We start from the raw sequence: 82402 nt of genomic DNA, 5'->3' as shown, positions 1-82402 counted from the left end.
AACACGGAGAACCGGTCGAAAAAGCTCTCCGTACATGATTTTTCGGTCACTTTTCGTCCAATGACGCTGTAGGTGCCTGGAAAATTGCAACTTGCCGCGGCTGCACGACAAGTTGATCGGAGCATCCCTAAGGGCTTTTTGCTCCAGCAACTGGGCTACATAGTCAGGCGCGGGATTAAGAGCGATGGTCTCGCCCAGGTTTTCAGTGAGCAAGATGCGCCCGCCGAGCCATGTCTGAATATTGTTGGCCGTTGTGCTACCCATCTCACGCAGATAGCTGTCCAGATCGTCGCGAATGGCAGTGCGCTGCAGGTAGTCGTTGTACAGCGTAAATAGCGAAAAAGCGGCTATTACGATCAGGGACGCGGCAAGCAGGATTTTATGACTGAAACGCAGATTTTTGTTCATGGCTTGAAGGGTCCGCTAAGGTCTAAAAGTGTGATGCCTGCTGACATGAAATGCGCCCAACATAGAAACCACTGACAGAACCTGAGCGATTCCTACATTTATTTGCGCTCTTTCCGACATTAAATTCGGATTTTTCTGGTCTAGCATTAACGTTGTATCGACGTGTTACCGCGAAAGATTAATTTAAGGTGGAAAAATGCCTGATTCCTCAGCTTTAGTTCTCGGTGCCGACCTTTCGGGTCAGCCCGTCGCCCAGTCATTGCGTCTGGCCAATCGTCACGGCTTGATTGCGGGCGCTACGGGGACAGGTAAAACCGTCACGTTGCAACGCCTGGCAGAGCAGTTCAGTGATGCGGGCGTGGCAGTGTTTGCCGCCGACATCAAAGGCGATTTGTGTGGTCTGGGGGCCGCCGGCAATCCTCAGGGCAAAATTGCAGAGCGGATCGCGGGCATGCCGTGGCTTAATTTCCAGCCCACGGCTTATCCAGTGACGCTGTGGGATATTCAGGGCAAGACTGGGCATCCATTACGCACAACCCTGAGTGAAATGGGGCCGCTTTTGCTAGGCAGTCTGCTGGAGCTGACGGACAGCCAACAATCAGCGCTGTATGCGGCGTTCAAAGTGGCGGATCGCGAAGGCCTGTTGCTGCTGGATCTCAAAGACCTCAAAGCGTTGCTCAATCATCTGCGGGATCATCCCGAAGTGCTGGGCGACGACGCGGCGCTAATGACCACCGGTTCCAGCCAGGCGCTACTGCGACGACTGGCGACCCTGGAGCAGCAGGGCGCTGAGGCGCTGTTTGGTGAGCCTGCGTTGCAGTTGGAAGACATTTTGCAGCCGGACAGTGACGGACGCGGGCGCATTCATTTGCTCGATGCGAGCCGGTTGGTGCATGAAGCGCCCAAGGTCTACGCGACCTTTTTGTTGTGGCTGCTGGCCGAATTGTTTGAGCAGTTGCCCGAGCGCGGTGATTCGGACAAGCCTTTATTGGCGCTTTTCTTTGACGAGGCGCATCTGCTGTTTGCCGATACACCGAAAGCGCTTCAGGATCGACTGGAGCAAGTGGTGCGCTTGATTCGCTCCAAAGGTGTGGGCGTGTACTTTGTCACGCAATCGCCAGCGGACTTGCCTGACACCGTGTTGGCGCAATTGGGGCTGCGCATTCAGCATGGATTACGCGCGTTCACGGCCAAAGAGCAGAAGTCCCTCAGGGCCGTGGCCGACGGGTTCCGACCCAACCCGGCGTTCGATGCGCTCGCGGTGCTAACGGAGCTGGGCACCGGCGAGGCTTTGGTCGGCATGTTGGAGGATAAGGGCACGCCGGCGATGGTGCAGCGGGTGCTGATTGCGCCACCTCAGTCGCGCATCGGTCCTTTGAGTGACGCGGAACGCGCCAGGCTGATTGCCACCTCACCCCTGCAGGGGCGGTACGACAAGCCGATAGATCGAGAGTCTGCTTACGAGGTGCTCATGGCGCGCAAAGGCGGTGTCTCTGCGGGGCAAGCCCCGGCCGAGCCCAAAGAACCCGGTTTTCTGGATCAGGCTGGGGAGTTCCTCGGGACGTCGACAGGCAAGGCATTGCAGTCGATGGCGCGTCAGGCCGTCAATCAAATGGGGCGCCAGTTGGTTCGGGGATTGCTCGGGTCATTACTGGGTGGCAGCAAGCGTAAATAAAGCAGCGGCTACGCCGGACCGGATTTTGGTTTGCCATGACTGGCGAGCCGTTCAAGGGCGGCTCGCAGTGCGGGGTCGGTAATTCCGTCAGCAGTCGCCTGGATGGTCTGGGCGGCGTCTTGTGACAAGTCCAGGGTGTGGCCAGCCACTTTGGCCAATACGGTAGGCGGCTGCACTTTAAATAAAATGCGGGTCAGACTGGCAAATTCATCAAACGCCTGCAATTGACGTTGCAGGCGTTTTTGCTGGTAGCGTAACCGCGTCGCCCAGTGGCCATCCGTGACAATCAGTAGCAGGCTGCCTTCACGCCACGACGCCACATGGCAGTGTTCGCGGGCGGCGGGCTGGAGCTGGCTTTCAAGCAAGCGTTGCAGGTGGGCCAAGCGCTTGGCGTGGCCGAAGATGGCTTTTAACGGCTTAGCCTCGCGCAGCAGGACAGAGGGTGCCCGTGCTGGATGTGGGCGAAATGCCATGTTCAAACACCTGAGAAAACTGAGGCGCAATCTTAGCAGAAACCGGCCGTGTGGCTGCGCTTGATCCGCTAACTGAAGACTTTGGCTGCAAAATCAATGAGTAACTTCTTGCTTTTATGGGTTGAAGTTCAGCAAAAAGCCCTTATTTTAATGAAGCCCCGTCACAACGCTGTACCAGTATCGTGGAATAACGCCACTTTCCTCACCGCCGTTTCCGGGTAGAATGCTCGCTCGCATGCGGCCATCAGGGCTGCTCGGGCGACTCTCGGGGCCGCCCTCCATCCCTATGTGTGGAAGATCCTGCCGATATGTTTGCGCCTTTGTTAAAGAAACTTTTTGGAAGCAAGAACGAGCGCGAAGTTAAACGCATGCTCAAGAAGGTTCAGGTCATCAATGCCCTCGAAGAGCAGATGGTTGCTCTGACCGACGAGCAATTGCGTGCCAAGACCGAAGAGTTCAAGGCCCGCATAGCAAAAGGTGAGACCCTCGATCAACTCCTGCCTGAAGCTTTCGCGGTCTGCCGTGAAGCAGGCAAGCGCGTCATGGGCATGCGCCACTTTGACGTCCAACTGATCGGTGGCATGACCTTGCACGAAGGCATGATCGCAGAAATGCGTACCGGTGAAGGTAAGACCTTGGTAGCGACCCTGGGCGTTTACCTCAACGCGTTGTCCGGCAAGGGCGTGCACGTTGTGACGGTGAACGATTACCTGGCGCGCCGGGATGCCAACTGGATGCGTCCGCTTTATGAGTTTCTGGGCCTGACGGTCGGCGTGGTTACGCCGTTCCAGCCACCACAGGAAAAGCGTGAAGCCTACGCCGCTGACATCACCTACGGCACCAACAACGAATTTGGCTTCGATTACCTGCGCGATAACATGGCTTTCAGCATGGAAGAAAAATTCCAGCGTGAGCTTAACTTCGCTGTAATCGACGAAGTCGACTCGATCCTGATCGACGAAGCCCGTACGCCGCTGATCATTTCCGGTCAGGCTGAAGACAGCTCCAAACTGTACACCGAAATCAACAAGCTCATTCCGCGTCTCGAACAGCACATCGAAGAAGTAGAGGGCGAAGTAACCAAGCCGGGTCACTTCACCATCGACGAGAAGACTCGTCAGGTCGAGCTGAACGAAGCCGGTCACCAGTTTGTTGAAGAGATGCTCACCCAGATCGGTTTGCTCGCTGAAGGTGAAAGCCTGTACTCGGCGCACAACCTGGGCCTGCTGACCCACGTATACGCTGCACTACGCGCTCACAAACTGTTCCACCGCAACGTTGAATACATTGTTGAAGACGGTCAGGTGCTGCTGGTTGACGAACACACCGGTCGTACCATGCCGGGTCGTCGTTTGTCCGAAGGCCTGCACCAGGCTATCGAAGCGAAAGAGGGCCTGAACATCCAGGCAGAGAGCCAGACGCTGGCTTCGACCACCTTCCAGAACTACTTCCGTCTGTACAACAAGCTGTCCGGCATGACCGGTACGGCTGACACTGAAGCGTTCGAGTTCCACCAGATCTACGGTCTGTCGGTGATGGTTATCCCGCCGAACAAGCCGCTGGCACGTAAAGACTATAACGACCTGGTGTTCCTGACGGCCGACGAGAAGTACGCAGCCATTGTGGCCGACATCAAGGACTGCATGGCCAAAGGCCGTCCGGTACTGGTGGGCACCGCGACCATCGAAACGTCCGAGCACATGTCCAACCTGTTGAAACAGGAAGGCATTGAGCACAAAGTTCTGAACGCCAAGTTCCACGAAAAAGAAGCTGAAATCATTGCACAGGCCGGTCGCCCGGGCGCGCTGACCATCGCCACCAATATGGCAGGCCGTGGTACGGACATCCTGCTGGGCGGTAACTGGGAAGTGGAAGTGGCGTCTCTCGAGAACCCTACTCCTGAGCAGATTGCCCAGATCAAGGCCGATTGGCAGAAACGTCACCAGCAAGTCCTGGAGTCGGGCGGCCTGCACGTAATTGCTTCCGAGCGTCACGAATCGCGCCGTATCGACAACCAGCTGCGCGGTCGTGCCGGCCGTCAGGGTGACTCGGGTTCCAGCCGTTTCTACCTGTCGCTCGAAGACAGCCTCATGCGCATCTTCGCCTCTGACCGGGTGAAGAATTTCATGAAGGCCCTGGGCATGCAGTCCGGCGAAGCGATCGAGCACCGCATGGTGACCAACGCTATCGAAAAGGCCCAGCGTAAGGTTGAAGGTCGCAACTTCGATATCCGTAAGCAATTGCTGGAGTTCGACGACGTCAACAACGAACAGCGTAAAGTGATTTATCACATGCGTAACACGTTGCTGGCCGCCGACAACATTGGCGAAACCATCGCTGACTTCCGCAAAGATGTCCTCGACAGCACGATCAGCGCACACATCCCTCCACAGTCGCTGCCGGAGCAGTGGGACGTTGCAGGTTTGGAGTCCGCCATCGAAAGCGGCTTCGGCGTGAAGTTGCCAATCCAGCAATGGCTCGACGAAGACGATCACCTGTACGAAGAAACCCTGCGCGAGAAGCTGCTGGCTGAGCTGATTGCGGCGTACAACGAGAAAGAAGAGCAGGCGGGTGCTGAAGCGCTGCGCACGTTCGAGAAGCAGATTGTATTGCGCGTACTGGATGACCTGTGGAAAGACCACCTGTCGACCATGGATCACCTGCGTCACGGCATTCACTTGCGCGGTTATGCGCAAAAGAACCCGAAGCAGGAATACAAGCGCGAGTCTTTCAACCTGTTCTCCGAGCTGCTTGATTCGATCAAGCGCGATTCGATCCGCGTGCTGTCGCATGTTCAAGTGCGTCGCGAAGACCCAATCGAAGAAGAGGCACGTCTGCGTCAGGAAGCTGAAGAGCTGGCGTCGCGCATGCAGTTCCAGCATGCAGAGGCGCCGGGTCTGGATCAGCCGCAGGCCTTGACCGAAGAGCTGGAAGGCGTAGAGGTCTCAGACGTCACGCCTGCTACCGACCCTGTTCGTAACGAACAGAAGCTCGGCCGCAACGAGCTGTGCTACTGCGGTTCGGGCAAAAAATTCAAGCACTGTCACGGGCAAATCAACTGATAACCCGTTTCATCTGCTGAAACACCTGCGCCGCGACCGGCATTAGCCGTCGCGGCGTTTTACCATTGAATTCCCGCCATTTAAGGGCGGCGCAGACAGCTTATTGAGGAGCGCATCATGGCAGTTGGTCTTGGTCCTTTGCCCACTTTGCACCCGGTTGCGGGTTTTGAGCTGGGGATTGCTTCAGCCGGTATCAAGCGTCCCGGGCGTAAGGATGTGGTAGTGATGCGCTGTGCCGAAGGCTCCAGCGTGGCGGGCGTCTTCACCCTGAATGCGTTTTGCGCGGCCCCGGTCATTCTGGCCAAACAGCGCGTGCAAGGTCCTGTGCGATATTTGCTCACCAACACCGGCAATGCCAACGCAGGCACCGGGGCACCAGGCCTGGCAGCGGCTACCCGCACCTGTGCGAAACTGGCCGAATTGACCGGTGTGGACGCCAGCGCTGTGCTGCCGTATTCCACCGGTGTGATTGGCGAACCATTGCCGGTCGAAAAAATCGAAGGCGCGCTGCACGCGGCGCTGGACGATCTGGCTGAGGATCACTGGGCAGAGGCGGCCATCGGCATCATGACAACCGACACCTTGCCCAAAGGGGCGAGTCGTCAGTTTCAGCATGAAGGCGTGACCGTTACCGTTACCGGGATCAGCAAGGGCGCGGGCATGATTCGCCCGAACATGGCCACCATGCTCGGTTACATCGCGACGGACGCCAAGGTGTCGCGCCAGGTACTGCAAGATCTGTTGCTCGACGGCGCCAACAAATCGTTCAACCGCATCACCATCGATGGCGATACGTCCACCAACGATTGCTGCATGTTGATTGCCACGGGCAAGGCCAATCTGCCTGAAATCACCGAAGCCCGCGGCCCTTTGTTCGACGCGCTGAAACAGGCGGTGCTGGACGTGTGCATGGAGGTGGCGCAGGCCATCGTGCGCGATGGCGAAGGTGCGACCAAGTTCGTGACCGTTGAAGTCAATGGCGGCGCCAATCACCAGGAATGCCTGGACGTCGGTTATACCGTGGCCCATTCGCCCCTGATCAAAACCGCACTGTTCGCGTCCGATCCCAACTGGGGCCGGATCCTGGCAGCCGTGGGCCGTGCCGGTGTACCGGAGTTGGATGTCAGCAAGATCGACGTGTTTCTCGGCGAAGTGTGTATCGTCAGTGGCGGTGCCCGTGCGGCGACCTACACCGAAGAGCAAGGTTCGGCAGTGATGGCGCGCGAAGAAATCACCATCCGCATCGAGTTGGGCCGCGGTGCATGCAGCGAAACCATCTGGACCACCGACCTGTCCCACGAGTACGTCAAAATCAACGCCGAGTACCGGACCTAAGTCGTCTCGACATCGCGTGCCAGTCAGGCAAGCTTGTTTGGCTTGATGGGCGCGCTAACGACTTACCAGCGCACGTGAGCGGCTGCTGATTCGGTAGTCCACGTTCAAAGCCTGGCAACAGGCGGGATTAGAGGAAGTTCAAGGGTGAAACGAGTTCATGTGGCTGCGGCCGTCATTCGAGGCACTGACGGCAGAATTCTGATTGCTCGTCGTGCTGATACACAGCATCAAGGCGGTCTTTGGGAATTTCCCGGCGGCAAGGTTGAAGCCGGAGAGTCTGTCAGCGCGGCCTTGAGCCGTGAGCTGAAAGAAGAGCTTGGGATCGACGTGACCTCGGCTCGTCCATTGATCACCGTGAAGCACGATTATCCCGACAAGCACGTGTTGCTGGATGTGTGGGAAGTCTCGGCGTTTACCGGTGAGCCTTGCGGCGTGGAAGGCCAGCCTTTGGCGTGGGTCAGCCAGCGGGATCTGGCGAGTTACGCATTTCCTGAAGCCAATAGACCGATTGTGGCAGCGGCGCGTTTGCCTGATCAGTACCTCATCACGCCTGACGGTTTTGAAGGGCCAGAGTTGCTACGGGGCTTACAGAAAGCCATCGCGGGCGGTATCAAACTGGTTTCCTTGCGCGCGCCCAAAGGCTATGACCCTAAGTACCGGGATTTGGCGGTAGACGCCACGGGGCTGTGCGCAGGCAAGGCGCAGCTGATGCTCAAAGGGCCGCTGGAGTGGCTGGGTGATTTTCCGTCGGCCGGTTGGCATTTGACGGCGGCGCAACTACGTAAATACGCCGCCAAAGGCCGGCCGTTTCCTAAAGATCGCTGGTTGGCGGCGTCGTGTCATAACGCTGAGGAATTGGCGTTGGCAGAACAGATGGACGTTGACTTCGTGACGCTGTCACCCGTCTTGCCCACAGAGACTCATCCAGATATGGAGCCTTTGGGTTGGGAGCAGGCGCAGCACCTGATTGCTGGTTTTAACAAGCCGGTGTTTCTGCTGGGTGGGTTGGGGCCTGATGATCGTCAGCAGGCGTGGGACGTCGGCGCGCAAGGTGTATCGGGCATTCGCGCGTTCTGGCCCCACGCATGACCTGACGTCACAGCGTGTGCCCGAAATGTAATCTGTGTTCTCCCGTGCAAGCGCACTGACGAGCGCTTGCGCCTCAATCAGCGGGTTTATCTGCGGCCTGCCACAAGACTTCTGCAACCCCTTGGCGCTTGGCAATCAAGCGTGCCGTCACAAACAGCAGGTCTGACAACCTGTTGATATAGGCCAGTCCAGGGCCGTTGAGCGGCTCGACTGCATTGAGATGTTGGCAGCGACGCTCGGCACTGCGCGCGAGGCAGCGACACACATGCGCTTGGGCGATCAGGGTAGAGCCTGCTGGCAAAATGAAGTTTTCCAGTGGTCCCAGCTCCTCGTTCCAGCGATCAATCGCCGCTTCAAGCCGTTCGACTTCGCTCAGGTTTAACGCCTGATAAGCCGGCATGGCCAGCTCGCCTCCCAAGTCAAACAGTCGGTGTTGGCATGGCGTCAGCACCTCGATCAGTTCGTCCAGGCCCGGCGTCCGGACGCTTTGCTCGTGTAACCCGGCGAGCAAGAGCCCCAGTTGGCTGTTAAGCGCGTCCACTTCTCCAATCGCCTCGACCCGAGGATGATCTTTGGACACGCGCCGGCCATCGCCCAGGCCTGTTTCGCCCTTGTCGCCGGTGCGGGTGTAAATCTTTGATAAGCGAAAGCCCATGGTTACAGTTCCGACTTGGTAGTTTCGTGGACGGGCATCAATGGCAGACGCAGCGTGAAGCACGTGCCTTGACCCGGGGTTGAGTGCACTTCCATTTGCCCTTTGTGGTTATTGGTAATGATGAAGTAGGACACGGAAAGACCGAGCCCCGTGCCTTGGCCAACTTCCTTGGTGGTGAAGAAAGGCTCAAAAATACGTTTGCGCACGTTTTCAGGCATGCCTGCGCCGTTGTCTTCCACCTGGATCTCAGCCCAGGGTGGATTCAGTTTCGTGCGCAGGACGATGCGCCCGGGTTCGGTGTTGCCTTGGCGCTGATGAATCGCCTGGGCGGCGTTTTTCAACAAGTTCAGCAGCACCTGTTCCAGCTCGTTGGGGATGCAGGGTACGGGCCCGAGGTGAGGGTCAAACTGACGAATGATGGCCTGGCCTTTGAAGTCGAAACCGATGGCGAGGTCGAAGTCATTGCTTGCGATGTCGACCGCCTGATCGATCAGCGCCGACAGGTCGCAAGGGCTCATTTGGCGATTACTGCGGCGACTGAAACTGAGCATGTGGGTCACGATTTTGGCTGCGCGGGCCCCCGCCTGTTGAATGCCATCCAGTAGCTTAGGGATTTCTCGGGCCTGCAAATAACGGTTTATCGCATCAAGGTCAACGCCTGTCAGCGCGGCTTGCTCACTATTCTTGGGCAGGTCGTTGGACAGGCGCCGCCGGATGTTTTGCACATTATGCAAAATGGCCCCCAATGGATTATTGATCTCATGCGCCATCCCCGCCGCGAGACCGCCCACAGAGAGCATCTTCTCTGACTGAACCATCATGTCTTCCATGGAGAGCCGCTGGGTGATGTCGTCGATGCGGATCACGGCGCCGCGTCCGCCACCCCCCATCAATGGATAGAAAGTCAGTGCGTAATGTTTGGGCTCATCACCTTGAGGCCAGGTCACGCGCTCTATTTTGACGACGCGATGGTGGGCGATGGTGTCTTTGATTTGCGTCAAGAAAGGTTTCAGAGGTTCAAATGCCAGATAAACCGGTTGATTCAGGGCCTCATCCAGCGGCGTGCCGGAGAGGGCGCTGGCTTCCTGATTCCATTGCGTGACGTAGAGCTGTTCGTCCAGTGCGATCAGGGCGGAGGGCATGGAATCGATAATGCTGTTGAGATAAATCTGAAAGCCGGTGAGTTTTTTCTCGATTTTGCTTCTTACCTGCACTTCAAGTTCGAGCTTGCGATTGGTATGGCGGGTTTCTTCTGCCAGCGCCTGGGCTTGATCGTAGGCTGCCTGTGCTTCATCTCGGGCGCGTTTGAGCTCCTGCTCACGCGCTTCGATACGCGAGAGCATGGTATTGAACGCTTCAGCGAGGCTGCCGATTTCATCGTTATTGCCCGGTTTGGCCCGTAGCGAATAGTTCTCCTCGCGCGTGACCTGGCGTGACAGCTCTTCGAGCTGATAGATGGGTTGTGTGATCAGGCGCTTGATCTGGCGCGCGATCAACAGCCACAGCAAGACACTGAACACCAGAATTCCGAGGCTGGCGGTGAACGTGCCGGTATAAAACGCCATGGGCAGTTCACTGCTGGCCACTAGTAACAGATGCCCGCCCTTCGGAAGCCGGGAAGTGTGATGGCTGCGCAGCTCAGTCAGGCCCCAGGCTTGAATTTGGTCAAAGTGTTCGGGTAGCGCCAGACGATCGCCGTGCTGCAACTGTGCCAATAAATGGCCAGACGGGTCATAAATAGCACCGGCTCGGAGGGGGGCGTAGGTGCCAATTTCTTTAAGCAGGGCGTTGGCGCTCTCAGGAGAATCCAGCGCATGCTCCATCAGCGCGGGGTTGGATACCAGACTGCCCAAGGTCTGCAACGCTTGCGGCGCGGTGCTTTCGTGGGAAATCCAGTAAGCCACGCTGATGAATGTCAGGTTGGCCACCAGCAGCACGGTTGCCAGCAGCACAAGCAGGGCGGCCAGCAGCTTTTGGCCGACCGGCAGGTTTTCGAGGCGCTGGCGCAAAGACATGATGGGCCCTAGTGAGTGCGTGAACGGGCAGGTTAGCGCGGCGTTCAGTGAGAGGGCAAACCGAGGTGCTTCAGGTGGGCTGTCAACTGTTGGTGGATAGCATGTAAGTGAGGTGTGTCCAGGCCACTGCGTTGCGCCGCCTGGCAGGCATACCCGGTCAAATAGCTAATCTCTGTGCGCCTGCGTTGTGCCACATCCTGATACATCGAGGCGTAATTGTTAGCTGTGGCGTCAATCACCCGGTGCACTTCAGTGCTCAAATTTGCCGCTGCCTCTGGTTGTGCGCAGATTTCAAGCAGGGCGCCGAGTTCACTGCACAGCGCATCCACTGTGTGCGCATGTGCTTTCAGTCCTCCGTTTCTGCATTGATGCAGCACGGTCAACGGGTTGATTGCACAGTTGAGCGCCAACTTGCGCCACAACCGACTCAGAATGTTCGGGCTCCACTCATGACTGATGCCGCTGTGTTGTAGCTCGTCAAGCCATGAGGGCGCGGCGCCCTGTTGAGGGTCACCTAGCCAGTTATGACCCTGCCCGGCAAAGACCACGCGCCAGTCGCCCTCACGAAACGCCCCCTCCGTGCTGGAGGCAAACAGGCAGCGCGCCCGTGGAACCAGAGCGGCTACGGCTTGTTGGCTACCCAGTCCGTTTTGCAGCAGGATGAGTTGCGCGTCAGGGCTCAAACGGTGAGCGATACGAGCGACGGCATGCTCTGCGTCATACGCTTTGCACGCCACTAGCAGGCGTATGATGGGTTCTGCGGTGTCGAGGGTTTGCGCTGCAATGGGCCACAGAGTGGCTTTGTTTCCTTCGACGAGGGTCAAACCTTGCGCCGTTTTGTAAGCGTGTAATCGCGCCTCATCGCGCAAAATCAGCCGTACGTCATACCCTGCCCGTGCCAGGCGGGTGGCCCATAACGAACCCATACTGCCAGCCCCCAGAATGTGCCAAGGCGTTGAAGCCAACCGTGAGGTGCCGCTATCGGTTTGTGCAGACATGAGTGCTCGCCCGTGAATGAAGTCGAAGAACCGTTATAATGCCCGCGCATTTTAACTGTCAGGTCAGGCGTGCTCCATCTGTGTTGAGCGCGCCCTTTATTATTGGAGAAAACACATGCCGTCGTTCGACGTGGTATCCGAACTGGACAAGCACGAAGTCACCAACGCAGTCGAGAACGCTGTCAAAGAGCTGGACCGCCGTTACGACTTAAAAGGCAAAGGCTCTTTTGAGTTCAAGGAAAAAGACCTGACGGTCAACCTGACTGCCGAAGCTGACTTCCAACTGGAAGCAATGATCGAAATTCTCAAGCTGGCCCTAGTCAAGCGCAAGATCGATGTGCAGTGCCTTGAGGTCAAGGAAGCTTACGCGTCGGGTAAGCTGATGAAGCAAGAAGCAGTGCTCAAGGAAGGTATCGACAAGGAGATGGCGAAGAAAATCGTCGCTCACGTCAAAGACGCCAAACTCAAGGTTCAGGCCGCCATTCAGGGTGAGCAGGTACGCATTACCGGCAAGAAACGCGATGACCTGCAAGAAGCCATTGCTGCCTTGCGCGCCAAGACGTTCGATCTGCCATTGCAGTTCAACAATTTCCGCGATTGATTAATGATCATTGGCCATGGGGGAACCTCTGGCGATCATCGGCGTCCGAGTTTTTCGGGCACTGCAGAAACGATTGAGCGGGTAGCGTTCAGTCGTTTCGCTGAGTAAATGACGTCGCCGGGTATCGGTACAAGGAGATATAAATGGACTTGAACGCTGAAATGGATCACTTGATCCAGGCTTCGCAAGCCTGGATTCCGATGATCATGGAATACGGTAGCCGCGTGCTGCTGGCCTTGATTACGTTGGCTGTAGGCTGGTGGTTGATCAATCGCCTGACCGCAAAGCTGGGTAATTTACTGGCGCTGCGCAAGGCTGATCTGGCGCTGCAAGGCTTTATCAGCAGTCTGGCCAACATCATTCTCAAAGTGCTGCTGGTGGTGAGTGTTGCCTCAATGATCGGCATTCAGACCACCTCATTTGTGGCGGCGATCGGTGCGGCGGGTCTGGCGATCGGTTTGGCGTTGCAGGGCAGCCTGGCGAACTTTGCTGGTGGGGTGCTGATACTGTTGTTCCGTCCGTTCAAGATTGGTGACTGGATTGAAGCGCAGGGCGTGAGTGGTACCGTCGACAGCATTCAGATCTTCCATACTGTTCTGCGCACCGGCGACAACAAGACTGTCATCGTGCCCAACGGCAATTTGTCCAACGGCATCATCACTAACTACAACCGTCAGCCGACGCGCAAGGTGGTGTTTGATGTTGGCGTTGATTACGAGGCGGATCTGCAGAAGGTGCGTGAGGTGTTGCTGGCGTTGGCGGATGACCCGCGCGTACTCAAAGATCCTGCTCCGGTGGTTGTCGTGACCACGTTGGGTGACAGTGCTATCACCATGTCATTACGCGTGTGGGTTGATACCCCGAATTACTGGGATGTGCTGTTCATGTTCAACGAACAGTCCCGTGATCGTCTGAAGGCTGCAAATATCGATATTCCGTTTCCGCAGCGTGTGATTCGCGTGGTTCAGGAGTCGGCGGCAGAATAAGTGGCCGTGAATAGCCTGAGTCAGACACGTGTGTGATTGATCAATTAAAGGGGCGTGAGCCTCTTTAATTGTTTTTGGTCTTCACTTTTCAGTAGTCAGCGCTACATTGCGCTAACGGTAGGAAGTTAGTTAGCTTGCTATATTGCTGAGCCCGGACATTAAAAAGCCATGCCCTCTTTGAAGGGCATGGCTTTTTTGAACACTATGCAGTTAAGGCATTAACGCACTTATTACAAGATGTTCAGCGGGTACTCAACGATCACGCGAACGTCGTTGGTATCAACGCCGTAGTTGCTGGTGGTGCGATAAACCGAACTACGCAGGCGGAAGGACAGGTCTTTGGCCGGGCCTTCTTGCATCACGTATTTGCTCTCGAAGTTGAATTCGTGCTCTTTGCCTTCGCCTTCGGAGGTGGAGATATTGTCACCGTTGACATATCGGGCCATGAAGCTCAGGCCGGGTACGCCGTAGCTGGCCATGTTAAGGTCGTAACGACCCTGCCAGGAGCGCTCGTCCTTGCCGTTAAAGTCGGAGTACTGCACGGAGTTGGCGAGGAAAATAGAGCCGCCGCCGTCTACGCCGTAGTAGTAGCCGCTATCACCGGTAGAGCGCTGGTAGGCCAGGGTGAACTTGTGTGCGCCCAAGCTGTAGGCTGCTGCCAAACTCCAGATTTTGTTGTCGACGTCGCCCGCTAGCTCTTTGCCTTGGCTAGAAGTGCGGTAGCCGTTGAAGTCGAAGTTCAAGGCCTGAGATTCAGCAATCGGCAGGGTGTAGTTCAGGTTGATGTATTGCTTTTTGAAGTAATCATCAACGTCCGACGCTGCTACGCCGCCGACAAAATTGTCGGTGAACTGGTAGGTTGCGCCAGCAATATTGGCAGCCGTCAGGCCGGGTTCACCCGGACCGTTGATGCTGTCACGACCCATGCCAGTCTGGGAGCTCAGCGCGGTGAAGCGACCGGCGCTCAATTCCAGTCCCTTGATTTCCTTGCTGGTAATCAGGGTGCCGGTGGCTACTTCAGGCAGCAAGCGGCTGTCATCTGTGGAGAATACCGGGCTGGCTACGAATTGGTTGCCGTACTTCAGAACGGTGTCGGAGATGCGGAATTTTACCGCTCCGCCCATTTTCGACTGGGTATCTTCCGGATCGCCATTGCCCCGAGTGGCGAACAGGCCGTTACCTTGACGCCCTGCGCCGCCGTCCAGGCGCACAGTACCCATTGCGAAAGCATCCACGCCCACACCTACGGTGCCTTGAGTGAAGCCGGATTCGTAGTTGAGCAGTTCGCTCAAGCCCCAGTCTTCGCGATAACCGTTTTTGAAGCCGCCACCTTCTTTCGCGATGTTGCCAGCGCCATTGCGGTAGTCACGGTTCATGTACAGCATGCGGGTTTTGGAAGTCAGGGTGCTGTCTTCAATGAAACCCTTGGCTTCGTCCTGAGACGATGCCATTGCGAACTGCGTAGTCCCGGCTGATACAGCCAGTGCGATCATGCTCCACTTCATCACGCGCATCGTGATTTGCTCCTTTGGTTTTAGGAAGAGTACTGCCGTCCCACCTGAATTTTTATCTGGGGCGGCTCTTTCTTTTTGTGTCGGCGCAAACTTATATCACGCCGGCCCTATTGGCGATACTTACCCTCATAAGCTTTCAGCTTCTTTACAGCTGTGTCGCAAAACACGTTTTTTAAGTCGTAAATGTGCTGCTGCCAGGGGTGTTCGTACATGTTGTTGAAACTGTTTTGGGTGGTTGGTGTGGTGGGTTCTGTCATGGAACCACGGATTTAAACCGCCACTTATCTGCGGCTGGTCTATTGTTGATTATCGTAGCCCCGTTACATCCTTGAGCGCGCATCATCGACATGGACATGCTCTATGCAACAAGCATGCTCAAAGCTCGACATCTTTAGAAAAAAAATATTCATCGAGGATATCCAGCGTTCGTGCGGTCTGAGGCCGAGGGCTATGGACGTCAGGAGCAGGCGTTTCCGTATTTGTGTTACCCAACCTCCAGTTATTTAAATTGTGAGAGCGAAAAATGTTACCGGTTAACACCCGGCGCGCGAGCGGTGACGTTTGACTGCACTGAAATCATTCGGGCTGTGCAATTTTGGTGCATCTTTGTTGAATCACTGTTGCCTTGAGGCGTGAAGCAACTCTGGATCAGGGGTATCCTGCACTTCGCTGGCGGGCAGTTGATGAGTCTGGCTGCCTGTAAAATTACCGTTGCACAGGAGAACATTCAGTGTTTGTTTTGGATTCTCGTCTCAAACAGGATACGTGGCTGATGGGAGATTTCCCGTTGTGCAGCCTTCTGCTGTCCAATGACTCCAATTACCCCTGGTTCATTCTGGTGCCGCGACGCGAGGGTATCAGTGAGTTGTTTCAGTTGAATGATGATGATCAGCACTTGATGTGGCGTGAAACCACCGCATTGGCACGCGTGCTGAAGGATCTGTTTGCAGCGGACAAAATGAATGTGGCCACATTGGGTAATGTGGTCAAACAGATGCACATGCATGTGATCGTGCGGTACGTCACGGATGCTGCATGGCCCGGCCCGGTTTGGGGTAAACACCCGGCAAAGCCTTATGCTCGCGAAGAGGTACTTAGTTTGCGCAGCAGGTTGAAAGCGGTACTCGGTGAAGAGTTGATAATTTCGGAGGGCGTGCTGTGACGCTTGAAGCTCGTGTGACAGATCTTGAAACCCGTTTGGCTTTTCAGGATGACACCATCCAGGCGCTGAATGATGTGCTGGTGGCCCAGCAAAATGCCGTAGATCGGTTGCAGATGCAGATTGCTGCTTTGCTTAAGCGCCAGGAAGAGATGGGGGGGCAGTTTGAGTCGTTTGAGGACGAGGCGCCCCCACCACATTATTGATCCTTCAGACAGATGATAAAAAACCGCGATCAGCCAGGCTGCTCGCGGTTTTTTATTGGGCGGTTAAATCAGCGGCGTGGCAGTGCCGCGATCACGTCTTCAGCCTGGAGGCCTTTATCACGGTTCATTACCGAAAATTCCACGCGCTGGCCTTCTACCAGAACGCGGTGGCCTTCGCCGCGAATGGCACGAAAGTGCACGAAAATATCATCGCCGGAGTCGCGGGAAATGAAGCCGAACCCTTTTGATGTGTTAAACCACTTCACGGTGCCGGTATCGCGGTTAGTCATGTCGTAGTTTGGTGAAGCTGACGACGGGGAGGACTTGTAAAAGCTAACCCCCAGATGTAGCAATACGGCCAAAAAAGCAGGCGCGAGGCTTAACAAAACTGCAGGTTGATCGCCGATCGGCAACAGCAGGCCAAACAGGGTCAGGGTTTGCAGAACCACAGACAGGACAAGCAAGGCGCTGACCAGATTTTGCAGTTGGTGGCGCGCACCTTTATTCCAGAACGGTATGACAGGGGCCAGGGTCAGGTTGAGCAAGCCGAGAAAAGCCAGGTATAGGGCATCGGCGTGTTGCGGGTAAGGGATAGCTTCAGACTGTAGGCTGGGTATAAAGGACAGCAGCAACGCCGCTGCTCCCGTCACCAAGTGGACGATTTTCAACATTTCGATTAACTCACATTAAGACGGATCGCAAGGAAGAGCTGATTGGGCACGGTTCGCTTCTGAAAAAAATGAAGGCGTTGGACACGTGCGGTGATCAGCCTATGCGCCCTCACCAAGCCTCGGTGGAGGCGACACGCTGCCTATTTAACAGTAAAGCGTGAAGCTTCTCAAATTATGCCTTCTGAACGGCAAATAAAGGTGCTTCCTTTGAGTCGGTAGGATTCGTCGTTTTCTAACAATGCTTTTGTCTGGGGGCGGCGTTTGATTTGTTGTGATTGTGTTATGGCTATATTTAAGAGGGGGCGGGATACTTTGGGTTTCCTTATGTGTGATGAATTTTGTTTCGCTTTGAAGTTGGGTTGTTTTGACATAAAGGCTATATATATTTGTTTGAGGGTTGGTGGGCTGGCGGGAGGGTGTATCAGGCACAGCAGTACACATATATATAGCGCGGCGTAAAAGTTGGCTGTAAGTCCATGCTGTATTTTATTTTATTACTGGGGCGAGGCATCAGGCTTGTCCGGATTTAAGTGGTGATGGCTCCGTGTGGCTGGCGTTTGAGGGCTTGAGGCTGAGCGTTCAAGAATTCATCCGGTGCAGCGGGAGAGCTCCTACGTATTTGCGGGTGAGATCCGCTGGATAAGAACTTTTACATAATGTTTTATGTAAGGGTGTTTCAAAGAATATTAATTAACTTAAATGGTGTTGCGATGGAGTGCTCTAAATATGGGGCGATTAATCAGGCATGAAGGGGTGGGTGGCAGAGTCGTTCAAAGGGTCAAGATTGATCCTGCTATTCTCGATTTTGGGATGTCGTTGGCGCGACCGTTATCGCGTTCGGTCAGGTTAAATGGATTTGCAACATGTCTGCGTCTTGAAGAGGTGTACTGGAAGGTGTTGTCGGACATTGCTCGCAATAATGATTGTTCAATAAATGCGTTGTTGTCGTATGTAGACAGGGAGGTTCATCTGCGGCATGGCGGGGTGAAAAACTTCAGCGGGCTGATTCGGGTTGTGTGTGTGATGCACCTCTCTAATGCTGTACGGGGATCAGCTGAGGCTCCACAAAAGCAGTTCTTTTGGGGGTGAGTGACCTTTAAGCCAAGCGAGTGCGCGTGTTCAGCTGCTTGTAACCGCTCAATATTTATGGTGCCTTTAGCTTCATATGGCCGTTCGCGCGGCTGCAAAGGCACGATTTACCAGATATAATCTCGCCCTTTGTGGCCCTCTGTAGGAGGGTGCCGCTATCGGATAGTCGAGATACGCCAATGCCCATGTACGATTATCAATGTGCTTCCTGCGGTCATCAGTTGGAAGCCATTCAAAAAATCAGTGACTCACCGCTGATTGATTGTCCTGCCTGCCAGGCGCCTGAGTTGAAGAAACTGCTGTCCATGCCTGGCTTTCGCTTGAGTGGCACGGGCTGGTATGAAACAGATTTCAAGACAGGCTCGAAAAAAAATCTGGCAGGCGGCGACAAATCCGACTGAGATCGAGCGAAAGCAGTCTGAATATGAGCGGGGTCTTGCGTGTCACTAACCACTGGTAATGGTGCGCAAGGCCTCCACCGAATTTCGAATTACGAGAAGTGAAACTACGACCATGATGCGCAGCCATTATTGCGGCCAACTGAACGAAAGCCTGGAAGGCCAGGAAATTACCCTTTGCGGATGGGTTCACCGTCGCCGTGACCACGGTGGGGTGATTTTCCTCGATATCCGTGATCGTGACGGTCTGGCCCAAGTGGTTTTCGATCCGGATCGTGCTGAAACCTTCGCTGCCGCGGATCGGGTGCGCAGTGAGTACGTCGTCAAAGTCACCGGCAAGGTGCGTCTGCGTCCGGCAGGTGCGGGCAACGCCAACATGGCGTCCGGTATGATCGAAGTGCTGGGTTACGAACTGGAAGTGTTGAACGAAGCAGAGACCCCTCCGTTCCCGCTTAACGAATTCTCTGATGTAGGCGAGGAGACCCGTCTGCGTTATCGCTTTATCGACCTGCGTCGCCCAGAAATGCTCGAGAAGCTACGCCTGCGTTCGCGCATGACCACCAGCATCCGTCGTTATCTCGACGAAAACGGCTTCCTGGATGTCGAAACACCGATTCTGACCCGCGCAACCCCAGAGGGTGCACGTGACTATCTGGTGCCAAGCCGTACTCATGCAGGCAGCTTCTTTGCCTTGCCTCAATCGCCACAGCTGTTTAAACAGCTGCTGATGGTTGCGGGTTTTGATCGCTACTACCAGATCGCCAAGTGCTTCCGCGACGAGGATTTGCGCGCAGATCGTCAGCCTGAGTTCACTCAGATTGACATTGAGACCAGCTTCCTTGATGAAAAAGACATCATGGGCCTGACCGAAGGCATGATTCGCACCCTGTTCAAGGAAGTGCTGGATCTGGAATTCGGCGAATTCCCGCACATGACGTTTGAAGAGGCCATGCGCCGTTATGGCTCCGACAAGCCTGACTTGCGTAACCCGCTTGAACTGGTAGATGTTGCCGATCAACTTAAAGACGTTGAATTCAAGGTCTTCAGCGGTCCGGCCAACGATCCTAAAAGCCGCGTTGCCGCGTTGCGCGTACCGGGCGGAGCGAGCATGCCGCGCAGCAAGATCGACGATTACACTAAGTTCGTTGGCATTTATGGTGCTCGCGGCCTGGCGTACATCAAGGTCAATGAGCGCGCCAAGGGTGTTGAGGGTCTGCAATCGCCGATCGTTAAAAACATTCCGGAAGCCAACCTCAATGTCATCCTGGATCGCGTAGGCGCTGTGGATGGCGATATCGTGTTCTTTGGCGCCGATAAAGCCAAGATCGTGAGTGAGGCACTGGGTGCGCTACGTATCAAGGTAGGTAACGACCTGAACCTGCTGACCTGTGAGTGGGCCCCGATGTGGGTCGTTGACTTCCCGATGTTCGAAGAGAACGAAGACGGTAGCTTCAGCGCCTTGCATCACCCGTTCACTGCGCCGAAGTGTTCGCCTGAAGAGCTGGAAGCCAATCCGGCAACCGCTCTTTCTCGTGCTTATGACATGGTGTTGAATGGTACCGAGCTCGGTGGCGGTTCGATCCGTATCCACCGTAAAGAAATGCAGCAAGCGGTCTTCCGTCTGTTGGGCATCAACGAGGCGGAACAGGAAGAGAAGTTTGGCTTCCTGCTGGACGCGCTGAAGTACGGTGCGCCGCCGCACGGTGGTCTGGCATTCGGCCTGGACCGCCTTGTCATGCTGATGACTGGCGCTCAGTCGATTCGTGAAGTGATTGCATTCCCTAAAACCCAGAGTGCTGCCTGCGTCATGACTCAAGCTCCGGGCATGGTGGACGCTAAGGCGTTGCGAGAGCTGCATATTCGTTTGCGTGAACAGCCTAAGGCTGAGTAATACGGAACACCGAAGGCGCATCCCCGGATGCGCCTTTCTCGTTGGACCGGAAATTTTATTGCTGGCTGGCCCTTCGGGCCAAGTTGGCAAGGTTTCAGACAAGGATTCGGAGTAGGTTATGGCAGGTCATTCTAAGTGGGCGAACATCAAGCACCGCAAAGAGCGTCAGGATGCCAAAAAAGGCAAAATTTTCACCAAGTGGATTCGTGAGCTGACTGTCGCGGCGCGTCAGGGTGGTGGTGACCCAGCGTCCAACCCAAGGCTGCGTCTGGCGCTGGACAAAGCGCTTGGAGCAAACATGAGCCGTGATGTCATTGATCGTGCTGTCGCCCGTGGTGCCGGTGCGGCTGATACCGATGACATGGTTGAGCTGAGTTACGAAGGCTACGGGCCTGGTGGCGTGGCGGTGATGGTTGAGTGCATGACCGACAACCGCAACCGGACTGCAGCAGCTGTGCGTCATGCTTTCAGCAAATGCGGCGGCAATCTGGGCACTGATGGCTCTGTGGCGTACTTGTTTGAGCGTAAAGGCCAGATTTCGTATACCGCGGGTGTTGATGAAGATGCCTTGATCGAAGCGGCTATGGAAGCAGATGCCGATGACGTTGTGACCAATGAAGATGGGTCGATCGATGTGTTCACATCATTTTCGAGCTTCTACGCAGTTCGCAACGTATTGGAGGCTGCAGGCTTCAAGCCGGCTGATGCCGAAATCGTAATGCTGCCCACCACGAGTGCCGAGCTGGATCTGGAGGGTGCTGAGAAGGTGCTCAAGCTGATCGACATGCTTGAGGATCTGGATGACGTGCAAAACGTTTACTCCAACGCCGAGATCCCCGAGGCTGTGCTGGAACAGCTTGCCTGATACCTCGCTGTAATCCTGGAAGCCGGAGGTGCAACGCTGCGATGATCGCAGGCTGTGCACCTCCGGCTTCTGCCTTTAAGCTGTCCGGGTTCATGCCCGAGGGCATCACTTCTAAAGCTGCAGGCGTTATGACTCTTATTCTTGGTATCGATCCCGGTTCGCGCATTACCGGCTATGGCGTGGTGCAGGACACCGGTCGTGGCTGTGTGTACGTGGCTTCGGGGTGTATTCGTACAGGCAACGGCGAAATGCATGAGCGGCTGCAGATCGTTTATCGCGGCGTGCGCGAAGTGATACAGACGTACGGCCCGGTTACGATGGGCATTGAAAAAGTATTTATGGGGCGTAATGCGGATTCGGCGTTAAAGCTGGGTCAGGCCCGGGGCGCAGCAATCGTTGCTGGCGGTGAGGAAAGTCTGGAAATCGCCGAGTACACGGCGACTCAAATCAAGCAGGCGGTTGCGGGTACCGGGGGCGCTAATAAAGAGCAGGTGATGATGATGGTCATGCATTTGCTCAAGCTGACGTCAAAACCGCAAATTGATGCTTCTGATGCGTTGGCAATTGCGTTGTGCCATGCGCACACGCGCTCCAGTTTGCTGCCTCACGGGTTGGGTGCTGCGCGCAGTCGGGGTGGTCGTCTGCGTCTATAGGGGGCGGGTGTCTCTGGTGTTGAGCGCTTTGGGTGTTTGAACGTGCAATCGTGCAGCGCCCCGTCTTATTAGTTAGCCATTGATCTGGCCTGAAAAAGGATCTGAAACGTGATTGGACGCTTGCGCGGTACTCTCGCTGAAAAACAGCCGCCTCACCTGATTCTGGATGTGAATGGCCTGGGTTATGAGGTGGAGGTTCCGATGACTACACTTTACCGCCTGCCTTCAATCGGTGAGCCGTTGACCCTGCACACCCATTTAGTGGTTCGCGAAGATGCGCAGTTGCTCTATGGTTTCAGTGGCAAGCGAGAGCGCGATTTTTTTCGCGAATTGATTCGGCTCAATGGCGTGGGCCCTAAATTGGCATTGGCACTGATGTCCAGTCTGGAAGTCGATGAGCTGGTGCGTTGTGTACAGGCCCAGGATACGTCGGCGCTGACCAAGGTGCCGGGGGTTGGCAAGAAAACCGCCGAGCGCCTGTTGGTCGAACTGAAGGATCGGTTCAAAGCATGGGAGCAGGTGCCGAGCATGTTTGCGCTGGTGCCCAATCAGCCGGATGCCCCTGCGCAAGTCGCCAGCGCTGAAAGCGATGCGGTCAGCGCGTTGATCTCTTTGGGCTATAAACCTCAAGAGGCGAGTAAAGCAGTGTCGGCCATCAAGGACAAAACGTTGAGCAGTGAAGACATGATCCGCCGAGCCCTGAAGGGAATGATTTAAGTGATTGAAGCTGATCGTTTGATAACCGCTTCCAGCGGACGTGACCGCGAAGAGGTTCAGGATCGCGCGATCCGTCCATTGAGTCTGGCCGACTATATTGGTCAGCCGGCAGTGCGCGAGCAGATGGAGTTGTTTATCCAGGCTGCGCGTGGGCGTGCAGAGTCGTTGGACCACACGCTGATTTTTGGGCCGCCGGGCTTGGGTAAAACTACCCTGGCGAACATCATTGCGCAGGAAATGGGTGTTTCGATTAAAAGTACGTCGGGCCCGGTGCTTGAGAGGCCAGGGGACCTGGCAGCCCTGCTGACCAATCTGGAACCCCATGATGTGCTGTTCATTGATGAAATTCACCGGTTGTCGCCTATTGTCGAGGAAGTCTTGTACCCGGCCATGGAAGATTTTCAGCTGGACATCATGATCGGCGAGGGGCCTGCTGCGCGTTCGATCAAGCTGGATTTGCCGCCGTTTACGCTGGTTGGGGCGACAACCCGTGCCGGGATGCTGACCAATCCTTTGCGCGACCGCTTCGGCATTGTTCAGCGTCTTGAGTTTTATGGCATTGATGACCTGGCGACGATCGTCAGTCGTTCTGCGGGAATCTTCGGTTTGCCGCTGGATCCGGAAGGTGCATACGAAATTGCGCGGCGGGCCCGCGGTACACCGCGTATCGCAAATCGGTTGCTACGCCGTGTGCGCGACTTTGCCGAAGTGCGGGCCAAGGGGCATATCACCAAATCTGTGGCAGATCTGGCGCTCAATCTCCTGGATGTGGATGAACACGGGTTTGATCATCAGGACCGGCGATTGCTGTTGACCATGATCGAGAAATTCGATGGGGGGCCGGTGGGGGTCGACAGTCTTGCGGCAGCGATCAGTGAAGAGCGCCATACCATCGAGGATGTGCTGGAACCGTACTTGATTCAGCAAGGCTATATCATGCGTACGCCGCGAGGGCGTGTAGTGACCCGGCATGCGTATTTGCACTTTGGTCTGAATATTCCGTCACGTTTGGGCGAAATGCCGAGCGCAGATGAATTCTCGAATGCGCAGGATGATTAATTAAGCCGTAATGAGTCGATTTTTTTGCCGTTTTTGATGTCACAAGGGCTGGCGCTGAAAATCCTGAGTCTTAAAGTCTAAGAAGAGTGAAAAACAGTGGTCTGGCGGATTGGCAACCTGAGGAGTAAGCACTAGAGTATGCGCGCGCAAAACAGGCTTGAGCCGTTCGCACATCGCTGTCGCGTTTATTACGAAGACACCGATGCGGGTGGCGTCGTGTATTACGTAAATTATCTAAAGTTTATGGAGCGGGCTCGAACCGAAAGGCTGCGGGAATTGGGGTTTGCCCAGTCCGAGCTGGTAGGGGAGAACCTGTTATTTGTCGTGCATTCCAGCGAGGCGCGTTATCACGCACCGGCGCGACTGGACGACGAACTGTTGGTAACTGCGCAAGTAATAGAACTCAACCGTGCCAGCCTGCGTTTCAAACAGCAGGTCTGGCGGGCTGCGGACTCAACGTTGCTCTGCGAAGGGCAGTTTTTGGTGGCCTGTGTGCGCGCCGATAGTTTCAAACCCCGGGCCATTCCCGAAGCTTTACGTACGGCCTTTGCCGACGTGAGCGGCGCGGGTAAACATTTAGAGCAGGAGATAAAGCGTGGAAGCTAACGTCGTCGACCATTCCTCCATGTGGAGCTTGGTCAGCAATGCCAGCATTGTTGTGCAATTGGTAATGTTGACCCTGCTGGCCGCATCGGTTACCTCGTGGGTCATGATTTTTCAGCGCAGCACCATGCTGCGCGCCGGTCGACGTGCCCTGGAAAGCTTTGAAGAGCGCTTCTGGTCGGGTATCGATCTGTCCAAGTTGTACCGCCAGGCAGGTAGCAATCCGGATCCTGATTCGGGCGTTGAGCAGATCTTTCGTGCAGGATTCAAGGAGTTTTCCCGTCTGCGTCAGCAGCCAGGTGTAGATCCTGAGGCTGTCATGGAAGGTGTGGCCCGTGCCATGCGTGTAGCAATTTCCCGTGAAGAAGAAAAACTGGAGCAAAGCCTGCCGTTCCTCGCGACAGTTGGTTCTGTGAGCCCTTACATCGGTCTGTTCGGTACGGTGTGGGGCATCATGAACTCATTCCGCGGTTTGGCGACGGCTCAGCAGGCCACGCTGGCGACTGTGGCGCCAGGTATTGCCGAAGCGCTGGTCGCTACGGCAATCGGTCTGTTTGCTGCAATTCCAGCCGTTATCGCTTACAACCGCTTTGCTGCGCGTAGTGAAACCCTTATCGGTCGCTACTACACCTTCGCCGATGAATTCCAGGCGATCCTGCACCGTAAAGTGCACACCAGCGAAGAATAAGCAGGTACTTTCCAATGGCTTTAATCGCTCGAGCTCGCAAGAAGCGCAAGCCGGTCGCCGAGATGAACGTGGTGCCTTACATCGACGTGATGTTGGTACTGTTGGTCATTTTCATGGTGACTGCGCCCATGCTCAATCAGGGTGTGAAAGTGGATTTGCCCAAAGTCTCCAGTGAGGCTTTGCCGCAAGACAACAACACTCAGGTTCTGACTATTTCGATCAAGGCTGACAAGACCTACTTCTGGAACCTTGGCAGCGAAGTCGATACTGAAAAACAGATGGACAAGGCCATGACCTTGCCGCAAATGACAGATGCCGTCACCAAAATCATTCGTGCTGGCAACGAAGGCGGCAAGCATACTCAGGTCTTCATTCGCGGCGACAAGTCTGTGGATTATGGCGCGGTGATGGGAGCCATGGGGGGCTTGCAGAAAGCCGGCGTCGGTAATGTTGGCTTGATCACAGAGGCTCCCTGATGCGCGAACAGCGGGAGCCGTCCGCCTCTGAAAACTATTTTTGGCCTACAGTTTGGGCCGTAGGGCTGCACGTTCTGATTTTTGGCATGCTGTTCGCCAGTTTTGCCATGACGCCGGAACTGCCTCCCTCGAAGCCGATTGTTCAAGCAACCTTGTATCAACTGAAGTCAAAAAGTCAGGCGACCACCCAGACCAATCAAAAGATTGCGGGTGAGGCAAAGAAATCTGCCGCACGTCAGACCGAAGTTGAGCAGATGGAGCAAAAAAAGGTTGAGCAAGAGGCCGTGAAAGCGGCGGAACAAAAGAAAGAAGAGGCTGCCGAGAAAGCAGCAGAGGCCAAGAAGGCTGACGAAGCCAAGGCCAGTGAAGCGAAGAAGGCTGAGGAAGCTAAAAAGGCGGACGAAGCCAAGAAAGCAGACGACGCTAAAAAAGCCACTGAAGCCAAAAAAGCCGAAGAGAAAAAGTTGGCTGATATAGCCAAGAAAAAGTCTGAGGAAGAGGCCAAAAAAGCCGCTGAAGAAGAGGCGAAGAAAAAGGCCGCCGAAGAAGCCAAGAAAAAGATTGTCGAAGATGCGAAGAAGAAAGCTGCTGAAGATGCCAAGAAAAAGGCCGTAGCGGATGAGGCGAAGAAGAAAGCCGCCGAAGACGCCAAGAAAAAAGCGGCTGCTGATGCTGCCAAGAAAAAGGCAGTAGAAGCAGCACGTAAATCGACCGAAGAGAAAAAGGCGCAAGCCTTGGCAGATTTGCTTTCCGATACGCCTCAACGTCAACAAGCCTTGGCAGAGGAGCAGGGCGATGAGGTCGCCGGCAGTTTTGATGACCTGATTCGTGCCCGGGCAGCAGAAGGTTGGGCTCGTCCTCCTTCGGCTCGCAAGAACATGACAGTGGTGCTGCAAATTGGCATGTTGCCGGATGGCACGGTAACTTCGGTTACGGTTGCCAGATCCAGTGGTGACGGACCTTTTGACAGTTCGGCTGTGGCGGCGGTCAAGAACATTGGCCGTTTAACGGAGATGCAGGGCCTGAAGCCCAGCGAATTCAATCCTTATCGATCATTCAAGATGACATTCACACCTGAGGATCTAGCCTTGTGATTAACTTTTTTCGAGGACTGCTCGTCGTCGTCTGCTGCTTCGCAGGGATGGCAATGGCAGAAGAAAAGAACATTCTGGTCACTAGCGGTAGCGACCGGGCCACACCTATTGCCGTGGTTCCATTTGGCTGGCAGGGCGGTTCCGTTCTGCCGGATGACATGGCTGAAATCATTGGCAATGACCTGCGCAACTCGGGCTACTACGCACCGATTCCAAAGCAGAACATGATCAGCTTGCCGACCCAGGCCAGCGAAGTCATTTTCCGTGACTGGAAAGCGTTAGGTGCCCAGTACGTGATGGTCGGCAATATTGTCCCGGCCGGCGGTCGTTTGCAGGTTCAATATGCCCTGTTCAATGTGGCCACCGAGCAACCGGTTCTGACCGGTAGTGTCTCCGGTACTGCTGAGCAGCTGCGTGATATGGCGCATTACATCTCCGACCAGTCATTTGAAAAACTGACCGGTATTAAAGGCGCATTCTCAACCCGTTTACTCTACGTAACGGCTGAGCGCGCCAGTGCCAATAACACCCGCTATACCTTGCAGCGTTCGGATTACGACGGTGCACGTGCTGTCACGCTGCTGCAATCGCGTGAACCGATTCTGTCGCCGCGTTTCGCGCCAGACGGCAAGCGCATCGCCTATGTCTCGTTTGAGCAAAAACGTCCGCGTATCTTCATGCAGAACATTGATACCGGTCGTCGTGAGCAAATCACCAACTTCGAAGGCCTTAACGGTGCCCCTGCGTGGTCTCCGGACGGTTCGAAGCTGGCATTTGTGTTGTCTAAAGATGGTAACGCTGAAATTTACGTAATGAATCTGGCGTCCCGTCAGCTGACTCGCGTGACTAACAGCCCGGCTATCGATACCGAACCGTTCTGGGGCAAGGATGGGTCAACCATCTACTTCACCTCTGACCGCGGCGGTAAACCACAAATCTACAAAACCACAGTTGGTAGCGGTAATGCAGAGCGCGTGACATTTATCGGGAACTACAACGCCAGTCCGAAGCTTTCGGCAGACGAAAAGACCCTGGTAATGATTCATCGTCAGGATGGCTTCACCAATTTCCGTGTGGCAGCGCAAGATTTGCAGCGTGGAAGCGTGAAAATCCTCACAGATACCAACCTTGATGAGTCAGCTACTGTTGCGCCCAACGGCACCATGGTAATCTACGCCACCCGCCAGCAGGGCCGGGGAGTCTTGATGCTCGTGTCCATTAATGGGCGCGTAAGGCTCCCTCTTCCTACCGCTCAAGGCGAAGTCAGAGAACCTTCCTGGTCCCCTTACCTGAACTGACGTGGTGATAGCTTTACGTTGCACTTAACACTTGGGGTTCATTAGGAGTTTTACGATGGAAATGCTGAAGTTTGGTAAATTTGCTGCGCTGGCACTGGCCATGGCTGTAGCTGTAGGTTGCTCGTCTAAAGGCGGCGACAATGCCGGTGAAGGCGCTGCTGTTGATCCAAACGCTGGTTATGGCGCAAACACAGGCGCTGTTGATGGCTCCCTGAGCGAAGAAGCTGCTCTGCGTGCTATCACTGTTTTCTACTTCGAATACGACAGTTCGGACCTGAAACCAGAAGCTATGCGCGCTCTGGACGTTCACGCAAAAGACCTGAAAGCTAACGGCGCTCGCGTTGTTCTGGAAGGTAACACTGACGCCCGTGGTACTCGTGAGTACAACATGGCACTGGGCGAGCGTCGTGCGAAAGCCGTTCAACGCTACCTGGTTCTGCAAGGTGTTTCTCCAGCACAGCTGGAGCTGGTGTCCTACGGTAAAGAGCGTCCGATCGCCACTGGCAACGACGAGCAGTCGTGGGCTCAGAACCGTCGCGTCGAACTGCGTAAGTAATTCGTCATGCGAACGTGCCGCCGTGCTGTAACTATTCTGACTCTCAGCCTCATGCCGCTTGCGGCCTGGGCTGCGGTTCCTGTGGTCGATGACAACTCTGGCTATAACAATAGCGGGGGGAGTTATCCGTCAACGGGTTACGGTGCGAGCGGCGCCTATGCCGGGGGAGGGGTTTCGGCCCCTGTCTCGGCACAGGGCGAGCTGTTCAACCAGTTGCAACAAATGCAGGAACAGATTGCACGCCAACAGGGTGTAATCGAAGTTCTGCAGAATGATATTTCGCGCATGAAGCAAGAAAGCCTGGAGCGATACCAGGAACTTGATCGGCGTATTGGTGCTGGCATTGCTCCTGCTGCCGCGCCTGATAATTCTTCATCTGGTGGTGCCAGTACGACCGCCAGTAATACGGCTGCACCTGCTCCTCAGGCTGCTGCCAGTTCTGAGCCGGGTGATCCGGCGAAAGAAAAGCTCTATTACGATGCTGCTTTTGACTTGATCAAGGCTAAAGACTTCGACAAGGCCAGCCAGGCGTTTAGTGCCTTTTTGCGTAAATACCCTAACAGTCAGTATGCCGGTAACGCTCAATATTGGCTGGGTGAGGTGAATCTGGCTAAAGGTGATTTGCAGGCTGCAGGCCAGGCGTTCGCCAAAGTCAGTCAGCTTTATCCCAAGCATGGGAAAGTGCCTGACTCGTTGTACAAGTTGGCTGATGTTGAGCGCCGTTTGGGGCATGCCGATAAGGTTAAAGGCATCCTCCAGCAAGTGGTGTCCCAATACCCGGGCACCTCTGCAGCGCAATTGGCCCAGCGCGATTTGCAGCGCATGTAAGCTATCGAGTGTTTTCATCGAGAAACCCGCGCCTGTCGCGGGTTTTTTCGTTAGAATCCACGCCCTTTTATGAAATACGCTCTTCTGAGTACTGCGTTGGCAGATTCCTTGGAGTGCCTGACGGAGGCGGACAGCCTGTTTAGCTGTTACGCCCGTGGCGGATATGCAAGACACATTGAGAATTACCGAAGTTTTTTACTCGTTGCAGGGTGAAACGCGAACGGCTGGCTTGCCTACCGTTTTTGTTCGCCTAACCGGTTGCCCTTTACGCTGTGGTTATTGCGACAGCGCTTACGCATTCAGTGGCGGCACTGTAAGGCCTCTGAAGGACATACTTGAGCAGGTGGCGAGTTATCGTCCGCGCTATGTATGTGTTACAGGGGGGGAGCCGCTAGCCCAGCCCAATGCAATTCCTTTGATGACGCAGCTTTGCGATGCCGGATATGAAGTCTCCATCGAGACCAGTGGTGCGCTGGATATTTCGGCAGTGGATCCCCGCGTCAGTCGTGTGCTTGATCTGAAGACTCCTGGCTCTAAAGAGTCCCATCGTAATCTCTACGAAAATATCGCGTTGTTGACATGCAATGATCAGGTCAAGTTTGTGATCTGTTCGCGTGATGACTACGACTGGGCGGTTTCGAAGTTGATCGAGTATGGGTTAGAGCGGCGAGCCGGAGAGGTGCTGTTCTCGCCAAGCCATCATGATTTGTCGGCCCGTGAACTGGCCGACTGGATCGTTGCCGACAACTTGCCGGTGCGTTTGCAAATGCAGTTGCACAAATACTTATGGAACGATGAGCCGGGGCGCTGAAATGACAGAACAATCGGTTGTACAAGAGAAAAGAGCAGTCATTCTATTGTCGGGCGGTCTGGATTCGGCGACTGTTGTCGCCATGGCCCGCGCCGAAGGTTACAGCTGCTACACCATGAGCTTCGATTACGGTCAGCGCCATCGTGCGGAGCTTGATGCCGCTGCGCGTGTTGCCCGTGATCTGGGCGTCATTGACCACAAGGTGATTGGACTGAACCTGGACGGTATCGGAGGCTCAGCGCTAACTGACAGCTCGATTGACGTGCCTGAGGCCCCGAGTGAAGGTATTCCGGTCACCTATGTCCCCGCGCGTAATACGGTGTTCCTGTCGTTGGCATTGGGTTGGGCCGAGGTGCTGGAGGCGCAAGATATTTTCATCGGTGTGAACGCTGTGGACTATTCAGGCTATCCGGACTGTCGTCCAGAGTTTGTAGAGGCTTTCGAAGTCATGGCAAATCTTGCTACCAAAGCGGGTGTCGAGGGTAAGCCGTTCAGTATCAAGGCTCCTCTGCAAAGCCTGAGCAAAGCGCAGATTGTCCAGGCGGGTGCAAAGTTGGGTGTCGACTATTCGCTGACTGTTTCGTGCTATCAGGCCGACGACCAAGGTCGTGCATGCGGCAAATGCGATAGCTGCCGTTTGCGTGCAGATGGCTTCGCAGCTGCCGGAATCAAAGATCCAACCCGTTATTTTTGACTTATTTCATATTTATTTTTAATCGGGTGTTGAATTCTCGTTAAAAATCAGTATTATACGTCCCACAACGAAGCGGGTCGTTAGCTCAGTTGGTAGAGCAGTTGGCTTTTAACCAATTGGTCGTAGGTTCGAATCCCACACGACCCACCATATCGCTACATCAAAACAGCCGGTCAGTACCTCAGGGTCTACCGGCTTTTTTGTGTCTGTCATTTGGCGAGCGTGCGGGCTAAAGGCGAAAACACATATTCCTCCATTCGGGCCAGAAATCATCAATTTTCGACTATTGGTTTTTAGGCTTTTCATGATCTCAATGTGGTTCTAGCACATTGGAGGCAATTTCTATAAAAATACGAAGTGCGTGTCAGATTTGGATTTTGCGCTATGAAGGAAAGTTTTTCTGTAGTGGTCAACTAATCCCGGACACGACGTTAAGTTTTTCTTCGGCCCGAGCTGGCGCCAGCCCACCGTTGAATTGGTGGGGTCGAACCCAGTTGTACCGATGCATCAAGAAGTGGCTGATATCGCGCTGGGCTTCTTGAGCCGTTCTGTAGCCCGTGGTCGGTATCCACTCGGTTTTCAAGCTGCGGAACACGCGCTCCATTGGCGCGTTGTCCCAGCAATTTCCTCGGCGACTCATGCTCTGGCGCATGCGATAACGCCACAATCGCTGACGAAATAGCCGGCTTGCGTATTGCGACCCCTGATCCGAGTGAAACAGCAGACCCGAAGGCCTGCCACGCTGCTCGTAAGCCATATCCAGGGCCTTGATCACCAGTTCAGCGTCCGGCTTTTCCGACAACGCCCAGCCCACTACCCGGCGCGTGCAAAGATCCAGCACGACCGCCAAGCAATGCCATTTCCCCTGGGCCCAAATGTAGGTGATGTCGCCGCACCAGACTTGATTCGGGGCTGGCACATCAAACTCACGGTTCAAGGTATTCGGGATATCGAGTCTTTCTACTGTCGCTCGTTTGTAGGCATGTGAGCCGGGTTGTTTACTGACTAAATCAAGCTCGCGCATCAAGCTGCGTACTTTGAATCGACCGAGCTGCTCACCGTCTTCACGCATCAGCGACAGGATGCTGCGGCTGCCCGCCGCACTGCGACTTTGCGTGAACAACTCGCTTACCCGGCTGCGCAACCTAAGGCGTTCAACATCGGGCGTGCGGCGCCTAAGACGCTGGGCGTAGTAGCACGAACGAGTCACTTCAAACACCTTGCGCAGCCAATCAACTGGCTCATGAACGCTCAACTGGTCAATCAGCGCGAACGCTCGTGATCTTCCGACATCAAGAGCGCGGTAGCCTTTTTTAGTATGGATTTCTCTCGCTCAAGCCGAGCGATCCGGGTCTCCAGTTACTGAATTTTTTACTGTTCCGGCGTGAGCGCCTTGCTCTGCGGGGTGATGCCTTTATGTTCTTTCTGCATCTGGTCAACCCAGTGGCGCAATGCCGACTCACCAATGCCGAGTGAACGGCTGGCTTCGATGTAGCTGTAGTTTTGTTTGAGCACGAGGTCGGCAGCGTCGCGCTTGAATTCAGGAGTAAAGGAGCGGCGTTGTTTGGTCATCTGACAACTCGATCTGGCGAGCATTCTCGCCTAAATGGGTGTCCGGTTTCATTAGACCACTACAGTCGCCCGGACGGTTACGGTTGAGTTACTTCATTGAGGCATTCAGCTCTCTCGAATTTATCTGGCTCGGGAATGGGTAGTAGATAGGCTGGAGGGTGGAAGTGCTCTCGGCATCATAAACATCTCCGGTATGTGAACTACAGCTGCAAAAATAAGGAATTGTTGCGGTTGGTCGAGGGATAATGTTTGTTGTATATATATTTATTGTAAGTTGAATTGTATTTTATAAGGCTACTTAAATGAGGGAAATTGCTTACGTGTAAAGGGACTCAAACCTAATGCTACATTTTAGAATTTAGATACTCTGGTTGTCAGACAGCCTGATGAAAATCCATGATTAATTTAACTCGTCCCCAATCCCTTGTTGAAAGTGTTGTCTCTGCCATCCGCCGAGAAATCGAGGCTGGGAGGCTTCCAGCGGAATCGAAGATGCCGACAGAGCATCAACTGGCCGAGCAACTCCATGTGAGTCGCTCAGTTGTTCGTGAGGCCATCTCTCAGCTAAAAGCAGATGGTGTGCTTGTAATTCGTCCTGGTAGTGGTTCTTTTGTTTCTCAGACACCCGGTGGAGTTGTTTTTCGGCTACCTAATAACAATGGTCCTTTGCCTGATTTTGATCAGCTCTTTGAGTTGCGTATATGGATAGAGATACAGGCTGCATCAATTGCCGCTCTACGGCGCACAAAAGCAGATTTGATGCGTATGAATGAAGCAGTAGCGCTAATGGAAAATAACTCTGATAACGCCAAGGTATCATCTGCAGCAGATGTTGAGTTTCACAGGTCCATTGTTGCTGCTTGTAAAAATAATTATTTGAGCGCCTTTCACGATTTTCTACATGGCCAATTGGTGCAAGCGCGCTTTGTCGCTTGGGAAAACTCCGCGAAATTATCAGGTGGTCCACATGGCGCCTTACGTGAGCATCAAGAAATATTTAATGCTATTTCTAAGCGCAGCTCTCTAGAGGCTGGTAATTGTGCCAGAAGTCACTTGGAGGCGGCGGCGTTACGGCTGAACATTAAGTTGGAAACTTAGTCTTGCTTATGGTTGATATTTTTTCGCGCTTATTCTTTTTCTGGCGGTCTGATGTAAGAGAAGATGCTTTGATGATTTATGATTTTTGCGTAATTGGTGGGGGGATTGTAGGGCTTGCCACGGCAATGCGATTGCTAGAAGTTCATCCGGGGGCCTCGCTATTGTTAGTGGAGAAAGAGGCAGGGTTAGCAATGCATCAAACTGGCCATAACAGTGGAGTTATTCATGCAGGGGTGTATTACCCGCCTGAGAGTTTTAAAGCAAAGTTATGTAAGCAGGGAGCTGAAGCGACTAAGGCGTTTTGTACGAAACACAGCATTCAGTATGAAGTGTGCGGAAAGCTATTGGTTGCTTCGAGTAAAGCCCAGCTTCCACACATGGAGAAAATGGAGGAGATAGCAAAGCAAAATGGCTTGAAAATAGACCGCCTTGACAATCAGGAGTTACGGCGCCGTGAACCAAATATTATAGGGGTGGGGGCTTTGTTTGCTGACAGTACGGGTATCGTTGATTATAAGGCTGTCGCCAAAGCAATGTTTGATGTAATTATTCGCGCCGGGGGAGAAGTACTCTTTGAGCGCAAGGTGGTCTCGATACAAGAGTCCGGCAATCAGGTTACAGTTGCATCTCAATGTTCATCTTGGGCTGCGAAAAAACTAGTTGTTTGCGCTGGTTTGCAATCTGATCGTTTGGCTGTAATGGCTGGCCTGAACATCAATTTTCAAATCATTCCTTTTCGCGGTGAATATTACCGGTTGGCGCAACGGCTAAGTGAAAGTATCAATCATCTAATCTATCCAATCCCAAATCCGGCTCTTCCATTTTTAGGTATTCACCTGACGCGTATGATTGATGGCAGTATCACGGTTGGGCCAAATGCCGTATTGGGTTTTTCGCGTGAGGGGTATCAAAATTTTGCCTTTAATACTCGTGATGTTTGGGAATACAGCTTGTTTCCAGGATTCTGGAAGTTTCTAGGCAAGTACTTTGTTTCAGGTCTGGATGAGATGAAAAATACGCTGTTCAAGGCAAGCTATTTAGAGCAGTGTAAAAAATACTATCCCTCTCTAGAGCTTCAAGATCTTCAGCCTTCTGAGGCAGGTATCCGAGCTCAGGCGGTAATGCGTAACGGTGAGTTTGTACATGATTTCTTGTTTATGCAGACCCCAAGAATGTTGCATGTCTGCAATGCGCCTTCACCGGCGGCAACAGCAGCAATTCCTATTGGTGAAATGATTGTTGAACAAGTATTAAACGGCCTCCATTAGGCGATATTGACTCATAATAAGGAAATTGGCGTGATTGATCATACCGCTCGGCCTGATAGTGAAAGTAAAACTCAACGTGATACTCGGTTGCGGAAGGTCGCAGCGGCAACCATTATTGGTTCTATGCTGGAGTGGTACGATTTTTACCTTTACGCAATGATGGCCGCCATCGTATTTTCGAAAGTTTTCTTTGCTCCTGCCGATTCGAAAACAGCGACTTTATTGGCGTTGTCAACGTTTGCAATTGGTTTTATAGCGCGGCCTTTTGGCGGAATTTTATTTGGGTATTGTGGGGACCGGTTTGGTCGGAAACGAATGTTGGTAGCAACGTTTTGCCTAATGGGGGTTTGCACGGCTGCTATTGGTTTAATTCCTGGTTATGCCACGCTGGGAATTTGGGCGCCAGTACTACTGGTCGTAATTCGGATCCTCCAAGGGCTGGGAGCAGGTGCAGAACTCGCTGCAGCAGCGGTGACAGCGTATGAGCATGCCGATGAGGGTAAGCGTGGAAGCCAAGCCGCTTGGCCCGCGCTGGGACTGAACTTGGGATTGCTTCTTTCATCGCTGACAGTCTATTTGTTGACCCTTCAGGGGGATGAGTTTCTTCTCGCGGGCGGGTGGAGGATTCCATTTATATGCAGTATTCTTTTGGTCGCTGTTGGTATGTGGGTGCGCAGTAGCTTGCCTGAGACTCTTGACTATCAAAAACTCCGAAATATTGAGCCAGCACCTGGTGCTTTAAAAAAAGTAGTTGAAAATCCCTTGTTCACATTGTTTAAGAAAGACTTGAGAGGTCTATTTGTCGTTCTGTTTGTGGCGATTGGCTATAATGCACTGAGTTACATATTCAAAACGTTTTCATTGGCTTATCTCACCCAATATAAGGGTATTTCGGCGAATATCACGTCGCTGTCTGTCACGATAGCGAGTCTTATAGCTATATTTTCGGTCCCGTTTTTTGGCTTTCTTTGCGACCGATGGAGTAGCAAAAATGTATTAATCATTGGTGGTGTACTGTCGGGGATATTTGCGTACCCCTTCATGGCGCTATTGGAGTCTGGGCAGAATCTGTGGATCTATGTCGCGATTGGTGTGGGGACGGGTGTTCTTGCGCCTATGATGTTTGCACCACAAGGTTCATTCATGAGTAGACAGTTTCCCACTCGAACACGATCCTCAGGTGTTGGCACTGGTCGTGAAATCGGGACGGCTATTGCTGGAGGGCTAGCGCCTCTGGGTGCTTTGGCGCTGGTATCCAACTCACCTACTCAGTCAACGAGTGGTGTCGTCCTGATCCTGTTTATGGCTGCAGTTGTGGTCGTTGTGGCGGCATGCCTAGATCAGGGAGGGAAATATTCTAAGTTTAAAAACTAGCCACTATCAGACCCGGTCATTTTATTAATGTATAGCGGAATTTAAGTCGCAACGTTGTTGACGTGGTTAGGGGTTAATAATGGATTTTGAAAATCCTGACGTGCGCGCTGAGCTCAAAGAGTTAATAACGTTAATAAGGATGGATGAAAAATATACGGCAGTTGTTTTGGATGGAGTTTTGCCAGTCGATGAGTTGTCAAGCGAATGCCATTACCAGCGTATGACTCGCATTTATGAACTCTCTTATAAATACGGGTTGCTCTGATTTGTCATCCTGGCTGATCTATTTTTTTGGCGTGTGGTTATATGAAATAAATTTGTTGGTGAGACGGATGATCTCTTCGAGATTTTCTGGCGAGTCAACGTGGACTATTTTTTCTGCTAGTTCTTGTCGAAGAGAGATCAGGCGCGTTCTGATCTCGTCCTGTCCGCCGGGAAGAAGCTCGCCAGCCGCCCGCGCGCCCGTGTCTATTCGGCATTGCATCCGCTTTAGCGACTATCCCCGTAAAGTCAGAGCGCTTTATCTCTAATAGTCAGGTCGCAGCCTGGCGGTGTTTCTTCAGATGGTCCATGGACTAATGGCGTCATTGGCAGAGATTGCCGTGTCAGCCGTGTATTCTGTAAGAAGCGTTGATGGTGGTGAAAACGCAGGCGAAGGAATTGACTACCTACAGCATTGGCTTCCGGATAATCAATCGACAACCTCTTGATTTGCCCAATTCGATACGGTGTTTGAACCGCAGACTTACATTACGCAAGACGGCCTCGATCCTGTAAGGCTGTTATGCCAGTGCTGTTCTGGACGTTGATTCCGTGCAGGTGGCTATGAGCAAGGTAATAACTTACTTATACAGAGTTAATAAACAGTAAGATTTTCATGCCAAGCTCAGTTTGGCAGTTCAAACACACAGTGCTGCACTGTCCGCAAATGCCCGATTTACTAGTGGGAGTGAGCCATTGGCCTTTGAATAAAAGGTGAGTAACAGAACGCCAGTAATTAGTCGGGTCTCATTGATTCAGGTCTGTGTCACAGACCCTCCGCCATATATGCCGGGCACATCCAGTGCCTGATTGTCCCCTGTATTTCTTTTTACTCTTCGCTTTGTATGAGGTGCTGCATGCGTCTGCCTTTTGAACTAGATTCGAAAATTATCCACCATATTTTCTATGGTAAAGCTGAACCCCTTGTTAAGGCCGTGATTGCGTTGTTAATGAACGCTATCGATGCCAAGGCCACCTCTGTTTTTCTTAACATGAGCAAAGAGAGTTTCAAGTGCACGGATGACGGGCAGGGGTTTACCTGTTTTGACGATGTATTGCATTATTTCGGGCGGTTTGCACCCCGCAACAAATGTAGCGCCACCTACAGGCGCTTTCGTCTTGGCCGTGGACAGATCCTGGCTCACGCCTCTACCAAGTGGAGTTCCAATCGTTGGGCCATGAAGGTGGATACTCGATCAATGGGTTACGACTATGACCTTGAGGACTTGGCTGAAGCCGTAGCTGGGTTCTCCATTACCGGCACGTGGTACGAGCCTCTTAATGATCTGGAGTTGATGTCAGCGACTCAGGAAATTTGCGATCTTGTGCGTTATACGACCGTCCGCATTGAGTTAAACGGCCGTGTCATCTCCCGCAACCCTGCTCTAGAAAAATGGGATTTTGAGGACGAATGGGCGTATTACAGGACCAAGGAGGAGGGGCCGTTTTCACTCTATAACCAAGGTGTGCTGGTTCCGCATGACTCATCTTATGGGTGGGCAGGCGCTGGTCTGATCGTCTCAAAGCAGGCGATCAGCCTTAACCCGTCCAGAACAGAGATCCTGCGTAAGACTTGCCCAGTATGGAAATCTATCGCCAAAACGTTCAGCCGCTTGCTCGAACTACTGTCAGGAAAGTTCGACGTTCATCGAAAAACCGAAGCCCTGCGCGAGAAATTAGTCGGTTCATTACTCAAGGGTGACGCGAACATTGGGAATATCTGCAGGTGTGATCAAGTGATCACGCTTTTGCCCGGTGAGCGACGTATCTCTTTGCACGCTCTTTTGCAAAAGGCCGATTATGGGCACAAACATGTCAATGCGATTGTTGACTATGATCGTAATGTTCCTGCCTCTGAAGCCCGCACGGATGATGGGCTGTACCTAGCCATCGGTTGCAAAATCCTCAAGCGCTTGATAATCGACGTATTCAAAACGGAGGCCTGCACCGTTCGCCTGGTTGAGCATGAAGTGGTCTATCAAGACGAGAGCGTGAACTGTGGTAGCGATGCTGCACTCTGCCATCACTGCCACAGAATTTCGATAATGATGGGCCCTGAGCGGCAACGTTTTATCCCTATCTGGCTATTGAGATATGCGTTGAATTTTGAGTGTGAAGGAAGAAAATCCTGTGGACGTGCGTTGAATGAACGCCACCTTGTTGGCTGGGTGAGCAGCGGTCGTATAAAGCCCGGATTCAAGCCGCTCATTAAGGACCTGTCGACTCAAACACTCGTAATGGCTCCTGTTCCCGAGAAAAACCCATCGTTGTGGGCTCTGATTAATGGGCGACAGAATCAAAAAAAGGGTTTCCCTGGCTCAACCGCTTTAGTCGATGTTTTTGAGCATGCGCACCTTGATCTATTGGTGGCGAATGAGCGTGAAGCAGAAGCAGCGGAGGCTGAAAAGCGCTATCAAGCAATACAGCAGGATTTTGAGCAGGCCAAAGCGTCTATTGCCGCGATTCTTGGTCTTGAGGTGTCAGCCATAGATACCGACGCCATGACGTACCTATGCGAGTGCTGGGTGTGGGAAGGCCAGCAGGACCGCGAAGAGGTCTTGAAGGCTTGGGAGGATAAGGACTGGGAAAATGCCAGTTACGACGTGGAGGATGACCATGAGTACCCCTGCGAGCATGATATTGAGGAGCCGCCGTTTGAAATCGATGAGGAGTGGGTGTGCAATGATCCGCAACCAAGGCTTGATGAGGATTGCCGATCACTTGTTCGGTACGGTGAAACATGGTGGATATTGAAGCGTCACACCGCTGCGGCCGGGTTCTGGCGTGTAGAGGAGTATTTGAAATGGCGGCATGCCAATCAGGGGGCCTCGGGTGATCTGCTTCCTCCAACGTGGTGCCGGTAGTCTCCAGTGGATGTGACACAGATTGTGAAGGCAGCATAGCGCCAGCCCCATGCGCAAGTCGGCATGGCAACCCCTGTGGTCTATGCTCACGCCTCGTTCTGCGGCTGAACCATTTGCTGTGTTGGACAGCCCAAGTTCCGTACATATCCGGTATTTTCAGGAGTCTTACGATGAGCAAGAAAATGTTGGTGGTTTTGACCAGTGTCGAAAAGTACCCGGGCATGCCTCGTGCAACTGGGTTGTGGTTTGGGGAGGCTGTGCATTTTGTACAGAAAGTTGAAGCGGCAGGCTATACCGTGGACTTTGTCAGCCCTAAAGGTGGTTATACGCCGATTGACCCTCACAGCCTGGCCAAGGACATGGCTGCTGACATTGACTGGAAGTGGTATCAAGACAAGTCATTCATGAATCGTCTTGGCGCAACGCTCAAGCCGAGTGATATCAAGCCTGAAGACTACTGCGCTATCTACTTTGCAGGGGGCCACGGGGTCATTTGGGATTTTCTGGACAACGTTGAACTGCAAACCATCAGTCGCGAGATTTATGAGTCCGGTGGAGTCGTGTCCTCGGTGTGTCACGGGGCGGTCGGGCTGCTGAATATCATGCTCAGCGACGGCAAGCTGCTGATTGAGGGGAAAAAAGTCACGGGCTTCTCCAATGAGGAAGAGAAGCTGGCCGGTTTGGACAAAGTCGTGCCGTATTTGACTGAGAGCGAACTGGTTAAGCGTGGGGCCAAGTATGAAAAGGCCAGCCAGCCGTGGGCGGCCTATGCTGTTGCAGATGGGCGTTTGATTACGGGTCAGAACCCTGCGTCAGGTGGCGCTGTGGCTGAGCTTGTGCTTAAAGCGTTGAGCCAGTGAGTTAAGTAAGTGCTGCGGCCGATGTCTGGTGGCCTGCCAGTCATCGGCAGATTTGCCCATGTAGCGCTGGACCTCCCCTGAAACATTAAACTTTTGAATCGCAAGCATATTCTGTAGCCTTGGCGAGCTGAATAGCTGGTCCGTGCCTGATAACACACACTCTCCCGGCGGGACTCGACGGTCCGGAGCCGGTGGTACACTCGACTTTCGCGCAGTAGCGCCTGCAGGTCTTGCGAACATGACGCATATTTCTGAACGACTTCTGGTTCAAGCCCACCTTGATGCCAAGCAGCCTAAAGCCCTGACTCTGGAAGAAGAGGCTGCATTACGTGCAGCCATCGCTGCCGAGCTCAAGGCGCAGGATGCGGTTCTGGTGGCTCATTTTTATTGCGATCCCGTGATTCAGGCGCTCGCTGAAGAAACAGGCGGCTGCGTTTCCGATTCTCTGGAAATGGCCCGTTTTGGTGCGGCGCATCCCGCAAAAACGGTATTGGTGGCCGGCGTTCGTTTCATGGGCGAAACGGCCAAAATCCTCACGCCTGAAAAACGCGTGCTGATGCCGACGCTCGAAGCCACCTGTTCGCTGGATCTGGGATGTCCGGTCGAAGCGTTTTCTGCGTTCTGTGACAAACACCCCGAGCGCACCGTTGTGGTTTACGCCAACACGTCTGCCGCGGTTAAAGCCCGTGCAGATTGGGTGGTGACGTCGAGCTGTGCGCTGGAAATCGTTGAAAGCCTGATGGATAACGGTGAAACGATCATCTGGGGCCCAGACAAGCATCTTGGGCGCTATATCCAGCGCCAGACCGGAGCTGACATGTTGCTCTGGGATGGGGCTTGCATCGTCCATGAAGAGTTCAAGTCCAAGCAGCTCGAAGATATGAAGGCGCTCTATCCGGACGCGGCGGTTTTGGTTCATCCCGAATCGCCCGAGTCGGTGATTGATCTGGCCGACGCGGTCGGCTCGACCAGTCAACTGATTGCCGCCGCGCAGAACCTGCCCAACAAGACATTTATCGTGGCCACTGATCGCGGCATTTTTTACAAAATGCAGCAGTTATGTCCTGACAAGGTTTTCATTGAAGCGCCTACGGCGGGCAATGGCGCCGCTTGCCGCAGCTGCGCCCATTGCCCGTGGATGGCAATGAACACCTTGGAGCGCATGCTGCAAGGTCTGCAAATGGGGTCGAACGAGATCTTTGTCGACCCGGCGCTTGTGCCGCAAGCGGTTCGTCCGCTCAAGCGCATGCTGGACTTCACGCAGGCTGCCCGTTTGAAGCTGGCGGGCAACGCCTGAGCTTTGGTCTCGGGCCTAACACTGAAGGCAGTAACTCACTGGGGTGAAGTTACCGCCTTCAGGCGTGATCTCAATTCATCATGTCTTTGATGGATCGCTCTTCATCCAGCAAATCACGTTGACGCGCATCAATGCGCGATAACAGCTGGAAGTTATTGGTCAGTTTTTTCGCCAAGTCCAGCTGTTGCAGGGCCTGACGGTAATCACCCACCAGTGCAAAATACTCCGCTCGTGCCTGATGCAAGCCGATAATGTTCCCCGAAAGCCCTCGGGTCTCGGCCACCGAGTACCAGACATCCGGGTCATTTGGGCGACTCTTGAGCAAGGCTTCCAGTGCCTTGTCTGCTTCGGCGGCTCTGTTCTGTTTGAGTAACAGATCGACACGTGCCTGATTCAGCGGGTAATTGCCCGGATACAGCGTGCGCATCCTTTCGACCCGCTTTTGCGCGTCGTCGAGTTGATTGCTGGCCATGTCGAGCTCGATCTGGGCCAGGTTGTAGGTGATGTCGTTGGGCGATTTATCCAGTAACAGCTTCAGGTTTTCCCGAGCTTCCTTGAATTGACTGCCCTTGATCTGCGCGATAGCCAGGCCGTAGCGGGCCACGTCGTTTTTAGGGTTTTCATCGAGTTGGACCCGAAAGCGCTTGGCGGCAAGCCCTGGCGTCTCTTCGTAGTTGAGTTGCACCCGGGCGCGAATCAGTTGATAGCGCAGACTGTCTTCGGCGCCACCGGGGCGGGCTTGCTCAGCACGGTTGCGGGTGTCCGCAATACGCGATTCGGTCACTGGGTGAGTCAGTAAGAATTCCGGTGGTTTGGCGTCGAACCGATACTGGCGCATCAAGCGCTCGAACATGGTCGGCATGGAGCGCGGGTCGTAACCCGCTTTTTCCAGGTTAAGGATGCCAATGCGGTCCGCTTCCTGCTCGTTTTGTCGGGAAAAGCGTCGCTGCTCCTGAAATGCCGCTGCCTGAGTGCCCGCAATAGCCGCTATCCCGGCATCACCCGCCCCTGAGGCTGCGATGACGATGCCCGCTAACAACGCGGCCATCATGGGCAATTGCATGCGTTGTTGCGCTTCTACGCCACGTGCGAAGTGCCGCTGTGACAAGTGCGCCAGTTCGTGTGCCAGAACTGAAGCATACTCGCCCTCGGTCTGTGCATTGAGGAACAGGCCGCCATTCACACCGATGATTCCACCGGGGGCTGCAAACGCGTTGAGCTGTGGGCTGTTGATTAAAATGAATTCAAGCCGCCGGTCCTGAACCTGGCTGGTTTCGACCAATTTATAAACGCTGGTTTCAACGTAGTCCTTTAGCTGAGGATCGTTGAGCTGCGAGACCTGGCCGCGCAACATGCTCAGCCAGGCGCGCCCCAGTTTGTACTCTTGTTGAGGCGAAACAATGGAGGAGCTGGCATCACCTAAAGACGGCAAATCATCGGCGAAAAGCGGTGATGCGAGCAGGCAGGCGAGCGTCAACAGGGTCGGGCGCAGAAAATTCATGCACGAAGCTCTAGTCGATAAAGGGCTTACTGTAGCTGCACAGTTGGCTGGCGACCAGAGGCGGGTCAGCCTGGGGTATTCTAGTGCGCATAAAAAATGCCTGAGGAACGGGAAATGACAGATGTGTTGGAACATGACGCGGAGCTGGACGCCAGCGGCCTGAATTGTCCGTTGCCGCTGCTCAAGGCCAAGATGGCACTTAATCAGATGGGTTCGGGTGACGTGCTGAAAGTGATTGCCACGGATGCGGGCTCTCAACGTGACTTTCGTACCTTCGCACGTCTGGCGGGGCATGATTTGCTGCGTGAAGAAGAGGGTGTCGGCATCTACCGCTACTGGCTGCGCAAGGCCTGAATCCCTGGCGTCGCCTTTTTAAAAGGAATCTTGATGTTCAACGTGTTGCGTAACTGGATACAGCGCTACTTTTCCGATGAGGAAGCCGTGGTGCTGGCCGTGTTGTTGGTGCTGGCGTTTACAGTGGTCTTGACCTTGGGCGGCATGTTGGCGCCGGTGCTGGCGGGCATGGTACTGGCGTACCTCATGCAAGGGCTGGTGGTGGCACTGGAGCGCTTGCGCTTGCCGGGGGCTGTGGCAGTCGGGCTGGTTTTCGCACTGTTTATGGGAGTGCTGCTGCTTTTTATCGTGGTCGTGGTGCCGTTGTTGTGGCATCAATTGATCACCCTGTTCAATGAACTGCCGGGCATGCTCGCGAAGTGGCAGTCGCTGCTGTTGCTGCTGCCGGAACGCTATCCGCATCTGGTGTCGGATGAGCAAGTGTTGCAGGCCATCGAAGTGGCGCGGGGGGAGATTGGCAAGTTTGGCCAGTTGGCGCTGACGTTCTCGCTGTCCAGTCTGCCGCTGTTGGTCAACATAATGATTTACCTGGTGCTGGTGCCGATCCTGGTGTTCTTCTTCCTCAAGGACCGGGCCATGATCAGTCGCTGGGTGCGCGGCTACTTGCCTCGCGAGCGGGCGCTGATTACACGCGTGGCGCATGACATGAACCGTCAGATTGCCAACTACATACGCGGCAAGGTCATCGAGATCATCATCTGCGGTAGCGTCACCTATATTGCGTTTGTGGTCATGGATCTTAATTACGCGGCATTGCTGGCCTTGCTGGTGGGCGTGTCGGTTGTCGTGCCCTACGTGGGGGCCGTGGTCGTCACCGTGCCGGTGTGCCTAATAGCTTTGTTCCAATGGGGCTGGAGCGATCAGTTCATCTATCTGATGGCGGTCTACGGAATCATTCAAACGCTGGACGGCAACGTGCTGGTGCCGTTGCTGTTTTCTGAGGCCGTCAGCTTGCATCCGGTGGCAATCATTTGCGCGGTGCTGCTGTTCGGTGGCTTGTGGGGGTTTTGGGGTGTGTTTTTCGCCATCCCGCTTGCTACGCTGTTCAAGGCAGTGCTGGATGCCTGGCCACGCAAGCAGCAGGTTGTGGCGCCACTGCTTTAGTGCAGCATTGCGGCGATCATGAAAAAGCCCCGGCTCTTGCGAGTCGGGGCTTTTTCGTTACAACGTCAGCTTACGCTTGAATCACCGGGATGTTGGCATTGGCTGCCGCTTCACGGAATTCAGCGATCTGATCAAAGCTCAGGTAGCGGTACACGTCCTGGGCCATGGTGTTGATCTCTGCTGCGTATGCCATGTATTCCTCTACAGTAGGCAAGCGGCCCAGAATCGAAGCCACCGACGCCAGCTCGGCCGAAGCCAGGTATACGTTGGCACCATCACCCAGACGGTTCGGGAAGTTACGGGTCGAAGTCGACACAACAGTCGAGTTCGGCTCTACGCGCGCCTGGTTACCCATGCACAGCGAGCAGCCCGGCATTTCCATACGCGCGCCAGCTTTGCCGTAGATGCCGTAGTAGCCTTCTTCGGTCAGTTGGTGAGCGTCCATCTTGGTCGGCGGCGACAGCCACAGACGGGTTGGCAGCTGGCCTTTAACCTTGTCCAGCAACTTGCCCGCAGCGCGGAAGTGGCCGATGTTGGTCATGCACGAACCGATGAACACTTCGTCGATTTTCTCGCCGGCAACGGTGGACAGAAGACGGGCGTCATCCGGGTCGTTAGGGGCGCAAAGTACAGGTTCCTTGATGTCAGCCAGGTCGATTTCGATGATGTGCGCGTATTCGGCGTCAGCATCGGCTTCCATCAATTCAGGGTTGGCAATCCAGGCTTCCATCGCCTGAGCACGACGCTCAAGGGTGCGAGCATCGCCATAACCTTCACCGATCATCCAGCGCAGCAGGGTGATGTTGGAATTCAGGTATTCGGTGATCGACTCTTTGGACAGTTTGATGGTGCAGCCAGCAGCCGAACGTTCTGCCGATGCGTCGGACAGTTCGAACGCTTGCTCGATGCTCAGGTTGTTCAGGCCTTCGATTTCCAGGATGCGACCCGAGAACTCGTTGATCTTGCCTTTCTTCTCTACTGTCAGCAGGCCCTGTTGGATCGCCACGTAAGGAATGGCGTGTACCAGGTCACGCAGGGTGATGCCCGGTTGCATTTCGCCTTTGAAACGAACCAGAACCGATTCCGGCATGTCCAGTGGCATGACGCCAGTGGCTGCGGCGAATGCCACCAGGCCCGAACCGGCCGGGAACGAAATGCCCATCGGGAAGCGGGTGTGAGAGTCGCCACCGGTGCCGACGGTGTCAGGCAGCAGCATGCGGTTCAGCCAGCTGTGGATAATGCCGTCACCCGGACGTAGGGAAACGCCGCCGCGGGTCATAATGAAATCAGGCAAGGTGTGGTGGGTGGTCACGTCGATCGGCTTGGGGTAAGCCGCGGTGTGGCAGAACGACTGCATCACCAGATCAGCGGAGAAGCCCAGGCACGCCAGGTCTTTCAGTTCATCACGGGTCATTGGACCGGTGGTGTCCTGAGAACCTACGGTGGTCATCTTCGGCTCGCAGTAAGTGCCCGGACGAACGCCGGTCACGCCGCATGCCTTACCAACCATTTTCTGCGCCAGGGTGAAACCCTTGGTGCTTTCAATCGGTGCTTCAGGCTTCTTGAACAGGTCAGATGGACCCATGCCCAGTTCGGCGCGGGCTTTTTCAGTCAGGCCGCGACCGATGATCAGCGGAATACGGCCGCCAGCGCGGACTTCATCCAGCAGAACCGGGGTTTTCAATTCAAAGGTGGTGATGACTTCGTCAGTGCCGTGCTTGCAGACTTTGCCTGCGTGCGGGTACAGGTCGATCACGTCGCCCATATGGATGTTGCTGACGTCAAACTCGATAGGCAGTGCGCCCGCATCTTCCATGGTGTTGTAGAAGATCGGAGCAATTTTGCTACCGAAGCAGAAACCACCGGCGCGCTTGTTCGGCACGTAAGGAACGTCGTCGCCGAAGAACCACAGCACCGAGTTGGTGGCCGATTTACGCGAAGAGCCCGTGCCGACCACGTCACCGACGTAGGCGATAGGGAAACCCTGGCCGCGCATTTCTTCGATTTGCTTCATCGGACCGATGGAGCCCTGGACATCTGGCACGATGCCGTCACGGGCCATTTTCAACATGGCCAGTGCGTGCAGCGGGATATCAGGACGCGACCAGGCGTCAGGGGCAGGCGACAGGTCGTCGGTGTTGGTTTCACCGGTGACCTTGAATACGCGCAAGCTGATTTTGTCTGCCAGGGTAGGGCGGTTTTTGAACCACTCGCCGTCAGCCCAGGATTGCACCACAGCCTTGGCGTGGGCATTACCATTCTTGGCTTTTTCAGCCACGTCGTGGAAGGCGTCAAACATCAACAGGGTGTGCTTGAGCTGCTCGGCAGCTACCGGAGCCAGCTCTGCGTCGTCCAGCAGGTCAACCAGCGTGACGATGTTGTAGCCGCCTTGCATGGTGCCAAGCAGTTCAACAGCGCGCTTTTTGCTGATCAGGGGGGAAGTGGCTTCACCTTTCGCGATGGCGGCGAGGAAGCCGGCTTTTACGTAGGCCGCTTCGTCAACACCAGGTGGAATGCGGTTGGTGATCAGGTCAACGAGGAATTCTTCTTCGCCAGCAGGCGGGTTTTTCAGCAGCTCAACCAGGCCTGCAGTTTGTTCGGCGTTAAGCGGCTGGGGAACGATACCCAGTGCTGCGCGCTCTTCGATATGTTTGCGGTAGGCTTCAAGCACAGTTATTACCCTCATCATTGGTCCCAAATGGGTGTCCGGGACGCTCATCCAGGAATGCAAGACACTCATGCGCTGCGGGGCTTTATGAGCCGCTTAGCCAGAGTTGCAGAGATTCCCAACAGAAGCTGTTTTCAAAGTTTTACGCCTTCTGAACGGAGGGATGGTGCATGTTGGTGCGGGCAGTTGCCTGGCAAGTACCCATCACCAACACCGTTCTTCAGGATCAACTGTGCTCGTGACGCTTTGAAAACAGCTTCTAACGGACATTGGCGCCTTAAAAGGCAGGCCGATTCTACGGGAAAAACTTGGTAAAGGTAAGTTAACCCCTGAAGGTTGAGGGGGTGATCTGCGTTAGACAAAGGGCTAACATGCCCGCCTGTTTCGCTCTGCAGTGCTCTATTTCGCCATGCCCAACCAAACCATCAAGACTCCCTGCATCGGCCTGTGCTCGACGGTTTACGGCGACCTGGTGTGCCGTGGATGCAAGCGCTTCCATCATGAAGTGATCCACTGGAACGGTTACAACGACGACGAAAAACGCGCAGTGTGGATGCGTCTGGAGCAGTTGCTCGTGCAGGTGATGGCGGGCAAGGTTGAAATATTTGATCCCGAAAAGCTGCGTGGCCAGTTGCTGGCGCGGCAAATCCGATTTGTGCCCCATCAGTCCGAATATTGCTGGGCCTACCAGCTGATTGCCCGCGGGGCGCGGGTGATCAATCAGCTGGAAGCGTACGGGATGGTCCTGTTGCCCGAGTTTCGCGACTGGAATTTGCCCGAACTGCGTGATGCCATTGATCGGGAGTTTTTCCTGCTGTCTGAAGCTCACTATCAGCGTTATATCGCCCCCAGTTTCTTAAAAGATGCATTGGGCAATTGATGAAGGATCAACCTCCGGACGCCAATTTCTCCAGATGATGCGTCATTTCTTTAGGCTTGAGCACCAAAATGTCACTCTTGAGCTTGTCGATGACGACTTCTGCGGTATTACCGATCAGCGCACCTGAAAAGCCTGTGCGCGCCACGGTGCCCATGACTGTCACAGCCGCGTGTAGCTCGCTGGCGACCCGAGGGATAATCACATCGGCCGGGCCTTCTTCGACATGAAAGCACTTGCTGTCAATGGGGGTATGCGCCATGAGCGCTTCGCACGCTTGGCGATACTTCGCTTCGTATTCAGTTTCAACGGGGTAAGCGGCTTCTACAGCGGCCAGCATGGGGGCCGGGTAAGCACTGACTACATGAAGCTTGCCTTCAACCAGGCTGGCGATCTTAATACCGGCGTCAACAATGCTCTGGTGCAGCTCCCTATGATCGGCATCGTCATTACCCACGTCGACGGCGGTCAGTACGACACCGTTCTCCCAGTGCGCCGCACTTTTAGCCAGTAATACGGGTGCTGGGCAAAAGCGCAGCAGCTTCCAGTCTTCGGGTGTGAGCAAGAGTTTTTTCAAGGGGTTGTCGGGAATGTGCTGCTTGATGACCAGCTCGCAATTTTCAGCCTGCTGCACGCGAATGATGGTTTGGTGCTTGCTCTGATGCCAGGACCGTTCGCTGGTGGTAACAACGCCTTGCGCCCTTAATGCATTTTCGAGCACGCTCAGCAATGCCGTGTGTTTGTCCTCTTTGTCGCAAATCAAGAGGTGCAGGGCGGCCTGGGTTTTTTTAGCGATTTGTTTGGCGCGTTTGAGGGCAAGGCTTTCCATTAACTCGGGTTCTATCACCACCAGCAGCTTGTTGAACTCTTGCATGGTCGAGGCTCCATGGAGGATTGAGTGCAACCACTATAGTTGCTCACGGGTTGCCCGCGTCTTGATGCATATCAACCCGTCAGGCTGGTGCTGTGCCGTGTGCTCCGTATAATCGGCGGCTTTGTCACTCCAGCTGTGTGAGCCCCATGCCTGTCACTTTTCTGCCTACTGTCGACTCGTCGCGCAACCTTCTTATATCGGGGGCGTTCGCGTGATTCTTCCTGAAATTAACGAGTTTCTTGGTTGCCGAACGCCTGATGGCTGGATCACGGCAGCGCTGGCCGATCAGGAAACCCTGCTCATCGATCACAAAAACTGTGAGTTCAAGGCTGCCAGCACGGCGCTGAGCCTGATTGCCAAATATCACTCCCATGTTGACCTGATCAATATGATGTCGCGCCTGGCCCGTGAAGAGCTGGTGCACCACGAGCAGGTCATGCGTTTGATGAAAAAGCGCAAAATCGAACTTCGCCAGTTGTCAGCAGGGCGCTACGCTTCTGGTTTGCGCAAAGTGGTCCGTAACCATGAGCCCGTAAAGCTGGTGGACACGCTGGTGGTCGGGGCGTTTATCGAGGCGCGCAGTTGTGAGCGCTTCGAGGCGCTGGTGCCGCATCTGGACGAAGAACTGGGCACGTTCTATTTCGGATTGCTTAAAAGCGAAGCGCGGCATTTTCAGGGTTATTTGAAATTGGCCTATCAATACGGTGACGCCAAGGACATTGCTCAGGTAATTGAGCGCGTGCGCGTCGCCGAGCAAGCGCTTATTGAAAGCCCAGACGTTGAGTTTCGCTTCCACAGTGGCGTGCCGGCTCAGGCGTAGCTTATCGCTGACGCAGGCATACCTTGCGTCAGCGTCTGCTTTTTTATTGCATGGCCCATGCTTAGCGCTATCAGGCGAACCTCGTGACGCGGTCTACATGGGTTCAAATAGATAGCTGGCTATTTATCGCCTTGACATTAGCTGCCTAGACAGTAATATTTTGAAACATTACTGCTTAAGCAGCTTCCTGGTGGCCGATGAAGCATTTCTCCCCCGATAACTTTCAAAACTGCACCTTGGGTTTGCTTCTTGGTCGCGCTGCGTTGCTCAAGGACCGCATCATTGACACGCACATGGAGCCGTATGGCATCACGGCTGCGCAGTTCAAAGTGCTAATCATCATGGCGCAGTTTGAGGTGGATACCCCGGCTGAGCTTTGTCGGCACTTGTGTATCGACAGCGGTTCGATGACCCGGATGCTCGATCGCCTTGAGCAAAAACATCTGTTGGTGCGTCAGCGCTCAGATGCGGACAGGCGTCAGGTGCGCCTGGTGCTTACAGGCGAGGGGCAGGCACTGGCCGATCAACTTCCGACCATCGGCGCAGCTGCCATGAATCAGTTGGCAGGCGCGATAACCCCGCAAGAATTACAAAGCCTTGAACATATCCTGAAAAAAATATTGCTCGCAGCCGGTGACGCGATCACGGTGCAGCGCCTGGGTGAAAAATGAGCAACAAAACCTTGCGTACAGGCTTGAGCCTGGTATTTGCGTCAATGGTGTTGGCTGGCTGTGCCAATGACCACGGGCTAACCCCTCAAGGCGTCAGCCTTGAAGCCGATCAATTGAAACCCGGTCAATCTTTCAAGGGCGCCAACGTCACTCCGGCCGCCTGGCCCGAGAAGCAATGGTGGGCGCGGTTGGGCGATCAGCAACTCAACCGCATGGTTACGCAAGCCTTGCGTGACAGTCCGGATATGCAAGTGGCCAGCGCCCGCATCCGTCAGGCCACGGCAGCCGCCAGTTCGGCCAATGCGGCGCGGATGCCAACGCTGGACGCTAATGGAGATGTCACACGCTCGCGCCTGTCGCGATCGCAAGATCCCAGCGGGCAGGGTGGGCGTTACAGCACGGAACGTGACCTTAATCTGACCTTCAATTACACCTTTGACTTGTGGGGCGGCCAGCGCGATGCGTGGGAAGCTGCGTTGGGCGAAGCGCGTGCAGCGGAAGTGGATGGCCAGGCTGCGCGTCTGACGCTGGCGGGCGATGTGGCGCGCGCTTACAGCAATTTGGGACATGCCTTCCGAGTGCGTGATCTGTCACAAGAGGATCTGCAACGCACACGAAAGATGCTGGACCTGAGCAAGCGTCGCTTGGCTTCAGGTATCGACAGCCATTACCAGTTTCAGCAAACCGAAAGTCTTGAGGCCACTGCTCAAGAGCAACTGATCGACGCTGAGAAACAGCTCAATTCGGCGCGTATTACGCTCGCAGTGCTGCTTGGCAAGGGGCCGGATCGCGGTGATGAAATCACGCGGCCCAATGTTCTGGCGCCGAGCGCCGTGGCGTTGCCCAGTACATTGCCAGCCGACTTGCTGGGGCGTCGGCCAGACGTGGTCGCAGCGCGCTGGCGTGTTGAAGCGGCCAGCAAAAACATTGCAGCAGCTAAAACCCGTTTCTATCCCAATCTGAATTTGACGGCCGTCGCAGGCACCGAATCATTACTGGGGGATGCTTTATTCGGGTCGGCCAGTCGCTTCTTCAACATTGCGCCAGCGCTGTCGCTGCCGATTTTTGATGGCGGGCGTTTACGCGCCGGGCTGGATGCAGAAGATGCCCGTTACGATTTGGCGGTGGCGCAATACAACAAAACAGTGGTGGGCGCTCTCGGTGAAATCAGCGACACCCTCGGGCAATTGGCGGCGACGGGCCATCAGATTACGGCTCAACAGCGTGCAGCCGATATCGCGCAGGACTCCTACAACACGGTATTGCAACGTTATGGCTCGGGTGTCGGTAATTATCTGGACGTGCTGAGCATTGAACAGCTACTGCTTCAGGCCCAACGCCAGTTGGCTGACTTGAATGCGCAACAGATCGACCTCTCGATTCAATTGATGCAGGCCTTGGGCGGCGGCTTCGAGCCCGCTCACACGGCGTTGGCCGTTCCCTCCCAAGCCTCGCTGGCAGAATAATTTCAGGTACTCGTCATGGCTTCTGTGCAAACACCGAATGAAACACAACACAACGAAGACGCGCCTAACTCGCGTAAACGCAAACGCTGGCTGGGTGCCCTCGCGCTGCTGGTCGTACTCGGTATCTTGGGCGTCTGGGCCTGGCACGAGTTGTACGGTCGCTGGAGTGAAAGCACTGATGACGCATACGTCAATGGCAACGTGGTTGAAATTACGCCGTTAGTGACTGGTACGGTGGTGAGCATTGGGGCCGATGATGGCGACTTGGTTCACGAAGGTCAGGTGCTGCTCAATTTTGACCCGAGCGATGCTCAAGTCGGGCTGCAAAGTGCTGAAGCCAATCTGGCGCGAACAGTGCGTCAGGTGCGGGGTTTGTTCAGCAATGTGAGCGGCATGAAGGCTCAAGTGGCGGCGCAAAAATCCGAGGTGCAAAAAGCTCAGGACAACTATAACCGTCGTAAAAGTCTGGCGGCTGGGGGGGCCATTTCGCAGGAAGAGCTGTCTCATGCGCGGGACGATCTGTCTTCGGCGTTGAGTGCGTTGCGCAATGCCGAGCAACAGTTAAATACCACCACGGCCTTGGTGGATAACACTGCAGTCGCTAACCATCCAGATGTGCTCGCGGCCGCTGCGCAACTGCGCCAAGCCTATCTGGAGCATGCGCGCACCACGCTGATCGCCCCGGTGACCGGTTATGTGGCGAAACGCACGGTTCAGTTGGGCCAGCGAGTTCAGCCGGGTACGGCGCTGATGGCGGTTATTCCGCTGAATCAGCTTTGGATCGATGCCAACTTCAAAGAAACCCAGTTGCACAACATGCGCATTGGTCAGCCGGTGGAGATCGAATCGGACATTTACGGCAGTGAGGTGAAGTACAGCGGCTCTATCGACAGCATCGGTGCCGGGACGGGCAGCGCGTTCGCCTTACTGCCCGCGCAAAACGCTACCGGTAACTGGATCAAAATTGTTCAGCGCGTGCCAGTGCGCATTCACATCAATGCCGATCAACTGGCTGAGCATCCGTTGCGGGTGGGATTGTCGATGGTGGTGGATGTGAATTTGCACGATCAAAGTGGCCCGGTGCTTGCGCAACAGCCACCGCAAAAAGCCATGTTCACAACCAATGTGTACGAAAAACAACTGGCCGATGCAGAAGCCCTGATCGCGCGGCTGATTGACAGTAACAGTGCTGCTGTAGGCAATTCTGCTGCTGCGCGTTGATTCGCCAATCCACTGGTCCCGCCACTGCGGCGGGGCTGCGCGCCCTGTTTTAAAGGATTTGCGATGAGTACAAACGCGTCTTTTACGCCGCCCAGCCTGCTGCTTGCCACTATTGGCCTGTCGCTCGCCACCTTTATGCAAGTGCTCGATACCACTATTGCCAACGTTGCGCTGCCCACTATTTCCGGCAACTTGGGTGTGAGTTCGGAGCAGGGGACGTGGGTTATCACATCTTTTGCTGTCAGCAATGCGATTGCGTTGCCACTGACCGGTTGGCTGAGCCGACGTTTCGGAGAAGTGAAACTGTTTCTGTGGGCGACGATTCTGTTCGTGCTGGCGTCTTTTTTGTGCGGAATATCCACCTCCATGCCTGAGCTGGTGGGCTTTCGGGTTCTGCAAGGGTTGGTGGCGGGGCCTTTATATCCCATGACGCAAACTTTGCTGATCGCGGTTTACCCGCCCGCAAAACGGGGGATGGCATTGGCATTGCTGGCGATGGTCACGGTGGTTGCGCCCATTGCCGGGCCGATTTTGGGTGGCTGGATCACGGACAGTTACAGCTGGCCATGGATCTTCTTCATTAATATCCCGATCGGGATCTTCGCGGTCATGGTCGTGCGTCAGCAACTGAAAGCGCGTCCGGTCGTCATCACGCGTCAGCCCATGGATTATGTGGGGTTGATTACGCTGATCATCGGGGTGGGCGCCCTGCAAATTGTGCTCGACAAAGGCAATGATCTGGACTGGTTTGAATCCAGCTTTATTCTGATGGGCACTGCCCTGTCAGTGGTGGCGCTGGCGGCTTTCGTGATTTGGGAAATGACCGACAAACACCCGATCGTCAATCTTCGCCTGTTCGCCCATCGCAACTTCCGTATCGGAACAATCGTGCTGGTGTTGGGGTATGCCGGCTTCTTCGGTATCAACCTGATTCTGCCGCAATGGCTGCAAACCCAAATGGGCTACACCGCAACCTGGGCCGGCCTGGCCGTTGCACCCATCGGTATCCTGCCTGTCGTGATGTCCCCGTTCGTGGGCAAGTACGCGCATAAGTTTGATTTGCGGCTTTTGGCGGGGTTGGCTTTTTTGGCGATTGGCTTGAGTTGCTTTATGCGCGCTGAGTTCACCAATGAGGTGGATTTTCAGCACATTGCGATGGTGCAGCTGTTCATGGGGATTGGTGTGGCGCTGTTCTTTATGCCGACCTTGAGCATTTTGATGTCAGATTTGCCGCCACATCAAATTGCCGACGGGGCAGGACTGGCCACATTCCTGCGTACATTGGGCGGGAGTTTCGCAGCCTCATTGACCACATGGATCTGGATTCGTCGTGCAGATCAGCATCATGCTTACATGAGTGAAAGCATCAGTACGTACGATCCGATCACCCGGCATACCCTCGAAAATCTGGGAGGGGCCAGTACCAAGGCCTACGCGCAGATGGATCAAATCCTGACCAGTCAGGCGTATATGCTGTCGACCGTGGACTACTTCACGATGATGGGCTGGATCTTCATGGGCTTGATTCTGCTGGTATGGCTGGCCAAACCGCCCTTCGCTGCCAAGGCGGGCCCAGCGGCCAGCGGGCATTGAGGCGCACGTACCAAAGCACATTCCGGGATTGCCGAAGGCCGCGACTTATCAGGGTCTGAGCCTTTGGTAATGCCCGGTAAATGCCGTGTCGAGGTGGTTGGGCTCGTTCAGGGGGTCGTGGCGGAGGGCAATGTCAGCTGAAAATCGAACGGGGCCAGTTGCATCCCTTGTTCATCCACTTGCAACACCCAGCCTTGACGGTCCCAGTCGCCGAGCACAATCCGCTTGGCGGCCTGCTCACCAATTTGCAATTTATGAATCGCCGGACGATGAGTGTGGCCGTGAATCAAGGTGTGCACGCCAAACTGGGTCATGATCCGCGGAATTTCTTCAGGGGTCACGTCGACAATGTCGTTGGCTTTCATGCGGGTTTGGGCGCGACTTTCGCTGCGCAGTTTCCGTGCGAGTTTATGGCGGACGCTTAATGGCAAGTGCCGCAAAACCCACAAAGTCACAGGGTTGCGCAGGTAGCGTCGCAAGCGCATGTAAGCTTCGTCGCGGGTACAAAGACTGTCGCCGTGCATCAGGAGCACGGGGTCGCCGTAAAAGTCCACAACGCTAGGGTCTTTAAGCAGGGTGCAGCCGGCCGCTTTGCAAAAGGCCCGGCCTAATAAGAAGTCACGGTTACCATGCATGAGAAACACGTCGGTACCGCTATCGCTCAGGGCTCGCAGTGCGTCACAAATCGAGCGCTGGTAGGGCGTCATTGCATCGTCGCCGATCCAGGCTTCAAAAAAGTCGCCCAAAATGTACAGCGCCTGAGCCGAGCGCGCGCGCCCGGTCAGGAAATTCAGAAACGCCCGGGTAATGTCCGGGCGCTCCTCTTCCAGATGCAAATCTGAAATCAGCAGTATCACTCAATGATCTCGGCTTTCTCGATGATCACGTCGTCTGCAGGTACGTCCTGGTGGCCGGCTTTGGAAGTGGTTGCGACACCTTTGATCTTGTCGACAACGTCCTGACCTTCTACGACTTCGCCAAATACCGCGTAGCCCCAGCCCTGAACGGTTTTAGCGCTGTGGTTCAGGAAGCTGTTGTCAGCCACGTTGATGAAGAATTGGGCAGAAGCAGAATGCGGCTCCATGGTACGGGCCATGGCAACCGAGTACTTCTTGTTCGGCAGGCCGTTGTCGGCTTCGTTCTGGATGCTTGGGCGCTTGTCTTTCTTTTCTTTCATGCCAGGCTCAAAACCGCCGCCCTGGATCATGAAGTTGCCGATTACACGGTGAAAAACGGTGTTTTCGTAGTGGCCGGCTTTTACGTATTCGATGAAGTTGGCAACCGTGATCGGCGCTTTTTCAGCGTTTAGCTGGATCACGATATCGCCGTGGTTGGTGCTCAATTTTACTTTTGACATGGGGTTATCGCTCTATCAGAGAATTCGTTGGGCCCGGAGGTGGCATCTTGCGTCTCAACCCCTGAGCTGGCTGGGTAGATACAGCCGCGGGGCGGAGTTTAGCGTGCTCGCGCGCCATTTCGATGCGGTTTTTACGATATGGGTACTAAAAGCGGCGATTTCAAATGCTTTGATTGACTGCCTGCTCTGTCGGTGGCTTGACAGCATCGGCTATGATAGGCGCTTTGATTTAGTCGGCCGACCCAGGCCGCGCACTCGTTATGTTCAAGGATCCTATGAGCAAGCCCACTGTCGACCCCACTCTGAATCCAAAGGCTGGCCCAGCTGTCCCGGCCAATTTCCTGCGTCCAATCGTTCAGGCTGACCTTGACTCGGGTAAATGCAAACAGATCGTGACCCGCTTCCCGCCTGAGCCCAACGGTTACCTGCACATTGGTCACGCCAAATCCATTTGCGTGAACTTCGGGCTGGCTGAAGAGTTTGGTGGCGTCACGCACCTGCGTTTTGACGACACCAACCCGGCCAAGGAAGACCAGGAATACATTGACGCCATCGAAAGTGATGTCAAATGGCTGGGCTTTCAATGGTCCGGCGAAGTGCGCTATGCCTCTCAGTATTTTGACCAGTTGCACGAGTGGGCGGTTTACCTCATTAAAGAGGGCAAGGCCTACGTCTGCGACCTGACTCCCGAGCAGGCCAAAGAGTACCGCGGTAGCTTGACTGAGCCAGGTAAAAACAGCCCGTTCCGTGATCGTGGCGTCGAAGAAAACCTCGACCTGTTTGCGCGCATGAAGGCGGGGGAGTTCGAAGATGGCAAGCGTGTGTTGCGCGCCAAAATTGACATGACTTCGCCGAACATGAACCTGCGCGACCCGATTCTGTATCGCATTCGCCATGCTCATCACCATCAGACTGGCGATACGTGGTGCATCTACCCGAACTATGACTTCACCCATGGTCAATCTGACGCCATCGAAGGGATTACCCATTCGATCTGCACACTGGAGTTTGAAGGTCACCGCCCTCTGTACGAGTGGTTCCTCGACAACTTGCCGGTGCCGAGCAAGCCTCGTCAGTACGAGTTCTCGCGCCTGAACCTGAACTACACCATCACCAGCAAGCGCAAGCTCAAGCAGTTGGTTGATGAAAAGCATGTCAATGGCTGGGACGACCCGCGCATGTCCACGTTGTCGGGTTTCCGCCGCCGTGGCTACACGCCCAAGTCGATCCGTAACTTCTGCGACATGGTAGGCACCAACCGGTCCGACGGAGTGGTCGATTTCGGCATGCTGGAATTCAGCATCCGCGACGACCTGGATCGTAGCGCGCCGCGTGCCATGTGCGTTTTGCGTCCGCTGAAGGTCGTGATTACCAACTACCCGGAAGGTCAGGTTGAAAACCTTGAGCTGCCTTGCCATCCCAAAGAAGACATGGGTATCCGTGTGCTGCCGTTCGCACGCGAGATCTATATCGACCGTGATGACTTCATGGAAGAGCCGCCTAAAGGGTACAAGCGCCTTGAGCCTGCGGGCGAAGTGCGTTTGCGTGGCAGCTATGTGATCCGCGCAGATGAAGCGATCAAGGACGCAGCGGGGAATATCGTCGAGCTTCGCTGCTCGTACGATCCTGAAACCCTGGGCAAAAACCCGGAGGGCCGCAAGGTCAAAGGGGTCGTGCACTGGGTGCCAGCAGCTGCCAGCGTTGAGTGTGAAGTGCGCCTTTATGATCGTCTGTTTCGTTCGCCGAACCCTGAAAAGGCTGAGGACGGTGCGGGTTTCCTTGAAAACATCAACCCTGACTCGTTGCAGGTCCTGACCGGCTGTCGTGCTGAGCCTTCTCTTGGTAATGCACAGCCTGAAGACCGTTTCCAGTTCGAGCGCGAAGGTTACTTCTGCGCGGATATCAAGGACTCGAAACCTGGTCGCCCGGTATTCAACCGCACTGTGACCCTGCGCGATTCTTGGGGTCAGTGAGTCAGTTTTAAGGAAGTCGTCGTGCTAACGATCTACAACACGCTCACCAAGAGCAAAGAAGTTTTCAAGCCGCTGGACGGCAATAAAGTGCGCATGTACGTGTGCGGCATGACCGTCTATGACTATTGCCATTTGGGTCATGGTCGCAGCATGGTTGCTTTCGACCTGATCACCCGCTGGTTGCGCTTCAGCGGGTATGACTTGACCTACGTGCGCAACATCACGGATATCGACGACAAGATTATTAACCGTGCGGTCCAAAATAATGAATCCTTCACTGCGCTGACCGAGCGCATGATTGCTGCAATGCATGAGGATGAAGCGCGGCTCAATATCCGCAAGCCGGACATGGAACCGCGTGCGACTGACCACATTGCTGGCATGCACGCGATGATTCAGACCTTGATCGACAAGGGCTTTGCCTACGCGCCGGGTAACGGTGACGTGTACTACCGCGTGGCAAAGTTCATGGGCTACGGCAAGTTGTCGCGCAAGAAGATTGAAGACCTGCGTATCGGTGCGCGCATAGAAGTCGACGAAGCCAAGGACGATCCACTGGATTTCGTCTTGTGGAAAGGCGTCAAGCCGGGTGAGCCGAGCTGGGAGTCGCCGTGGGGGCCGGGGCGTCCGGGGTGGCACATTGAATGCTCGGTGATGTCCACTTGCTGCCTGGGTGAAACGTTCGATATTCACGGTGGCGGCAGCGATCTTGAGTTCCCGCACCATGAAAACGAAATCGCCCAGAGTGAGGCGGCTACGGGCAAGACCTATGCCAATGCCTGGATGCACTGCGGGATGATCCGCATCAATGGCGAGAAGATGTCCAAATCCTTGAACAACTTCTTCACCATTCGCGACGTGTTGGAGAAATATCACCCGGAAGTGGTGCGTTATCTGTTGGTGTCCAGTCACTACCGCAGCGCGATCAATTATTCGGAAGACAACCTGAAAGACGCAAAAGCCGCTCTTGAGCGTTTCTACCATGCGCTCAAAGGCTTGCCGAAAGCTGAGCCTGCGGGTGGTGAGGCGTTTGTAGAGCGTTTTACTCAGGTGATGAATGACGATTTCGGGACGCCGGAAGCGTGCGCGGTCTTATTTGAGATGGTGCGTGAAATCAATCGTCTGCGTGACGCTGATCTGAACGCGGCGGCTGGCCTCGCTGCCCGTCTCAAGCAATTGGCGGATGTGCTGGGTGTCTTGCAGCTTGAAGCAGACGATTTCTTGCAGGCAGGTGCTGAGGGCAAGGTCGACGCAGCTCAGGTAGAGGCGCTGATCGCGGCGCGTTTGGCGGCGCGTGCAGCGAAAGACTGGGCTGAATCCGATCGTATTCGTGATCAGTTGACCGAAATGGGCGTTGTGCTCGAAGACGGTAAGGGCGCAACCACCTGGCGTTTGGCTGACTGATTAATCGCCGCACAAACAAAAGCCCGCTCCGTGCGGGCTTTTGTTTGTCTGGATATTTAGTGCCAACAAAAACGGCACCCGCAGGTGCCGTCGGACAGAATTGCTTGAGCGCTTAGCTGTGCAGCGATTCTGCGGCGTAGAGCGTGTTCTCAAGGAGGCAGGCACGCGTCATCGGGCCTACGCCGCCCGGAACGGGGGTGATCCAGCCTGCGCGGGGCAGGGCAGTCTCGTAAACCACATCGCCCACCAACTTGCCATCAGCCTGGCGGTTGATCCCGACGTCGATCACGATAGCGCCTTCTTTTATCCACTCGCCTTTGACCAGGCCTGGTTTGCCAGCTGCCACCACCACTAAGTCGGCTCGACCGACATGGCCAGCCAGATCTTTAGTGAAGCGGTGGGTTACCGTCACCGTGCAGCCTGCCAGCAACAACTCCATTGCCATCGGACGGCCCACAATGTTGGAGGCGCCTACGACTACAGCGTCCATGCCGTACAGGTTTTGACCTGTGCTTTCCAGCAGGGCCATGATGCCTTTGGGGGTGCAAGGGCGTAGCAGCGGGATGCGTTGTGCCAGGCGACCGACGTTGTAAGGGTGAAAACCGTCCACGTCCTTGTCCGGGCGGATGCGTTCCAGAAGTTTGGAAGCATCCAGGTGCTCAGGGAGTGGTAGTTGCAGCAGGATGCCGTCGATGTTTGCGTCTTCATTAAGACGGTCGATCAAATCGGTCAGGTCTTGCTGAGTGGTGTTAGAAGGCAGGTCATAGGCTTGTGAAAGAAAGCCTACCTCTTCGCAGTCTTTACGCTTGTGCGAAACATAAACCTGGGAGGCAGGATCGCTGCCGACCAGAATCACTGCCAGGCCCGGAGTGCGCAGGCCTTGCTCGTGACGCTCGGCAACACGTTTGGCAATCTGCTGGCGCAGGCTGGCGGCGATCGCTTTGCCGTCGATTAGTTGTGCAGTCATTACGCGTGATTAACCATCGAAAAGGGTGGAAAAAGGGCGTGCATTCTCGCATGCCATGGCGTGAGGGCAAAGGCGCTTGGTCTGCTTATTCCCCTAACCCCTTTATATTTCTAAACTTTTTTCAAAAAAGAGTTGACGACTTACCGACTCACCTATAACATTCGTCGCACTTGTCGGGCACAGCCTAGCACTGGTTAAGAAGGTAGAGCGAAGTTGATGTCTAGCTTGGTGATACTGAAAGCACTTAGTTTGTAGTCGTCACAGAGTACAGATTAATAAGGCGCCCGTAGCTCAGCTGGATAGAGCATCCGCCTTCTAAGCGGATGGTCGCAGGTTCGAGTCCTGCCGGGTGCGCCATTAGGCAGCTTTGGCACAAGTAAGCGGTACAGGCAATATGGTGGGCGTAGCTCAGTTGGTAGAGCACGGGATTGTGACTCCCGTTGTCGAGGGTTCGATCCCCTTCGTCCACCCCATATTTAGAAAGACGCCAGATTAATAGTCTGGCGTCTTTGCTTCAAAAGTTTGAAATGCGGATGTGGTGGAATTGGTAGACACACTGGATTTAGGTTCCAGCGCCGCAAGGTGTGAGAGTTCGAGTCTCTCCGTCCGCACCAAACATGGTTTCGCACAGTCTCGCTGACTTTCGCGAAACCCTTGAAATAGCCCGCCTTGAGCGGGTTTTTTCTTTTGTGGAGTTTCGCTTTCTTTCGCCACCTTCACAACATTTTTAGTACATTAGCCAGTCCATCGGTAATTCGAGCACTATGGTGATGTACTAATGCCCCTCACTGACACCGCTGTCAGGCAAGCCAAGCCCCGTGACAAAGACTTTACGCTGAGTGATCTCGACGGCCTTTCGCTGTTCGTGGCTGCCAACGGCAAGAAGTCCTGGCACTTCCGATTTAGCTGGCACGGCAAACAACCGCGCATCTCCCTTGGCACATATCCCGAAATTACCCTCCGTGAAGCCCGCGAACTGCGGGATCAGGCGCGTGCGCTCGTTGCAAAAGGCATTGATCCGCGGCTAGAGCGCAAGCAGGCCCGGCACGCTGCTGGTGCCGAGGTCGAGAACACCTTCGAAGTTGTGGCCAACAAATGGTACGACTTCAAGTCTCCACGCCTGGTGGCTGCTGTGAAGGGTGGAGCGGCGCAATCGCGTAGGTATTTGGACAAAGACCTGATACCGATGCTGGGCAAAATCCCCATCAGCCAAATCAAGCGTGCCGATGTACTAGCGGCAGTACATCGCGTTGAAAAGCGTGGCGCGCTGAATGTGGCTGAGAAGTGCCGCACCTGGCTGAATCAGATTTTTCGCTACGCCATAGCGCAGGGCCTGATCGAGACTAACCCTGCGGCAGATATCGATATTGTTGCCGCCGTGCAGCCGCCAGCGAAACACAACCCTTTCCTGAAACGCTCGGAACTCAAACCGTTCCTGCTGGACCTGCGCAATTTCAAAGGTTCGGTATTCACTATGCATGCGATCCGGCTATTGCTGCTGACAGGCGTTCGGACGGGTGAGCTGAGAGCGGCAACGCCAGATCAGTTTGATCTGGACGCCGCGCTGTGGACGGTTCCGGCTGACAACGTTAAGCAGTTGCGCAGCCGGGTTAGAACAGAGGGGGATGTAATACCGCCGTATCTGGTGCCACTGTCGCGGCAGGCGGTAGAGGTGGTGCGTGCATTGAAAGGCATGACCGGTGAGCACTGTCGGTTGTTGTTGCCCGGGAGGAATCACCCGAACACACCGATGAGCGAAAACACGGTAAATAGCGCGATCAAAAAAATGGGATATGAAGGCCGACTGACCGGGCACGGAATACGCGCCACGCTTTCAACGGCCTTAAATGAGATGGGATACAAAGAGGACTGGATCGAGGCTCAGCTGTCCCACGCGGGGGATAATAAGGTGCGCAAGACGTACAACCATGCGGAGTACGTGGAACAGCGGAGAGTGATGATGCAGGAGTGGGCTGACTTTCTCGATGCGACCGAGGCCGCCGATTAAGCGCGGTGCTCACGTGCCGCCATTTGGTCATTGGCCCATTGCAATACCTCGGCTTTAACCCAGCGCACTGAGCGTGTGCCGAGGTGCACCTTTTTCGGGAAGGCGCCTTTATTCACCATGTCGTAGATCTTAGTGGTCTTGAAGCCTGTGATTTTGATCACCTCAGGCAGCGCGATCAGTTCGGTTGGTTGGGTGTTTTGAGTGTTCATAGAGTTACCTCGCCATGCCGGTTACGGCTGGATAGTTTTGGGAGTGGGGGGGGGAGTTTGAGGCAGAAGGTTTAGTGCTTCATAAACGTCATCCAGTGCGTGTTCACACGCTTACCCGACTTATGGCCGAAGAGTGGCTGCTGATCAGTGAGTGCCAGTATTTCGCTCACTTTGACTTGGGTTTCGTTCCACTTGAAGATCAACACGCCGTCGGTGGACAACACGCGAAAACACTCCGCAAAGCCCTTGGCCAAGTCATCGCGCCAGTCATCTGTTAGCAGCCCGTACTTGGCCCTTAGCCAGCTATCACGGCCTGCGCGGGTCAGATGCGGTGGATCAAACACCACCAACTTAAATGCACAGTCAGCGAAGGGCAGAGTGCGAAAGTCCATGATGACGTTGGGCTCAACGTTTAGGGTCCGGCCATCACAGAGCACGTGTTGCTCGTCTCGAATGTCGCCGAACAGGGCGCGCTGGTCGCTCTTGTCGAACCAAAACATTCGGCTGCCACAGCACGGGTCGAGGATTTTGGCGGCGGCAGTCATGGCGTCACCTCCCGGCGCGCCCACCAGCAGACTGGGCCGTCGTCGGTGTCGTGAATCGACAGGCAGAACCAGCCTTCGCCATCAGGCCGATCCGGCTCCCAATAACTGCAGTCCGGATCGCCAGCTTCGAAATAGCGCTCAGAGACCGCTTCGTCGCTGTGGTATTCAAGCGACACCATCTTCACCTGCAGGCCCTGTTCAGCGATCCAGGCCTTGCACTTATCACCGTCGCCCTCGTCGAAGTCGGGCATATCGGGATGAGCGAACATTCCGTATTCATCACGCCGGACAAGTCGATGATTGATAAGGCCGACCCGATCCAGGCGCTCAATCTCTGCCAGGAGCAGGGCTGCTGCCTTAACCATGTCACGACGCCGATCAGAGCTTGGCTTGCACGTCTCCTGCTTCCAAGGCCATGCCGTACTGCGCGTGGTCGGCTTTCCGGCAAGACTTGCATAGGTCGCGCCTGCTTCGGCGAGCTCCCCATTCACATAGAGATCATCGCGGTACAGCGAATAACCTTCGGCTGAAACCTGGCGTTGACGCTCGGCGATGACGTCTCGCGCCGCTCGATTGAGGCTGAGTACAATTTCTTCAGGCATGACTTCGTCCTTACCGCTGTAGCGGCTGATCCATGGGATTTGGTTTTGCAGTGGCGTATTTGTGGATGAGACCTAAAGTAGGCCTACTAGATGTAACTACCTGGAAATACTGGAGTGTGTTTCGTGCAATACGAAAAGCAGATGTCGTTGACGCATCGATACAGGGGGCAGACTGTTTTTATAAAATTTTATTGGGTTAAGCCCAACGACAGCGCACCTGCGGCAGTACATATCGTCGACGCGAGTGATGTGCTTGGTTTCGGTATCACCGCTGCCGAATTGGTTGGGGAATGGCCTGATTATCAAAGCTCATTAGCCGAAGCAGTAGGGGCGGCGAATAGATTCATTGATAGCCAGTTAGGATGAATTAATTATTCTGCGAGCGCCGCTCAACTGCTTCGGCTTGGCGTAACCTGCTGCATTTGGTGTGGTTGCCGTGGGCGCGAGACCTGTTGCATTGGTCGCACATGACGTTCAAGTCCAGCGGACGCATGGGAGCACCGCGCAGCCTGACTGTTCGGCGTAGGCCGGTCATGCTGCCTCCTTGGAATAACGAGCGCCGCGATATTCAGGTCGTGACGGGTAGTCAGGTTTGCGAATGACTGAGGCGAGCAGTTGCTTCCATGTCTTTGCATTGTTGGGCAGGCAGATGCCGAACTCTTTGGTGTCGTACTCGATGTCGACCGCCAAGCGTTTTACCAACTCGTAAGGCGCGGCGATGTTTGAGCAGCCGCTGTTGTAATAGCCCAGGCGCTCCAACACCAAAGATTCGCCGTAGATCCCGGCACGCTCCAGTGTCCAGCAATAACCACTATCATTTGGGCGCCACAAGGTGATTGCCTTGTGGCGGCGGAGAGTGTGTTTCAGGCTCAGCACGATGAATGTGCGTTCAGGCTGGCTTTCTGTAGGCATGAGTCGTCCTGTGCCGGGTCATGCCCAGCAGTTCAAAGTTGATATTGGAAAAAGCCCAAGAGGACTGTCATTTCGAGCAGGGTGATCGTGTGCGCATACCGAGGAGTTCTGACCTCAATATGTCTGCGCATATCCACTGGGAGCTTGACTGTATGAAACGAACATCCGACTTTCTAAATCTGCTTGCCTCTACAATTCGCGTTATTGAATTGTTGATACGCTCTGGCTGGATATAACATGATGAATAGGCTGCAAGCGAAACCGGTCCCGGTCCCGGTGATGTTTTTGAAATTATGCAACCTGCTTTCGCATTTCAGGCTGCCACTCACAGAAACCAACCTTTGGTGCTTTCGTCTTCGGGTTGATGATTGGTTTGCCATCTGCGTCAGTCATAATGCGCTTCGCTCTGATCCGCAAATCCCGGCATTGAATAGTCTTGCGGGCCAGCTCAATGAACTGCTCGGCGTACTGCGGGGCATCAAACAGCGGGGAGAGTTGGCGAACTGTACCCCCCCCCATAATCTGCTCGGTCTTCTTCTCGACCAGCTCCAGCCATTCGGCCAGCGGAATAGGCTCTACACCGCCTGGTGCCTTCACATTCTTGCGGGTGCCTTTGGTGCGCTTCTTGGCCTCGGCCAGCGCGACATCGCGGGTCATTCCAAATACTGCAAATGTGCTCATGACTTTCTCCAATCAGGCAGAGGCTCGCTTAAGTTGATCCCTGAGCTGCGTCGGCAGGTCGCGCATCAGCAAGCTGCCTGCCTCTGCGTCGTACTCAATTGCCGATCCGAGCATGTGAGATTCAAAGCTGATCGACAGGCCATTGGTTCGACCCGTGAAGCGACGGTACTGGTTCAGGGTGCGCTTATCGGCTGGAATCTCCGGCGACAGGCCGTAGTCTTTGTTGCGGATGAAGTCGTAGAAGGCTTTTGGCCGGTCTTCATCAATCAATTCAGACAGTTCGTCGAGCGCAATCGGCTCGCCAATCTTGGCCTGGGCCATTGAGTAGCTGACCAGCGCCTGAGTCTTCTCGCGGGCACTGTCTTCATGCAAGTCCTCAGCCGCCACAAAGTCACTGAATGCCTTGAGCAGTGTTCTGGTTTCACCCGGCCCGTCGACGCCTTCCTGACAGCCAATGAAGTCGCGGAAGTAGTCGGTTGCTTTGCGACCTTTGGAGCCCTTGAGAAATGAAATGTACTGCCGCGACTGTGGGTTGTTACGCCATTCTGAGAGGTTGATCCGAGTAGCCAAGTGGATGTTGCCGAAGTCCAGATGCTTGGAAGGCGTAACGCTGAGGTCGGCATTCACCGTCACGCTTTCACTGTGCTGGACCAGGGCGATGATCAGGTACTCAGTGAGCCCTTGCTGGTAGTGCGCGAACAGAACGTGGCCACCAACGGAAAGGTTCGATTCTTCCATCAGCTTGGTCAGGTGTTCGACAGCGGTTTGGCTGAATTCGATGAAGTCGCCTCCATCGATAAAGGTCTGCAACCAGCCGCTAAGCGGGAAGGCGCCAGATTGAGCATGGAAGAAGCCCCAACCTTTGCCGGTCTTGGCGTTGTAGGCGATGTTCAGGTCATTCAGCAGGTTTTCGGTTGCTTGCGATTCGACCAGCTCAGTGTCGCTGACGAGCAATACGGCAGGGCTGCCGTCTGGCTTCTTGTCGATCTGGTGGATGATGCTGTGGCGGATAGCCATGGGTTTACCTCGGAATGGCGCCGCCCTCCGTGATCGGTGGTGGCATTTTGGTTTTGGTTGGGGTATTTGTGTTGGGATTGCATACATGTTGCGTTTCTTGCGCTAACACTCGAATTATTGGAGTCCTACATGAAGCAAAAGGAACTGGACGACGCCTTAGATCTAAAGGGTTTCTTGTCACCCGCAATGGAGTTCGTCCGTGAAACCCTTATAGACGCCTATAAAAATTCTTTTGCTGCTGCCGAATCGGCATCTGATGATGCGCAGCGCTCTATGATGCAGGCTGAAGTTTCTCAGAAAGAGATCCATATGCTGGCTTCGCTGATCTTTCTTCAGCGAACAATTAGAAGTTCTCAAGCTGCGATTATTCTTTGCCAGCAAGGTCTAGTGGTAGATGCGCAAACACTTACTCGGGCCGCAGCGGAGGCCTTAATTCACGGAGTTGCTCTTATCAACGAGCCCGCAGTTTTTGCCAAGATTGCTCGGAAAGGTGACGAGGAAGAACGTAAGCAAGCGAATGGGATGCTGCAAACGCTGCAAAATCAAGGACTCACTGAACAAAACATAAAAGATCTGGAGGAGATTGCTAGCAGAGGCGAGGGGGAAGGAAACACGCTCAGTGTTTTCGAAGCTGCGCGTATAGCAAATCTTCTTCCGCTATATCAAACGCTTTATCGCGGACTCTCCAATGTTGCAAGCCACGCGACACTCAGATCAATGGATTCGTCGTTTGCAGTTTCTGACGACAGTTGGTCACTCATTACTGGCCCAACTGAACAACACCTGGAGTTAACGTTGCACCTGGTTAAAACCTGTCTGACCTTATCCAGCAAGGTTCTTGACGAAAATTTCAAATCATAAACCGGGATTAATGTTCATAGCCGCGGCTTCTCAATTTGGTCATCTTCTTCTGGCGGATCGTCGGCGACTGATTTCATGCCAGCCGCCTGAATAATGCGCGACACCTTTTCAGTAACAACAAAAGGTGTCGTGACACAGCGCAGCATCGCGGCCTGGGCCTCGAAGTCGGCGGCGATCAGGTTCATCAGCAGCAGCTGGTAAACCTCCTGCTGGTTATTGATGCCGTGGGCCTTCATCACCTTCTTCAGATCAGGCTTGAACACTCCAGCCACCTCAACCGTGAACTTCTCGACGCCCAGCGCAGCGTCCTTTGCTGCTGACTTCTCGCGCTTTCTCTTTTGCTTGATGGCTTCCTTTGTCGGCTCCTGTGCTTCGGCCATGGCCTACCTCTTCTAATCCGCTGGGCGGCAAGTGATGTTGAATTTGGCGAAGGCGGCGGTGCGCAGAGGTGGTGGCGCGTTTCACATGTGGCTGCCAAAGAATGCGAACACCGTCAGCGTCAGGCTGATGCGCAGTGCCCAGTCCCGCAGAAAACGGCCGAACTGTTTCACATCGAACTGATCTTTCTTGGCTTCCAACTCGCGAGCATGAGCGGTCGCATTGTTGTGGCCGAAGCGCTCCGTGATGATCTTGCCCGTGGCGCGCTCGATCACTTCAAAGGTGTTGCTGCCCGTCGGCTTGACGATGAAACGCGGAGCTAACGGCGGGGCGATCACGTTTGGCTTCTGGTAGAAGTCGGCAGTGGCTTGGCGTGTGCGTTCGCGCAACCCTTCGAGAATGGCGCGGCGCTGGGAGAAGGTTGGGTGCATGGTCGATCCTCGACAGGGTTACGGGTATTCGTCAGCACTCGGGGCCTGGGATATATGCCGGTGGGCGCGTAGGGGAGTGCTGACGAATAACCGCAGGATTGAAAAGCCCGGTCGAAACCGGGCTGTGAGCTGCTCTACAAACGCCGCCGTATGTAAGAGCGAAGCGTGTAAATCGTGTTAATTGCCCATGGCTGCAAATCCTCCGTTCAGGTGTGCACTGCGGGCGGTCGCGCGGCAGTGGTGTGATACAGGTGTCCAGCGTCTGCTGGGTTGGCTTCCGCATCGGTCTGTATTCAGGTTGTAAAGTCGGAGTACAGACCGATGCGGCCTGATGATGGGGGACCAGGCGCTCAGGCAGTTTTCGACAGGCTGTCGTGGCGCTGGTTGATACGGTTTAGCCGATCAGCTCGACAGCTTCTGCGCGGCGTATCAGGCGCATTTCTGCGAATCGCCGCTCAGTTGGGCGGCGGTCGCGGCGGGCCAATTGGTCATCTGTGGCGGTGTGCATGGCGATCAGACCAGCCAGCAGCAGGCACAGCGGTGTGATGATCTGGCGGCGCATTGCTTCGGCGACCAGCGCGCCTTGGCGGTGAACGCCAAGCTTAAACATGGCGTTGGCCAGTCGCTTAACCACGGTGCCTGGCGCAATGCCGAACACCCGGGCGATCTCTTTGGCGGTGAGCCCTTGTGCGACCGACAGAACAAATTGCAGCTCACGCGGCGCAAGGCCACGGCCGAGGTGGCCTTTCCATGCGCCGTCTACGATTGTCGATTCCATGATGTGTTCTCGGTTGTTTTCCCGTTGCACCCGGTTGCCCAGGTGCAGCGGTGAAAGTGTCCGTGAACCCCCAAGCTCGCTACTGGCGACGGCTTGGGGTTACTGCATCAAGTTGTCCTGGTGCGCTGGGGTAGACCTACCTTTCGGTTGATGCGCGGTCACATCCTCGGTCTCACTGTCCGCTGCCTGTAAGGATGTAGGGCGCAGCCTTCAGGCTTGCCACGCCACGCAGGTGAATCGCTTAAATGTGCATTGGTGCAAATCCTCCATTTCCAAAGGTGGGTTGCTGCACGCCGACTTACCGAGGTCGATACGGCAGCACTCAGGGAGGCTCCAGCCTATGAGTGCGCTAACGACCTTTCCCGTTCGGCGCTGTGTATCGATGAGTTGTTAAAGAGCGTTTGGGTTACCCCTGGCATCTCTACCTTTCTGCCGGTGTGAACCGGCGATGAGCAAACTATACGAATCCTCATAATTCCAGTCAATACGCTTTCGCATAATTATTTTCAAACGCATAAATAAGCCCGCTCAATGGCGGGCTAAAGTTTTTTCAAATTGGCTGGTTCAGATGGGGTGCAGCTATCTGAATATTGACTTCGGCATTTTCCCGTCAACGACTGTCCCGACCACAACCCAAGCATCGTCCATAGGGATTGTGGGGAAAGATGGATTGAGAGGTTTCAGGTAGTAAGTGCCTGAATCCCTTATAAATTGCTTGAAGGTGGCTTCGTTTGAATCTATCAGTTTGGCAACAACGAATTGACCAGATCGAGGCTCAAACTCTGGCGCGACGAGTATTAAAAAGCCTTCTGGGAAAGACGGCCCAACAGGGCTAGTCATTGACGGCCCCATTACTTTTAGCCAGAACCCGTGCTCGCCAGCCCACACGTCTGAAGTGTGGGTTGCACACGCGGAAACATTACACAATTCCATTGCTTCAGACGCAGTCCCGGCCTGTACCCAGCTAATTTCCGGGTAACTAAATGATCTTGAAGGCTGTAAAGCCATTTCTATGTTGGCATCGAAGCTTTTGGATTCATCTGCTCCGCCGAACATCAGCCAGTTCGGGGAAACCTTCAGAACTCGGGCTATTTTCTCGATGGTCGGACGCCTCGGGCTGGCACTCTCGCCCGAGAGAATCCGGTTGATCGTTGGCTGTGGTACGTCAGCGCGGCGTCCCAGCTCACTCTCGTTCAGTCCTAGCTCAAGCATCTTGGAGCGAAGGCGCTCAGCAATATTCATAAATCACCATACGTTCACGCATTAATTGAATTGTATTGCGTGGAGCTATCCGTTTTCGTATGATTTATTATGAAAATAATCATAGAGATAGCGCTGTGACCGTTAAATCAATGCTTGCAAGCCTGTTTCAGCTTGGTCTGTCGCAGGCAGAGATCGCCGAAATTTGTGATTCAACTCAGCCAACTATCAGCCGAGCAGCTAATGGAGCAATGGTTCGTTACGAATTAGGAAAAGCGATCGAAGAAATTTACCTGAAAGAAACCAAGGCGCGTGAAGCCAGGCTGGGATAGGTCATTCGCTTTTGAGTTGATTATCTATCCGTTAATGGCAGTTCAGTAGCACCTCGGATTAGCTGGTAATTCATCCAGTAGCCAAATCGCAGGCAAAAAAAAGCCGGTGGCTAGACCGGCTTCTTCACAGCTTCACAACACTTACGGGAGTCATTATGAGCACCAAACGATTTTCAAACAATACCCACAACGCACAGGGTCGTGCTCAAGTCGTTTCCGGCGGCCTGCTGTGAGTACGGTCATCATGAGTGCGTGCTGGCCGTTGCAGGGCATGACCGCTACTAAAAAAGCGGTGTTGATCAGCCTTGCGGATAACGCCAATGATGATGGAGTTTGCTGGCCTTCGATCAGCACAATTGGTGTTCGTACCTGTCTCTCCGAGCGGGCTGTACGGGATGCGTTGCGTTGGTTGGAAGAGGCGGGTGTATTGGTTAGCAATCAGCGCTACGGCCGATCCACTTGGTACACCATCACCCCGGCAGGATATGCCCCCGGCGCCATATGCCCCCCGGCAGCAGATGCCCCACCACCCCGGCAGGAGATGCCGGATACCCCGGCGCCATATGCCCCCAGAACCGTAAAGGAACCATCAATTGAACCGTCACCTCTTGTGGAGGGTGTGAATTCGTCGAAAGTCTCGAAGCTGAAATGCGATCCGCAAGCCATCGTCGACTTGTTCAACCAAACCCTTCCGGGGCTGCCACAAGTTGCAATGCTCACCAAGGATCGGAGAGCCAAGATCAAAGCGCGATGGGACGAAAGCGAAGTTCATCAGGATCTTGAATTCTGGGCTGATTTCTTTGCGCTGGTGAGCGCAAGTACTTTCCTGATGGGCGGGGAGAGCGGTCGCGATGGTGCAAAGCCTTTCCGGGCAACGTTTGACTGGCTGATCAAGCCGAGCAACTTCGTCAAGGTTGTGGAGGGTAATTACAATGCGTGATCCCTACAGCGTTGAGGCTGAACACGGTGTGCTGGGCGCGATGTTCCTGCGTCCTGAGTTGATCGACATCCTAAGTGCTGACCTGGCTGTCGGTGATTTTTACTATCAGGACAATGCTGCCCTGTATCGCGGCATTTTGAGCTTGCACGCTGACTGCAAGCCGGTTGACCCCGTGACGGTGGGCATCCACATCGGCGAGCTGCCAAGTGGCAAGAAAGCCATTTGGTACGCGTCTGAAATTACCCGCAACGTTCCAAGCGCTGCCAACGCGGCGTCGTACGCCCTCACGGTTCGTGAGCGCAGCCTCGACCGGGCCATGATCGAATTGAGCGACCGCATCAACGAGATTGCTCACAGCGACCAGCCAACTGTGGACAAGGTCGCAGCGGTGCAGGCTGAAGCGCAGGCCATCGACGGGCAGTCCGCAACGTCCGAGGTTGTCATGGCCGAAGACATGCTGGATGACTACATCGAGGTTTTGCAGGCTCGCGCTGATCGTGGTGAGGGCATCGACGGGTTGTCTACTGGCATTCCTGACCTGGACGCCAAGCTGCAAGGCTTGAAGCCTGAGCAGTTGATCATCATTGCGGGCCGTCCGGCGATGGGTAAAACCACCTTGGCCATGAACATTGCTTCCCACGTTGCGATCCGCGAGGCCAAGAGTGTCATGGCGTTCAGCCTGGAGATGAACAGTACAGGTCTGCTGGATCGTTTTATGGCTTCCGAAGGCCGAATCCCGCTGCAACTGATCAAGAACGGTACAGCGCCTCAGACCCATGGCGCTGAGTTGATGAGCGCTGCGGGAAAGCTCAAGCACTCCAAATTATCTATCTCAGACCGGGCGTCAATGACGATCAACCGGATTCGTTCGGCTGCGCGTCGACACAAGCGCCGACACGGTCTGGATTTGATCGTGATCGATTACCTGCAACTGATGGACGCCGATTCACGCACGTTCAGCCGCGAGCAGGAAATCAGTTACATGACCCGTAGCGCCAAGTTGATGGCCCGTGAGCTGGGTATCCCGGTGATTTTGCTGAGCCAGCTATCACGCGAATGCGAAAAGCGCCCAAACAAGCGCCCACTCTGCTCTGACCTGCGTGAGTCCGGGGCAATTGAGCAAGACGCGGACATCATCCTGTTTGTGTACCGCGATGAGGTTTACCACGAACACAGCGATGCCAAGGGCATTGCAGAAATCATTATCGGCAAAGGCCGGGACATCGAAACCGGCACCGTACGCACGGCCTTTCTGGGTCAGTACAGCCGGTTTGAGCAACTGGCGGCGGGCTGGGTCGAGACGCCAAAGGTTCAGAAGGTCACCAGTATGGCCAGCCGTTACAGCAAGGATAAATCCTGATGCCTAACCCCAATCTCGCCCCGGCTGAGCCGAGTGCGTTCCGCTGGGCCGTTCACTGCTGTTCGTACAAGCTCGATTTGAGCTACGGCCCTGACCGCGCCGTAGCCTTGTTTGAGCATGAAAGCGTGGCCCACACCTTTGGCCGCCTGATGTGGCCAACCACTTACGAGGTTGTCGACCGGCAGCCTCAACCGAAAGGTGCCCTGTGAACACCAAAATAAAAACCCTGACCGTGAAACTGTCCGATGCGGAGATTGGGCGCAATTCCAAGCTTGAGCACGTGCGGGATTTGCGTGATGCCGGCCATCCTGCGTTGCATTTTCGGTTTGGCAAGAACCGCACCCGAGGCTCCTGGTACTTGGTCAATAAACGCCGTTGGCACCGTATCGGCGCGTTCCCGGACTTGAGTGCAAAGCAGGTGCTAGCCGCGCTGCCATCTGTTCGCCTGCGGGTTTCTGCTGATGCTGGCTCGGCCATTTCGCAGTGGGCGACCACGGGTGAACTGCTGACCTGGTATGCCGATCGCATGGCCCGTGACCGCAATCTGTCGGCCAAGCGCAAGAACACCGGCGCCTCGGCCATGAAGTGCCATCTGTTGCCGCGCCTGGGTGACTTGCCGTTGGTCGAGGTCAACAAGGCGGCGCTCGACAAGTTGCTGATGTGGCCGCTGCAAGAAACCCTCTCAATCGATTACGTGCGCTTGGCGTTCCAGTTGCTGGCTTTGGCGTTTCGACAGGCGTTGGCGTTGGGCCTGATCACGTCCAATCCGATGGCGGGCATCAAGTTCAAGGACTTCTCCAAGGCCAAGGTGAGCATCAAACCGTCTCGTTTGCGCGGGGTGCAGTTGCAGGACTTGCTCGGTGAGTTGGGGCGGGTGATGGATAGCGAACCGGCTGACGCCATGCTGGCCCTGATGATGCTGTGCCACGGCACGCGCATTGGTGAGACCCGGCAAGCGCGCTGGTCGCATATCAGTCTGGCCGAGGGTGAGTGGTTCATTCCGGCTGAGCACACCAAGACCGGTGTTGAGCATCACCTGCCGCTCACTGAGCAAGTCCGCACCCTGTTGATCCAGTACCGAGAAACTCAAACCGCCCGCGGCTATGACGGCCAGTACCTGTTCCCCGCGCGCAGTGGCAAGCCGTTGAGTGAAGGGCAGGCCAGTGCCGTGTTCACCCGGCTGGGCAAGGGCGAGTGGACCAGCCACGACCTGCGCAAAGTAGCTCGTACCGCATGGGCTGACCTTGGCATTGATCACTTGATTGGTGAGCTGCTGATCAACCACGCCATGGGCCATAACGTGCAGGTGTACATCCAGTCGGACGTGATGGGCCGCAAGCGTGACGCGCTGGAGAAGTGGCACGCGCATCTAGATCAGAAAGGTTTGAACCTGATCCACGGGCAGACAGGCGTTAGATTCAAAGAATCCGGTAATACGCTGGAAGCCGCTAAGGGCGTGGCTTGCAGTGCTATTCAGAAAACAACCATAGGCGAGGATTAAAATCGATGGCCAGAGTAATGAAAGTTACTGATCGATCCGTCGAAGACTTGTTGGAGCACTGGGGCCGCTGGGTCGTTTTGGGATCTGGAGTGTCCTGCTGTGCATCTAGAGAGAACGACCTGTACTCGCCGATGATCACTGATGAGGATGCTTTGATGATTGATCGGTTAGTGGGTCGTCTTATTCAGCGTTACAAGGAGTGCGGGGATGTGATCATGAAGTACTACACCGCAAGGGATAAGGCGTTGGCGGATGTGGGTAAGAAGCTTGGGTACGGAGAAGAGAAGACCCGACAGTTGTGGAAAGCAGGTGTTGCGTGGATAGATGGGGCTTTAGATGTTCGTCGTTTGGCAGCTTGACAGGCCCGGTCTCGACATGTACTTTTCTCGTTACTTTGCGGTTTTTCCGCGAGCAAAGCCCGACCCTGAGTTGGGCTTTTTGCTGTTTAATGGAAAAGGATCTCTCTTTTGAACGGATATGAATTAGTTGCGGCACTTATTAATAATCTTGTTTGGCCTGTGGTCGTTATTGTCGTGCTATTTTTTTTTCGCGATCAGTTCAGAGAGTTTATTGGCAGGATCAGTATCTTTAAGGCCTCGCGGGATGGACTTGAAGTGCATGCTATGGGGGAGATCTCAAAGCAAGTAATTGGTAAATCACTTCCGCCGAATATTGTAAAAGAGGTTGAAAGGAAGCAGATCCTCGAGCAAGGAAATAATTCCAATGGTTCCTATACGTTGTATGCAAACGGTATGATTGTTGCTCGTCGCATGGTTACTCTTATGGCAGGTGAGTCTAAACGTACTATTGCACTACCCATCGCTATGGTGAACGATGCCACAAGCGTCCAGTTCATTGGTGATATCCAAGCCAAGGTCGTTAGTCTAAATCGGACAGTTATAGTGTTTGAGTTTGCCCTTTCGGATGTTGAACGAGAGATAGAAGTAGTTGTAGCTGGTCTTTGAGCCATGAGCGCGAAGCAATCGCGCCCTACTAATTTGCTAAGAAGCCTCGGCATTTGCCGGGGCTTTTTCATTTTCGGCCCCACCACACCCGTAGCTCTAAGCCGGGAGTGCTGTCAGGACCGAACTTATTTCACTCCCCGCAAGGGAGGACACCGGATGCCTCATATGCCTGATAAGCCAGACACCTGGGTGATAGCGCTCGCGTGGCTGAGTCAGCACTCGCCAACTATTTACGCGGCCTTAGCGTCAGCTGCGATGGCTGTCGCCCGCATCATCTACGGCGGTGGGACGCGGCGACAGGCGATGCTTGAAGCAACTATCTGTATGTTGCTCACCACCAGCCTGATTGCGGTGCTGGAGTACTTCGGCCTGCCGTCCAGTCTGGCTACACCCGCAGGCATTTGGATTGGCTTCTTGGGTGTGAAGAAGATCGCTGATTTTGCTGATCGCTTCGCTGACTTCAAGCTGCCACGCAGATCAGATTAATAGACTGCATCTTCAAGCAGGAGGCTCAAAGCAATGCCGCCAAAGGCCAAGCGCGCGTGCCGGCAACCGCTGTGTCCGGGCAAGACGCAGAGTAAGCACGGCTATTGCGACGACCATTCGCACCTTGCGACAGGCTGGTCTAACCCGGATCGTGGGACTGCTGAGCAGCGCGGGTATGACTGGGAATGGCGCAAGAAAAGGGCAGCAGTACTCAAGCGTGATCGTTACCTGTGCCAGTGCGCTGACTGCAAAGGTCGTCGTCTTCCTGCATCAGAAGTTGACCACGTGACGCCCAAACACCTCGGTGGAAGTGATGATTTTGACAATCTCGCAGCCATAAACGTGGACTGTCACAAGAGAAAAACACAAGCCGAGTCGGCTGCGGCTAGACGAGCCTCAAGGCTGTGAGTTTCTTCGAAAAGTGCTGGAATTTCTAGAAAAGTTCTCTGTTAGAGGGGGGTAGGGCAAATCTCTACAGCCCTCCCTTGTCTCCACCGCTCGCCCAGCCTTTTTCACGCGACCGCGAAATAAAAAAATCAGGGTATCCCCGAAAAACGGGGTGTACCGCCTACCGAAATAGGAATTTTCATGGCTGCGCGTGCCCCCGGTGGAGGCCGGAAACCCAAGCCGACCGCCCAAAAGCGTGCGGCCGGAAATCCGGGAAAGCGAAGACTTAACGATGCTGAACCGGACTTCTCAACGCTGCTGATCGCGCCGCCTGCGCCGGACTGGATGAGCGAATACGCCGGGACAATGTGGGACAAGCTGGCCCCGGAGTTAATCGACGCCAAGGTACTGACCCTAACTGACTTGCATGTGCTGGAAGGCTTCTGTCTTGCCTACAGCCGTTGGCGTGAAGCGGAGAGTGACGTTATGCGTAACGGTATTACGATCAAGACGGCCATGGGGCGAGTGAAGAACCCCGCGTGCACGGTGGCCAACGAAGCCATGCGGCAAATGACCAGCTACGGCGCAGCCTTGGGGCTTGACCCGGCAAGTCGGGCGCGGTTGGTCGTGCCAAAGTCTAAAAAATCCAATGCCTTTACCGCGTTGCTCGGGGGCAAGCGCGGGAAGTGATCCATGGCCAATGTGAGCGTGAACGCGGCGAACAGGTACGCCCGAAACGTGGTGGCTGGAAAAGTCGAGGCGTGTAAATGGGTTCGCTTGGCTTGCAAGCGTCACCTTGATGACCTGGAGTCCAGCAAGAGCCGGAATTTCAAATGGAAGTTCAATAAGGCCGCTGCTGAGAGGGTTTGCGCTTTTGTCCAGTTGTTGCCGCACACAAAAGGCAAGTGGGCGCGAGAGCGGCGGTTACTCAAGTTGGAGCCGTGGCAGATGTTTATCTTCTGCTGCGTGTTTGGCTGGGTCAGCAAGAAAAGCGGCTTAAGGCGCTTCCGTGAGGTGTATTGCGAGATACCCCGCAAGAACGGTAAGAGCGTGGTAGCGGCCGGGGTTGCGCTTTACATGATGTGTGCTGATGGCGAGTTTGGCGCCGAGGTGTATTGCGGCGCGACCACTGAGAAACAGGCGTGGGAGGTGTTCCGCCCTGCGCGCTTGATGATGCTCAAAACGCCGGATTTAGTCGAGGCAGCCGGTGTTGAAATCAATGCTCGCAGCTTGGCCATACCTGATGACGGTAGCCGCCTTGAGCCGATTATTGGCGACCCCGGCGACGGTTCTTCGCCCAGTTGCTCACTGGTCGATGAGTATCACGAACACGAGAGTGACGCGCTTTATGAAACCATGCTGACCGGCATGGGTTCCCGTGAACAGGCGTTGATTTTCACCATCACGACCGCTGGTTCAAATATCGCCGGGCCATGCTACGAGAAGCGTAAGCAGGTCTGCTCAATGCTTGAAAACGTCGTAGCCAACGACGAGCTGTTTGGGTTGATCTACACGCTCGATGAGCAGGACGACTGGCGAAGCTTGCAGGCCTTGAAGAAGGCCAACCCAAACTATGGGGTTTCGATCTACCCGGAAAACCTACAGCGCAGCTTGGCAGACGCAACCCGTTACCCGTCACGGCAGAACGCATTCAAAACCAAACATTGCAACTTATGGGTGAACGCTAAGAAAGCTTGGCTTAACCAGTTGGATTGGGATAAGGCCAAAGATAGCAACCTGAGCCTTGATGACATGTTAGGTAAACCCTGCTATCTCGGGGTTGACTTGGCTAGCAAGTGCGACATTGCCGACATTGCCATTGTGTTCCGCGAAAAGGACAAAGACGGCCGTGACATTTGGTCGTTCTTCAATCGGCACTATCTGCCAGAAGGAGCTGTTCAGGCTGATGGCCCTAACCAAGAGGCTTACGAGCGCTGGGTTAATGAGGGCAACCTGATCACAACCGATGGCGAAGAACTAGATTTTGACGTTATCCGTGATGACGTGAAGGCCATCGGCGGTGATCACCAAGTTGAGGAAGTCGCCTACGACAAGTGGCGGGCGACTCAACTTGCGCACCAACTGCAGAAAGATGGCGCTGAAGTTATTGAGGTCGGCGGCGGTATTCAGACGATGAACTTAGCCATGCGTGAATTGGAGGCCGCTTTGGTTTCTGGACGTGTGCGACATAGCGGTGATCCGGTGTTGGCCTGGATGGCGAGCAACGTTGTAGCCCATGAGTACAAGGGTTGCATTACACCAACCAAAGAAAGCAGTGCAAAAAAAATCGACGGCATGGTTGCCATTTTGATGGCCATGAGTCGCGCTCTGTTGGCGGATGGTGTCACGCGCTCGTTGCTTGAAACCCTTGAGGACGATGACTTTTTAGTCGGATAACCCTATGAAAAAGATGCTTCCTGAGTTTGTTGGGACGGCAGGCTATTGTCTGCTTGTTGCTGGTTTGTACGTTCAGTTTGGTCCGGGTTGGGCGCTGATTGTCGGTGGTGTTGGGCTTGTGGCCGGCGCTATCAAGGCTGTTCAGACATGATCTTTGGTTCGATGTATGAGAGCCGTAGCAGTCTTGAAAACCCGGCTACGAAGTTGAGTAGCAAAGCGTTAGGTGAGCTGCTGTGTTCGGCGAATGGGATCAACGTAAGCCCTGAAACAGCACAGAAGTTAACGGCGGTGTATGCCTGTATCTACGTGCTTTCCAGCACCATGGCTCAACTGCCGTTAAACGTGCTGCGTAAAGTTAACGGTGAGATTGTTCCGGCCACGGATCACCCCGCGCATTACTTGCTGCATGACGAGCCAAACCAGTGGCAGACCTCTTACAGGTGGCGCGAGACAAAACAGGCTCACACCTTGGCGCATGGCAATGGCTTTACGCGTTTGGTGCGTAGTCGTCGCGGCGAACTGCAATCGCTGGAAATGTGTGAGCCGCAAATCACTGACCTGATAAAGAACGGCAGCCGCTGGATTTACTCAACGCAAGATGAAGACGGCGCCCCGTTGGCTGTGTCCCCTGAGGACATGATTCATCTGCGCGCCATTGGTTCAGGTCGGCGCATGGGCACCAGTCCTATTCGACAGAACGCGGAAACCGTAGGGCTTGGTTTGGCCGCTGTGCGGTACGGAAAGGAGTTTTTTGAAGGTGGCGGCCGACCTACAGGGCTGGTCACGCTCAAGGACGGAAAGCTGACAGAAGAGGCGTGGACTCGTCTTAAAAGTGCCTGGAATAGTGCGGTTCAAAGGCTAAAAGGTTCGGACAATAAAACGCTCTTACTGCCGGCGGATCTGGATTACAAGGCGCTGACCATTGCACCTGAGGACGCCCAGTTTTTGGAGACGCGCAAGCTGACCCGGAGTGAGATTGCCAGCATGTTCAACTTGCCTTCTCACATGATCAACGATCTTGAAAAGGCTACGTTCTCGAATATCAGCGAGCAGGCTATCCAGTTTGTCCGGCACTCGATCATGCCGTGGGTCAAAAATTGGGAAGAAGAAATCAACCGCCGGGTCTTTACCCGTGCTGAGCGGTTGGCCGGTTATTACGTCAAATTCAACCTTGCCGGGCTGTTGCGCGGAACTCCGAAAGAGCGCGCCGAGTTCTACCGCATTGCCATTCAAGATGGCTGGATGGATCGCAATGAAGTGCGCGTGCTCGAAGACCTCAACCCGCGTGCCGGTCTTGATTTGATGTTGCTCAACGTCAACACCACGTTGCTGGGCCCTGACGGCCGGCCGTTACCCGTAACGAACCCGGAATAATCCTATGAGTGAAATTGAAAAACGCATGCTGCCCGCGCAGCAGTGCGAGCTTCGCGCTGTCCAGCTTCCTGACGGTCAGGCCGGGGCGCCAAAGATTGTTGGTTATGCCGCTGTCTTCAATACACGTAGCGACTTGCTGGGTGGCTTCTTTGTCGAGCTGATTGCCCCTGGCGCCTTTGACGAGGTGCTGGCCCAAGACACTCGCGGCCTATTCAACCACGACCCCAACTATCTGTTGGGGCGCACCACTAGCGGCACGTTGCGCCTGACTGTCGATGAGCGTGGTCTGGCATATGAAATCGACACGCCCGACACCCTGACCATTCGTGATCTGGTTGTCGCGCCGATTGCGCGCGGCGACATGTCAGGTAGCAGTTTCGCTATGCGTGTAGCGCCCGGTGGAGACACGTGGCACGAAGAAGACGGCGTGGTGGTGCGGACGATTTACAAGATCGCCGAACTGCGCGACGTGGGCCCAGTGTCATTTCCCGCCTATCCCGACTCAAGCGCTGCCCAGCGCTCCCTGAATGCCTGGAAGCAGGCGAACACCGAAGGCCTTGAGGGTCGCGCTTTGTTTGAGCGTGAAGCCCGAGAGCGCCTGCTGGATTTGAACGACCTTTAAGCCCTTGGGGGATCTATGACACTGCAACAACTTAAAGAGCTGTACGCCCAAAAATCTGCCGAAATGCGTAGCCTGCATGAAAGCACGGGTGATGAAGCATGGACCGGCGAAGTGCGTGCCAAGTGGGAGGCGATGAAAGTCGACCTCAAAGCGTTGAAGGAGAAGATCGAGCGCGAGGAAGAATTGCGTGAGAATGATCAGTCCTTTGTCGAAGAGCGCGCCCGTAACGGCAACCATGGCGCCCAGCCTCAACCAGAACTGACGGGTGCCGACGCTGAACAACGAAGCGCTTTCGATGCATTCTTGCGTCGCGGCACGGAACCGCTGACGGCTGAACAACGTTCAGCAGTATTTGCTATGCGTGCTCAGGCTACCAACCCTAATGAAGCGGGTGGCTTTACTGTCCCCACCACGTTGCAGGCGCGGGTAATTGAATCGCTGAACACCTATGGCGGTATTGCGGCTGTCTGTCAGCTACTCAATACCGACAATGGTGCACCCATTGCCTGGGCGGTGAGCAATGGTGGTGAAGAAGAAGGCGAGCTGATTGGGGAAAACAAGCAAGCCAACGAAAAAGATGTCGAGTTTGGGATGGGGACGCTCGGCTCTTACACCATCAGTTCGAAAATCATCCGAGTATCCGAACAGCTGTTGCAGGATTCCGGTATTGATATGGAAGCCTTTCTGGCTGGCCGTATCAGCAAGCGTTGTGGGCGCACTCGTAACCGCCTGATCGTGCAGGGCACTGGCGCAGCCGAGGCGGCAGATGCGCCGGCCCAGCCTAAGGGACTGGAAGCCTCGGTAAGCGTGGGCAGCGTTACAGCCAATGCAACCAAGTTCACCTGGCAGGAAGTGAACAGCCTGATTCACTCGGTCGACCCGGCCTATCGTGCGGCTCCGAAATTCCGCTTGGCCTTCAACGACAAAACCTGTCAGGCCCTTGAAGAAATGGTCGATGGTAATAACCGTCCTCTCTGGCTGCCGGGCATTGATAGCGACCGTCCGGCGACCATTCTTAAACAGCAATACGTCATTGATCAGGCAATTGCTGATATTGCTGCTGGCAAGAAGTTTATGTTTGCCGGCGACTTTAACGAGCTGATCTTGCGCGCCGTGCGCAGCTTGACGCTGAAACGCTTGGTTGAGCGTTACGCCGAGTATGGCCAAGTGGGCTTTCTTGCGTTCCTGCGTTTCGGCATCGTCCTGCAGGACACCGCCGCGATCAAGGCGTTGGCAGGCAAAGGCGCCGAAGTCGCAGCCTGATTAAGGAGCGGGGCCGCGCAAGTGGCCCCTGTGCGCTGATGCTGGAGCTTTCCATGATCAAGGCGCATCTGCGCCTGGATGACGACAGCACCGACGAAGACGCGCTCTTGCAGGCTTACGGGCGTGCGGCGTGGAAGTTGGTGCAGAACAAGACCGGGCGATTGCTGATTGCGGGTGATGCGTTGCCAGATGACGCGCCCGAAAACGCTCTGCTACTGGATGATGATTGGCGCTTGGCCATGCTGCTGCTGGTTGCCCATTGGTACGAGCATCGAGAGGCCGCCAGTGAGGCCGCCGGCATGAAGGTGCTGCCGTTGGCCGTGGATGCGTTGATTGGCCCTTACCGTTGGTTCAGCTTATGAATGAGCCGGCCATAGGTGAGCTGGATACGCGGGTGACGCTGCGTCACCGTGACGACCAACCCAATGAATTCGATGCTGACCTGGAGTCGAGCTTTCCAGTTCAAAAACGAACGTGGGCCAAGGTCGAGCCGGTGGGCAGCGCGTTGTATTCGGGCAGTGTTCAGGCTGACAGCATCATGACTCACCGCATCACCATTCGTTACCGTAACGGCATTACCAACGATTGGGAGGCGGTGGTAGGTGAAGGCGAGGGCGCCACGGTTTACCGGGTTCGGCGCAGTTCGCATCTCAACGGTAAGCGCAGGTTTACGGTGCTGGAGGTAGAAGAGCTATGACCCAACCTCATGTTGCGGCCTACATGCACTTTGGTGCGTTCGACGATTTTCAACGGGCCAACTTCAACCGTTCGGAAATCCGCAAGGGCTTTGCCAAGGTGGGGCGACTGGTTCAGAAAGAAGCCCGCAAACTCACCGGCAAAGCCAAGCGTTCGGGGCCTGATGGTTATCCGGGCCACAGGACTGGCCGGCTTACCAAGTCGATTACACCCAAAGTCAGCAGGTCGGGTTTTATGGTGCGGATCATGCCGAACAAAACCGCCGCCATGAAAGAGTATTACCCGGCCTACCTGCACTACGGTGTTAGAAACGGCGCCAAGCGAACCAAAGGCCACCGCCGTCAAGCTGACAACGGGCGAGGGTGGCGAATCGCACCCCGCGAGAACTTCATGGAAGACGCCCTGCAAAAGAGCAATGACAGGATTGTCACCATTTTGCAGGACGC

The 82402-nt window shown here is 54.8% G+C and carries 84 protein-coding genes, 4 tRNA genes and 3 pseudogenes (1 of these 91 cut by a window edge); 66 read left to right on the top strand and 25 right to left on the bottom strand.

Features of this window, described 5'->3' with window-relative positions; genetic code table 11:
* A pseudogene (locus HBN61_RS05925) lies at window positions 1-408 on the bottom strand (hypothetical protein); the annotation flags it as partial.
* Between the two features lie 196 nt (window positions 409-604).
* Here HBN61_RS05925 and HBN61_RS05920 point away from each other — a divergent pair.
* Window positions 605-2083 (top strand): helicase HerA-like domain-containing protein, encoded by a 1479-nt coding sequence (locus HBN61_RS05920; RefSeq protein ID WP_170046334.1) that lies wholly within the window; start codon window positions 605-607, stop codon window positions 2081-2083.
* A gap of 8 nt (window positions 2084-2091) precedes the next feature.
* On the opposite strand, the gene HBN61_RS05915 is transcribed toward HBN61_RS05920, so the two are convergent.
* Window positions 2092-2556, bottom strand: coding sequence for a DUF721 domain-containing protein (locus HBN61_RS05915; protein WP_094994953.1), 465 nt, complete (start codon window positions 2554-2556; stop codon window positions 2092-2094).
* A 308-nt stretch (window positions 2557-2864) separates the two neighbouring features.
* Between HBN61_RS05915 and secA the strand changes: the two genes are divergently transcribed.
* From secA to HBN61_RS05900, 3 genes are all read left to right on the top strand, one after another.
* The gene (gene secA / locus HBN61_RS05910; RefSeq protein WP_094994954.1) at window positions 2865-5618 is read left to right on the top strand and encodes a preprotein translocase subunit SecA; all 2754 of its coding nucleotides are present in this window, start codon (window positions 2865-2867) and stop codon (window positions 5616-5618) included.
* 117 nt (window positions 5619-5735) lie between these two features.
* Window positions 5736-6953 (top strand): bifunctional glutamate N-acetyltransferase/amino-acid acetyltransferase ArgJ, encoded by a 1218-nt coding sequence (gene argJ / locus HBN61_RS05905; RefSeq protein ID WP_170046333.1) that lies wholly within the window; start codon window positions 5736-5738, stop codon window positions 6951-6953.
* A 144-nt stretch (window positions 6954-7097) separates the two neighbouring features.
* The gene (locus HBN61_RS05900; RefSeq protein WP_170046332.1) at window positions 7098-8042 is read left to right on the top strand and encodes a Nudix family hydrolase; all 945 of its coding nucleotides are present in this window, start codon (window positions 7098-7100) and stop codon (window positions 8040-8042) included.
* 73 nt (window positions 8043-8115) lie between these two features.
* On the opposite strand, the gene HBN61_RS05895 is transcribed toward HBN61_RS05900, so the two are convergent.
* The 3 genes from HBN61_RS05895 to HBN61_RS05885 are packed head-to-tail and all read right to left on the bottom strand — an operon-like array spanning window position 8116 to window position 11710.
* Window positions 8116-8697 carry a cob(I)yrinic acid a,c-diamide adenosyltransferase gene (locus HBN61_RS05895; protein WP_094994957.1) on the bottom strand — a complete coding sequence of 194 codons (582 nt, stop codon included), beginning with the start codon at window positions 8695-8697 and terminating at the stop codon, window positions 8116-8118.
* A gap of 2 nt (window positions 8698-8699) precedes the next feature.
* Window positions 8700-10712, bottom strand: a complete 2013-nt coding sequence (locus HBN61_RS05890) for a sensor histidine kinase (protein WP_170046331.1) — start codon at window positions 10710-10712, stop codon at window positions 8700-8702.
* A 44-nt stretch (window positions 10713-10756) separates the two neighbouring features.
* Window positions 10757-11710: a putative 2-dehydropantoate 2-reductase gene (locus HBN61_RS05885; protein WP_169965212.1), complete on the bottom strand. Its 954-nt coding sequence runs from the start codon at window positions 11708-11710 to the stop codon at window positions 10757-10759.
* Window positions 11711-11825: 115 nt separating this feature from the next.
* Between HBN61_RS05885 and HBN61_RS05880 the strand changes: the two genes are divergently transcribed.
* Together HBN61_RS05880 and HBN61_RS05875 are read left to right on the top strand one after the other, a co-directional pair.
* A complete protein-coding gene (locus tag HBN61_RS05880) occupies window positions 11826-12311 on the top strand; it encodes a YajQ family cyclic di-GMP-binding protein (RefSeq protein WP_094994960.1) in 486 nt (161 codons plus the stop codon).
* Window positions 12312-12454: 143 nt separating this feature from the next.
* Window positions 12455-13297, top strand: a complete 843-nt coding sequence (locus HBN61_RS05875; RefSeq protein WP_169965209.1) for a mechanosensitive ion channel family protein — start codon at window positions 12455-12457, stop codon at window positions 13295-13297.
* Window positions 13298-13527: 230 nt separating this feature from the next.
* Here HBN61_RS05875 and HBN61_RS05870 read toward each other — a convergent pair whose 3' ends face one another.
* A complete protein-coding gene (locus HBN61_RS05870) occupies window positions 13528-14811 on the bottom strand; it encodes an OprD family porin (RefSeq protein ID WP_094994962.1) in 1284 nt (427 codons plus the stop codon).
* Window positions 14812-15541: 730 nt separating this feature from the next.
* Between HBN61_RS05870 and HBN61_RS05865 the strand changes: the two genes are divergently transcribed.
* Both HBN61_RS05865 and HBN61_RS05860 read left to right on the top strand, forming a co-directional pair.
* Entirely contained in the window at window positions 15542-15973 is a 432-nt protein-coding gene (locus HBN61_RS05865) for an HIT domain-containing protein (RefSeq protein WP_170046330.1), read from the top strand.
* A complete protein-coding gene (locus tag HBN61_RS05860) occupies window positions 15970-16176 on the top strand; it encodes a SlyX family protein (RefSeq protein WP_047278009.1) in 207 nt (68 codons plus the stop codon). Before HBN61_RS05865 ends, HBN61_RS05860 begins: the two co-directional genes overlap by 4 nt.
* Window positions 16177-16244: 68 nt before the next feature.
* Here the strand turns inward: HBN61_RS05860 and HBN61_RS22805 are convergent, their stop codons facing one another.
* Entirely contained in the window at window positions 16245-16847 is a 603-nt protein-coding gene (locus HBN61_RS22805) for a cold-shock protein (protein ID WP_170046329.1), read from the bottom strand.
* A gap of 726 nt (window positions 16848-17573) precedes the next feature.
* On the opposite strand from HBN61_RS22805, the gene HBN61_RS05850 reads away from it, so the two are divergent.
* The 17 genes from HBN61_RS05850 to HBN61_RS05770 all read left to right on the top strand — a co-directional run bounded on the left by HBN61_RS05850 (window position 17574) and on the right by HBN61_RS05770 (window position 30717).
* On the top strand, window positions 17574-17936 hold the full coding sequence (locus tag HBN61_RS05850) for a ribbon-helix-helix domain-containing protein (RefSeq protein ID WP_094994965.1): 363 nt from the start codon (window positions 17574-17576) through the stop codon (window positions 17934-17936).
* Between the two features lie 179 nt (window positions 17937-18115).
* Window positions 18116-18337 (top strand): FmdB family zinc ribbon protein, encoded by a 222-nt coding sequence (locus HBN61_RS05845; RefSeq protein ID WP_094994966.1) that lies wholly within the window; start codon window positions 18116-18118, stop codon window positions 18335-18337.
* A 112-nt stretch (window positions 18338-18449) separates the two neighbouring features.
* Window positions 18450-20225 carry an aspartate--tRNA ligase gene (aspS, locus tag HBN61_RS05840; protein ID WP_094994967.1) on the top strand — a complete coding sequence of 592 codons (1776 nt, stop codon included), beginning with the start codon at window positions 18450-18452 and terminating at the stop codon, window positions 20223-20225.
* Between the two features lie 118 nt (window positions 20226-20343).
* On the top strand, window positions 20344-21090 hold the full coding sequence (locus tag HBN61_RS05835) for a YebC/PmpR family DNA-binding transcriptional regulator (protein WP_170046328.1): 747 nt from the start codon (window positions 20344-20346) through the stop codon (window positions 21088-21090).
* Between the two features lie 128 nt (window positions 21091-21218).
* Entirely contained in the window at window positions 21219-21743 is a 525-nt protein-coding gene (ruvC, locus tag HBN61_RS05830; RefSeq protein WP_094994978.1) for a crossover junction endodeoxyribonuclease RuvC, read from the top strand.
* A gap of 108 nt (window positions 21744-21851) precedes the next feature.
* The gene (gene ruvA, locus HBN61_RS05825) at window positions 21852-22460 is read left to right on the top strand and encodes a Holliday junction branch migration protein RuvA (RefSeq protein WP_094994969.1); all 609 of its coding nucleotides are present in this window, start codon (window positions 21852-21854) and stop codon (window positions 22458-22460) included.
* The gene (gene ruvB, locus HBN61_RS05820) at window positions 22461-23519 is read left to right on the top strand and encodes a Holliday junction branch migration DNA helicase RuvB (protein WP_094994970.1); all 1059 of its coding nucleotides are present in this window, start codon (window positions 22461-22463) and stop codon (window positions 23517-23519) included. It abuts the gene before it with no gap.
* 138 nt (window positions 23520-23657) lie between these two features.
* Window positions 23658-24125, top strand: coding sequence for a tol-pal system-associated acyl-CoA thioesterase (ybgC, locus tag HBN61_RS05815; protein WP_047277999.1), 468 nt, complete (start codon window positions 23658-23660; stop codon window positions 24123-24125).
* The gene (gene tolQ / locus HBN61_RS05810) at window positions 24115-24810 is read left to right on the top strand and encodes a protein TolQ (RefSeq protein ID WP_047277996.1); all 696 of its coding nucleotides are present in this window, start codon (window positions 24115-24117) and stop codon (window positions 24808-24810) included. The genes ybgC and tolQ overlap by 11 nt, the downstream gene beginning before the upstream one ends.
* A 23-nt stretch (window positions 24811-24833) precedes the next feature.
* Window positions 24834-25286, top strand: a complete 453-nt coding sequence (gene tolR / locus HBN61_RS05805; protein WP_162199712.1) for a protein TolR — start codon at window positions 24834-24836, stop codon at window positions 25284-25286.
* Window positions 25286-26380 carry a cell envelope integrity protein TolA gene (tolA, locus tag HBN61_RS05800; protein ID WP_094994972.1) on the top strand — a complete coding sequence of 365 codons (1095 nt, stop codon included), beginning with the start codon at window positions 25286-25288 and terminating at the stop codon, window positions 26378-26380. The genes tolR and tolA overlap by 1 nt, the downstream gene beginning before the upstream one ends.
* 47 nt (window positions 26381-26427) lie before the next feature.
* Window positions 26428-27678 carry a Tol-Pal system beta propeller repeat protein TolB gene (gene tolB, locus HBN61_RS05795; protein ID WP_213936080.1) on the top strand — a complete coding sequence of 417 codons (1251 nt, stop codon included), beginning with the start codon at window positions 26428-26430 and terminating at the stop codon, window positions 27676-27678.
* 55 nt (window positions 27679-27733) lie between these two features.
* The gene (gene pal, locus HBN61_RS05790) at window positions 27734-28234 is read left to right on the top strand and encodes a peptidoglycan-associated lipoprotein Pal (protein WP_003441254.1); all 501 of its coding nucleotides are present in this window, start codon (window positions 27734-27736) and stop codon (window positions 28232-28234) included.
* Window positions 28235-28240: 6 nt separating this feature from the next.
* Entirely contained in the window at window positions 28241-29062 is an 822-nt protein-coding gene (gene ybgF / locus HBN61_RS05785) for a tol-pal system protein YbgF (RefSeq protein ID WP_094994974.1), read from the top strand.
* A gap of 163 nt (window positions 29063-29225) precedes the next feature.
* Window positions 29226-29873, top strand: a complete 648-nt coding sequence (gene queE / locus HBN61_RS05780; RefSeq protein WP_170046327.1) for a 7-carboxy-7-deazaguanine synthase QueE — start codon at window positions 29226-29228, stop codon at window positions 29871-29873.
* Window position 29874: 1 nt separating this feature from the next.
* On the top strand, window positions 29875-30567 hold the full coding sequence (gene queC / locus HBN61_RS05775; protein ID WP_094994979.1) for a 7-cyano-7-deazaguanine synthase QueC: 693 nt from the start codon (window positions 29875-29877) through the stop codon (window positions 30565-30567).
* Between the two features lie 74 nt (window positions 30568-30641).
* A tRNA-Lys gene (locus HBN61_RS05770) sits at window positions 30642-30717 on the top strand.
* A 259-nt stretch (window positions 30718-30976) separates the two neighbouring features.
* Here the strand turns inward: HBN61_RS05770 and HBN61_RS05765 are convergent.
* Window positions 30977-32139 (bottom strand): annotated as a pseudogene (locus tag HBN61_RS05765) (IS3 family transposase).
* A 396-nt stretch (window positions 32140-32535) separates the two neighbouring features.
* Here HBN61_RS05765 and HBN61_RS05760 point away from each other — a divergent pair.
* The 4 genes from HBN61_RS05760 to HBN61_RS05745 all read left to right on the top strand — a co-directional run bounded on the left by HBN61_RS05760 (window position 32536) and on the right by HBN61_RS05745 (window position 36144).
* Window positions 32536-33237, top strand: coding sequence for a FadR/GntR family transcriptional regulator (locus HBN61_RS05760; RefSeq protein ID WP_170046326.1), 702 nt, complete (start codon window positions 32536-32538; stop codon window positions 33235-33237).
* Window positions 33238-33308: 71 nt separating this feature from the next.
* The gene (gene lhgD, locus HBN61_RS05755; RefSeq protein WP_170046341.1) at window positions 33309-34505 is read left to right on the top strand and encodes an L-2-hydroxyglutarate dehydrogenase; all 1197 of its coding nucleotides are present in this window, start codon (window positions 33309-33311) and stop codon (window positions 34503-34505) included.
* Between the two features lie 30 nt (window positions 34506-34535).
* The gene (locus HBN61_RS05750) at window positions 34536-35879 is read left to right on the top strand and encodes an MFS transporter (protein WP_524539060.1); all 1344 of its coding nucleotides are present in this window, start codon (window positions 34536-34538) and stop codon (window positions 35877-35879) included.
* Window positions 35880-35958: 79 nt separating this feature from the next.
* Entirely contained in the window at window positions 35959-36144 is a 186-nt protein-coding gene (locus HBN61_RS05745) for a hypothetical protein (RefSeq protein ID WP_170046325.1), read from the top strand.
* A gap of 18 nt (window positions 36145-36162) precedes the next feature.
* Here HBN61_RS05745 and HBN61_RS22590 read toward each other — a convergent pair.
* Window positions 36163-36333, bottom strand: a pseudogene (locus HBN61_RS22590) (helix-turn-helix domain-containing protein); the annotation flags it as partial.
* Between the two features lie 664 nt (window positions 36334-36997).
* Here HBN61_RS22590 and HBN61_RS05740 point away from each other — a divergent pair.
* The 3 genes from HBN61_RS05740 (at window position 36998) to nadA (ending at window position 41161) form a co-directional block, all read left to right on the top strand.
* Window positions 36998-39004 (top strand): hypothetical protein, encoded by a 2007-nt coding sequence (locus tag HBN61_RS05740; RefSeq protein WP_170046324.1) that lies wholly within the window; start codon window positions 36998-37000, stop codon window positions 39002-39004.
* 170 nt (window positions 39005-39174) lie between these two features.
* Window positions 39175-39864 (top strand): type 1 glutamine amidotransferase domain-containing protein, encoded by a 690-nt coding sequence (locus HBN61_RS05735; protein ID WP_170046323.1) that lies wholly within the window; start codon window positions 39175-39177, stop codon window positions 39862-39864.
* A 238-nt stretch (window positions 39865-40102) separates the two neighbouring features.
* Window positions 40103-41161 carry a quinolinate synthase NadA gene (gene nadA / locus HBN61_RS05730; RefSeq protein WP_169965200.1) on the top strand — a complete coding sequence of 353 codons (1059 nt, stop codon included), beginning with the start codon at window positions 40103-40105 and terminating at the stop codon, window positions 41159-41161.
* A 70-nt stretch (window positions 41162-41231) separates the two neighbouring features.
* On the opposite strand, the gene HBN61_RS05725 is transcribed toward nadA, so the two are convergent.
* A complete protein-coding gene (locus HBN61_RS05725) occupies window positions 41232-42662 on the bottom strand; it encodes a M48 family metalloprotease (protein WP_094993497.1) in 1431 nt (476 codons plus the stop codon).
* Window positions 42663-42776: 114 nt separating this feature from the next.
* On the opposite strand from HBN61_RS05725, the gene HBN61_RS05720 reads away from it, so the two are divergent.
* Together HBN61_RS05720 and HBN61_RS05715 are read left to right on the top strand one after the other, a co-directional pair.
* The gene (locus HBN61_RS05720) at window positions 42777-43016 is read left to right on the top strand and encodes a sulfurtransferase TusA family protein (RefSeq protein ID WP_094993496.1); all 240 of its coding nucleotides are present in this window, start codon (window positions 42777-42779) and stop codon (window positions 43014-43016) included.
* A gap of 33 nt (window positions 43017-43049) precedes the next feature.
* The gene (locus tag HBN61_RS05715; RefSeq protein WP_094993495.1) at window positions 43050-44120 is read left to right on the top strand and encodes an AI-2E family transporter; all 1071 of its coding nucleotides are present in this window, start codon (window positions 43050-43052) and stop codon (window positions 44118-44120) included.
* A gap of 70 nt (window positions 44121-44190) precedes the next feature.
* On the opposite strand, the gene acnB is transcribed toward HBN61_RS05715, so the two are convergent.
* A complete protein-coding gene (gene acnB / locus HBN61_RS05710) occupies window positions 44191-46791 on the bottom strand; it encodes a bifunctional aconitate hydratase 2/2-methylisocitrate dehydratase (protein WP_094993494.1) in 2601 nt (866 codons plus the stop codon).
* A 406-nt stretch (window positions 46792-47197) separates the two neighbouring features.
* Here acnB and HBN61_RS05705 point away from each other — a divergent pair, with 406 nt between their 5' ends.
* A complete protein-coding gene (locus tag HBN61_RS05705; RefSeq protein WP_094993493.1) occupies window positions 47198-47668 on the top strand; it encodes a DUF1289 domain-containing protein in 471 nt (156 codons plus the stop codon).
* A gap of 7 nt (window positions 47669-47675) precedes the next feature.
* Here HBN61_RS05705 and HBN61_RS05700 read toward each other — a convergent pair whose 3' ends face one another.
* Window positions 47676-48539, bottom strand: coding sequence for a universal stress protein (locus HBN61_RS05700; RefSeq protein WP_170046322.1), 864 nt, complete (start codon window positions 48537-48539; stop codon window positions 47676-47678).
* A gap of 211 nt (window positions 48540-48750) precedes the next feature.
* Between HBN61_RS05700 and miaE the strand changes: the two genes are divergently transcribed.
* From miaE to HBN61_RS05675, 5 genes are all read left to right on the top strand, one after another.
* Window positions 48751-49359, top strand: coding sequence for a tRNA isopentenyl-2-thiomethyl-A-37 hydroxylase MiaE (miaE, locus tag HBN61_RS05695; RefSeq protein ID WP_169965196.1), 609 nt, complete (start codon window positions 48751-48753; stop codon window positions 49357-49359).
* Between the two features lie 197 nt (window positions 49360-49556).
* Entirely contained in the window at window positions 49557-50030 is a 474-nt protein-coding gene (locus HBN61_RS05690; RefSeq protein ID WP_170046321.1) for a MarR family winged helix-turn-helix transcriptional regulator, read from the top strand.
* Window positions 50027-51496 (top strand): efflux transporter outer membrane subunit, encoded by a 1470-nt coding sequence (locus HBN61_RS05685; RefSeq protein ID WP_170046320.1) that lies wholly within the window; start codon window positions 50027-50029, stop codon window positions 51494-51496. Before HBN61_RS05690 ends, HBN61_RS05685 begins: the two co-directional genes overlap by 4 nt.
* 15 nt (window positions 51497-51511) lie before the next feature.
* Window positions 51512-52717 carry an HlyD family secretion protein gene (locus HBN61_RS05680; RefSeq protein WP_170046319.1) on the top strand — a complete coding sequence of 402 codons (1206 nt, stop codon included), beginning with the start codon at window positions 51512-51514 and terminating at the stop codon, window positions 52715-52717.
* Window positions 52718-52780: 63 nt separating this feature from the next.
* Complete coding sequence (locus tag HBN61_RS05675) at window positions 52781-54310, top strand: DHA2 family efflux MFS transporter permease subunit (protein WP_094993487.1); 1530 nt, start codon at window positions 52781-52783, stop codon at window positions 54308-54310.
* Between the two features lie 107 nt (window positions 54311-54417).
* Here HBN61_RS05675 and lpxH read toward each other — a convergent pair whose 3' ends face one another.
* Both lpxH and HBN61_RS05665 read right to left on the bottom strand, forming a co-directional pair.
* Entirely contained in the window at window positions 54418-55167 is a 750-nt protein-coding gene (lpxH, locus tag HBN61_RS05670; protein ID WP_094993486.1) for a UDP-2,3-diacylglucosamine diphosphatase, read from the bottom strand.
* On the bottom strand, window positions 55164-55667 hold the full coding sequence (locus HBN61_RS05665; protein WP_094993485.1) for a peptidylprolyl isomerase: 504 nt from the start codon (window positions 55665-55667) through the stop codon (window positions 55164-55166). The genes lpxH and HBN61_RS05665 overlap by 4 nt, the downstream gene beginning before the upstream one ends.
* A 275-nt stretch (window positions 55668-55942) precedes the next feature.
* Here HBN61_RS05665 and HBN61_RS05660 point away from each other — a divergent pair, with 275 nt between their 5' ends.
* Together HBN61_RS05660 and cysS are read left to right on the top strand one after the other, a co-directional pair.
* Window positions 55943-57640 (top strand): glutamine--tRNA ligase/YqeY domain fusion protein, encoded by a 1698-nt coding sequence (locus tag HBN61_RS05660; protein WP_170046318.1) that lies wholly within the window; start codon window positions 55943-55945, stop codon window positions 57638-57640.
* A gap of 21 nt (window positions 57641-57661) precedes the next feature.
* Window positions 57662-59044, top strand: coding sequence for a cysteine--tRNA ligase (cysS, locus tag HBN61_RS05655; protein WP_169965188.1), 1383 nt, complete (start codon window positions 57662-57664; stop codon window positions 59042-59044).
* 112 nt (window positions 59045-59156) lie between these two features.
* Here the strand turns inward: cysS and folD are convergent, their stop codons facing one another.
* On the bottom strand, window positions 59157-60011 hold the full coding sequence (gene folD, locus HBN61_RS05650) for a bifunctional methylenetetrahydrofolate dehydrogenase/methenyltetrahydrofolate cyclohydrolase FolD (RefSeq protein ID WP_094993482.1): 855 nt from the start codon (window positions 60009-60011) through the stop codon (window positions 59157-59159).
* 280 nt (window positions 60012-60291) lie between these two features.
* On the opposite strand from folD, the gene HBN61_RS05645 reads away from it, so the two are divergent.
* The 4 genes from HBN61_RS05645 to HBN61_RS05630 all read left to right on the top strand — a co-directional run bounded on the left by HBN61_RS05645 (window position 60292) and on the right by HBN61_RS05630 (window position 62019).
* Window positions 60292-60368: transfer RNA gene (locus HBN61_RS05645), tRNA-Arg, on the top strand.
* Between the two features lie 40 nt (window positions 60369-60408).
* Window positions 60409-60484 (top strand) — tRNA-His (locus tag HBN61_RS05640).
* Window positions 60485-60540: 56 nt separating this feature from the next.
* Window positions 60541-60625 (top strand) — tRNA-Leu (locus tag HBN61_RS05635).
* A gap of 164 nt (window positions 60626-60789) precedes the next feature.
* Entirely contained in the window at window positions 60790-62019 is a 1230-nt protein-coding gene (locus HBN61_RS05630; protein WP_047281003.1) for a tyrosine-type recombinase/integrase, read from the top strand.
* Here the strand turns inward: HBN61_RS05630 and HBN61_RS05625 are convergent.
* From HBN61_RS05625 to HBN61_RS05615, 3 genes are all read right to left on the bottom strand, one after another.
* Entirely contained in the window at window positions 62016-62228 is a 213-nt protein-coding gene (locus HBN61_RS05625) for a helix-turn-helix transcriptional regulator (protein WP_047276666.1), read from the bottom strand. The genes HBN61_RS05630 and HBN61_RS05625 overlap by 4 nt on opposite strands.
* 71 nt (window positions 62229-62299) lie before the next feature.
* Window positions 62300-62773, bottom strand: coding sequence for an SAM-dependent methyltransferase (locus tag HBN61_RS05620; RefSeq protein WP_170046317.1), 474 nt, complete (start codon window positions 62771-62773; stop codon window positions 62300-62302).
* Window positions 62770-63042, bottom strand: a complete 273-nt coding sequence (locus HBN61_RS05615; RefSeq protein ID WP_170046339.1) for a hypothetical protein — start codon at window positions 63040-63042, stop codon at window positions 62770-62772. Before HBN61_RS05615 ends, HBN61_RS05620 begins: the two co-directional genes overlap by 4 nt.
* 456 nt (window positions 63043-63498) lie before the next feature.
* On the opposite strand from HBN61_RS05615, the gene HBN61_RS05610 reads away from it, so the two are divergent.
* On the top strand, window positions 63499-63741 hold the full coding sequence (locus HBN61_RS05610) for a hypothetical protein (RefSeq protein ID WP_346266454.1): 243 nt from the start codon (window positions 63499-63501) through the stop codon (window positions 63739-63741).
* A gap of 165 nt (window positions 63742-63906) precedes the next feature.
* Here the strand turns inward: HBN61_RS05610 and HBN61_RS05605 are convergent, their stop codons facing one another.
* From HBN61_RS05605 to yejK, 3 genes are all read right to left on the bottom strand, one after another.
* Window positions 63907-64287 carry a hypothetical protein gene (locus HBN61_RS05605; RefSeq protein WP_170046316.1) on the bottom strand — a complete coding sequence of 127 codons (381 nt, stop codon included), beginning with the start codon at window positions 64285-64287 and terminating at the stop codon, window positions 63907-63909.
* Window positions 64288-64578: 291 nt separating this feature from the next.
* The gene (locus tag HBN61_RS05600) at window positions 64579-64968 is read right to left on the bottom strand and encodes a hypothetical protein (protein ID WP_170046244.1); all 390 of its coding nucleotides are present in this window, start codon (window positions 64966-64968) and stop codon (window positions 64579-64581) included.
* 12 nt (window positions 64969-64980) lie between these two features.
* Entirely contained in the window at window positions 64981-65985 is a 1005-nt protein-coding gene (yejK, locus tag HBN61_RS05595) for a nucleoid-associated protein YejK (RefSeq protein ID WP_170046315.1), read from the bottom strand.
* A 129-nt stretch (window positions 65986-66114) separates the two neighbouring features.
* Here yejK and HBN61_RS05590 point away from each other — a divergent pair, with 129 nt between their 5' ends.
* On the top strand, window positions 66115-66846 hold the full coding sequence (locus tag HBN61_RS05590) for a DUF5677 domain-containing protein (protein WP_170046314.1): 732 nt from the start codon (window positions 66115-66117) through the stop codon (window positions 66844-66846).
* 14 nt (window positions 66847-66860) lie between these two features.
* Here the strand turns inward: HBN61_RS05590 and HBN61_RS05585 are convergent, their stop codons facing one another.
* The 4 genes from HBN61_RS05585 to HBN61_RS05570 form a co-directional block, all read right to left on the bottom strand.
* Window positions 66861-67226: a hypothetical protein gene (locus HBN61_RS05585; protein ID WP_170046313.1), complete on the bottom strand. Its 366-nt coding sequence runs from the start codon at window positions 67224-67226 to the stop codon at window positions 66861-66863.
* An 81-nt stretch (window positions 67227-67307) separates the two neighbouring features.
* Window positions 67308-67655: a hypothetical protein gene (locus tag HBN61_RS05580; RefSeq protein WP_170046312.1), complete on the bottom strand. Its 348-nt coding sequence runs from the start codon at window positions 67653-67655 to the stop codon at window positions 67308-67310.
* Window positions 67656-68049: 394 nt separating this feature from the next.
* Window positions 68050-68433, bottom strand: a complete 384-nt coding sequence (locus HBN61_RS05575) for a helix-turn-helix domain-containing protein (protein WP_047280299.1) — start codon at window positions 68431-68433, stop codon at window positions 68050-68052.
* 579 nt (window positions 68434-69012) lie between these two features.
* Window positions 69013-69675, bottom strand: coding sequence for a LexA family protein (locus HBN61_RS05570; RefSeq protein WP_170046311.1), 663 nt, complete (start codon window positions 69673-69675; stop codon window positions 69013-69015).
* Between the two features lie 59 nt (window positions 69676-69734).
* Between HBN61_RS05570 and HBN61_RS05565 the strand changes: the two genes are divergently transcribed.
* The 18 genes from HBN61_RS05565 to HBN61_RS05480 form a co-directional block, all read left to right on the top strand.
* Window positions 69735-69965: a hypothetical protein gene (locus HBN61_RS05565; protein WP_186347821.1), complete on the top strand. Its 231-nt coding sequence runs from the start codon at window positions 69735-69737 to the stop codon at window positions 69963-69965.
* Window positions 69966-70194: 229 nt separating this feature from the next.
* Window positions 70195-70905: a helix-turn-helix domain-containing protein gene (locus HBN61_RS05560; RefSeq protein WP_338147998.1), complete on the top strand. Its 711-nt coding sequence runs from the start codon at window positions 70195-70197 to the stop codon at window positions 70903-70905.
* Complete coding sequence (gene dnaB, locus HBN61_RS05555; protein WP_169862474.1) at window positions 70898-72265, top strand: replicative DNA helicase; 1368 nt, start codon at window positions 70898-70900, stop codon at window positions 72263-72265. The genes HBN61_RS05560 and dnaB overlap by 8 nt, the downstream gene beginning before the upstream one ends.
* A complete protein-coding gene (locus tag HBN61_RS05550; RefSeq protein ID WP_169862476.1) occupies window positions 72265-72474 on the top strand; it encodes a hypothetical protein in 210 nt (69 codons plus the stop codon). Before dnaB ends, HBN61_RS05550 begins: the two co-directional genes overlap by 1 nt.
* On the top strand, window positions 72471-73766 hold the full coding sequence (locus HBN61_RS05545; protein WP_169862479.1) for a tyrosine-type recombinase/integrase: 1296 nt from the start codon (window positions 72471-72473) through the stop codon (window positions 73764-73766). Before HBN61_RS05550 ends, HBN61_RS05545 begins: the two co-directional genes overlap by 4 nt.
* A gap of 17 nt (window positions 73767-73783) precedes the next feature.
* Window positions 73784-74125, top strand: a complete 342-nt coding sequence (locus HBN61_RS05540; protein ID WP_170046310.1) for an antiterminator Q family protein — start codon at window positions 73784-73786, stop codon at window positions 74123-74125.
* A 108-nt stretch (window positions 74126-74233) separates the two neighbouring features.
* Window positions 74234-74731, top strand: coding sequence for a hypothetical protein (locus HBN61_RS05535; RefSeq protein ID WP_170046309.1), 498 nt, complete (start codon window positions 74234-74236; stop codon window positions 74729-74731).
* 156 nt (window positions 74732-74887) lie between these two features.
* Window positions 74888-75217: a phage holin, lambda family gene (locus tag HBN61_RS05530; protein WP_047276640.1), complete on the top strand. Its 330-nt coding sequence runs from the start codon at window positions 74888-74890 to the stop codon at window positions 75215-75217.
* Between the two features lie 33 nt (window positions 75218-75250).
* A complete protein-coding gene (locus HBN61_RS22915) occupies window positions 75251-75625 on the top strand; it encodes an HNH endonuclease (RefSeq protein ID WP_170046308.1) in 375 nt (124 codons plus the stop codon).
* Between the two features lie 180 nt (window positions 75626-75805).
* Window positions 75806-76294, top strand: coding sequence for a phage terminase small subunit P27 family (locus HBN61_RS05520; protein WP_170046307.1), 489 nt, complete (start codon window positions 75806-75808; stop codon window positions 76292-76294).
* Between the two features lie 3 nt (window positions 76295-76297).
* Window positions 76298-78001 (top strand): terminase large subunit, encoded by a 1704-nt coding sequence (locus tag HBN61_RS05515; RefSeq protein WP_170046306.1) that lies wholly within the window; start codon window positions 76298-76300, stop codon window positions 77999-78001.
* Between the two features lie 4 nt (window positions 78002-78005).
* Window positions 78006-78152 carry a hypothetical protein gene (locus HBN61_RS05510; RefSeq protein ID WP_170046305.1) on the top strand — a complete coding sequence of 49 codons (147 nt, stop codon included), beginning with the start codon at window positions 78006-78008 and terminating at the stop codon, window positions 78150-78152.
* Window positions 78149-79375 (top strand): phage portal protein, encoded by a 1227-nt coding sequence (locus HBN61_RS05505; protein ID WP_170046304.1) that lies wholly within the window; start codon window positions 78149-78151, stop codon window positions 79373-79375. Before HBN61_RS05510 ends, HBN61_RS05505 begins: the two co-directional genes overlap by 4 nt.
* A 4-nt stretch (window positions 79376-79379) precedes the next feature.
* A complete protein-coding gene (locus tag HBN61_RS05500; protein WP_170046303.1) occupies window positions 79380-79997 on the top strand; it encodes an HK97 family phage prohead protease in 618 nt (205 codons plus the stop codon).
* Window positions 79998-80012: 15 nt separating this feature from the next.
* Entirely contained in the window at window positions 80013-81260 is a 1248-nt protein-coding gene (locus HBN61_RS05495) for a phage major capsid protein (RefSeq protein WP_170046302.1), read from the top strand.
* Between the two features lie 38 nt (window positions 81261-81298).
* Entirely contained in the window at window positions 81299-81622 is a 324-nt protein-coding gene (locus HBN61_RS05490) for a head-tail connector protein (protein ID WP_170046301.1), read from the top strand.
* Window positions 81619-81957, top strand: coding sequence for a phage head closure protein (locus HBN61_RS05485; RefSeq protein WP_047276626.1), 339 nt, complete (start codon window positions 81619-81621; stop codon window positions 81955-81957). The genes HBN61_RS05490 and HBN61_RS05485 overlap by 4 nt, the downstream gene beginning before the upstream one ends.
* Window positions 81954-82402: the 5' portion of a hypothetical protein gene (locus HBN61_RS05480; RefSeq protein ID WP_262498704.1), read on the top strand. Its footprint extends 28 nt past the window's final position; 449 of the gene's 477 nt are visible here — the first part of the coding sequence; its start codon is at window positions 81954-81956; the stop codon falls past the right edge of the window. The genes HBN61_RS05485 and HBN61_RS05480 overlap by 4 nt, the downstream gene beginning before the upstream one ends.

Origin of the sequence: Pseudomonas sp. WS 5071 (assembly GCF_012985765.1) — a bacterium.
Lineage (GTDB): Bacteria > Pseudomonadota > Gammaproteobacteria > Pseudomonadales > Pseudomonadaceae > Aquipseudomonas > Aquipseudomonas lundensis_A.
The sequence above is the reverse complement of the archived record's forward strand: the minus strand, read 5'-3'. Positions and strand labels throughout refer to the sequence as shown.

Coding starts and splice junctions, on each gene's coding strand:
- HBN61_RS05920 (WP_170046334.1), top strand. CDS start 605: ATGCCTGATTCCTCAGCTTTAGTTCTCGGTGCCGACCTTTCGGGTCAG.
- HBN61_RS05915 (WP_094994953.1), bottom strand. CDS start 2,556: ATGGCATTTCGCCCACATCCAGCACGGGCACCCTCTGTCCTGCTGCGC.
- secA (WP_094994954.1), top strand. CDS start 2,865: ATGTTTGCGCCTTTGTTAAAGAAACTTTTTGGAAGCAAGAACGAGCGC.
- argJ (WP_170046333.1), top strand. CDS start 5,736: ATGGCAGTTGGTCTTGGTCCTTTGCCCACTTTGCACCCGGTTGCGGGT.
- HBN61_RS05895 (WP_094994957.1), bottom strand. CDS start 8,697: ATGGGCTTTCGCTTATCAAAGATTTACACCCGCACCGGCGACAAGGGC.
- HBN61_RS05890 (WP_170046331.1), bottom strand. CDS start 10,712: ATGTCTTTGCGCCAGCGCCTCGAAAACCTGCCGGTCGGCCAAAAGCTG.
- HBN61_RS05885 (WP_169965212.1), bottom strand. CDS start 11,710: ATGTCTGCACAAACCGATAGCGGCACCTCACGGTTGGCTTCAACGCCT.
- HBN61_RS05880 (WP_094994960.1), top strand. CDS start 11,826: ATGCCGTCGTTCGACGTGGTATCCGAACTGGACAAGCACGAAGTCACC.
- HBN61_RS05875 (WP_169965209.1), top strand. CDS start 12,455: ATGGACTTGAACGCTGAAATGGATCACTTGATCCAGGCTTCGCAAGCC.
- HBN61_RS05870 (WP_094994962.1), bottom strand. CDS start 14,811: ATGCGCGTGATGAAGTGGAGCATGATCGCACTGGCTGTATCAGCCGGG.
- HBN61_RS22805 (WP_170046329.1), bottom strand. CDS start 16,847: ATGTTGAAAATCGTCCACTTGGTGACGGGAGCAGCGGCGTTGCTGCTG.
- HBN61_RS05850 (WP_094994965.1), top strand. CDS start 17,574: ATGGGGCGATTAATCAGGCATGAAGGGGTGGGTGGCAGAGTCGTTCAA.
- HBN61_RS05845 (WP_094994966.1), top strand. CDS start 18,116: ATGCCCATGTACGATTATCAATGTGCTTCCTGCGGTCATCAGTTGGAA.
- aspS (WP_094994967.1), top strand. CDS start 18,450: ATGATGCGCAGCCATTATTGCGGCCAACTGAACGAAAGCCTGGAAGGC.
- HBN61_RS05835 (WP_170046328.1), top strand. CDS start 20,344: ATGGCAGGTCATTCTAAGTGGGCGAACATCAAGCACCGCAAAGAGCGT.
- ruvC (WP_094994978.1), top strand. CDS start 21,219: ATGACTCTTATTCTTGGTATCGATCCCGGTTCGCGCATTACCGGCTAT.
- ybgC (WP_047277999.1), top strand. CDS start 23,658: ATGCGCGCGCAAAACAGGCTTGAGCCGTTCGCACATCGCTGTCGCGTT.
- tolA (WP_094994972.1), top strand. CDS start 25,286: ATGCGCGAACAGCGGGAGCCGTCCGCCTCTGAAAACTATTTTTGGCCT.
- tolB (WP_213936080.1), top strand. CDS start 26,428: ATGGCAATGGCAGAAGAAAAGAACATTCTGGTCACTAGCGGTAGCGAC.
- pal (WP_003441254.1), top strand. CDS start 27,734: ATGGAAATGCTGAAGTTTGGTAAATTTGCTGCGCTGGCACTGGCCATG.
- ybgF (WP_094994974.1), top strand. CDS start 28,241: ATGCGAACGTGCCGCCGTGCTGTAACTATTCTGACTCTCAGCCTCATG.
- queE (WP_170046327.1), top strand. CDS start 29,226: ATGCAAGACACATTGAGAATTACCGAAGTTTTTTACTCGTTGCAGGGT.
- queC (WP_094994979.1), top strand. CDS start 29,875: ATGACAGAACAATCGGTTGTACAAGAGAAAAGAGCAGTCATTCTATTG.
- HBN61_RS05760 (WP_170046326.1), top strand. CDS start 32,536: ATGATTAATTTAACTCGTCCCCAATCCCTTGTTGAAAGTGTTGTCTCT.
- lhgD (WP_170046341.1), top strand. CDS start 33,309: ATGATTTATGATTTTTGCGTAATTGGTGGGGGGATTGTAGGGCTTGCC.
- HBN61_RS05745 (WP_170046325.1), top strand. CDS start 35,959: ATGGATTTTGAAAATCCTGACGTGCGCGCTGAGCTCAAAGAGTTAATA.
- HBN61_RS05740 (WP_170046324.1), top strand. CDS start 36,998: ATGCGTCTGCCTTTTGAACTAGATTCGAAAATTATCCACCATATTTTC.
- HBN61_RS05735 (WP_170046323.1), top strand. CDS start 39,175: ATGAGCAAGAAAATGTTGGTGGTTTTGACCAGTGTCGAAAAGTACCCG.
- nadA (WP_169965200.1), top strand. CDS start 40,103: ATGACGCATATTTCTGAACGACTTCTGGTTCAAGCCCACCTTGATGCC.
- HBN61_RS05725 (WP_094993497.1), bottom strand. CDS start 42,662: ATGAATTTTCTGCGCCCGACCCTGTTGACGCTCGCCTGCCTGCTCGCA.
- HBN61_RS05720 (WP_094993496.1), top strand. CDS start 42,777: ATGACAGATGTGTTGGAACATGACGCGGAGCTGGACGCCAGCGGCCTG.
- HBN61_RS05715 (WP_094993495.1), top strand. CDS start 43,050: ATGTTCAACGTGTTGCGTAACTGGATACAGCGCTACTTTTCCGATGAG.
- HBN61_RS05705 (WP_094993493.1), top strand. CDS start 47,198: ATGCCCAACCAAACCATCAAGACTCCCTGCATCGGCCTGTGCTCGACG.
- HBN61_RS05700 (WP_170046322.1), bottom strand. CDS start 48,539: ATGCAAGAGTTCAACAAGCTGCTGGTGGTGATAGAACCCGAGTTAATG.
- HBN61_RS05690 (WP_170046321.1), top strand. CDS start 49,557: ATGAAGCATTTCTCCCCCGATAACTTTCAAAACTGCACCTTGGGTTTG.
- HBN61_RS05685 (WP_170046320.1), top strand. CDS start 50,027: ATGAGCAACAAAACCTTGCGTACAGGCTTGAGCCTGGTATTTGCGTCA.
- HBN61_RS05680 (WP_170046319.1), top strand. CDS start 51,512: ATGGCTTCTGTGCAAACACCGAATGAAACACAACACAACGAAGACGCG.
- HBN61_RS05675 (WP_094993487.1), top strand. CDS start 52,781: ATGAGTACAAACGCGTCTTTTACGCCGCCCAGCCTGCTGCTTGCCACT.
- HBN61_RS05665 (WP_094993485.1), bottom strand. CDS start 55,667: ATGTCAAAAGTAAAATTGAGCACCAACCACGGCGATATCGTGATCCAG.
- HBN61_RS05660 (WP_170046318.1), top strand. CDS start 55,943: ATGAGCAAGCCCACTGTCGACCCCACTCTGAATCCAAAGGCTGGCCCA.
- folD (WP_094993482.1), bottom strand. CDS start 60,011: ATGACTGCACAACTAATCGACGGCAAAGCGATCGCCGCCAGCCTGCGC.
- HBN61_RS05630 (WP_047281003.1), top strand. CDS start 60,790: ATGCCCCTCACTGACACCGCTGTCAGGCAAGCCAAGCCCCGTGACAAA.
- HBN61_RS05625 (WP_047276666.1), bottom strand. CDS start 62,228: ATGAACACTCAAAACACCCAACCAACCGAACTGATCGCGCTGCCTGAG.
- HBN61_RS05620 (WP_170046317.1), bottom strand. CDS start 62,773: ATGACTGCCGCCGCCAAAATCCTCGACCCGTGCTGTGGCAGCCGAATG.
- HBN61_RS05615 (WP_170046339.1), bottom strand. CDS start 63,042: ATGTTCGCTCATCCCGATATGCCCGACTTCGACGAGGGCGACGGTGAT.
- HBN61_RS05605 (WP_170046316.1), bottom strand. CDS start 64,287: ATGCCTACAGAAAGCCAGCCTGAACGCACATTCATCGTGCTGAGCCTG.
- HBN61_RS05600 (WP_170046244.1), bottom strand. CDS start 64,968: ATGAGCACATTTGCAGTATTTGGAATGACCCGCGATGTCGCGCTGGCC.
- yejK (WP_170046315.1), bottom strand. CDS start 65,985: ATGGCTATCCGCCACAGCATCATCCACCAGATCGACAAGAAGCCAGAC.
- HBN61_RS05590 (WP_170046314.1), top strand. CDS start 66,115: ATGAAGCAAAAGGAACTGGACGACGCCTTAGATCTAAAGGGTTTCTTG.
- HBN61_RS05585 (WP_170046313.1), bottom strand. CDS start 67,226: ATGGCCGAAGCACAGGAGCCGACAAAGGAAGCCATCAAGCAAAAGAGA.
- HBN61_RS05580 (WP_170046312.1), bottom strand. CDS start 67,655: ATGCACCCAACCTTCTCCCAGCGCCGCGCCATTCTCGAAGGGTTGCGC.
- HBN61_RS05575 (WP_047280299.1), bottom strand. CDS start 68,433: ATGGAATCGACAATCGTAGACGGCGCATGGAAAGGCCACCTCGGCCGT.
- HBN61_RS05570 (WP_170046311.1), bottom strand. CDS start 69,675: ATGAATATTGCTGAGCGCCTTCGCTCCAAGATGCTTGAGCTAGGACTG.
- HBN61_RS05565 (WP_186347821.1), top strand. CDS start 69,735: ATGATTTATTATGAAAATAATCATAGAGATAGCGCTGTGACCGTTAAA.
- dnaB (WP_169862474.1), top strand. CDS start 70,898: ATGCGTGATCCCTACAGCGTTGAGGCTGAACACGGTGTGCTGGGCGCG.
- HBN61_RS05550 (WP_169862476.1), top strand. CDS start 72,265: ATGCCTAACCCCAATCTCGCCCCGGCTGAGCCGAGTGCGTTCCGCTGG.
- HBN61_RS05540 (WP_170046310.1), top strand. CDS start 73,784: ATGAAAGTTACTGATCGATCCGTCGAAGACTTGTTGGAGCACTGGGGC.
- HBN61_RS05530 (WP_047276640.1), top strand. CDS start 74,888: ATGCCTCATATGCCTGATAAGCCAGACACCTGGGTGATAGCGCTCGCG.
- HBN61_RS22915 (WP_170046308.1), top strand. CDS start 75,251: ATGCCGCCAAAGGCCAAGCGCGCGTGCCGGCAACCGCTGTGTCCGGGC.
- HBN61_RS05520 (WP_170046307.1), top strand. CDS start 75,806: ATGGCTGCGCGTGCCCCCGGTGGAGGCCGGAAACCCAAGCCGACCGCC.
- HBN61_RS05515 (WP_170046306.1), top strand. CDS start 76,298: ATGGCCAATGTGAGCGTGAACGCGGCGAACAGGTACGCCCGAAACGTG.
- HBN61_RS05510 (WP_170046305.1), top strand. CDS start 78,006: ATGAAAAAGATGCTTCCTGAGTTTGTTGGGACGGCAGGCTATTGTCTG.
- HBN61_RS05505 (WP_170046304.1), top strand. CDS start 78,149: ATGATCTTTGGTTCGATGTATGAGAGCCGTAGCAGTCTTGAAAACCCG.
- HBN61_RS05500 (WP_170046303.1), top strand. CDS start 79,380: ATGAGTGAAATTGAAAAACGCATGCTGCCCGCGCAGCAGTGCGAGCTT.
- HBN61_RS05495 (WP_170046302.1), top strand. CDS start 80,013: ATGACACTGCAACAACTTAAAGAGCTGTACGCCCAAAAATCTGCCGAA.
- HBN61_RS05490 (WP_170046301.1), top strand. CDS start 81,299: ATGCTGGAGCTTTCCATGATCAAGGCGCATCTGCGCCTGGATGACGAC.
- HBN61_RS05485 (WP_047276626.1), top strand. CDS start 81,619: ATGAATGAGCCGGCCATAGGTGAGCTGGATACGCGGGTGACGCTGCGT.